Here is a 115343-nt window from a genome sequence, read left to right on the forward strand (position 1 = left end):
GACGTCGGAGGGCGCGTTCGTGCTGTGCTCGATCGCCGACATCACCGCGCGCAAGCGCGCGGAACTCGAGCTGCGCCGCAGAAGCGAGGAGCTTGCGCGCTCGAATCAGGATCTCGAGCAGTTCGCCTACGTCGCGTCTCACGATCTGCAGGAGCCGCTGCGCGCGGTCGCGGGGCCGCTGCAACTGCTGCAGCGGCGATATCAGGGCCAGCTCGACGCGCGGGCCGACGAGTTCATCGGCCACGCGGTCGACGGTGCGACGAGAATGCAGTCTCTGATCGACGACCTGCTCAGCTATTCGCGCGTCGGGCGGCTCGAGGACGCGCGCCAGCCGGTCGATGGCGAGCGCGCGCTCGACGAGGCGCTGCGCAACCTGAGCGCGGCGATTCGCGAATCCGGCGCGCAGATCACGCATGACCGGTTGCCGGTCGTTCACGGCATTGCGGCCCAGCTCGTGCTGCTGTTGCAGAACCTGATCGGCAATGCGATCAAGTTCCGCAGCAAGGATCGCGTCGCGCAGATTCATCTGGAAGCGGATGTGCGCGACGACGCATGGGTGTTCCGGGTTCGGGACAACGGCATCGGGATCGATCCGCAGTATTTCGAGCGCATCTTCCTGATCTTCCAGCGCCTGCATACGCGGCGCGAATATCCGGGAACGGGGCTTGGGCTCGCGCTCTGCAAGCGGATCGTCGAGCACCACGGCGGCCGCATCTTCGTCGAATCCGAGCCGGGGCGGGGCACGACGTTTTCGTTTACGCTGTCCCGGCCGGGCGCCGATGAAACGCATTGACCGCGCTACCCGAAGGAGGTGAGCGATGATTGCCGATGAGCGAGGGAATTTCGTCGAGATCCTGCTGGTCGAGGACAGCCCGACCGACGTGATGATGACCAGGGAGGCGCTCGAATACTACAAGGTGCTCAACCCGCTGCGGGTCGTCGAGGACGGCGTCGCGGCGATGGCGTACCTGAGGCGCGAAGGGCCCTACGCGAGCGCGCGGCGGCCGGGCCTCATCATCCTCGATCTGAACCTGCCGAAGAAGAGCGGCCGCGAAGTGCTGCAGGAACTGAAGCTCGATCCGGATCTCAGCACGATTCCGGTCGTGATCCTGACGACGTCGAAATCGGATGAGGACGTCGCGCGATCGTACGGACTGCATGCGAATTGCTATATCACGAAGCCCGTCGATTTCGCGAAATTCACGCACGTCGTGCACAGCATCAACGAGTTCTGGCTCGGCGTCGTCACGTTGCCGCCCGTCAAGCCATGAGTTCGCCGTCGAAAAGCGTCGAGATCCTGCTGGTCGAGGACAGCGTGACCGATGCGCTGCTCATCGGCGAAGCGCTGACCGACGTGACGGAGTTCGCGCCGCGCGTGGTCAACGCCGAGCTGCTGTCGGCCTCGCTCGAGCTTGCGAAGCACGCGCACTTCGACGTCGTGCTGCTCGATCTGGGCTTGCCCGATGCGCACGGGCTTGACACGTTCCGCCGCTTCCACCGGCAGGTGCCCGACGTTCCGGTGCTCGTGCTGACGGGGCTCGACGACCTGTCCGTCGGGCTGCAGGCGATTCAGGAAGGCGCGCAGGACTATCTGCTGAAGAAGCGGGTCGAGACGCCGCTGCTGAGCCGGGCGATACGCTACGCGATGGAGCGGCACCGCGTGGCCGCGGCGCTCTCGGCGAGCGAGGAACGGTTCCAGCTCGCGGTCAGCGGCGCGAGCGCGGGGCTTTGGGACTGGAATCCGAAGACGGGCGCGATGTATCTGTCGCCGCACTTCAAGAAGATCATGGGCTACGAGGACCATGAACTGCCCGACGAGATCACGGGGCACCGGGAATCGATTCATCCGGACGATCTGGCGCGCGTGCTCGACGCGCTGAAGGCTCACCTCGAGCATCGCGACACGTACGACGTCGAATACCGGGTGCGCACGCGCTCGGGCGATTTCCGATGGATCCAGTCGCGCGGGCAGGCGCTGTGGAACAGCGCGGGCGAACCGTACCGGATGGTCGGCTGGATCATGGACGTCACCGACCGCAAGCGCGACGAAGACGCGCTGCGGGTGTCGCGCGAGGAGCTGCGCCGCCTGTCGGCCCACATCCAGAGCATTCGCGAGGAGGAGAAAACGCGCATCGCGCGGGAATTGCACGACGACCTCGGCCAGCAATTGACGGCGCTGAAGATGGCGGTCACGCTGGTCGACAACGAGCTGAAGGAGGCGGGCTGGACATCGCGAACGAGCCGCTTGCCGAACGTCTATGCGTTGATCGGCCAGTTGCTCGACTCGGTACGGCGGATCGCGGCGGACCTGCGCCCCGTGATGCTGGACGATCTCGGGCTGCTTGCGGCGATCGAGTGGCTGACGCACGAGTTCGCCGCGCGATACCGGATTCCGGTGACGAGCCGCATCGAAGCCGACGACATCGCGTTCAACCGCGACAGCGCGACCGAGGTGTTCCGCATCGTTCAGGAGGCGCTGACCAATGTCGCCCGGCATTCGGCGGCGACCGAAGTCACGCTCGACATCGTGCGCGACGAGCCGAACTGCGTCGTGCGGATCGCCGACAATGGCCGCGGCACGGCGCGCGACACGCGTCCGAACCGGCATTCGCTCGGCCTGCTCGGGATGCGCGAGCGCGCGGCGCGCCTCGGCGGCGAGATCCGGATCGACACCGCGCCCGGCCGGGGATTCGCGTTGACGGCAACGCTGCCGCTCGCCGTGATCGAGGCGGCCGATTCGGCCTGACGGCGTCGGCGTCGCCGGCGGCGTTGGCGGCGATTTCGCCGGCCGCGGCGAGCGGCGCGGCGCTCAGTTCGCCGGCGCGCTCGCGGCGTCGCGCGCGGCGGCGTCTGCGGTGTCCGTCGACGCGAGCGACTCGAGCGCCATGCCTTTCGTCTCGATTCCCAGCACGCCCACCGCCAGCGCGGCGGCGACGAACGACAGCGCGCCAAGCGTGAACACGCCGCCTTGCCCGAAGACGGGCAGCACGATGCCGACCACGTAGGGCCCGATCAGCGAGCCGATCCGCCCGATCGCCGACGCGAAGCCCGAGCCGGTTGCGCGCGCGCCCGTGCCGTAGAGTTCCGGCGTGTACGTGTAGAGCACCGCCCACATTCCGAACAGGAAGAACTGCATCGCGAGCCCGGTGCAGACGAGCAGCGTCGCGCTGCCGCCGAACAGCGCGCTCTGGCCATACGCGTAGGCCATTGCGCCGCCGCCGACGAGCGACGCGATGCAGGTCGGCTTGCGCCCCCAGCGCTCGACGAGCCACGCCGCGCACAGGAAGCCCGGAATGCCGCCGAGCGAGATCAGCACCGTGTAGAACACCGATTGCGTGACGGCGAAGCCGGCCTGCTGCAACAGCGCGCCGAGCCACGACGTGAGGCCGTAGAAGCCGAGCAGCGCGAAGAACCACAGCAGCCAGACCATCGTCGTGCGGCGGCGGTACGCGGCGCTCCAGATCTCGCCGAACGCGCCGCGGCCGTGCGTGCGAGCCGGCCCGGCGAGCCGCGACGGCGCGGGCAGGCTCGCCACGCGCGCGGACTTCATCACCCTCGCTTCGACGTGCGCGAGCACGCGCTCGGCCTCGGCGAGCCGGCCGCGATGCTCGAGCCAGCGCGGCGATTCCGGCACGAGCCGGCGCACGATCAGCACGAACACGGCGGGCAGCGCAAGCAGCGCGAACACGGTGCGCCAGCCGAACAGCGGCAGCACGAAGTACGACACGACGCCGGCGGTGATGAAGCCGAGCGGCCAGAAGCCGTCCATCAGCGCGATCAGCCGCCCGCGCTTCGCGGCCGGGACGAACTCGGACAAGAGCGTCTGCGCGACCGGGAATTCCATCCCCATGCCGATGCCGAGCAGCACGCGATAGACGATCAGCGCGTCGACGCTCTGCGCGGTCGAGCACAGGTACGACGCCGCGCCCCACAGCACCATGCTCCACTGGAACACGGGCCGCCGGCCGAACTGGTCGGCGAGCAGGCCCGCAACCGCCGCGCCGAGCACCATCCCGAAGAAACTCGCGCTCGCGACGAGGCCGGCCGTCGCGGTCGACAGGCCGAACTCCTTCCTGATCGAGCCGAGCACGAAGGTCATCGTGCCGAGGTCGACCGAATCGAAGAAGAACGCGATCGCGATGATCACGAAGATGAGCTTGTGGTACCCGGAAAACGGCAATCGTTCGAGGCGGGCGGCGGCGCTGGCGCGCGAGGGGGCGGCGGGAGCGGCTGGCATGGCGGTGGTCTCTGGTCGGAAGGCGGCCCCGCGCGGGATGCGCGGGGCGTGGCTCGTTCAGTAGACTTGACCATTATTCGCCGCTATAGAAGGAAAGCGGCATGCGGCTGGAACGGGCGCGCCATTGGCCGGGGCGGCGGCACGCCGGACGCGTGGAGGCGGCGCGGGCGGCATGCCGCCCGGGCTTACGCGAGCGCTCGCCGCATCGTCTGGTTCGCGCTCGACCGGTAGTCGGTCATCGACGACTTCAGCTCGCGCAGGATCGCGTGCGCGCCGGCGTCGGCGGGCGCGTCGTGAAAGCGCGCAATCCATTGGCGAAGCCACAGCGGGCTCGCGGCGAGGTAGCGGCGAATCGAGTGGCCGTCGTCGAGCCGTGCATGGTCGTCGAGCAGGAACACGCCGGTGAGCCGCGCGACGATCTTGCCTTGCCGGCCGTCCTGCCAGACGGGCGTTGCGTGATCGTAGCGGTAGTCGGCGGGCTGCGTGTGCACGAGGCAGTGCCGCAGCACGTCCGCATGCTCGCCGGGCTGGATCACGTAATGGCGGCTCGTCGTGCCGGCGAGGCTGCGCACGTCGTTGAACGCGGTCACGTCGACGACCGACGTGCCGAGCCAGTCGAGATGGATGTCCGCGGCGGAGCCGAACGACACGAGCAGCGCGCGATCGAAGAATGCGCGCAGTTCGTCTTCCGTGAGGCCGAGCCGCTCGCCGTCGCGGCACGCCTGCACGTCGAGCTGCTGCGCGGTCGCGATTCCCGAGCTGTGCGCGAAGCACTTGAGGAGCGGCAGCCGCTCGATCTGCTCCGCCCGGATGCGGCGCGCGCGCGAGCCGTCCTGATACAGCGGGAAGCCGGCCGCGTCGCGGCGCACCAGTTGCCGCTCGGTGTATGCGAGCTTCGCCGGCTTGTCGACGAGGCGCGGCAGGATCAGCCGCTCGTAGATCAGTTGCGATTCCTCGCTGAAGTAGAGGCCGGACGGGTCTGCGTTCAGCGCGAAGCGGTTGTGCAGCATGCTGGCTTCGATCACGGTTTCGCCGTCGTCGCGGCGGCCCGAATTCGTGATCGCGAGCAGGCGCAGCGGCGTGTCGCGCTGCGTCTGCCGGGACGGACGCAGCGTCGGATCGGCGGCGATCTGCGCGACGAAGCCGTGGAACAACTGCGCCATCCCGTTCGACAGCTTGAGGCCGAGCGGGTAGTTGGTGGTCGGCGTGCTCGGCAGCACGACCCAGTCGACGCTCGCGATCGCCGCCGCCAGTTCGTCGGGCGCGACGTCGCGGCGCATGGGCGGCTCGCTCGCGTCCGCCGCGGCCTCGAGCACGGTCCACACGGGGCCGCAAGCCTTGCGCGACGCATTCGAGCGATCGCGCAACTCGAGCGTGAGCTCGCGCAGCGCGTGATAGAGGAGCGCCATCGTCGCGCTGTAGCGCGGGCTCTGGCGCAAACCGAGATTGACGACGTTGCTGTAGTCGCTGTTGTATCGGCAAGGAATCCCGGCCAGATATTCGAGGCAGCGCAGCGGCAGTGGCTTGAACTGGTCGACGCGCACGCCGTAGCTCGCGTGCTCGCGCGTCACGGTCTTGCCGGGGCGCGCATAGTCTTCGAGCGCGCGGTCGTACATGTCGATCGAATAGCCGCGCGGCACGAGCAGCTCGCGTGCGAAATTCAGCGCCTGCGGAATCTGGATGTAGCGCGCGATCAGATATTCGTGATCCTCGTAGCGGTCGAGCTCTTCGACGAACGAACGAATCGTGACGCCGAAGCTGCGCGCGGCCGTCAGCACGTGCTCGGCGAGCGCGGCGGGATCGGTCGGCAGCGATTCGGCGCTCGCGAGGTGCGCGGCGAGCCGGTCCTCGAGCTTGCGATACGTGTCGACGATCGGCCGCAGCGCGTCGAGGATCGTGTCGGCCGACACGAGGCGCTCGTCGGCCGGATAGTGCGCGAGCGCCGCCTCCGCCTGCCGGAACAGCGCGACGTCGGGGCGCGGCATGCCGAGTTCGTCGCGCAGCGTTTCGGCATCGACGATGCCGATGCCGCGGCGCTCGAGCTCGAGCCGCAGCCAGCGCACCTGATCGCCCGTTCCGCATGCCTTGCGCACGCCGCCCGGCACGCGCGCGTCGAAGACGTTCAGCGCGTCCTCGAGCCCGACGCGGATGCCGTCGAGATCGAGCGCGATCGCGACGTCGACGAGCAGCGCCTGGAACGGGCCCGGCAGCAGCAGCGAGATCTTGCACGACGGGAAGTTGTCGCGGAGCTTGTCGACGGTGGGGCGCAACTGCGTCGCGGCGAGCTCGACGGCTTTCTCGTGCGCGTCGTCTGCGCCGGCTTGCAGCAGCTTCGCGATCGCCTTGCGCGTGGGCACGTCGATCAGCGAATCGTCGCTCGTGTCGCCGCTGACGGGATCGCGATGATATTGATCGACGGCGGCGACGAGCATGAACAGCACCGGAACGCCGGCCTTCACGAGCGGCGATTGATAGAGCGTGATCGAATTCTCGACGATCGTGTGGTTGAACACTTCGATCTCGGGCCGCACGCCGACGTCCGCGAAATGCGCGAGCTGATCCGCGAGGAACGCGTTCGGATTGTCGTAGCCGCCGCCCGCCTGGAACACGACGGGGCCGGGGCTGAACGACGCGACGTCGGGCGCGAGCTGCGCATGGCCGTAGCGCTTCAGGTGCGCGCGCCGCAGCGGGCTTTGCGACGCGCGGCGGTCGCCGCGCGCGCTCGTCGACAGATTCAGGATCGCCGACGGTTCCAGATCCAGAAGCTTCGGCATGATCCGGTCGTAATCGTCGAGCACGATGTGGTTGCGCTGCGAGCCGATGCTGATCGGCGCGTTCAGGCCGGGAATCGCGAGCGTCGCCTGATCGTCGGTCGCGCGCGTATGCAGGTGGACCGCCGCGGCGCCTTCGCGCAGCGCCTCGCGCGATGCGTCGACGATGCCGTTCGCCGTGATCGGCAGGTAAGGCGAGCGCGCCTTGCCCGGTTGCCAGTAGCCGGCGTCGCATATTCGCCAGCCGTTGTCGAACAGCGAATCGAGCACGGCCGCGTTGTCGGCGCGCATCCGCTCGACGCAATCCGGCGGCAGGTAGGTGTGAATCCGGTCGTGCGCCCAGCTCAGGCTGCCGTCTTCGGCGGCGGTCCAGCCGAACGTCGTGAGCTGCAGGACGATCTGGCGGACCAGATCGACCGACGACAGCCGCTCGAGCGTGGTGCGCGTGATCAGCGGCGGCTGCGCGAGCGGCGGCGAGGTCTGCGTGCGGTGCCAGACCGGGCCGTTCGGCGTCCAGCCATGGTTGCGCAGCGCATCCGGCGCCGATGCCGGTGCGCCGTCGTAGTCGGTCAGATCGATCGGCGCGTCGTAGCCGTATTCGCGCACGATGCCGCCTGCGGGCACGGCCTCCCATCCGTTGACCTCGAGGGCCTTGATCGTCGCCTCGCGCTTGTCGGCGGGCAGCAGCTCGAGCAGCACATGCGGGATGAACTTCGGCTCCAGTGGATCGAGGAACTTCGGGACAGCGCCGACGGGGGCTGCGGTGATGTAGAAGGTCTTGACCATGATCGTCCTGAATTGCGTTGAAAAGTGATCCTAAATAATCGAAATCGGATGCGACATTTCATGGCGCCGCTGAATCGCCGGACCGGAGAATGTTGCGTTTCGCTGGAGGCCGGATCGAAAAACGGCTGGCCCGCGTGAATGCGGGAGGCATCTTGCCGATTAACTTCAAGATGCCTTGCAGTCATCTTACAATAAAATTACTAGATTTTATGAAAATAATTATGTGTTGAATTTGGTGAAATTAAAATACGCGTAATTTCAATGATTGTTAATTTGTTCGGCTTGTTTGTTTCGGGTGAGCGCCGAAGTGGCTCGCTGGTTCCGGGCATTGCTGCGAGGCATGGCGGCGCTTGGCGAGATTTTTATCTCGGCCCCGGATTTCTGATTTCCGCGTGACGATAAAGCGGGGTGCGATCTTTTATGAAGATGGGAATCGGAAGAGGGGGGATTTTTAATCTGATTCGATGCGTATTTTCGGCTGTTTTGTTGGAGTCGATATACGCGGGTTTTTCATTGGGAAATCCGTGTCGCGCCATGTCGCGTTCCGATGGGGGCGAGCGGTCCGCGTGCGCGTGGCGTGTGGCGGATTTGCTTCAGGCCGATTGGCGGTCGTAAGGCGGAAGTGCGTTGGCGTGGCTGCGAACTCGCGTCGAGCAAGCGCTGCGGACGAAGGGAATCATGCAATGCGGCTTGTGCAGGGTTCGAGGAAGGGCGTGGTGCGTTTCGTCGCCGTTGTCGACGCCGAAAGGGTATGGCGGGGGCGGGGCTTCGCGGAACGTGCGCGGCTTCGGCGAGAAAGATCCGGCATGATGCACGTCGAGCGGGCCGACGACGCTACGTGTCGCGCCGGCGGCCGCATCGAACGCTTTCGAGCATCGACGCGCGGCCGGCGCGACATTCGCGGCCGGCCGCTTTTCATACGACGGCGGGCGCCCGGGCAGGCTTGCCGCCGCGCGCGGGCGCGCCGTTCGCGACGTAGTACCGCACGTTCGCGCGTTCGAGCGGCTCGCGCTCGCGGATCTTGTCGGCGATCTTCTCCGCGATCATGATCGTCGGCGCGTTCAGATTGCCGGTCGTGATGATCGGCATGATCGATGCGTCGACGACCCGCAATCCGTCGATCCCGTGCACGCGGCCTGCGTTGTCGACGACCGCCATGTCGTCATAGCCCATCTTGCACGAGCACGACGGATGGAACGCCGTTTCCGCACGTGCGCGCACGAACGTGTCGAGGTCGTTGTCGCTTTTCAGGTCCGCGCCCGGGTTCAGTTCGCGGCCGCGGAAGCGGTCGAGCGCCGGCTGGCGCATGATCTCGCGAGTCGCGCGGATCGCGTCGCGGAATTCGCGCCAGTCGAGCGCTTCCGCCATGTAGTTGAACAGGATGCTCGGATGCGCGTTCGGATCGCGCGATTTCAGCTTCACGCGGCCGCGGCTCGGTGAGCGCATCGAGCCGACGTGCGCCTGGAAGCCGTGCATCTCGATCGCATTCGAGCCGTTGTAGTTGATCGCGACGGGCAGGAAGTGATACTGGATGTTCGGCCACCGATCGTCGTCGCGCGTGCGGATGAAGCCGCCCGCTTCGAAGTGGTTGCTCGCGCCGAGGCCCGTGCCGTTGAGCATCCATTCGAGACCGATCTTCGGCTGGTTCCACCATTTGAGCGCCGGATACAGCGACACGGGCTCCCTGCATTCGAACTGGATGTACATCTCCAGGTGATCCTGCAGGTTGCGGCCGACGCCGGGCAGATCGAGCACGACGGGAATGTCCAGCTCGCGCAGCCATTCACCGGGGCCGACGCCCGAGCGCTGCAACAGTTGCGGCGAAGCGATCGCGCCGCTGCACACAAGCACCTCGCGGCGCGCGTGCGCGGTGACGCGCTCGCTGCCGTGCACGAACGTGACGCCCGTCGCGCGCTTGCCGGAGAACAGGATGCGATCGGCGAGCGCGTGCGTGACGATGTCTAGATTCGGCCGCGCGCGCGCCTGGTCGAGATAGCCGCGCGCGGTCGAGGCGCGGCGGCCGCGCGGCGTGACCGTGCGGTCCATCGGGCCGAAGCCTTCCTGCTGATAGCCGTTGAGGTCGTCGGTGCGCGGATAGCCGGCCTGCACGCCAGCCTCCACCATCGCTTCGAACAGCGGATTCACGCCGGGCTTGCTCGTCGTCACCGAGACCGGACCGTCGCCGCCGTGATAGTCGTTCGGGCCGGCGTCGCGCGTCTCGGCCTTCCTGAAGTACGGCAGGCAGTCGAGATACGTCCAGTCCTCGAGCCCCTTGTGCGTCGACCAGTTGTCGTAATCGAGCGCGTTGCCGCGGATGTAGCACATCCCGTTGATCAGCGACGAGCCGCCGAGCCCCTTGCCGCGCCCGCATTCCATCCGGCGGTGGTTCATGTGCGGCTCGGGATCGGTTTCGTATGCCCAGTTGTAGCGGCGGCCCTGCAGCGGGTACGCGAGCGCCGCCGGCATCTGCGTGCGGAAATCGAACCGGTAGTCGGGACCGCCCGCCTCGAGGAGCAGCACGGTGACGTCCGGGTCCTCGGTGAGGCGCGTCGCGAGCACGTTGCCCGCGGAGCCCGCGCCGCAGATGATGTAGTCGAATTCGCGTGTCGTCATCGTTGCGTTCTCCTGATGCTTAGAACACCGGTTGATAGCGGCCGAGCTCGACCTGCACCGATTTGATTCGAGTGTAGTGCTCGAGCGTCGTGATGCCGTTCTCGCGTCCGACACCGGATTGCTTATAGCCGCCAACCGGCATCTCGGCGGGCGACTCGCCCCACGTGTTGATCCAGCAGATGCCCGCTTCGAGGCGATGGATCACGCGGTGCGCGCGCGACAGGCTCTCGGTGACGACGCCCGCCGCGAGGCCGTACTCGGTCGCGTTCGCGCGCGCGATCGCTTCGTCTTCCGTTTCGAACGACAGGATGCTCATCACCGGGCCGAAGATCTCTTCGCGGACGATCTTCATGTCGTCGCGGCAATCGCCGAACACGGTCGGCGCGACGTATTGCCCGTTCGCAAAATGATCGTGCGCAAGGCGCGCGCCGCCCGCGAGCAGCTTGGCGCCTTCGGCCTTGCCGCTGTCGATGTAGCCGAGCACCTTGTCGAGCTGCGCGGCGCTCGCGAGCGGCCCGAAATTCGTGTCGGGGTCCGAAGGACTGCCGATGCGGATTCGTGCGACGCGCTCGAGCACGCGTTCGACGAATGCGTCCTTCGCCGCTTGCTGGACGAACACGCGCGTGCCGTTCGTGCACACCTGGCCCGCGCTGAAGAAGTTCGCGGTGACGGCGATGTCGGCGGCGCGGTCGAGATCGGCGTCGTCGAACACGATGAGCGGCGACTTGCCGCCCAGCTCCATCGTCACTTCCTTCAGCGACGACGCGCCCGCGAGCGACATCACCTTCTTGCCGGTCTCGACGCCGCCCGTGAACGACACCTTCGCGATGCCCGGGTGCGCGGTCAGCAGCGCGCCGACCGAGCCGTCGCCCTGCACGACGTTGAACACGCCGGCGGGCACCCCCGCCTCAGTGTAGATCTCCGCGAGCTTGAGCGCGGACAGCGGCGTGACTTCGCTCGGCTTGAAGATCATCGCGTTGCCGGCGGCGAGCGCGGGCGCGCTCTTCCAGCAGGCGATCTGGATCGGGTAGTTCCATGCGCCGATGCCCGCGCACACGCCGAGCGGCTCGCGCCGCGTGTAGACGAACGATTCCGGGCGCAGCGGCACTTGCAGCCCCTCGATCGCGGTCGCGAGGCCCGCGTAGTACTCGATCACGTCGGCGCCCGTGACGATGTCGACGGCGCGCGTTTCCGCGATCGGCTTGCCGGTGTCGCGCATTTCGAGTTCGGCGAGCGCGTCGTTGCGCTCGCGCAGCAATTCGACCGCGCGGCGCAGGATGCGCGAGCGCTGCATCGCGGTCATCGCGGCCCATTCGCGCTGGCCTTCGCGCGCGGATGCCACCGCGCGATCGACGTCGTCGGCGCTTGCTTGCTGGACGCTCGCGAGCAGCTCGCCCGTCGCGGGATCGAACGTGTCGAACGTCTTGCCGCTCGTGGCGTCGGCATGGGTGCCGGCGATGTAAAGGCGTTGCAGACCGTATACGGACATAGCGGACATAGGGATCTCCTTGTGTGGGCGAGAGCGCGCGTCGCGTTACGCGCGCGGCGCGAGCAGCAGGTCGATGTAATCGTTGGCGAGCTTCAGGGCCGCCGCCGTGTCGAGCGGTTCACCCGCGAGCGCGCCGCGCAGCCACAGGCCGTCGATCAGCGCGGCGAGGCCGCTTGCGGCTTCGCGTGCGCGCGCAAGAGGCAGCGTTTTCGCGAACTCCGCACACAGATTCGAATGGAGCCGCCGCGTGTTGACGTGCTGCAGGCGTTTCAACATCGGCTCGTGCATGCTCTGCGACCAGAATGCGAGCCATGTCTTCATCACGGGAGCGCTGATCTGCGTATCGTCGAAATTGGCGGCGACGACGGCGCGCAGGCGCGCGCGCGGCGCGTCGGACGCGGCGGCGCGATGGCGCGCGGTGGCGGCCCACAGGTCGCGCAGCACGTGGCGCATCGTTGCTTCGAGCAGGCCGTCCTTGTCGCCGAAGTAATGGCTGACGATGCCGGTTGAGATGTTCGCGCGCTGCGCGACGGATGCGAGCGTCGTGCCGGACAGGCCAGCCTCGTCGATGGAGCGCAGCGTTGCGTCGATCAATTGGGCGCGGCGGATCTCGCGCATTCCGAGTTTGGGCATCGCGGGACCTTTGTGGGCGCGGTGGATGGCGAAGTCCGAAGGATAGCGGTTTTTTATTGATCGTTCAATCAATAAAAAATATGGGGCTTGATCGTTGCCGGTGAACTCGTGAGGCGGCTGGCCGGTTCGGCTTGATGTGCCGCGTTGGCCATCGGCGGGGTGTCGCGACGGCATGCGGTCGATTCGTGCTTTTGTGAAGATCGAGTGAAAGAATGTTGAGAATGTTTAAAACGTTTTAATCGTAAATTCCGGCATTGCGAATTCATGTTGTAGAGCGCCGGAAATGGACGATGGGTATGAGATTGGGTATCCGTTCTGTTGCGCAACCTGCCTCGATTGGGCGGTTCGATAACGGATGAATGTGCGCGCGGGGTGTATGCGGATGGGGTGGAATTGGAGATTGGGCGTTTCGGGATGTTTATGGTTGGGCTTGCGAGGCGTCGGGTTTCGCAGTGCTCGGATTGACCGGGATGGGCGGTGGGACGGGCGTCTCGGCCGATGCTCGCGTGATGCGTTCTATATCACAAAAAATATTTCATTGCGATGAATGGATTAATTGGAGAAGGGTCTTTAGAGTGATTTGCTCAATGTGCGGAGGGGGCATTGATGAGTTTTTTGAGGCGAAACATTAAAAATAGTTGAGGGGGTTGTATTTAGCGTATTAGTATTAACACCGTAAAAACGCGAGCCGCCGAGCGGTGATCGTGAAAGCGGAATGGCGATGGGAAGCGGTTAATCCTTCAAGAGGCGTCATGCGAGTAAGAGGCGCTGGAGACCACGGGCCGAAGGCAGCGGGATGACCGTGTTGGGCCTGGTGGGAGCGTATTGCCGGTCGGATAGGGGGACGAGGCGATGCGCGGCTCCGGCGGGTGGGTAGCCGCCGCGGCGCGCGAGGCAGGGCGGGTGGATCGCGCGGGAGGGCGTGTGGCTACGTGTTGGCGTCCTGTCAAGGGCGCGGGATCAGCTCATTTGCCGAGCAGATGCGGGAGATACGCCATGCCTATCGAGAAACAGGTTGTAGCGCTGCCGAGCGGACTGAAGGTCCACGTCGAGCGTCACGTGTTCGATCCGGCCTTCGAGACGGTCATCCTCGTGAACGGCGCGCTGGCGACGAGCGCGTCGTTCGGCCAGACGATTCGCTACCTGGGCGAACGCGTGAACGCGGTGTGCTTCGATTTGCCGTACGCGGGGCAGTCGCGCCAGCACAATCCGGGCGAGTACATTCTGACGAAGGACGACGAGGTCGAGATTCTGCTGCACCTGGCCGAGCGGTTCGAGCCGAGCTTCATGCTGTCGGTGTCGTGGGGCGGGGTGGCGTCGCTGTTCGCGCTGGCGCGCGGGTGCGCGAGCGTGCGGCGGGCGGTGATCGCGTCGTTCTCGCCGTTCCTGAACGAGGCGATGACGGACTACGTGACGCGCGCGCGCGATCACATTGCGGCGGGCGAGAACCTGAAGGCGGCGCAGTTGCTCAACGACACGGTGGGGCGCTACCTGCCGCGGATCATGAAGCTGTACAACTACCGGTATCTGACGAAGCTGCCGCGCAACGAGCAGGACCAGGTGGCGTTCCACGTCGACCAGATCCTGTCGATGCAGCCGGAGCAGTATCTGCCGGAGTTCCGCCAGATCGGCTGCGCGGTGAAGTTCATCAACGGCGAGCTGGACGAGTACACGACGGCGTCGGACGTGCGGCGGCTGGCGGCGTACGTGCGGCGCGCGGAGTTCGCGACGATCCGGCAGGCGGGGCACTTCCTGGACCTCGAGGGGCGTCAGCCGCAGGAGCAGCTCCGCGCGTCGATCCTGGGCTTCTTCGGCGACGAGCGGGCGAGCGCGGCGCGCGACGACGCGCAGGACGAGACGCTCGCGCCGCTCGGTCCGCCGCTGGGCCAATTGCCGGCGCTGTCGTAGCGGCGGGCATCGGCCGTGACGCACCGGCAGTCGAGGCTCCTTCAATCAGACAAGCAAACGCGGCGCGCGGCGATGGTCAGGCGCATCGGTATGACGCAGGCGTTCGTTCGGCGGCAGGCGGACGGATTCCGGCCGGGGATGGACGATCCGGTTCGAACGTTTGGCGAGGCCGGATGTGCCGCCGGCTGCCGCGCGGGATGGGATGACGAAGCGATGGCGAAGGTAATCGTGACGGCGATCGGGTCGGCGGGCGACGTGCATCCGCTGCTGGGGGTGAGCCGGGCGCTGTCGGCGCGCGGCCACGAGGTGGTGTTCTGCACGCACGCGCCGTTCGAGGCGGCGGTGCGCGCGAGCGGGTTCGCGTTCGTGCCGGTGGGCACGGCCGAGGACTACGCGCAGGCGATGGCGGACCCGGCGCTGTGGGAACCGCGCACGTCGTTCCGGACGCTGTGGCGGGTGATCGCGCCGGTGGTGCGGCCGCACTTCGACGTGCTGCGCGCGCTGAGCGACGCGGACACGGTGCTGGTGGGCACGCTGTGGGCGTTCTCGGCGCGGCTGATGCAGGAGCGCTTCGGCACGCGCTACGTGTCGGTGCAGGTGTCGCCGTCGACGCTGCTGTCGGCGCACGCGCCGCCGACGCACAAGCGGCTGACGATCCCGGCGGGGTTGCCGCTGGCGGTGAAGGCGGGGCTGATGACGCTGATCGAGCGGCAGGTGCTGGACCGGGTGTGCGGCCCGGAGCTGAACGCGGCGCGGCAGGCGCTGGGCCTGGCGCCGGCGAAGCGGATCCTGGGGCGGTGGCTGCATTCGACGGACGGGGTGCTGTGCCTGTTTCCGTCGTGGTTCGCGCCGGCGCAGCCGGACTGGCCGGCGAATCACCTGCAAAGCGGGTTTCCGCTGTTCAACGACGCGGGGCCGGCGCAGGCGGATGCGGAGCTGGAGGCGTTCGTCGCGTCGGGCGAGGCGCCGGTGGTGTTCACGGCGGGCTCGACGCGGGTGGACGGCCGCACGTATGAGCGGGCGGTGACGCAGGTGCTGCGGGCGACGGGCGTGCGGGGGATCCTGCTCGCGCCGGACGCGCCGGCGGCATGGGATGGGACGACGGGGCCAACGGCAGCGAAGACGCCGGGCGCGGCGCTGCTCAAGCGCCGCTACGTGCCGCTCGCGGCGCTGCTGCCGCGGTGCCGGGCGCTGGTGCATCACGGCGGGATCGGCACGGCGTCGCTGGCGTACGCGGCGGGCGTGCCGCAGGTGGTGACGCCGTTCGCGCACGACCAGTTCGACAACGCGCAGCGGGTGGCGGCGAGCGGCTGCGGGGTGCGGCTGGACGCGCCAGTGCGCGGCGAGCCGCTGGCGCGGGCGCTGGCACGCGTGCTGGGCGACGCGGCGCTGGCCGCGCGCTGCGCCGAGGTGCGCGCGCGGATGGCGGCGCAGCCGAACGGCTGCGACGAGGCGGCGCGCTTCATCGAGCGCTTCGCGCCGGGCGTCGCGGCGCGGCAGGCGCAGCCGGCATGAGCGCGCAGGCGTTGCCGGCGGATCGGGCCAGGGCCGGCGTGGCGCCGCCCGCCGTCGCGCCGCTGCGCGGGGCGAAGCTCGCGCTGCTGACGTTCGCGCTGTCGCTCGCGACGTTCATCGAGGTGCTGGACTCGACGGTGGCGAACGTCGCGGTGCCGGCGATCTCGGGCAGCCTCGGGGTGGCGAACAGCCAGGGCACGTGGGTGATCAGCTCGTACTCGGTGGCCGCGGCGATCGCGGTGCCGCTCACGGGGTGGCTCGCGCGGCGGGTGGGGGAGCTCAGGCTGTTCGTCGCGTCGGTGCTTCTGTTCACGCTGACGTCGCTGCTGTGCGGGCTCGCGCGGGACCTGGAGGTGCTGGTGGCGTGCCGGGCGCTGCAGGGGCTGTTCTCGGGGCCGATGGTGCCGCTGTCGCAGACGATCCTGATGCGCGCGTTCCCGCCGGCCAGGCGCACGCTGGCGCTGGCGCTGTGGGGGATGACGGTGCTGCTCGCGCCGATCTTCGGGCCGGTGGTGGGCGGCTGGCTGATCGACAACTTCTCGTGGCCGTGGATCTTCCTGATCAACCTGCCGATCGGGCTGTTCTCGTTCGCGGTGTGCGCGCTGATGCTGCGGCCGCAGGCGCAGCGGGGCGAGGCGAGTCCGATCGACGTGCCGGGGATCGTGCTGCTGGTGATCGGCGTGGGCGCGCTGCAGGCGATGCTGGATCTGGGGCATGACCGGGGGTGGTTCGATTCGCCGCTGATCACGGGGCTGGCGATCACGGCGGGGGTGTCGCTCGTGTCGCTGCTGATCTGGGAGCTGGGCGAGGCGCATCCGGTGGTGGAGCTGAGCCTGTTCCGGGAGCGGACCTTCACGTTCTGCGTGGTGATCATCTCGCTGGGGATGATGAGCTTCTCGGTGGTGGGGGTGGTGTTTCCGCTGTGGCTGCAGGCGGTGATGGGGTACACGGCGTACCAGGCGGGGCTGGCGACGGCGTCGATGGGGGTGCTGGCGCTGGCGTTCTCGATCCTGGTGGGGCTGTACGCGAGCCGGCTGGACGCGCGGGTGCTGGTGACGTTCGGGTTCGGGGTGTTCGCGGCGGTGATGTGGTGGAGCACGCACTTCACGCTGTCGATGACGTTCGCGCAGGTGGTGACGCCGCGGCTGATCCAGGGGATGGGGCTGCCGTGCTTCTTCATCCCGCTGACGGCGGCGACGCTGTCGCGGGTGCCGGACGACAGGCTGGCGGCGGCGTCGAGCCTGTCGAACTTCCTGCGGACGCTGTCGGCGGCGTTCGGCACGGCGCTGAGCGTGACGTGGTGGGACAACCGGGCGACGTATCACTACGCGGTGGTGTCGCAGTCGGTGACGCGCGCGTCGGAGAACACGCAGCGGTACGTGGACGCGCTGCACGCGATGGGGCTGCACGGCGTGCGCGAGCTGAGCTCGCTGCACCAGGTGGTGCGGCAGCAGGCGTACATGATGGCGACGAACGACATGTTCTGCATGGCGAGCGCGACGTGCCTGCTGCTGGCGGGGCTGATGTGGCTGACACGGCCGAAGCGGGGCGCGGCGGCGGCGCTCGGGCATTGAGGCGAAGGCGAGCGGCGATGCATCGAAGTCCTGAGGATGCGGCGCATCGCCGCGATGGCGAGGCGAGCACGCCGAAGCTCGAACCACGGAAGGAGGAAGGAAGAGCGATGGCGACCCTGGGCGCGCTGGTGATTCTGTATGACCCGACGGACGAGCAGTTGTCGGGGCTGGAGGCGCTCGCGCGCGACAGCGATGCGCTCGCGGTGATCGACAACACGCCGCACGAGCACGCGGCGGCGCGCGAGCGGGTGCGCGCGCTGTCGGCGCGGACGAGGGTCGTGTGGCAGCACCACGGCAACCGCGGCGGGGTGGCGGGCGCGTACAACGCGGGGCTGTCGGCGCTGTTCGCGCAGGGCGTCGAGGCGGTCGCGCTGTTCGACCAGGACTCGACGGTGCCGGCCGCGTACTTCGCGCGGATGCGCGAGGCGTGCGCGCAACTGGGCGCGGGCGCGCACGCGGGCGCATTCATCGCGGGGCCGCGGATCTACGACGCGAACGAGCGGCGCTTCCTGCCGGTGCTGATGACGAGCGGCGTGACGGTGCGCCGCGTGCGGGTGGAGGGCGAGACGGGGCCGCGGCGCTGCGCGTTCCTGATCTCGTCGGGCAGCGTGATCTCGCGGGCCGCGTACGCGCGGCTCGGGCGATTCGACGAGGCGCTGTTCATCGATCACGTCGACACCGAGTATTGCCTGCGCGCGCTCGCGCACAACGTGCCGCTGTACGTGGTGCCGTCGCTCGTGCTGACGCACCGGATCGGCGCGCGGCGCCGGCACAAGGTGGGGCCGTTCGAGCTGACGGCGATGCATCACGGGTGGCTGCGCCGGTACTACGGCGCGCGCAACGCGATGCAACTGGGGCTGCAGTACGGGTTGCGGTTTCCGGTGGCGCTGGTGCCGAGTCTGCTGACGTTATGGCAGGTGGTTCAGGTGGTGCTGTGCGAGCGGGAGAAGGGCGCGAAGCTGCGGGGGATCGCGCTGGGCGTGCTCGACGGCCTGTTCGGGCGGCTGGGATCGTTCGACGATGCGCGCGCGGGCGCGGCGGCGCGCGAGCCGGTGCGGCAGGAATGACCGGAGCAGGCCGGACAGAGGGATATGAGAACGAGGCACGCGTCACGAGCATGAGGCAGAGCGCAACGCAAGCGGCAACGACCGCAACGCAAGCGGCAACGACCGCAACGACCACGGCAGGCAGCCGCGCGGCGCGCCGGCTCGCGGCGGCCGCGCTTGCGTGGGCGCTCGCCGGCTGCGCGCCGTCGGGCTTCGAGCCGGCGCTCGCGCCGCGCGCGCCGGGCGACGACGCGCTCGCGCAAACGACGGGGGGCGCCGCGCACGGCGCCTGGCCGAGCCCCGACTGGGTCAGGCAGCTTGGCGATCCGCAGCTCGATGCGCTGGTCGACGAAGCGCTGCGGCAGAACCCGACGCTGCAGGCCGCGCAGGCGCGCATCGGCGTCGCGCAGTCGCAACTGCAGCAGTTCGAATCGCTGACGGGACTCACCGCGAAGGCGGGCGCGTCGCTGTCCAAGGCGCACGTGCCGCGCTCGGGCGGCACCATCAATACGACGCTGAACGGCTTGCCGGTGTCGGTGCCGCTCGTCGGCGAATCGGTGGTGTCGTCGTCGTCGCTGTTCGTCGGGCTGAACTATCAGTTGGACCTGTGGGGCAAGAACGCGGCGGCCACGCGCGGGCTGCTGTCGATGCGCGACGCGGCGCGGGTCGAGGCGCAGCAGGCGCGGCTCGCGCTGTCGGTGGCGATCGTGACGCTGTACGGCGAGCTGGATCGCGCGTATGCGCTGCGCGAGCTGCTGCAGCTCAAGCGCCGCGCGAGCGAGCAGGTCGAGGCGGTGCTGCGCGAGCGCGCGGCGCGCGGGATCGACAACGGCTACGACGCGGACGACGCGGCGCTCAAGCGCAGCAAGCTGTTCGAGCAGATCGCGCTGACCGACGAGCAGATCCAGTTGCAGAAGCTGCAACTGGGGGTGCTGAGCGGGCGCGGGCCGGAACGGGGGTTGTCGCTCGCGCGGCCGAGGCTCGCGCCGCCCGCGGACGCGCCGCTGCCGCGGCGGCTGCCGGCGGAGCTGCTGGGCCGGCGGCCGGACATCGTCGCGGCGCGGCTGCGGGTGGAGGCGGCGTATGCGACGATCGACGGCACGCGCGCGGCGTTCTACCCGGACGTGAACCTGGCGGCGCTGGGCGGGCTGTTCGCGCTCGCGCCGGCGTCGCTGTTCAGGCACGACGCGCTGGGGGGCTCGATCGGGCCGGCGCTGTCGCTGCCGATCTTCGATCGCGGCCGGCTGAAGGCGAAGCTGGGGGGCGACGTGGCGAACGCGGAGGTGGCGCTGGCGCTGTACAACCAGACGGTGGATGCGGCGCTGGGCGAGGTGGCGCGGCAGTTGACGTCGCTGTCGACGGTCGATGCGCTGCTCGGGGAGCAGCAGCAGGCGGTGCGCGCGGCGCAGCGGATGGTGGCGCTGGCGGAGGACCGGCACCGGCGCGGGATGGGGATGCGCAAGGACGTCGACATGGCGAAGCTGACGCTGCTGGACGAGCGCACGCACGCGATCGAGCTGCAGGCGCGGCGGCGGGCGCTGCGGGTGGGGCTGATCGGTGCGCTGGGCGGGGGCTTCGACGCCCGGCAGGCGGACGGCGCGCCGCTGGCGCAGGCGGGCAAGCCGTTCGCGGCGGCGCCGCCGGCCGCGGCGAACGACACGCGACACGATTGATCGGGATCGCGCGGCGCGGCGGATGGCCGAACGGCGGCGGGATGACGATTGCCGCGGTGGAGGCTTCCGATGCATCGCTGTCCGCCGGGATCGATGCGCGAACGCATCGGGTACAAACGCATCGCAGGAGCCTGTGACGAAGCCATCGAGCGCGAAGACATCCACACCAACGCCACTATCATTGTGAATACGAGAGATTCGACCGACACCGCCGCCGGGCATCGAAGCGCATCGAGCCGGCCCGCGCAGCCCGGCGCCGCCGACATCACGCACGCGAAGCCCTTGAACGACACCGCCACCGCCACCCCGCGCGCGAAGGCGCCGACCGATCCGGCCGCCATCGGCGGCGCGCCCGCGAAGCCCGCGCCGGAGCCCGGGCCGCGGCCGCATCCCGAAACCGCGGCGTCGCTCGCCGCGCGCCGTGCGGCGCGGCGCGGCCGCTTCGCGCTGTTCTTCGGCGTGCTGGCGATCGCGGCGCTGGCCGCCGCGCTCTACTGGTGGCTCGTCGGGCGCTTCAGCGAAGAGACGGACGATGCCTACGTGGCCGGCAACGTCGTGCAGATCGCCGCGCAGATCCAGGGGACGGTGACCGACGTGCTGGTGGCGGACACGCAGCAGGTGAAGGCGGGGCAGGCGCTGGTGAAGCTCGACGACGCGGACGCGTCGGCGGCGTTCGCGCAGGCGCGGGCGCAGCTTGCGCAGGCGGTGCGGCAGGTTGCGAACACGCGGCTGTCGATGGGGACGTACGAGCAGACGGTGAAGGCGCGCGAGGCGGACCTGACGCTCGCGCAGCAGGCGTATCGGGCGCGGGTGGGGGCGTCGGTGGAGGTGGTGGCGCCGGAGGAGCTGGCGCGGGCGAAGTCCTCGCTCGCGAACGCGCAGGCGGCGCTGGCGGGGGCGCGGGCGCAACTGGAGGCGGCGCGCGCGCTGGGCAGCGAGCGGCCGGTCGGGCAGAACCCGGCGGTGCAGCAGGCGGGCGCGCAGTTCAAGCTCGCGTACCGGAACCTGAAGCGCACGACGATCGTGTCGCCGGTGGACGGGACGGTCGGCCAGCGGTCGGTGCAGATCGGGCAGCAGGTGGGGCCCGGTGCGCCGCTGATGTCGGTGGTGCAGTTGCGGCAGGTGTGGGTGGAGGCGAACTTCAAGGAAGGGCAGCTCCGGCACATGCGGGTGGGTCAGCCGGTGCGGCTCGAATCGGATCTGTACGGCTCGCGGGTGACGTACCGGGGCCGGGTGGAGGGGTTCTCGGCGGGCACGGGGAGCGCGTTCTCGATGCTGCCGCCGCAGAACGCGGCGGGGAACTGGATCAAGGTGGTGCAGCGCTTGCCGGTGGTGATCTCGCTGGATGCGTCGGAGCTGGCGGCGCATCCGCTGCGGGTGGGGCTGTCGATGCGGGCGACGGTAGAGACGAAGGTGCGCGGCGGGCATCTGCTCGACGGGGACGCGCCGCTGCCGGGGCTGCGCACGCGGGTGCACGAAACGCATGCGGGCGAGGCGGAGGCGGCGGCCGAGGCGGTGATTCGGGAGAATGACGGCGGCCGGTGACGGGCGGCCGCCCGCCTCGTCACGGTGATTTACTCGCGCGCGTCATTCGCGTCGCGGGACAGGTGGCTCCACAGAAACGCATATCCGATCGCCTCGTGCTCGGCGGTATCGATCGCGTCGGCGCTGCCGTGGCCGCCATCGGTCTTCTCGAGCAGCCATACGTTCCGATGGCCTTGCGCCTGCATGCGCGCGACCATCTTTCTCGCATGCGCGGGATGCACGCGATCGTCGCTCGTCGATGTCGTGAAGAGCACGGGCGGATACGCGACGTCGCTCGCGACCCGGTGATACGGCGAGTATGCCGCGAGCGCCGGCGCATGCGCCGGATCGTCGGGATCGCCGAATTCGTCGAGCCACGACGCCCCCGCGTGCAGCAGCGGATAGCGCTGCATGTCGAGGAGCGGCACGTCGCTCACCACCGCGCCGAACAGCTCCGGGCGCTGGATCATGCACGCCGCGACCAGCAACCCGCCGTTGCTGCCGCCGCGGATGCCGAGTTGCGCGGCGGTCGTCACGCCGTCCGCGACGAGTTTCTCGGCGACCGCGATGAAATCGTCGAACGACCGTTGCCGTTCCGTTTGCCGCACCGATTCGTGCCACTGCGTGCCGAACTCGCCGCCGCCGCGAATATGGGCGAAGACCGCGATGCCGCCTTTCTCCAGCCAGCCGATGCCGAGCAGCGGATCGTAATCGGGCGTGAGCGCGATCGCGAAGCCTCCATAGCCGTTCAACAGGCATGGACGCGGCGTGCGCGCCGCGTCGTCCAGCACGTCGCGCGGGCCGACCAGCGTATAAGGCACGAGCGTGCCGTCGCGCGAGCGTGCATGGTCGCGCCGCACCGCCAGCGTGGACGCGTCGAACTGCGTCGGCCACCGATCGAGCAGCGTCCAGGCCGACAGATCGTCGTCGAGATTCGCGAGCGAATACTCGGGCGGCGTCAGGTAATCGTCGACGCTCACGTATACCTCGTCGTCGAACGTCGGTTCGACGGGCGATACGTCCACCTGCGCGAACCCGCGCGCGGGGAACGGGCGCGCATGCCAGCGCCATGCGCCGTCGTCCTGATGTTCCGGACACCAGAGCATCGTGCGCGTGAGCACGTCGTCGAGCCACGATACCAGCACGTAACGGCGCGTGTGCGTCCAGCCGCACGCGGACGTGCGATCGTTCGGCTCGAACAGCGTCGAGAACGTGCGGCCGCCGGCGATGAACGCATCCTCGCGGATCGCGAGCAGGCTGCCGCCCGCGTAGCGCACGCCGTCGCAGGTCCAGTCGAGCCGCGGCTGAAGCAGCAGCCATCCGTTCCAGTAACCGACCTCGACGTGCGGCGGCACGTCATAGCGCGTCCACGCGCCGTCGTCGGCGAGGCGATACGTGTTCGCATCGTAGAAGTTGATCGCCTGCTCGATCGCGTGATGCCGATCGACCGGATCGTATTGCGCGTCGATGAAGATGTCGCCGCGCGCGCCGCGAAATACGACGGGCGCGCCGGACAGCGGCGTGCCGCGCGTCCAGCGCCGGACCTCGCGCGGATAGCCGGAGCGCGTGACGGTGGCGCCGCCGTTGTCCCAGCCGACGTAGATCGTGTCGCGATCGATCCATTCGACCGAATGCTTGCCGGCCGCTTCGATCGAGAAGCCGTCGTCGACGAACCGGCATTGCGCGATGTCGAACTCGCGGATGACGACCGCGTCGGCGCCGCCGTCGGACAGCACGATCAGCGCGCGATCGCCGTCCGGCTCGAGGATGAGCTGATCGTCGAATACCCATTGAACGCCTTGCGCCTCGCCGAGCGCGTCGAGATCGATTAGCGTCTGCCAGTCCGCCTGGCCGCTGCGCCAGTCCGCCCATCGCGTGCGCCGCCACAGACCTTTCGGATGCTGCTCGTCCTGCCAGACGTCGTATGCCCAGTCCTGCCAGCGTCGCGGGATCACCGGGCGCTCGCGCGGCAGCAGCGCCTGCGTGAAGCGATCGGCCAGCGCGCGGTAGCGCGCATCGTCCAGCCACCGCGCATCGTGCGTGCGGGCGTTTTGCGCATCGACCCAGTCGACGCTCGCGGCGCTGTCCAGCTCTTCGAGGAATTGGTACGGATCGGCCCGTTCAGGCCAGAAAGCATGAGGCATGGCGTTTTTCGCAAGAGGCATGACGTGTAATGGTAGCGTAAGCCGATGTGCGCCCGCGCTTCGCGAGCGCGCTTTCGTCGTACGTGAAGCCGTCCGGGGCCGCGCCGCACGGGTTTTCCGTTTCGTCCGGATCAATGCGCGATCCCGACTATCGCCCGCATGCACGGCTTCATTTCGAAATGAAAAATAATTGGTTCGGCTTTTGCGGCGGCTCTTTCATAGTGAGCTCTCGATGGCTATAGACGGCACTCGCCGTCGAGCCTGGCCCATGTTTCGCGCACGCTGCGCGATATCGATAAGGAGACGCCATGACGATCGACCTCGAAGAACGCTCCACTCAGGCCGTGCTCGATGCGGCGCGCGACGCCGCGCGCGCGGCGGGCTTGCCGTACGCGGGCGGCGTATCGCCCCGCGACGCGTGGGCGCTCGTGGCGGCGGGCGACGCGCAACTCGTCGACGTGCGCACCGCGGAGGAGCGCACGTTCGTCGGCCACGTGCCCGACAGCCTGCATGTGCCTTGGGCGACGGGCACGAGCCTCACGCGCAATCCGCGCTTCGTGCGCGAGCTCGAAGCGAAGACGGGCAAGGGCGCGGTCGTGCTGCTGCTCTGCCGCAGCGGCCATCGCTCGGCGCTCGCCGCGGAAGCGGCGGCAAAAGCGGGCTTCGCGCAAGTGTTCAACGTGCTCGAAGGCTTCGAGGGCGAGATCGACGACGCGGGCCACCGCGGCGCGATCAACGGCTGGCGTCTGCACGGCTTGCCCTGGCAGCAGAGCTGATTGATTCGGCTCGCGCCGCGACCGGCGACGGGAAGCAACGAGAAACAACAGGAAGCAACAAGGAGCGGCAGCCGTGGCGGTATTCGACATCGACGACATCGTTCAATCGCTTCAAACCGTGCGTCAGCGTTGGCGCGAAGTGCAGCGCCGCTCGCTCGAGCCCGGCGGACGCGAGTTGCCGGCGCGCGAGGCGCTCGCGGGCATCGTCGAGACATTGAAGGGCGTGCTGTTTCCGATGCGTCTCGGGCCGCCCGATCTTCGGCAGGAGAGCGAAAATTTCTACGTGAGCCACGCGCTCGACGACGCGTTGCACGCGCTCCTCGCGCAGGCTCAGCTCGAGTTGCGCTACAAGGTTCGGCACGACGCCGCCGCGCAGGCCGAAGCCGCGATCGGCGCGCAAGCCGACGCGGCGGTGCGCGCGTTCGCCGCGCGCCTGCCCGACGTCCGCGCGCTGCTCGACAGCGACGTGCTCGCCGCGTTTCATGGCGATCCGGCCGCGGGCAGCGTCGACGAGGTGCTGCTCTGCTATCCCGGCGTGCTCGCGATGATCCATCACAGGCTCGCGCACGCGCTGTATCGCCTCGAATTGCCGCTGCTCGCGCGCATCGTCGCCGAGCATGCGCACGCGCAGACGGGAATCGACATTCATCCCGGCGCGCAGATCGGCGGCGGATTCTTCATCGATCACGGCACGGGCGTCGTGATCGGCGAGACCGCGATCATCGGCGAGCGCGTGCGCGTCTATCAGGCGGTCACGCTCGGCGCGAAGCGCTTTCCGAGGGATGCGTCCGGGCATCTCGAAAAAGGCCTCGCGCGCCACCCGATCGTCGAGGACGACGTCGTCGTCTATGCGGGCGCGACGATTCTCGGCCGCGTGACGATCGGCAAGGGCGCGGTGATCGGCGGCAACGTCTGGATCACGCAGGACGTCGCGCCCGGCAGCCACGTCACGCAGGCCGTCACGCGCAGCGATCCGGCGCGGCCGGCAGACGCGGCGGCCTCTTCGCCGGGCGCGAGCGGCGCGAATGGCGTGTGCGACGTGAATGGCGTGAACGGCGCGACGCTTTCCGCCGCGGGGGCGTTGCGATGACGGCGCTCGTTCAACGTTTCGGCGCGGCGATCCGCCAGTTGCGCGAGGCGCGCGCGTGGTCGCAGGAGCAACTCGCCGAGCATGCGGGGTTGAACCGCTCGTATGTCGGCGAGATCGAGCGCGGCACCGCGATCGCGTCGATCGTCACCGTCGACAAGCTCGCGCGCGCATTCGGCGTGCCGATCGCGCGGCTGTTGACGCCTTCCGGCGAGGTATCCGAATCGGCGCCACACGGATTCGGTGCGGCGCCGGCGTCGAACGCGCCGCTGTCAACCGCACGCTGAGTTCCCGTCCGATCCCCCGAATTGTCGTCTATAGCATGTTGAGCCGCCCGAATGGCGTCTCGATAATGCGTTCTCCTGATAAGCATTTTCGATTTCGTTCTATAGCCCCCGGAGTCTTTCATGTCGACGATAGTGAGCGGCCAGACGGCGCTCGGCGACAACGCAGCACGGCAACTCGCCAATGCCACCAAGACTGTTCCCCAGCTTTCCACGATCACGCCGCGGTGGCTGACGCACTTGCTGCAATGGGTGCCCGTCGAGGCCGGCATCTATCGTCTGAATCAGGTGAAGAACCCGGAGGCGGTGCGGGCCGCCTGCACCGCGCGCGAGGATGAGGGCGCGCTGCCCAGCACCTTCGTGCCTTATGAGGAAGAGCCGCGCGAGTATTTCCTGAACGCGGTGAGCACGGTGCTCGACGTGCACACGCGAATCTCCGATCTCTATAGCAGCCCGCACGATCAGATCAAGGAGCAACTGCGCCTGACGATCGAGACGATCAAGGAACTGCAGGAGAGCCAGCTCATCAACAATCCCGACTACGGGCTGCTCGCGAACGTCGCCGAAGAACAGCGCGTGTTTCCGCTGACGGGGGCGCCCACACCCGACGATCTCGACGAATTGCTGACGAAAGTGTGGAAGGAGCCCGCGTTCTTTCTCACGCATCCGCTCGCGATCGCCGCGTTCGGCCGCGAATGCACGCGGCGCGGCGTGCCGCCACCGACCGTCAGCCTGTTCGGCTCGCAGTTCCTCACGTGGCGCGGCATTCCGCTGATTCCGTCGGACAAGGTGCCGCTTGCCGACGGCAAGACGAAGATCCTGCTGCTGCGTGTCGGCGACAAGCGACAAGGCGTCGTCGGCCTCTATCAGCCCGGCGTCGCGGGCGAGCAGGGGCCGGGCCTGTCGGTCCGCTTCATGGGGATCAACAACCAGGCGATCGCGTCGTATCTGATTTCGCTGTATTGCTCGCTTGCCGTCCACTCGCCGGATGCGCTGGCTGTCCTCGATGACGTGGAGATCGGCAAGTACCATGACTATCCCGACACCTACCGTTGATTCCGCGGTGAGCGCCGTGTCCGTCTCGCTGCCGGACGCGACGCTGCCCGCCGGGCTGCCCGACCCGGCGACGCTCGCGCGCCTCGCGTCGGCGTTTCTCGCGGCGCTGCCGGGGCAGGCGGCCGCGCCGGATGTCGGCGCGGGAAGCGGCGCGGTCGGCGGCGTGCCGGCGGCCTTGCCGGCAGCCGCGCCGATTCTCGCGTCGGCTTCGAATCCCGCGCCGGCTGGCTCGCCGCTTGCCGGGCCCGGCGGCACGGGCACGGGCGTGCCGGGCGCCGGCGTGCCGCTAGGCAAGGCGCCCGGCGCGAACCTCGCGCCCGCGCCGACGCATGTGCTGTCGCTCGGCAATCGCGCGCCCGCGCTCGTTCCGCATGCGGCCGCGCAAAACGGATTGCCGGACAACGCGGTGGCGATCGCGCCGGCGGTGGAGCCGCGCGTGGGCGGCGTCGCGCTCGGCGTGCCGCCGGTGCAGGAACCCGTTCCCGCGCGCGCGGCGCCGGATGCATCTGCTGCTGCGCCTGCGTCTTCGCCGTATTACTTCATCGACCCCGCATCGCACGGCTGGCCGCGCGACGCCGCACAAATTGTCGTGCCGCGCGACGGCATCGCGTCGCCGCGTGCGTTCGGCTTGCCGGACGAAAGCGAACTGCGCGATCTGCTGCCGATCCGGCGGCCGGCCGTCGATCGGCATCGCGCGCCACGCTATTTCGTCGACGATGCGCCGCCCGCGAATGCGCACGCGCCCGGCGCGGGCGCGCATTCGCCATTCGACGTCAACGCGATTCGCCGCGACTTCCCGATACTCGCCGAGCGGGTGAACGGCAAGCCGCTCGTCTGGTTCGACAACGCCGCGACGACGCACAAGCCGCAAGCGGTGATCGACCGTCTCGCGCACTTCTATGCGCACGAGAATTCGAACATCCATCGCGCCGCGCATACGCTCGCGGGGCGCGCGACCGACGCGTACGAACATGCGCGCGCGACCGTGCAGCGCTTCGTCGGCGCGGGCTCGCCGGACGAGATCGTGTTCGTGCGCGGCACGACGGAGGCGATCAACCTGATCGCGAAGACGTGGGGCGTCCGCAACGTCGGCGAAGGCGACGAGATCGTCGTGTCGCATCTCGAGCATCACGCGAACATCGTGCCGTGGCAGCAGCTTGCCGCGTTGACGGGCGCGACGCTGCGCGTGATTCCCGTCGACGACAGCGGGCAGGTGCTGCTCGACGAGTACCGGAAGCTGCTCAACGGCCGCACGAAGATCGTCTCCGTCACGCAGGTGTCGAACGCGCTCGGCACGGTGGTGCCGGTGAAGGAGATCGTCGAGCTCGCGCATCGCGCGGGCGCGAAGGCGCTGGTTGACGGCGCGCAGTCGATTTCGCACATGCGCGTCGACGTGCAGGCGCTCGACGCCGACTTCTTCGTGTTCTCCGGGCACAAGATCTACGGGCCGACCGGAATCGGCGTCGTGTACGGCAAGCGCGCGCTCCTCGACGACATGCCGCCGTGGCAGGGCGGCGGCAACATGATCGCGGACGTGACGTTCGAGCGCACCGTGTTCCAGCCGCCGCCGAACCGCTTCGAGGCGGGGACGGGCAACATCGCCGATGCGGTCGGTCTCGGCGCGGCGCTCGATTATGTGACGCGGGTCGGCATCGAGAACATCGCGCGCTACGAGCACGATCTGCTCGCCTACGCGACGGGTGCGCTCGCGCCTGTGCCGGGCGTGCGGCTCGTCGGAACCGCGCGCGACAAGGCGAGCGTGCTGTCGTTCGTGCTGAAGGGTTACGAGACGGAAGAGGTCGGGCGGGCGCTGAACGAAGCGGGCATCGCCGTGCGTTCCGGGCATCATTGCGCACAGCCGATTCTGCGCCGCTTCGGGCTCGAGGCGACCGTGCGCCCGTCGCTGGCGTTCTACAACACGCGCGACGAGGTCGACGCGATGGTCGATGTCGTGAGAAGGCTCGCGGCGCGGCGCGTGTAGCGCCGCCGTGCGCCGGGGTGGCGCCGGCCCGATCGAGTCGGCGCGTCCGAACGGGGCGGCCGCCGCGCCGCCGAATAGTCGCACGCAGTCTCACGCTGGCGCACGCAGACGCGGTGTTTCGTTCGTCATACGAAAAAAGACCCGGCCGGAGCCGGGTCGAAGAGAGCGATGCAAACGGCGAAAGCCGCGTCGGCCATGGTTATGCAACCGGCCGGTCCTCGCCGCCACGACATCACTCCGCGTGGCCGTTGCGCGCGCGGCGCGCCGATACCGATCGGCCGCCGCGCGTCTCATTCAGATCATCCGCTCGAACGCGCCGTCTTTCATCAGGAAACGATGGACGAGCGCCGCGAGTACGTGCATGCCGATCAGCACGATGAAAAGCGTCGCCGACAGGCTGTGCCATTCGCCGATATCCGCGCCGAGCGAATGCGGGGCGGCGATCGTCGGCAGCGGAGCGATGCCCGCGAGCTTCAACTGCCACGTGCGGCCGTTCGCGTTCAGCCAGCCGAGCAGCGGCACGGCGATCAGCGCGACGTACAGCAGCTTGTGAACCGCGCTCGCCGCGAATGACAGGAGTGCGCCTTGCGGATGCGCGGGCGGGCTGCGGCGCACGATCGACCACAGCAGGCGCGCCGCGATGACGACGATCAACGCGGTGCCGAGCGCGACGTGCCAGGCGACGAGACCGGCGGGCGGCGCCGTGCCGTGCACGTCGGGCATCGTCCAGCCGAGCGCGAACTGCGCGAGCACGAGCGCGGCGACGCACCAATGAAAAATACGGCTGAGCAAATCGTAGCGATCCGGGGTTCGGGGGGAGCGTGTCATTGCGCGAATCGTCCGTGGGGTAAGCCGTTCGTAGGGATCGGCCGGCCGACGTGCGTGCGTTGCCGGGCTCGCTCGATTATCGCGGGCGATTCTTATGGAAATCTTAAGGTCGGGAGGGTTCGGCAAAGTGGGGGCGCGCGCGTGTCGCCGCTGCATGCGCGATCGCTTGGCCGCCTGCCGAACGATGCGGGCTCAAAGCCAGTTCGGCCGGCCCGCATGCGCCGGGTGAGGGGTGTCGACCGACGAATCGACGGCCGTCTGCGGGGTTGCGCATCCGCTCGCCGCGGAAAGCATGCCGAGACAAAGCAGCAGAATGAGAATGCGTTTCATGTCTGTTCCGTCCGTTCCGATTCAGTGTTGCTTGTCGCTAGTCTGCCGGACGCGGGCTTAAGGCCCGCTTAACGACCCGGTTCGAGCGCTGCGACACGATCGCGCAGCCTTTGCTTTTCCGTCATTCGCTATGTGAAAATATATAATGTTGTTTTATAGATTATTGGGGGGGCGATGAGTGCTGCACGCTCGTCGATCGATTTGTCCGAGATGCGTGCGTCGGCCGACGCCGCGTGCGCGCTGCTGAAGGTGCTGTCGAATCCGGATCGGTTGCTGATGATGTGCGAGCTCGCGCAGTGCGGCGAGCTGTGCGTGAGCGACATCGAGGCGCGGCTCGACATCCATCAGCCAACGCTGTCGCAACAACTCGGCGTGCTGCGCGAGCACGCGCTCGTCGAAACGCGGCGCGACGGCAAGAACATCTACTACTCGCTCGCGAGCGAGCCGGCGGTCGCCATCATGGCCGTGCTCTACGAGCAGTTCTGTGCAACCAACAAGAAGGGGAAGCGCCGTGGCCGTTGATCTCGTTCATTTCACGCCGGGCCTGTCGTTCGCGGGCGGCCTGTTGATCGGCGCCGCCGCCGCGCTGCTCGTGTTCTTCGACGGCCGCATCGCCGGCATCAGCGGCATTGTCGGCGGGCTGCTCGTCGGCCGGCGCAGCGATGCCGGATGGCGCGCGGCATTTCTCGTCGGCCTGATCGCGGCCGCGGTCGTCGCGAGCGCGCTCGATTGGTTTTCGATGCCGGCCGTCGACGCCGGCTGGGCGAGGGTGCTCGCGGGCGGCGTGCTCGTCGGCATCGGCACGCGCTATGCAGGCGGCTGCACGAGCGGACACGGCGTTTGCGGCATCTCGCGCGGCGCGCTGCGCTCGATCGTCGCCACCGCGGTGTTCATGGCCGCGGGCATTGCGACGGTGTTCGCGCTGCGTCACGTGTTCGGAGGGTGACATGAGCGTGTTGTTTGCATTCCTGTCGGGCTTGCTGTTCGGCGCCGGGTTGCTGCTGTCCGGGATGGCGAATCCTGCGAAGGTGCAGGGCTTTCTCGATCTCGCCGGCAATTGGGACCCGTCGCTCGCATTCGTGATGGCCGGCGCGATCGCGGTCGGCTCGGCCGCATTCGCGTTCGCCAGGCGGCGCAAGCGTTCGTTGCTCGGGCTGCCGATGCAGATTCCGCCGCGCGGGGCCGTCACGCTCAGGCTCGTCGCGGGCAGCGCGGCGTTCGGCGTCGGCTGGGGGCTCGTCGGCTTTTGTCCGGGGCCGGCCGTCGTGTCGCTCGGCCTCGGTGGCGCGAAAGCATTCGGTTTCGTCGCGGCGATGCTGATCGGGATGGCGGCGTTCGAATGGATCGAGCGTTTCAGGGCGAAGCGTTGAGCCGTTGAGCGCAGCGGCCAGCGGCCTGACGTGCGGGCGACGCCGCCGCGTTCCGTGCCCTGCGTCTCGTTGCGATCGACACGTCGCCGACCGCAATATGGCCGACGCGTGCCGAAGAGGCGGGGCGATCGATGACGGAAGTCGAGGCGCGGCTTCGTGCATCCGGCACGCAGGCGGTGTTCGGCGCGTTGACCGCCGATGGCGAATTGATCGGCATCGCCGGCGTGCGCAGGGAAGCGCTCGCGCAAATCAACCATAAGGCGACGCTCTGGGGCGTGTTCGTTGCGCCCGCGCCGCGGCAACGGGCTCGCGCGGCGTCTGGCCGATATCGCGTTGATGCATGCATCGCGCGATTGGGGCGTCGCTCAGGTCAATCTATGCGTGAACACGGAGAACGAACCCGCGAAGGTGCTGTATGCGTCGCTCGGATTCGAGACGTTCGGCGTCGAGCGGCGTGCGATGCGTGTCGGCGATCGATTTTATGACGAGCAGCACATGGTCAGGGTGCTTCGTTGACCGCGGTGCGCTTGATGGCCGGGATGTAGCGGCCGCATGGGCTGTCGTGTTGCGGTCGCACGTCGACCGTTCCGCGCTCGCGCCGATCATGCGAATCGGCCTGAGTCCGGCCTGAGCCGAATATCGGGCGACGAGCGGCTTGCGCCCGCACGAAGCACGCGGGCCGCATCTTTGCTTGTTTCGCGGCGGCGGCCTGTTCATCGAATGAATTTCCGCTGGCTAGCGCGCCCGATCGCGGCGCGGCGTCACCGGGCGGTTGCTTGCGTCTGTTGCATGTGCTGCTGCGCCGCCTCGTTTTCCTGCTCCCATTCGTACCAATCGTCGCCGAGCAATTCGATCGGGTGTTGAGTTCGGTCGGAGCCGTTGCCGCATGACAGCGCGTCGACTGAACAATATCGGTCGCATCCCCAGCAATTGCGTTCGGGGTGTTTCGGATGCAGCGGGAATTTCTTCGCCATGCCGGGGTGCCTCGCAAAATGCGTTGGAGGGTGTCGCGGCGAGCGATGTCAGACGGCGCCTCGTAGGCGGGGTAGAAGGCTGGGAAAGGCGCGACGCGCGCACGGCTTCGTGCGTGGCGAGCTAACAGGTATTTCCTGTCGCCGCGACCAGCACATTTTGTCGATCGGGCGACACGCGTTCCTTGATGTCGCGCATGGAATCACAAGGTGCGACGCCGCGCCGCGTGGCGTCGCACCCGGCGGCGGCGCCGGCCGTCTTCGTTCGGCCGCGTTCGCGTCGATCGAACGGCCGGACACGACGCCTGCTGCTTACCGGCTTGCCGCATGTGTGGCGAGGTGCTGCCGGATCAGCGTCAGGTAGCGGTCGCCCACCGTGTGATCGACTTCGGCGCGCCGCGCCGGATAGCGCAGCGAGATCGGCGGCCAGACACCCAGGTAACGGCAGACCGCCGACAAGTAAGGCTTGCGGACGCGCCCCATGTGCCGCGCCGCGCGCTCCACGCGCTCGTCGCCGACCTGGTTGCGCAGCCAGGCGAGGATTTGACGATCGGTATCGTTGACGATGCGAATCAGGTGCTCCATCGGACACCTCACTGGTTAAAAATACAGTGCTGTTAATTTATCCAGTATTTTGCCGGTGCGCAACTACATTAAATAGGGTGCGAATTAGGGCGCAAAGGGCGTCGGCAAGCGGAAAGGCGCGTCGCGCGGCGCGAGGCCGACGCGGCGGGGAAGTGCGCGGAGAGGCCGGGCGGAAAGAATTGCCCGGTCGGGCGAGGCGGGTTCGGTCAGTCGCGCCGTATCCGATGCCAATTCAAATGGATATGACAGACCGGGGAGGTGCTGCGACGAACGAATCTCGCGGGCTGCGTCAATCGTCTGACGCAGATCCGCTCGTCGGCAACTGAGCATCGGCGCGGCTGCGAGCGGGCGTGACGAACGCGAAGCGGCGCGATTTCCGCGAGCGATCATTCGAGGCCAATCACCCGTGAACGTCAGACGGACAGGCGCAGCGATGCCAGTTTTGCGCGCACTTTCGCCGCAGCGATGCGCATGGCCTTGCCGGGGCCGCGGCATCGCCATGCGGGCGTCGCCGGCCGTTCGAGCCGTTCGGCGACGATGAAGCACATCACGGCGATCGTCGCCGGCACGTGCGCGTGTCCGGCCAGCAGCGGGAGCAGCATCAGCGCCCAGCAATTTCCTGCGCACGACACGCCGCTCGCCAGGCCGAAGCGCAGCGCGTCGCGATCGGCGGCCACCCCGAACGCCGCCAACGGCGGCCGGCGGTGGCAGACGTTCAGGAACCCCTGCTTGGCGGGCGAAGCCTGCCAAAGCAGCGCGAGCGCAAGCCCGGCGCCCGTTCGCGCGACGGGGCCAGGCATGACCCAGGTGAAGGCGATCGCGACGATCTGCAAGCCGATCCACGCGGCGAGCCAGACGGCCGCATAACCTGCGACGAAAAGGAGCGCCGCCCGCATCCGGCGTCGCGCGAAACTGCGCTCCAGCACGTGCCGAAGCGGCGCTGCGGCGAGCGGCGCCATCATTGCCGCAACCATCATCACGGAGTCCGAAGCGAATTTCGACGGCGAGTTCGACAGATACGCCAGACGGAGCCACGTCGCGAGCGGCACGCGCCAGTCACCTGCGATCGAGCAGAGCGCGGGCGGCGTCAGGCCGCCCGCGCCAACGATCAACGCGGACCACGCGATCAGGCTGACCGACACGAGCGCGACGAGCGGCGCGTCGAGCCGTCGCCCGGCGTGTTTCATCGTCGCCTCCGCGTCAGGCGCTTTGCCGATACACGCTGATGCGGCCGATGCTCACCTTCGATTCCTCCGCCACCGGCGTCACCGCGATGAGCCGCACATCGAGCTGGGACTGTGGCAGCGCGCCGGCGAGATGCAGCGCATCGATCACGTGCGAAATCTCAAGCACGAACGTCACGCCGTCGCCCGCGTGCCCGTCCTCGGCCACCGTCGCCTTGCTCACGCCGAAGAGCGCGATGCAGCCGGCCAGATGGTCGGGATACTTCGCGGGGTCCTCGCCTTCCGGAACGTTGACGTAGACGTTGAGGACCGTGGCGTCGTCGAGACCGCGGACATTCTCGAGATTCAGGAAGACCCGGTCGGGCGTGGACGACGTCGCGGCGGCGGTCGCCTTCAGATTGGCGGTGAGCTTGCGGTGCACGTCGGCGTCGAGCTTGACGGACGATCGCGCCTCCAAGCCTCGCACCGGCAGGTTCTGGTCGCTTGCGCCGAATAGCTCGACGGTCCTGGGATCGGTCACGGCAAAGTCCTCCTTCGGCGTTTCGGCCGTTGCCCGCGCGCGCAGGCGAGTCAGGCGCGCAGCCGTCGGCGGCGTTTTGGTCGGCGCCGATACGTCGTCGTAAGCATAGCCGAGCTTCGAGAGATCGCTCATCTCTCCCGGCGTGTAGGTCCGGTTTTCTCCGTGCGGCATCGGCATCTTGAAAGGCCGCTCGCCGATGGCCGCCGGACCTTTCAGCCAATTCACCGCGGTCGGATCGACGTGCGTCGGAGGATTTCTTCGCCAGACTTCCCACAGCCGGTCGATGTTCGCATGATGAAGCCAGAAGATCGGATCGAGGCCCGCGATGTCCGGGTGCGACATCAATCCGGGCAGGCCCGTCGCCCGATTTCTCCCGCCGACGATGCCATGCACCGCGTCGTGCGGCTGCGTCTCGATGCCGCCGTGGACCCGGCCGCTGTGGCTGAAGCCCGTGTCCACCCCGCCGAATCCGGTGCTGCCTCCGCTTGCCACGCCTTCGAAATCGGGATCGCCGAGCGCGTTCATGTTGATCCACTTGGTCGGCACGTAGACCTCGCCGTTGTTGTACGGGCCGTAGCGCTGCTTCACGTACAGCGGATTGTCGCCTTTCCCGTCCGGCCAGTCGGGCGATGCGAAGGCCTTGGGCAGGAGATCCTGGCCCGGCTTGAAATAATTCCAATAGGGCAGCGCCCAGTTCTTGGGCCCGCGCAGCTTCAGGACCTCGTCGCGCACGACGGCCTCCAATGCGAGCAGGTAGCCGCGGTGCCACGGCAGGAAGTACCAACTGCCGTGCTGGCATTGCTTCCAGTAGGCCTGAATGTCGGCCGTGCTCGGCATCTTGTCGTGCGCGTTCAGGTAGCCGACGCGGCGCCACAGGTCCTGCTGGAATCCATGAATGGCCGCGTAGAAACGCCAACTGTTCCGGTCGTCGAGGGCGCGCGATTGCATCGCCTTGACGCCGCGTGCGTACCAGAGGATCGGTTCGGCCCAGTCGGCGCCCAGGTCCCAGACGTTTTGACGTAAGTAAGTCATGCTGATTTCCCCTTTTTTATTGGCGTGCAGCATGCCGCGATCGGATTGGTCGAATCCGATCGTCCGTACGATCAACAATCAATTGAAATTGATGAAGTGTTATCCGCTGGAAAGGAGGGTCAAGTTAATTGTTGATCGTTGTTCAAGCAGCGATTCGGCTCGCATGGAAAGCGCCAGTCTTTATCGAGGCAACAAGTTCTTGCTTCGTTTTCTGGTTTTTGGCATCGGGCCGTCGCCAAGAAAATGCTAGTTCATTTTTTGTCGGTTTCCATATTTAAATGAGATGTTGCAGAAAATCGGCGTTTCGATCGAACCGATGCGATTCGGGCTGGTTTAACTGGATTTAAAAGCGCAAGCGAGGTGGAAAATCGAATCGATTTGATGAGCCGGCGCGGGAAGTGGATTTCGAAGGATCGAAAAGGTCGGTCGATCTCTTCGGTAAGCGGTTAAAACGATGATCTTCGGATCGGCTTGGCCGGACTCTCCGGCGAGCCGATGTCGATGTCGCCGCGCGCATCACGACGACCGGCGCGTCACGTCCGGCAGGCCGAGAACGGAACCCGCCCGAACGCCAACCGAAACATCGGGTTCGATCGTCTCCCGTCACGCCCCAGCCGCGCGCATCAAGTCGACGCGACCAGAAACGCCTCGCCGCTCGACGGCCGCAGGCCATCGGGCCGCCCGTCGAAATAGCGCCGGACGAGATCGCCGGTCGACACGTGCCGGACCTCGCGAAACCCCGCCTCGCGGGCGAGCGCGAGCATTTCGGGCGGACTGAGGAAGCTGACGAACGGCGTGCCCGCCGCCCGCGCGCGTTCGTAGACGGCCGCGTGCTGCGCGCGCTCGGCCGGATCGTCGATGAGTTCGAGCGGCAGCAGGAACGTCATCGCGAGCGTCGAGCCCGGCGCGAGCGTCGCGGTCTGGCGCAGCGTGTCGGCGATCGCCTCGCGGGTCAGATACATCGAGACGCCCGTCGACGACACGACGGCCGGCCGGCTGTCGTCGAAGCCGGCGGCGCTCAACTGCGTCCGCCACGCGCCGCTGGCCTCGAAATCGACCGGCACGAGCCGCAGCCATTCCGGCACGCCGTAGCCGAGCGCGATCAGGCGCTGCCGTTTCCACGCCTGCGTGCCGGGCTGGTCGATTTCGAATACCCGAAGGTGCGGCGCGCGCTTCGCGCTGCGCTGCGCGAACGTGTCGAGGCCCGCGCCGAGCACCACATACTGCGCGACGCCCCCGTCGGCCTGTTCGTCGACCAGATCCTCGACGAAGCGCGCGCGGCCGACGATCGACGCGCGGTAGCCGCGCGTAGCCTGCGGTTCCATGTCCGGGCGGCTGCGCCAGTCGTCGTCGGGGGCGGCCAGTTCAAGGCCGATCACGTCGTCGAGCACGTGCGGCGGCGCATCGATCTCGACGTGCAGCGCGCGCCACAGCGCGACCCGCACTGCGGTGCTGTCCGGTGCGGTAATCGATTGGTTCGGCATGACGCTTCCTCCACTTCTCGATAGACGAATTTCGTCGACACGTCACAGTGTATCGATCTATCGAGATCGCGACGCCGTCCCGCGCGGCGGCATGCGATTGGCGCACCGCCCATGTGCCCATGACGATGCGTTTTCAGTTCGGGGTGCCTCGCTCGGGCGAGCGCGGGCCGTCACGGTCGCGCCGCTTTGCCGTCCGGCGCCGCGGGCATCAGCCCGACGTAGCGCGCATCCGTCAGCGTGCGCAGGAAGGCGACGAGATCGTCGATGTCGGCGTCCGTCATCGCGGGCGGCGTGCCGGGGCGGCGGTTCATCGGCGTCGAATTCACGTTGATGTTGCCGCGATGCGCGCGCGGCACGTCGTCGAACGTGTCGCGGCCGTGGTACCAGCGTGTCGGGTCGGTCGAGCGCGTGTTGTAGAACGCGACGGCGTCGCGCAGCGTATCGAACACGCCGTTGTGCATGAACGACTCCTTGACCGCGACGTTGCGCAGGCCTGGTGTGCGCAGATAGCCGCACCATTGCGTCGGCTCGGGCCAGCGCAGCTTCGCGGCGGTGTCGCACAGGCCGTTGTCGAAGTGGCGCGGGTCGCGGTTCGCGGGCAGCGCGCGATTGCGCGGCACCGCGATCGCGTCGTAGCCGAAGTCGGTGAAGAGCGAGCGCTCGGGCCGGCTCGCGGTGTCCGACAGCGTGTGGCAGCTCATGCAGTTGCCTTTGTCCGGATTCCTGAAGAGCGCGAGGCCGCGCAGCTCCTGCGGCGTGAGCGGCGCGCGCTTCGTCACGTACGCGTCGTAGCGCGACGAGAAGGGCGCCATCTCGTCGCTCTGCAGGTACGCCTGCATCGCGTCGCCGAGCGCGCGCGCCATCCGCTCGGGATCGCGGCGCACCGACGCGCCGAATCGTTCGGCGAGCGCCGCGCCGAGCGCGGTGCCGCCGATCTTGCGCATGAGCGCCGCGGGCGATGCGTTGTTCATCTCGTCCGGATCGAAGAGCGGGCCGCGCAACTGCTCGGCGAGCGTATCGGCGCGGCCGTCCGAGAACAGGCCGCCGAACGGCGCGGGCGCGAGCGCGTCGTCGTCCTGATAGAAGTGGCGGCGCGGCACGTAGCGCACGTACAGCAGCGACGGCGCGTTGCGGCGGCTGAAATGGCCGGGCCGGCTGCCCTGCGGCACGCGCGGGCCGGCGAGCGCCGCATGCGACAGCGTCGGCGCGAACGCGCGGCCCGGATCGTGGCAGCTCGCGCACGACGTGCCGCGCGGCTCCGACAATGCCGGATCGAAAAACACGCGCTTGCCGAGCGCGACGAGCGCCGGGTCCGGGCGGAACGCGGCCGCCGTCGGATCGACTTTCGACGCGACCTGCGGCGTGCCGCGGCCGATCGTGCCGACGACGCGCTGCGGCGGCGCGCCGGGGAGCAGGATCGTCGTCGGCGGCGGAGGCGAGGCGGTGCCGGCGCGAACGGCGTCTTGCGCGGGTTTCGCACGGGCCGGGGCGGTCGCGCCCGGCGCGGCAGGACCGGACGCGAAAGCGATCGCCGATGCGCACGCGGCGAGCACGCCGCTTGCCGCCCGCGCGATGGTCGCGATGATCGCGATGGTTGGGATAGGGCGACGTTTCCTCATCGTGCCGAACGCTGCCTGACCGGGCGCGAAGGCGATGGCGCACGCACGCGCCGCGAACGCCGCCGCCTCCGCGCGCCGGGCCGCGATGCGCCGCTTGCTGTCCGTCACGGCGCGACGAAGCCGGTCTTGTCGCACGTGAGCGTCGTGCCCGCCTGGTCGCAGTTCGCGAGCAGCTTGCCCGCCGCGGTGTACGCCTTGAACGTCCAGCCGCGCGCGGGCGCCGCGCGGCGCTCCATGATCAGGAAGCCGAAGCTGTTGTTGTGCGACAGCTTGTCGATGACGACGCCCGGCGCGGGCGTCAGATTCGCCGGAAACGGATCGGGCAGCGCGACGTCGAGATTGTCGCCGCCGTTGCCCGACACGATCGTCGCCGGGTGGCCGGACGCGAAGTTGATCGCCTGGAAATCGTGCACGTGGCCGTGCAGCGCGACCTGCACGCCGGGCGGGTAGTACGCCTGCGCATAGAGGCTCGACATCACCGATTGCAGCGCGAGGTTGCCTGGCGCGGGCGTGCTGCCCGGAATCGGCGCGAACGCGAGGATCGGGTGATGGTTCGTGAAGATCGTCGTCGACATGCCCGGCTTGTTCGCGAGCGCGGCCACCGTCTGGAACTGCTTCTGGTAGATCTGGAATGGCACGTCGGTTGTCTTGAGCGCCGCGCGGCCGACCTTCGCGGTATCGAACACGATCACCTGCGAGCCGGTGCCGAGCGGCACCGCGTAGGGCTCCGAATAGTTCGCGTTGCCGTCGTTCGCGGGATCGTTGCATGAGCGCGCGTCCGAGTACGGGCGCGGATCGAGGAAGCGGAACCAGCCCTGGCCCGCGCGCGCGCATTCCTCGTGGTTGCCGCGCACGACGACCCACGGCGCCTTCGCGAGGAGCGGCGCGGCGGGCTCGAACAGATCCGCGCGCCACGTGTCCCAGCCGTAGCCCCACGGGCTGTTCTTGCAGCCGGCGATGTCGGGCGGGCACGCGTTCTCGCGATAGTGATAATCGCCGACGTGCAGCACGAGATCCGGATTCAGCTTCGCGACGCTCGCCGCGATCGTCGCGAACGGCCACACCGTCGCGTCGCTGCACGCCTGGAATGCGTTGTCGGCCTTCTTCATCCGGCAGCCGGTGTCGGCGATGATCGCGACGCGCTGCGGCTCGGCCTTCGGCAGCGGCAGCGCGCGCCCGGCGACGGTCACGTCCTGGGCGTTCGCGGGCAGCGTCGTTTCGCAGACGGACACCGGAAAGCTCGACGGCTTCGAATCGGCGGGATCGCTCGCGGTCTGTCGCTGCGCGGCGGTGCCCGCGGTGATGCGCAGCGTCATCCGGGCGATCTTGCCGTCGGCGTTCAACTGCGGGCAGACGGCGGGCGCCGGCTCGCCCGATGTCGCGGCGGGCGGCGTGTAGTTCGTGATCACGCGGGCGATCGCCTGGTTGGCGTCGCCGATCTCGACCCACGCCGCCTGGATGTTCGCGGGCGCGCTCGCGGCGTCCGGCTGGTTGTCGATGCTGCTCGTGCAGGCGTGGAACAGCGCGGCACCCGCGAGCGTCAGAGCAAGCGCGGCGGCGCGGAGTATCGGTCGTGGCATGGTCGTTCCCATCGGAAAGCCGTAAAGGTACGCATGGCCGATGTAATAAATGTGAAGGCGGCATGACATCATCGCGCGACATGCGGCGATGGCCGGGCAAGCGCGACGCCGATGGCGAAGCGATGCCGGACGGATGCGCGAGCCGACGGGCGGCGCGCGCTATCGGCGGCGCGCATCGCGCCCGCCGCCTACCGTTACCCGCTACCCACCCGTTGCGTGCCGCGACTCTCGCCGAATCGAAACAGCCGCGCAGGCGTCTCGACGAAGATCGCGCGCCGCATCGCGTCGTCGCGCATCCATCGCCGGGCGAGCGCACATGCGCGGCCGAACGTCTCCGTCCGCTCGAACTGCGTGTGCGGCCAGTCGCTGCCCCACATGAGCCGTTCGGCGCCGAACTCGGCCGCGAGCGCATCGAACGCTTCGCGCGCGCGCGCGTCCGCTTCGTCGGGCGCGAGCGGCCAGTTGCGATAGACGCCGGAAATCTTCACCCACACGCGGCGCGTCGCGGCCGCGCGCAGCAGATCGCGAAAGCCGGCGTCGGCGATGCCGCGCGCCGGATCGGGGCGGCCGAAATGATCGACGACGATATTCAGGCGATGCGCGAGGAGCGGCGCGATCAGCCGCCCGAGCCGGTGCGCTTGCGCGTGCAGCTCGACATGCCAGCGCAGCGCCGCGATGCGCTCGAGCGTCGCGCGCCATGCCGGGCCGTCAAGCGCCGGGTCCGGCATGCCGATCAGGTTCAGCCGGATGCCGACGATGCCCGCGCGATCGAGCGCATCGAGCACGTGCGGCTCGCAGCCCGCGTCGATCACCGCGACGCCGCGCAGGCGCCGCGGCTGCTGTGCGAGCGCGCGCAACAGATAGCGGCAGTCGCTGCCGAGAAAGCTCGGCTGCACGAGCACGCCGTGCGATACGTGGTGCGCGTCGAGCTGCGCGAGGTATGCGCCGAGCGGCGCGTCGTAATCGGGCGCGTAGCGGCGCCGGCCGGCGAGCGGCAGCCCCGTCTCGAACACGTGCGCGTGCGCGTCGATCGCCGTGATGTCGCCGGCCGCGTGCCGCATCGCCGCCGCGTGCGCGCACGCGTTCCACTCTTGATCGCTCAACGCTCGATGCTCCTCACCGTGAACCGCCGACCTGAATCCGGCGCGAACCTCAACGATGCTGCGCGCCCGGCGCGCCGATGCGGTCGGCTCCCGCATCGGCGGCGTGCGTGTCCGCCCGGTCGTCGAGCGCGCGTCCGCGCGTCTCGGGCAGCATCAGCACCGCGACGACGACGATCGAATACGCGATCGCCGCGTCGATGCCGATCGCGGTGCCAAGCGGCATGCCGGCCGACATGTGTCCGACGAGCACCGGAAAGCCCGCCGATGCGACGCGCCCGAAGTTGTAGCAAAAGCCGACGCCCGTGCCGCGGGTGCCGCGTGGGTACAGCTCGTTGAAGAGCGCGCCCATGCTCGCCGGGATGCCGGCCGCGAAGAAGCCGAGCGGAAAGCCGAGCACGAGCATCGCGGCGTTGCCGAGCGGCAGGAACAGGTACGCGATCACGGTCGCGACGCAGCACGCGGCGAACGCGAGGATCGTGCCGCGCCGCCCGATGCGGTCGAGCAGTTGCGCGCTCGCGATGCAGCCGCAGAAGAACGCGACGATGATGACGGCCAGATAGCCGCCCGTGCCGAGCACCGACAGATGCCGCTCGATTTTCAGATAGGTCGGCAGCCACGTCATCAGCGCGTAGTAGCCGCCGTGCGCGCCGACGCCGAGCAGCGCGCCGATCAGCGTCATGCGCCGCATGTCGCGCGAGAAGATGCCGACGAGCGGGGCGCTTGCGCGCGCCGCCGCCGGCTTGTTCGGCGCGCCCGGCGTGCTCGATGCGTGCGATGCGCTCGAAGCACTTGCCGAAGGCTCGACGATCCCGCGCCGCACATAGACGATCAGCAGCGCCGGCAGCAGCCCGATGCCGAACATCGCGCGCCACGCGAGCTCGGCGGGCATCAGCGAGAACGCGAGCGCATAGAGCAGCACGGCGGCCGCCCAGCCGAGCGCCCACGCGCTCTGCACGGCGCCCATCGCCTTGCCGCGATGCTCGGCGCGGATCGTCTCCGCCATCAGCACGGCGCCCGCCGCCCATTCGCCGCCGAAGCCCGCGCCCTGCAGCGTCTTCAGGACGACGAACTGCGGGTAGCTCGTCGCGAACGCGCAGGCAAACGTGCCGACCGAGAAGCACGCGATCGTCCATTGCAGCGTCCGCACGCGGCCGAAGCGGTCGGACAGCATGCCGGCCGCCCAGCCGCCCACCGCCGACGCGACGAGCGTCGCGCCGCCGACGAAGCCCGCCTGCGTGCGCGACAGCGACCATTCGGCGACGATCGCGGGGATCACGAGACTGAACATCTGCACGTCGAGCGCATCGAGCGCCCAGCCGCCGAAGCAGGCCCAGAACGTGCGCCGTTCGCGCGGCGATACGGCGGCGAACCATTTGAACACGGTTGTCTCCTGTGGGGCGTCGGTCGTTTGCGCCGCTCGCGGCAAAGCGCTTCGCCGGCCGGCCGCGCTCGCTCGCGCGTGCGCGCGGCTAACGGATTTCCGCCTGATAGATGAACTCGCTCGCGGGGCCGCGCGAGCGCCGCCATTCGAGCGGCCGACGGTCGTAACCGTACGCGAGCCGCTCGATCACGACGGCGGGCGTGCCCGGCTCGATGCGCAGCAGGCGCGCGTGCACGGGGCCGATCGCCTCGACGGTCAGCGTCTCGGTGGCCGATGCGACGATCTGGTTGCAATGCGCTTCGTAGACCGGATACAGGAGGTCGCCGATCGAGTCGAGCTCGAGCCGCGCGAATGCGGCGAAGCGGTCGTAAGGCAACCAGATCTCCTCGGCGAGCATCGGCGCGCCGTCGATCAGGCGCACCCGCGTCATCGCGATCACCGACGCGCGGGCCGGGATCTGCAGCGCGGCCGCGACGGCCGACGGCGCCTCGACGACCTCGCGGCGCAGGATCCGGCTCTCCGGTATCCGGCGCTCGCCGTGCTTGCTCTGAAAGCGAAAGAAGCGGAACAGCGAACTGTCGAAGCTCGCGCGCCGCACGAACGTGCCGCGCCCCTGGAAGCGTTCGAGCATGCCGTCGGCAACGAGCAGATCGACCGCCTTGCGCACCGTGCCGATCGCGACATCGTAGCGTTTCGCGAGCGCCTGCTCGGTCGGGATCGCTTCGCCTGGCCGCCAGTGGCGGGCGGCGATGAGCGCGGCCAGTTCGTCGCGCAGGCGCTGGTAGCGGGGGAGACGGTCGTCGGTCGCGTGCATGGTTCCTCCTTATTCATCTATATGTTTGCATGACTTAAGCGCAAGCGAATCGGGAGAAACCCGACGGAATGCACGAATTTTATGTGTGTGGCGCGGGTTATTCCGCATTGCCGTGCTCCGCTAATCAACTAATCATCTAGATGAATTATTGAGCAAGGAGACAGCAGGTGGACGAGTCCTCAACCCGCGAACGGGCGGTCATGACGAAAATCGCGCGGCGGCTGATGCCGCTGCTCGTCGTCATGTTCCTGATCGCGTTCATCGACCGGCAGAACGTCGGGTTCGCGAAGCTGCAGATGGTCCACGCGCTCGGGATGACCGAGACGTCGTACGGGCTCGGCGCGTCGCTGTTCTTCATCGGCTACCTGCTGTTCGAGGTGCCGAGCACGCTCGCGCTGCACCGGTTCGGCGCGCGCCTCTGGCTCGCGCGCATCATGATGACGTGGGGCGTGGTCACGGTCCTGCTCGGCTTCACGCATTCGACGAGCGTCTTCTACGTGTTCCGCTTTCTGCTCGGCGTCGCGGAGGCGGGCTTCTATCCGGGCGTCATCTATTACCTGACGCTGTGGTTCCCGCAGAGCCACCGCACGCGCGTGCTCGGCCTCTTCACGCTCGGCAGCGCGCTCGCGAACATGCTCGGCTCGCTCGCGGGCGGGCTGCTGCTGTCGCTCGACGGCCGGCTCGGGCTTGCCGGCTGGCAGTGGGTGTTCGTCGCGACGGGGCTGCCCGCTGTCGCCGTCGCGCTCGTCGCGCTGCGCTTGCTGCCCGAGTCGGTCGAGCGCGCGACGTTCCTGTCCGACGACGAGAAGCGCGTCGCGCTCGCCGCGCTCAAGCGCGAGGCGTCGCCCGAGGCGGTGTCCGAATCGCCGTGGCGCGCGCTCGTCGACCCGCGCGTGCTGATGTTCGCGCTCGCGTACATGCTGATGTCGACGTCGCTGTACGGCGTCACGTACTGGCTGCCGACGCTCCTGAAGAGCAGCGGCGTGCCGTCGTCGCTGAACGGGCTGCTGAACATGATCCCGTGGGCGATCGCGGCGCTGCTGCTGTTGTGGCTGCCCGCGCGGCTCAAGCGCGAGCGGATCGTGCTGAAGGCGATGGCGATCGTCGCGGGCGTCGGCGTTGCCGGCTTCGCGCTTAGCCTCGCGCTGCCCGGCCTGCCTTGGCGCTTCGCCGCGCTCGTGCTGGGCGGCGCGTGCATCCCGCTGCTGTATCCGTGCTTCTGGTCGCTGCCGCCGCGCTTCTTCTCCGGCGCGCGCGCCGCGGCGAGCATCGCCGCGATCAACTCGATCGGCAATCTGGGCGGCTTCTTCGCGCAGAACCTGATGCCTTACGTCGGCAAGGTCGCGGGCAGCGCGAGCGCGCCGATGCTCGTGCCCGTCGTATGTCTCGCGACGCTCGGCGTCGGCATGCTCGCCGCCGCGTCGATGGCCGGCCGGCGGCGGGCGGCGGGCATGGCGGCCTGAGCGCCGCATGACGCGGCGACGGCGTTGCGGGCGGACCCGGCCGCGCGTTGCGGCATGGGCTGGTCCGGGCGGCGTTGCGCGAGCACGCCGCCCGGTTCGTTCGGCGCGCCGCGTTCGTGACGCGCGTTTCGCTTCAGGCGGCGCGCCCGTTCTGCAATCACCGCCGACGCCCGCTGCGCGCTCGGCGCGAAGCGCCGCTCAGGATTCGCTCGTCGCCGCGGTTTTACGCGGGCGGCGCGCACGCGGGGCCGACTTGCGCGGCGCCTTTGCCGGCGCTGCTTCGGTGGCCGATTCGGGGGGCGAAGCGTGTGTCGGTTCGCCGGCCGCGTCCGCCTCGTCGGCTGCGACGGGCGAGGCGGACGCCGCGCGCGCCTGGGTTCCCTTCGCCTTTTTCACAGGGGTCTTGCGTGCGCGCGAGCGTGCGGGTTTCGCCGTGTCGGCTGCCTGCGCTTCGGCCGCTTCGCCCGTGCGAGCCGGTTCGTGCGCGGCTCGCGTTTCATGCGGCTCGTGCGCGCCGTGCGCCGGATGCGTATCGTGCGCGTCGTCCGCTTCGACGTCGGCGTGCGCGTGACCTTCCGCGCCCGCGGCCGTCTCGACGATCAGCGGCATCTGCTCGGGCACGCGCTTCTTCGCGCCGCGGCTCTTGCCGTGCGCCTTCTTGCTCGACGGTTTGGCGAGCGCGTGGTTGTCGTCTGCGGCCGCGGCCGCCTCGGCCGGCCCGATGGCCTCGACGGCCACCGTCTGGATCGGCCGGAACACGAACGTGCCCGACTTGTCGTCGCGCCCGATGCCGAGCAGCCCGCGCGCCTGCGCTTCCTCGAGCAGGTTGCCGAACGCGCGGAACCCGTAGTACGACTCGTTGAAGTCCGGCTTGCGGCGCTTGATCGCGCTCTTGAGCACCGACGCCCAGATCTTGCCGCTCTCGCCGCGCTCGAACGCGAGCGCGTCGAATGTCTCGACGGCGAGCGAGATCGCTTCCGCCTTGCGCGCGTCGCCGTCGTGCTTGCGGTGCTTGTCGTCGTCGGTCGCGCGCTTCGTGCCCGCTTCGGCCTTGCGCGCGTCGCGCTTGGCGAGCGCGCGCTGCTGCTCGCGGGCGAGGTCGTCGTAGAAGATGAATTCGTCGCAGTTCGCGACGAGCAGATCCGACGTCGAGTTCTTCACGCCGACGCCGATCACGCGCTTCGCGTTCTCGCGCAGCTTCGACACGAGCGGCGAGAAATCCGAATCGCCGCTGATGATGACGAACGTGTCGACGTGCGCCTTCGTGTAGCAGAGGTCGAGCGCGTCGACGACGAGCCGGATGTCCGCCGAATTCTTGCCGGACTGGCGCACGTGCGGGATTTCGATCAGCTCGAAGCTCGCTTCGTGCATTGCCGCCTTGAACGTCTTGTAGCGATCCCAATCGCAGTACGCCTTCTTGACGACGATGCTGCCCTTGAGCAGCAGCTTTTCGAGCACGGGTCTGATGTCGAATTTCTCGAACTTCGTGTCGCGCACGCCGAGCGCGATGTTTTCGAAGTCGCAAAAGAGCGCCATGTTGACGCTGTCCTGGGGTAAGGCCATGAGGTCTCCAACCTGAGTGTCGGGTCGATCTAGCGATCGAGAATGGCGCACATGATAGCGGGTCGGCGCGCCTGCGCGGAAATCCGCGTGCCGGGAAGCGGCGAAACGGGCCGCCGCCGCGGCTCAAATCGGAAAACTCGTCGTCGACAGAATCTCCTTGAGCACGACGAACGTGCGGATCTGTCGCACGCCGGGCAGATACAGCAACTGCTCGGCGTGCAGCCGGTTGAACGTGTCGCTGTCGCGCGTGCGAATCAGCATGACGTAATCGAACTCGCCCGTCACGACGTGGCACTCCATGCAGCCGGACACCTTCTGCGCGGCTTGCTCGAATGCGTCGAACGAATCGGGCGTCGAGCGGTCGAGCACGACGCCGATCATCACGAGCATCCCCGCGTTCAGCGCCTTCGGCTCGAGCAGCGCGACGATCCCGCGGATCAGCCCCATTTCCTTCAGACGCTCGACGCGGCGCAGGCACGCGGGCGGGCTCAGGTTCACCTTCGCGGCGAGCGCGACGTTCGAGATCGACGCGTCGCGCTGCAGCACGCGCAGGATCGCGCGATCGACGCGGTCGATGTCCGCGCCCGCCGGTTGGGCGGCGGCCTTCGGCGTGGATTTTTTTGTTGTGCCCATGATCGATGATTCCTAATTTAATTAAGCTTAATATTTATGTGACGTCATAAAAGTAGGTTAACTGGAATATCTTCGCAACCCTGTTATTCCCGATCGTTTTTAACATGAGGCATCGCTGCGGATCGCGACCGGACGGCGCGGCGTGCCGTCCGACGCGTGCCGCGCGCCCGAATCTTCGATGACAGGAGCGATCGATGAATCTCCAGAAATTCCCGCGTTATCCACTGACCTTCGGGCCGACGCCGATCCAGCCGCTCAAGCGGCTCTCCGCGCATCTCGGCGGCAAGGTCGAGCTGTACGCGAAGCGCGACGACTGCAACAGCGGCCTCGCGTTCGGCGGCAACAAGACGCGCAAGCTCGAATACCTGATCCCCGACGCGCTCGCGCAAGGCTGCGACACGCTCGTGTCGATCGGCGGCATCCAGTCGAACCAGACGCGCCAGGTCGCGGCGGTCGCCGCGCATCTCGGGTTGAAGTGCGTGCTCGTGCAGGAGAACTGGGTCAACTACCACGACGCCGTCTACGATCGCGTCGGCAACATCCAGATGTCGCGGATGATGGGCGCCGACGTGCGCCTCGTGCCGGACGGCTTCGACATCGGCTTTCGCAAGAGCTGGGAGGACGCGCTCGCCGACGTCCGCGCAAGGGGCGGCAAGCCGTATGCGATTCCGGCCGGCTGCTCCGATCATCCGCTCGGCGGCCTCGGCTTCGTCGGCTTCGCCGAGGAAGTGCGCGCGCAGGAGGCCGAGCTCGGCTTCACGTTCGATTACGTCGTCGTGTGCTCGGTGACGGGCAGCACGCAGGCCGGGATGGTTGTCGGTTTCGCGGCGGACGGGCGCGCGGATCGCGTGATCGGCATCGACGCGTCGGCGAAGCCTGCGCAGACGCGCGAGCAGATCCTTCGGATCGCGAAGAATACCGCCGATCGCGTCGAGCTCGGCCGCGACGTCACGAGCGGCGACGTCGTGCTCGACGAGCGCTTCGGCGGTCCCGAATACGGGCTGCCGAACGAAGGCACGCTCGAGGCGATCCGGCTGTGCGCGAAGCTCGAAGGCGTGCTGACCGATCCCGTCTACGAAGGCAAGTCGATGCACGGGATGATCGAGAAGGTGCGGCTCGGCGAGTTTCCCGCCGGCTCGAAGGTGCTGTATGCGCATCTCGGCGGCGTGCCCGCGCTGAACGCGTACAGCTTCCTGTTCCGCGACGGCTGATTGACGCGCATCGGGCGCGCGCGTTCGCGTCGATGAACGGGGCCCTCGATTTGCATCGCGAAGCGTCGGCGGCGCGCTGGTGGCAGCCGCCGTCGTCGCCGACGCTCGTGTGCGTCGTCGGCGACGACACGCTGCCCGCCGCGTGTTGCGGCGCGCTCGCGAAGCGGCTCGCCGGCGTCCCGCAGATCGCGTTGCTCGGTTGCGCCGAACCGGCGCGGCTGCATGCGCTGTGGCTAGACGCGCGTTCGCGCGCGAGCGCGCGCCTGCCTGCCGACGTCGCGCCGCTCGAGCGCGCGCTCGGTGCGCTGTCGCGCGATGCATGGCTGCTGTTGTGGTCGCAGCAACCGCAGTCGCTCGACTGGATCGGCGGCGTGCACGGGAATCGGACGCTCGTCGTCCGTCATTGTCCGTTGACGTGCGACGAGACCGAGCTGCAACGTGCGGCCGACGCGGCGCTGGCGGCGCTGCGCGCGGCGGTGCGATTGCGGATCGACGCCGAGTATTGAGGCCGAGAGTATCGAGGCCGAGTATCGAGGCCGAGTATCGAGGCCGGGCATTGACGCCGTCGAGGCGTCCCGCGGCGTTCGGACGGCGTCGGCGACATCGCGAAGCCGGCACGATTCGCCATTCGCGACGCGCGTTCGCGCCGTTCCCGTCAAATCCCGATCGGCGCGGCCGCGCGCTTGCCGGGTGCGAGCGCGCGCGTGTATTGCATCGGCGTCATCCCGAACGTGCGCTTGAAGTGGTTGCAGAGCGCGCTTTGATCGTAGAAGCCCGACGTCAGCGCGGCGTCGGCGAGCGAGCGGCCCGCCTGCAGCTCGCGCAGCGCCGCGCGCAGCCGCAACTGGTTCAGGTACGCATGCGGCGTGAGGCCGATCACGCGATTGAACGCGGTGATCAGTTGGAACGACGTCAGGTTCGCCGCCGCCGCGATCTGCTCGAGGGTGAGCGCATGGTCGAAGCTGTCGTTCATCAGATCGAGCGCGGGCTTCAGGATCGGCAGGTCCGCCTTCGCGCCGAAGCCGAGCCCGGCCTGGAGCCCGTGCCGCGAGAACAGCGTGCCGAAGCTGCTGACGAGCAGTTCCTGCTGCAGCAGCAGATCGTCCTGTTCGTCCATCGCGCGGTGCAGGGTCAGGAACTGCTCGACGAGCTGAGGATCGTTGAGCACGTTCGACGTGAAGAAACGCGGCTGCTCCATGCCGAGCAGCGTCAGCACGCGGGACAGGCCGGCCTCCGCGAGGTAGAACGACCGATAGCGCCAGCGGCTGCTGCCGCCCATGCGCCCCGAGTGCGGCTCGCACGGGTTGAACACGAGCACGGCGTCCGGCTCGGCGAGCCGCGTTTGCCCGCGGCTCTTGAACACGGAGCCGCCGACCTCCGTGACGGCGATCACGAGCGAATCGTGCACGTGCGGCGCGTAGTCGTGCGTGGTGAAGTCGGCGAGCAGCAGATCGACCCCGGAAATGCCGGGTGAGTGCCAGTAACGCGACTGGTTGCGATGGTCTAGCTTGGCCACGGTCGAACCCCGATTCCGATGAAACGAAACAGCCGGCGGCGGACGGTGCCGCTCCGAGCGCGCCGCTCGGCGTCGCGCGCGCCGGCAGGCCTTCCGATGTCGTCAGCGCGCGTAAGCATCGCGCGACATGCAAGTTCCGTACCGCGATGCGCCGCCGCGCCGGTCGCCGCCGGTCGCGCGCCGCGCGTCGACGGCGATATTTTAGAGGGAATCGCCACGGCGATGCGAAACCGGCATCCGATGTCGGATCGCGCTTTTCGCTTGCGCAAGTTGGGTAATCGCGCCGCCGGGGAATATCGATCGTCGCGCGATATTTTCTTGTGCAAGGCGATGCACCATGAAAATACGTTTTCCCGATAAAGCACAAAACCAGTGCGAATCGATAAATCGAATCGCGGGAATATCGATCGCCAGTTAAATTGAGGGCGGCGATCAATAATAAATGCCGACGTCAATTTGGCCGCCTTTTTCCAATTTCCCAATATTTGCGTCACAAAAATCCGCTGCGAAGCCGAAAGGATTTGCACGAGCGCGGCAGCCGTTCCCGCGGTCATTCCCGATTCGCACAGCGGTTTCCGCAGCCGAATCCGCAGGCCCGGCGCAGCCGCCGTCAGGCGGCGATGACGGCGTTCGGCGCGACAGCGCGTTTCGCGCGGCGCGCATCGATGCGCTGCGGTTGCATCTCGGAAAAAACGGCGCGTTTCAATTTTATCCAATACAGCTAAATAAGGTCGCCATAGTTTTGCGTCGAAGGTTGCCGCATTTTAAAACTCGAAAAGGGGTTGCCATGCAAAACGTCGATCGTCCGACTGGTTCTTCGCTCGCAGGTGCCGCCATTCTGCTGGAGATCGGCTCCGCATACGGAGTCGTCGATTTCATCCGGCATTCGAAGGGTTTCGACGTGGCCGCGCTCGCCGAGCGCAGCGGAATTGACCGGCCGGTGATCGCCGAATATGTCGACGCGATGCGCGAGGCCGGGCTCCTGAGTCTCGCGAAATCGGGCGAGCGGGACATCTATCGGCCGGCCGACGATTTTCCCGACGTCGTCAACGACGTCGGCTACCTGTCGTGGGCGCTCCTCGCGTGCGCGCCGCTGATCCTCAATGCGCGCGAATTCGCCGCCGACAACGCGCTCGCGCAGGCGCGCCATCCGCGCGACGGCGGGCTCGTCGCGCGCACGTCGAAATGGATGGGCGAACTGTCGTTCTATCCGCAGCCCGAGCGCGCGATCCTGAAGCTGCGGCCGAAGAAGATCGTCGACCTGGGCTCCGGCTCGGGCGGCTTCCTGATCCGGATGCTGCATCAGCTCGACGGCGCGCGCGGCGTCGGCGTCGATCTCAGCGCGACGGCGACCGAGCAGGCGAAGCAGGCGGCCGAAGCGAACGGCTTCGCCGGGCGGCTCGAATTCCTGCATCGGCCGATCCAGTCGCTGATCGACGATCCGACGCCGCTCAAGGGCGCGGACGTCGTGCACGCGGGCTTCGTGATGCACGACCTGCTGCCCGCCGAGGAGCGCACGCTCGACGCGCTGCTCGAAACGTGCCGCGAGCACGCGTCGAGCGGCACCGTCGTGATCGTCGACGCGGTGCCGCTCGCGCCGGACCAATGGGAGCGTTCGTTCGCCGCGGCCTTCAATCACCTGCACCGCAACTTCATGTCGCGCCGGCTGCTGAGCGAGACCGAGTGGCGGGAGAAGTTCGAGAAGGCGGGTTTCGGAAACGTCGCCGTAGAAACGCTCGGCCACCCCGGTGGCCGGATGATTCTGGGGAGCGCTTAGGAGGAGATGTTCTTCGTTGTCTTGGGCCGATGTAGTTACTTCCGAGGAGTGTGTCATGCCGATCACTGTCGATGAACTGGTTCAGAAAGTCAAAAGCCATCGCTGTTATACCCACCCGGTGTTCATGAACTGGGCGAAGGTCGATCCCGAGCCGAAAGTCGTCGGGGCGCTGTTCCATCAGATCCAGAATTTCTGCGCGTCGACGCGGCCGGGCTGGAATTTCCCGCAGGCGCTCGCCGATCACGGGCTGCAGAAGCAGAGCGAGCTGATGAACGAAATTGTCGACAGCGAATCGGGACACGGCCCCGAGCTCGCGACGATGGCGGGCTACATCGTCAATCGCGCGGCGGGCAGCGCGGTGATTCCGGATCTGTACGATCAGGCGGCCGTCGAGGGCGTGCTCAAGCACTATTCGGACGAACTGCTCGGCTCGCTGCCCGGCTACGACGACGAGACCGGCCTCACGACGCAGGTGCGCCGCGCGATCAGCGTGTTCGAGCGCCGCAAGCTCGTCGACGTCGAATCGACGTACCGCAATCTCGGCACCGCGCTCGCGCTCGAAATGATCTCGAATCGCCAACTGATCCCGGGCGAGAAGCACTGCCTCGTCGACAGCGGGCTGTACGACGCGACGCTCGAGGTGCCGGAGATGCACTACCTGCTCGAGCACTGGGGCGAGGTCGGCGCCGAGCAGCAGCACGAGGAGAACGCGCGCGCCGCGGTGAAGCCCGCGCTCGAGTCCGAGCATGCGGCGCTCGTGATCGAAGGCGCGGAGGAGTTCCTGAACGCGCTTGCGAGCGTGTGGGATCTGCTCGATGCGTCGCTGCTGGAATCGGGCTACGTGAAGAAGGCGGCGTGACGATGCCGGGCACGGCGCCGCGAGGCGCCGTCTTCCCCATTCTTGCAGTGCGAGGAAACCATGACGGCATATCTGCTGGGCAGGATGGCGATCAGCGACCCGTCGAAGTACGCGCGTTACAAGGCGCTGACGCCCGACATCATCGCGCGCTTCGGCGGCCGGTTCCTGACGCGCGGCGGCGACAAGCTGACGCTCGAAGGGCCCGCCGACGAGCGTCGGATCGTGCTCGTCGAGTTCGCGGATGCGGACGCGGCGGCGCGCTTCTATCACTCGGCCGATTACCAGCATGCGAAGTCGCTGCGCGAGGGGGCGGCCGACATGCAGTTGATGATCGTCGGCGGCTTCGAGCAGAAATGACGGCCGGCTCGGGCCGCCCGCCCGCCGCGGCGCGCGGGCGCGATCGACGAACGGAGGTGACGCATGCGCGACGTGACCAATGACGAACAGCGATCCGGCGGATGGGGGACGTTTCCCGTGGGCGCGCCGCCCGACGGCGACGCCCCCGCCGCATTCGCGACGCCGGAGACGGTCGGGCGCTGCGTCGACGAGTTGCGCACGGTCGTCGGCGAGCGGCTCGTCGTCGGGCGCGCGGTGCGCGAGCAGCACGGCAAGGACATTTCGTTCCATCCGGGCGCGCCGCCCGACGCCGTCGCGTTCGTCCAGTCGACGGCCGAGGTCGCCGCGATCACGCGCGTGTGCCACCGGCTGCGCGTGCCGCTGATTCCGTTCGGCACCGGCACGTCGTGCGAGGGGCACATCGCCGCGCTGCGCGGCGGCGTGTGCATCGATCTGTCCGGCATGAACCGGATTCTGCGCGTGAGCACCGAGGATCTCGACTGCACGGTCGAGGCGGGCGTGACGCGCAAGCAGCTCAATGCGCATCTGCACGACACGGGGCTGTTCTTCCCGATCGATCCGGGCGCGGACGCGTCGATCGGCGGCATGTGCTCGACGCGCGCGTCCGGCACGAACGCGGTCCGCTACGGGACGATGCGCGAGAGCGTGCTCGCGCTCGAAGTCGTGCTGCCGAACGGCGACGTGACGTCGGTTGGCTCGCGTGCGCGCAAGTCGGCGGCGGGCTACGATCTCGCGCGCCTGTTCGTCGGCGCGGAAGGCACGCTCGGCACGATCACGGGCGTCACGCTGCGGCTGCATCCGCGGCCGGACCAGGTGTCGGCCGCGGTGTGCGGCTTTGCCGACCTGAAGGCCGCGGTCGACTCGGTGATCGCGATCATCCAGAGCGGCGTGCCGATCGCGCGCGTCGAACTGCTCGACGCGATGCAGATTGCCGCGTGCAACCGCTATTCGAAGCTGAACCTTCAGGAGCGGCCGACGCTCTTTTTCGAGTTCGCGGGCTTCGGCGCCGCCGTCGACGAGCAGATCGGCTGGGTCGGCGAGATTTGCGCGGGCCACGGCGGCAGCGAATTCCGCTGGGCGTCGCGGCCGGAGGAGCGCAGCGCACTGTGGGCGGCGCGGCACGACGTCTGGTGGGCGACGCTCGCGCTGCGACCCGGCTGCGAAGGGATGCCGACCGATTCGTGCGTGCCCGTGTCGCGGCTCGCGGAGGCGGTGCTCGCCGCGCGCGCGGACGTCGACGCGCTCGGCCTCGTCGCGACGATCTGCGGGCACGTCGGCGACGGCAATTTCCATGTTTGCATCGTGATCGATCCGGCCGACGCGGACGAGCTCGCGCGCGCGACGGAGCTGAACCGGCGGCTCGCGCTGCGCGCGATCGCGCTCGGCGGCACCTGCACGGGCGAGCACGGCGTCGGCTACGGGAAGATCGGCTATCTGGAGCGCGAGCATTCGACGTCGCTGCAGTTGATGGCGGCCGTCAAGCGGGCGCTCGATCCGAGGGGCATCATGAATCCGGGCAAGGTGCTGCACCACGACCGTTATCCGCCGTTCGACTGAATTCTGGACAGCGCGCGGGCGGGGCGAGCGGCCGATCTGGCCGTGCGCGGCCCGACCCGGCGGGCCGGCCGCCGAACGAACGCGGCGCCACGTGCGCCGCGACGATCGGGCCGGCGTGCGCCGCGCGGTGCGCGACCCGTCGCCCGCGGCTCGCGCGTCCGCTTACCGGCCGTGCGCGACCGGCTCTGCGCAGCCGCCCCTCCTATCGACCATCCGCCACCGGCCACCGGCCGCGCCGGCGCAAGGCGGGCGGCGATCGGCATCAAATTTTCGCCAATAAGCTCGCTGCGACTTCTGACATCTTTCATTCATCAGCCAGGTGGAGCTTATGAATCGATTGTTCTGTCAAGACGACCCCGACACGCTGCTGCTGGCGGGCACGGTGGTCGACACGCGGCCGGGCGCGGTGCGCCTGTCTCAGCATCCGTTCTATCCGGGGGGCGGCGGCCAGTTGCCCGATCTCGGCACGGTCCAATGGGAAGGCGGCGTCGAGACCGTCACCGGTTTCAGCGAGGACGAAGGCGGGCTCTGGATCGAGCTCGCGAATGGCGTCGAGATCGTCGGTCACGTGCAGTCGAGCGTCGACGCCGCGTTCCGCCGCTCGATGCGCGAGCTGCACACCGATCTGCACGTGCTCAACGCGCTCGTCTATCGCGATTTCGACGGCGCGCTCGTGACGGGCGTTCAGATGAACGCCGACCGCACCGCGCGCATCGACTTCGATCTGCCCGACGCCGACAACGATCGCCTGCGCGCGCTGGAGGCCGAATTGAACGACGTCGTGCATCGCGATCTGCCGGTGCGCACGCGCTACGTGCCGCTCGCCGACGCGCAGCAGGAAAGCGGGCTCCTGCGCTCGCGCTCGGTCGCGCCGCCGCCGACGGCGGACGGGCTCGTGCGGATCGTCGAGATCGACGGCCTCGACAGCCAGGCGTGCGGCGGCACGCATCTCGCGTCGACGGGCGGCTCGAGTCCGGTCCGGATACTGAAGATCGAAAACAAGGGCCGCTCGAACCGCCGCGTGCGGCTCGGGCTGGAGCCGAGATGACGCAGCGCCTCTTCGCCGCGGTGTGGCGGCGGCCGGTATGGCTGCTGTGGGTGCCGCCCGCGTTCTGGGCCGGCAACGTCGTGCTCGGCCGCGCGTTCAGCACGAGCTTTCCGCCCGTCTCGCTCGCGGTCGGCCGCTGGCTCGTCGCGCTCGTCGCGCTCGCGCCGTTCGTGTGGCGCGACGTGCTCCGCGAGCGGCAACTGCTGCTTCGGCACTGGAAGCTGATCTGGGCGTGCGGCGCGCTCGGGATCGCCGGCTACAACGCGCTCGCGTACGTCGCGCTGCGCTCGGTGCCGGCCGCGAGCGTCGCGTTCCTGAACTCGACGCTGCCGCTGATGGTGCCGCTCGCCGCGGCGCTCCTCGGCGTCGAGCGGATCACGTCGCGCGCGATCGCCGGCATCGTCGTGTCGTTCGGCGGCGTCGCGTGGATCGTCGCGCGCGGCCATTGGGAAGATCTCGTCGCGCTGCGCTTCGATCACGGCGAGCTCATCGTGATCCTCGCGACGGCCAACTACGCGATCTATTCGGTGCTGCTGCGGCGCAAGCCCGCGGCGATCAGCCCGCTCGCGTTCCTGACCGCGACGATGGCCACCGGGCTCGCGGTGCTCGCGCCGTTCTGGGTGCTGGAGCTCGCTAGCGGCGCGCGCATTCCGTTCGATCCGAAATCGATCGGCGCGGTGCTCTATATCGGCGTGTTCGCGTCGCTGATCGCATTCATCCTGTGGGGCCATTGCGTGCAGGTGCTCGGCGCGACGGTGACGGGCGTGTCGTTCCATCTCGTCGCGCTGTTCACCGCGGTGCTCGCCGCGATGACGCTCGGCGAGCCGGTCCATTCGTATCACCTCGTCGGCATCGCGCTGATCCTGTTCGGCTTCTTCGTCGCGACCCGCTCGGCGCCGGGCGTTCGCTCCGCCCCGAACGCACGTTCGCTGTGACCCGGCCGGGCCGCGGCGGCCCGGATGCCTTTTCGGCGGACGCAATCGGGCGTCCGCCTGTTCGCGTGCCTCGGAGGGGCCGATGTCCGAATACAAGGAAACGCTGAACCTGTTGCAGACGCCTTTTCCGATGAAGGGCGACCTGCCGCGCCGCGAGCCCGCGCTCGTCGAGCGCTGGGCGGCGCAGCGCGTCTACGCGCGGATGCGCGCGGCGGCGGCGGGGCGGCCGCCGTTCGTGCTGCACGACGGGCCGCCGTATGCGAACGGCGACATCCACATCGGGCACGCGGTCAACAAGGTACTGAAGGACATCGTGCTGAAGAGCCGCTTTCACGCGGGCTACGACGCGCAATGGATTCCCGGCTGGGACTGCCACGGGATGCCGATCGAGCACCGGATCGAGCAGCAGAACGGCCGCGGCCTGCCGGCGGAAACCGTGCAGCGGCTCTGCCGCGAATACGCGTTCGAGCAGACCGAGCGGCAGCAGCGCGATTTCCTGCGGCTCGGCCTGCTCGGCGATTGGCCGCACGCGTTTCGGACGATGGACTTCCGCACCGAGGCGAACGAGCTGCGCTTTCTCGAGCGCATACGCGGGCGCGGGCTGCTGTATCGCGGGCAGAAGCCGGTGAACTGGTGCGTCGATTGCCAGTCGGCGCTCGCGGAGGCCGAGCTCGAATACGCGCAGAAGACCTCGATCGCGATTCACGCCGGGCTGCGCGTGCGCGATCCGGTCGATTTCGCATCGCGCTTTCGCTGCCATCCGGTCGCGGACAAGCCGGCGATGCTCGTCGTGTGGACGACCACGCCGTGGACGCTCCCCGGCAACGCGGCGGCCGGCGTGCGCGCCGATGCGCCTTACGGGCTGTACGACACGCCCGAGGCGCTCTTCGTCGTCGCGCAGCCGTTGGGCGACGCGCTGTTCGCGTCGCTCGGCATCGGTTACGAGCTGTGCGCGCTCGCGCAGGGGCGCGATCTCGTCGGCCTCGCGCTCGGGCAGCCGTTCTTCGCCGGGCGCGACGTGCCTGTCGTCGCGGCCGAGTTCGTCACGCTCGACGCGGGCACGGGCATCGTCCATCTCGCGCCCGCGCACGGCGCCGAGGACGCCGAGCTGTGCCGCCGGCTCGGCATGACGGGCGAGAACGTCGTGGACGGCGCGGGCCGGTTCGTCGCCGATCTGCCCGAGATCGGCGGACTGGCGCTCGACGAAGGCGTCGCGCGCATCGTCGCGAAGCTGCGCTCGGACGGCGCGCTCGTGCGCGAGACGGCGTTCGAGCACGCGTATCCGCACTGCTGGCGGCACAAGACGCCGATCCTGTTCCGCTCGACGCCGCAATGGTTCATCGGCATGGACATCGGGGCTGGAGGGGGCGCGGAGGAAGCGGAGGAAGCGGAGCAATCGGGGCCTGCCAGGACGCTGCGCGAGACCGCGCGCGACGCGATCGCCGACGTGCCGTTCTATCCGCCGTCCGCGCGGCAGCGGATGGAGGCGATGATCGACGGCCGGCCCGACTGGTGCGTGTCGCGGCAGCGGACCTGGGGCGTGCCGCTGCCGTACTTCGTCAGGCGCAGCGACCGGTCGCTGCACCCGCAGACCGCGCGGCTCGTCGAGGAAGTGGCCGCGCGCGTCGAGCGCGACGGCATCGCCGCATGGACGCGGCTGCGGCCGGCCGAGCTCGGCGTCGACGAGAACGAATACGAAAAACTGTCCGACACGCTCGACGTCTGGTTCGACTCCGGTTCGATCCACGTCACCGTCTATCGCGACGCGGCGCGCCCGGACGCGGGCGGCTATCCGGCGGACCTGTATCTGGAAGGCGCGGACCAGCATCGCGGCTGGTTCGGCTCGTCGCTGATGACGGGGTGCGCGGCGGACGGCCGCGCGCCGTTCCGCGCGATCCTCACGCACGGCTTCGTCGTCGACGGCGCGGGGCGCAAGATGAGCAAGTCGCTCGGCAACACGGTGAGCCCGCAGCAGATCGCGAGCACGCGCGGCGCGGACATCCTGCGCCTGTGGATCGCGAGCACCGACTACGCGGCCGAGATGTCGATCTCCGACGAGATCCTCGAGCGCGTCGTGGAGACGTACCGGCGCATCCGCAACACGTTGCGCTTCCTGCTGCAGAACGTCGCCGATTTCGATCCGGACGACGACTCGGTTTCCGCCGAGCGTCTCCTCGACGTCGACCGTTACGCGCTCGCGCGCTGCCGCGAGTTCGTCGACGCGTGCCGCAGCGCGTATGCGCGCTACGACTTCCTCGCGGTGACGCGGCTCGCGCACGGCTATTGCGCGGAAGAGCTCGGCGGCTTCTATCTCGATGCGCTGAAGGACCGGCTGTATGCGAGCGTCGCCGACGGCGTCGAGCGGCGCTCCGCGCAGACCGCGCTGCGCAGCGTGCTCGCGAACCTGCTGATCTCGATCGCGCCGATCCTGAGCTTCACGGCCGAGGAGGCGTGGGCGGTGCTCGCGGGCGGCGAGGGCGAGCGCGACAGCGTGTTCCTGCAGACGTGGGACGAGCACGCGCCGCCGCCGCTCGACGATCGCGCGGTGCTCGCGCGCTGGGCGCACGTGCGCGCGCTGCGGCCGCACGTGACGAAGGCGCTCGAGGAGGCGCGCGGCGCGGCGCTCATCGGGCGCTCGACCGAGGCGGACATCGTCATTCGCGCGCCGCGCGACGTGCTCGATGCGCTGGCGCCGCTGCGCGGCGAGCTGGCCGCGGTCTTCATCGTCGCGGGCGTGACGCTCGCGACGGCCGACGAGATCGCGGTGGCGGTCGCGCGCACAAGTCTCGCGCGCTGCGGGCGCTGCTGGCGGCACGAGCCGACGGTCGACGCGCACGCGGGCGACGACGCGCTCTGCGAACGCTGCCGGCATGCGTTGTCGCGGCGGGTGCTCGCCTGTTAGCGACGATTCGGCTCGATCGGCGCCAATCGTAGCCAATCGTAGCCAATCGTAGCCAATCGGCCCGGGCGCCGCCGCATGCGCGTTCGGCGCGCCGACGCGGGCCGTCCACCCGCGTCGTCCGTCCGCCGCCGCGCCGCTCAAGCCGCGCGGGCGCGCCGCGCTTCCCGCACCGCGTGGCCCTCTTCGGCGAGATCCCAGAACAGCCCAGCCATGATCTGCAGCGACTGCCGCGCGACGCTGCCGAGCAGATGCTCGTTCGGCGCGTGCTGCGAGCACGCCGCATACGAATGCGGAATCCACAGCGTCGGCAGCCCGAGCGTCTCGGCGAACACGTCGTTCGGCAGCGAGCCGCCGAGGTTCGGCAGCAGCGCCGGCGCGCCGCCCGTCGTCGCCTCGATCGACGCGAGGCCCCAGCGCACCCACGGATCGTCCGGGTCGAGCCGCGTCGCTTCCATCCGCGTGCCGCGCTCGGCAATCTCGATGTCCGCAAAGCCGTGCGCGTCGAGGTGCGCGCGCAGCCGGTTCAGCAGGTTCGGCGCGTCGCTGCCGACGACGTAGCGCAACTGGCAATGCGCGAGCGCATGGCCCGGAATCGCGTTGACGGGCGCATCCGGGTTGCCGGTCCGGAACGCGAGGATCTCGAGCGCATTCCATGCGAGCACGCGCTCGATCGGCGTCAAGCCCGGCTCGCCCCAGTCGCGGTCGATTGCCGGGTCGCTCGGCCCGCCGCCGACGTCGAGCGTGCGCAGCGCGTCGCGCACCGGCTGCGGCACGCCGCCAGGCCGCCAGCCGTCGACGAGGATCCGGCCGCGCGCGTCGACCATCGTCGCGAGCGCGTTCGCGAGCCGGATGCCGGGGCTGCGCAGCAGGCCGCCCCAGTTGCCCGAATGGTGGCCGCCGTCGCGCAGCGCGATCGACAGCGTGAAGTTCAGGTTGCCGCGCGAGCCGAGGAACATGGTAGGCCGCGACGCGGCGACGCGCGGCCCGTCCGACGCGATGAAGAGGTCGGCCGCGAGCGCGTCGCGATGCGCGGCGCAGACCTGCGCGAGGCCGGGCGAGCCCGTCTCCTCGCCCATTTCGATGATCGCCTTCACGTTGTAGCCGAGGCGGCCGCCGCGCGCGTCGATCACCTGCGCGAGCGCGGCCAGGTTGATCGTGTGCTGGCCCTTGTTGTCGGCGGTGCCGCGGCCGTACCAGCGGTCGCCGTCGACGACGATCCGCCACGGCTCGAGCCCCGCGCGCCACTGCGCGTCGTGGCCGGGCACGACGTCGCCGTGGCCATACGTGAGCACCGTCAGCGCATCCGGGTCTTCGATCCGCTCGGCGATCAGGAACGGGCTGCCGCCTTCGATCGGGCTGTCGACGATCGTCGACGCGAAGCCGAGCGCGGCGAGCGACGGCGCGATGTGCTCGGTCAGGTACGCATAGAGTTGCGGCCGCGACGACGCGAGCTGGCTCTCGGTGCGCACCGCGACGCGCGCGTTCAGCTCGCGCAGGAAGCGGCCGTCGTCGAAGTACGACGCGGCCATGTCGATGGCTCGACTGCGATTCGTCATGTTTGTCTCTCCACGTTGAGGATTCAGGCGGTGCGCCGCGCGCTGCCGTCGTCCGGCGCGGGCGGATCGGGCAGCCCCAGGCCCGGCTCCGGCGTCAGCGCCGATGCGAGCAGCCTGCGCGTGTAAGGGTGGGCCGGCTGCGCGAACACGCGCTCGGCCGCGTCCTGCTCGACGATGCGGCCGCGCTCCATCACCGCGACGCGATCAGCGAGATGCTCGACGACGCCCAGGTCGTGGCTGATGAACAGGTAGCTCAAGCCGAGCTCGGCCTTCAGATCGAGCAGCAGGTTCAGGATCTGCGCCTGCACGGACACGTCGAGCGCGGACGTCGGCTCGTCGCAGACGAGGATGCCGGGGCGCAGGATCAGCGCGCGCGCGATCGCGACGCGCTGCCGCTGGCCGCCCGACAACTGGCCGGGATACTCGCCGTGCGTGCGCTGCGGCATCCCGACGAGATCGAGCATCCGGCGCACTTCGGCGTCCTGTTCGTCGCGCGCGCCGCGCCGGTGCACGCGCAGCGGCATCCCGACGATCTGCGCGACGGTCTTGCGCGGATTCAGCGACGAATACGGGTCCTGGAAGACCGGCTGGATGCGCTGCGCGGTGCGCCGCGCGTCGCGCGGATCGATCGGCCGGCCGTCGATCAGCACGTCGCCCGACGTGGGCGGCAGCAGGCCGAGCAGCATCTTCGCGAGCGTGCTCTTGCCGCAGCCGGATTCGCCGACGAGCGCGAGCGTCTCGCCGCGATGGAGCCGCAGCGACACACGGTCGACCGCGCGCAGCGGCGCCGGCGCGCGGAACAGGCCGCGCTTGAGCGCGAACGTGCGGGTGAGCGCGCGCAGTTCGAGCGCGACGTCGGCGGCGGGCGATGCGGGCTTGAAATCGGGCTTGAAATCGGGCTTGAAATCGGCGTCGACAGGGGCGTCTACGGCGGCGGGCGACATAGTGGACGCGGCGGACGCGGAAAGCGCAGCGGCGTTCATCGGCAGATCTCCTCGCAGGCGGATTCGACGAGCACGCAGCGCGCGCGATGGCCGCCGCCGACGTCGACGAACGCCGGCGCTCGCGCGCAATCGTCGCGCGCGAGCGCGCAGCGGTTGCGGAACGCGCAGCCGTCGATGTCGCCGACGAGCGACGGCACGACGCCGGGAATCGCGTCGAGCCGCGAGCCGGGCCGCGTCTTGCCCCGCACCGGGATGCTGTTCAGCAGTCCGCGCGTGTACGGATGCGTCGGCCGCGCGAACAGTTGCGCGGCGCTCGCGGTCTCGACGACTTCGCCCGCGTACATCACCGCGACACGATCGGCGATCCGCGACACGACGCCGAGATCGTGCGTGATGAACAGCACCGCGGTGCCGAACTCGCGCTGCAGCTCGCGCAGCATCCGCAGGATCTCGGCCTGGATCGTCACGTCGAGCGCGGTCGTCGGCTCGTCGGCGATGATGAGCTCGGGCTCGCACATCAGCGCCATCGCGATCATCACGCGCTGGCGCAGCCCGCCCGAGAGCTGGTGCGGATACTGGCGCAGCCGCTCGGCCGCGTGCGCGACGCCCGCGCGCTCGAGCAGGTGCACCGCGCGCTCGCGCGCCTGCGCGGGCGACACGCGGCGATGCTGGCGCAGCGCCTCGCAGAGCTGGTTGCCGAGCGTGTACGCGGGATTGAGCGACGTCATCGGGTCCTGGAAGATCATCGCGATCCGGCTGCCGCGCAGCGCGCCCATCGCGCGGCGCTCGAGCGACAGCAGATCGACGCCGTCGAACGCGAGCCTGTCCGCGCGCCGCTGCGCGCCGCGCGGCAGCAGGCCCATCAGCGCGAGCGACGTCATCGACTTGCCGCAGCCGGATTCGCCCACCACGCACAGGAGCTCGCCGCGCTCGATGCGCAGGTCGATCCCGCGCACCGCGTGCAGCATGCCGTTCGGGGTCGGCAGATCGACCCGCAGATTGTCGACTTCGAGCAATGCAGCCATCGGGTTTCTCCTTTCGCCGGCCGGTCAGCGGCCTTCGGGCGCGGTGAGGTCGCGAACGCCGTCGCCGACGAGATTGATCGCGAGCACCGTGATCGCGAGCGCCGCGCCCGGAATCAGGATCACCCACGGCTGGAAGAACATGTACGCCTTGCCTTCGGCGATCATCAGCCCCCACGACGGCATCGGCGCGGGCACGCCGAGCCCGAGGAACGACAGCGTCGCCTCGAGCAGGATCGCGTGCGCCATCTCGAGCGTCGCGACGACGATCAGCGCGCCCGCGATGTTCGGCAGCAGCTCGCGCACGAGGATGCAGGGCGTCGACGCGCCGAGCGCCTTCGCGGCCGCGATGAACTCGGCGTCGCGCAACTGCTGCGCGACCGAGCGCGACACGACCGCGAAGCGGTCCCACAGCAGCAGGCCGAGCAGCACGATCACGGTTTTCAGCGATCCGCCGAGCAGCGACGACATCGCGAGCGCGACGAGCACGACGGGCATCGCGAGCCGCGTCGTGATCAGGTAGCTGATCGCCGCGTCGACGCGGCCGCCGAAGTAGCCGGCGAGCACGCCGAGCGTCGTGCCGATCGCGCCCGACAGCGCGGCCGCCGCGACGCCGATCGCGAGCGACACGCGCGCGCCGAACAGCAGGCGGCTCAGGTAGTCGCGGCCGAGCTTGTCGGTGCCGAGCGGGTGGAGCCAACTGCCGCGCGCGGCGTCCCACGCGGGCGGCAGCAGCCGGCGCGCGAGGTCCTGGCCGTACGGATCGTGCGGCGCGAGCCACGGCGCGAAGAGGGCGGCCAGCACGACGAGCGCGACGAGCGCCGCGCCGATCGACAGGCCGCGATGGCCGGCGAGCCGGCGCGCCGCGCGCCGCCACGCGGGGCGGGCGGGTGCGTCGACGCGCAGGGCGGGAAGAGAAGGCGAGCGCGAGGACATGGGCCGCTCCTGTCGAATGAAACGCTATCGGGTGCGAATGCGCGGATCGAGCGCCGCGTTCGCGACGTCCGCGACGAACGTCAGCGCGACGTAGAACATCGCGATGATGAGGACGACGGCCTGCACGACCGGGAAATCGTTGCGCGCGATCGCATCCCACGCGAGCTGGCCGAGCCCTTGCAGCGAGAACACCGATTCGATGACGACCGAGCCGCCGAGCATGAAGCCGAGCTCGACCGCCGCGAGCGCGACGACGGGTATCAGCGCGTTGCGCAGCGCGTGCTTGAAGACGACGCGCGCGGGGCTCAGGCCCTTCGCGCGCGCGGTGCGGACGTAGTCGGCGCCGAGCACGTCGAGCATGCCGGCGCGCGTGAGCCGCATCATCGCGGGCGTCGCGTAGTAGCCGAGCGCAACGGCGGGCAGCACGAAGTTGCGCCAGCCGTCGTTGCCGGCCACCGGCAGCCATTTGAGCCCCACCGCGAACACGAGGATCAGCGTGAGGCCGAACCAGAAGCTCGGCATCGCCTGGCCGATCACCGCGACGACGAGCGCCGCGCGATCGATCCACGTGTCGCGGTACAGCGCGGCGACGACGCCGAGCGGAATCGCCACCGCCACCGCGAGCGCGAGCGCGACGCCGCCGAGCTTCAGCGTGATCGGCAGGCGCTCGGCGATCAGCTCGGCGACCGACGACTGGAAGAAGTACGAGCGGCCGAAGTCGAGATGCGCGGCGCGCCACAGCCACTCGACGTACTGCGCGGCGACGGGCCGGTCGAGCCCGTACTGGATGCGCAGCGCGTCGACTTGCGCGGCGCTCGCCTCGGGGCCGGCGAGCGCGGTTGCGAGATCGCCGGACAGATGGAGCAGCGCGAAACTGACGATCGACACGGTGAGCGCGACGGCGATCGCGAGGCCCAGGCGGCGGAGCAGATAGGCTGACATGGCGCGATGAACGGATCGGACGTGAAGGGCGCAGCCCGATGCGGCGACGAAGCGCCGCTCCGGGGCTGCGGACGGTTCGGGCGCGGCGCGCGCCCGCTTACTTCCAGCCCGCTTCGTAGAAGCGCGGCAACTCGTCCGGGTACGCGTTGAAGTTCAGCGCCGACGCGTACGCGTAGTTCGTCGAATACGAGAAGAGCGGCGCCCAGTACGCCTCTTCGCTGATCCGCGCGAGCGCCTTCGCATAGTTCGTCTTGCGCACCGCCGGGTCGTTCGACGTGTCGGCCGCGGCGAGCCATTTCTCGACGGCCGCGTCCTTCGCAGTGTCGTCGGGGCCGCCCTTGAAGTAGACGCTGACGAACGCGGACGCGTCGTTGACCGAGAACGAGCCCCACGCCTGGAACGTGAGCGGCGTCTTGCCCGAGCGCTGCGCGGTGCGCAGCGCCGCGTACTGCAGGTAATGCAGCCGCGCGTTGATGCCGACCTTGCGCAGATCGCCGATCATCGCCTCCGCGTATTCGCGCTCGCGGTACGCGTACAGATCGGTGTCGAAGCCGTTCGGGTAGCCGGCCGCCTTCAGGAGCTCGCGCGCCTTCGCCGGGTTGTAGTCGTACTTGACGACGCCCGACGTGTCGCAGCCGAACTGCGTGCGAAAGCACGGCGCGTAGACGGGCTGGCTGCCGCCGCGCACGAGGTTCTTCGCGAGCGCGCCGCGGTTGATCGCGTAGTTGACCGCCTGCCGCACGCGCGCGTCCTTGAACGGCGAGTTCGGCGCGGACGCGCCCGCGGCGTCCATCGACAGATAGCCCACCCGCATCGTCTCGCCGCTTTGCACGGTCAGGTTCGGCATCGCCTTCAGCGAATCGGCCTGGTCGGCGGGCACGCGCCAGATCCAGTCGACGGCGCCCGTCATCAGTTGCGCCGCGCGCGTCTCCGGATCGGGAATCACGACGAACCTGACCGTGCCGATCTTCGGCTGGCCGAGCGGGCTGTCCTTGAAATAGTTCGGGTTCTTGACCATCGTCACGCCGACGCCGGGCGTCACCGCCGCGATCCTGTACGGCCCGGTGCCGACGGGCGCCTTGCTGAAGCCCTGCAGGCCGACCTTCCTGAAGTAGGCGGCCGGATAGATCGGCGTCGGGCCCGACAGGTATTCGAGCGCCGCCGGGAACGGCGCCTTCAGGCGGATGCGGACCTGGTAGTCGCCCGTCTTCTCGGTACTCTGGATCCAGTCGGTGTTCTGCCGCGTGACGACCTTCGAATCCGGCGCGACGACGTAGTTGAACGTGAACACGACGTCGTCGGCCGTGAACTTGTCGCCGTTGTGGAAGGTCACGCCGCGGCGCAGGTCCACGACGAGCGACGTCGGCGATTCCCACTTCCACGCGGTCGCGAGCTCGGGCTTGTATGCGCCCGTCTTCGGATCGCGGTAGATCAGCGTGTCCCATGCCATGTGCGCGACGATCACGCCCTCGCGCAGGTTGTTGTGATACGGCGAGATGTTCTCCGGCTCGCTGTCGGACGCGTAGACGAGCGTGTCGTTCGCACGGCCGGCGTGCGCGGCGCCGGGCAGCGACAGCATCGGCGCGAGCGCCGCGCAGGCGGCGAGGCGGAGGGCGGGGCGAACGGCGAACCGACGATTCATCGCAAGGCTCCTGGAAATCAGGGGCGGGCAGGGGCGCCACGCTCAGGGCCAAGCGTAAACAGCGAATTTTGTTGCGACTATTATCGAAAAAATAAGCCTGCGTTGCCGAATCGGCATCGCGGCGCCGGCGATCGCGAGGAGACGGGATGAAGCACGATCAATTGCAGGACACCGCATTGCGCTACTTCCTCGCCGTCGTGCGCGCGGGATCGATCAGCGAGGCGTCCGCGCGGCTGAACGTCGCCGGCTCGGCGATCAGCAGGCAGATCGCGCATCTCGAGCAGGTGCTCGGCACGCCGCTCTTCGAGCGCCGCGCGCGCGGAATGGTGGCGAGCGCGGCGGGCGAGATGCTCGCCGCGTATGCGTTCCGCACCGAGCTCGAGGCCGACCGGCTCGTGCAGGACATCGACGCGCTGCAGGGATTGCGGCGCGGGCAGGTGCGCATCGCGATGTCCGAGGGCTTCGCGATCGAGTTCGTGCCGCACGCGATCGCGGACTTTCGCCGCACGTACCCCGGCATCGTGTTCCAGGCGGCCGTGTGCGCGCCCGCCGACGTCACGCGCCGCGTGAAGAAGGGCGAGGCGGACGTCGGCGTGACGTTCAGCCGCACGCCCGAGAGCGACATCAAGGTCGAGCACCGGCAGGGCGCGCCGGTGATGGCGGTGATGCGCGGCGATCATCCGCTCGCGCGCTTCGGGCAGGTGTCGGTGCTGCAGATGAGCGCGTATCCGCTCGCGCTGCCGGACCCGAGCACGACGATCCGTCAGTTGTTCGACGTCGTGTCGAGCCGCCAGAACCTGACGATCGAGCCGGTGATGGTCAGCAACAACATCGTCGCGCTGCACAACTTCGCGATCGCGTGCGATGCGATCTCGATCTCCGGGGAGGTCACGGTGCGCTCGCGGCAGGCGCGAGGAGAGCTCGCGGTGCGGCCGATCGCCGATAGCGGGATGGACGCGCGCGCGGTCGAGTTGCAGACGCTCGTCGGGCGCACGCTGCCGAAGGTCGTGCAGCTCTTTCTCGAATTCCTGCGCGCGCGGCTCGCGCAAGGCGACGACGGCAACGGCAACGGCGCGGACAATTGCGACGCCGCGTTTCACCGATGAGACGGAATGCGCGGCCGGCGCGCGCCGCGCATGTCACGTGACATGTTCCGTAACGTCGGCGTCCGTTGCGCCGCGCCGTGTCCGCGCGGCCTTGCCGCGACGGCGTGCGCGACGCGCGGCGAGACTGGCATCCTTATTGCTCCTCTCCGGTAAAGAACCGGATTCAGGGAGCTTCACATGGGATTCGTCGAGGTCGAGCGTCGCCGCGCGAGCGTCGGGGAGTCGAACGACATCGACGGCGCGATGCTGGTTACGGAGGTGGGAGCCGAGCCGATCGCCTCGGCCTGCCGCACGCCTTGCGAAGATGCGCCGCTCACGTTGTACGGCGCGTATCGGCAGGGTTTCGCCGACTATCGCGCGGGCCGGCCGAATCCGTACCGGATCGGCAGCCGCCTCGCGGGCATCTGGCACGAAGGGCACGCGGAGGCCGCGTCGAACGACGCGCTCGATGTCGCGGTGCGCGCGCGGGCCTGCCGGGGCGCACGCGCGACGGCGAATCCGGTCGCGTTCTTCCGCCGCCGGCGTTAGGGCCCGTTCACGCCGATAACGAGCCCCGGGCGTGCCGCTCACCCGAGCGCGCCGCCCCGCGGCACGCCCGCGAGCGCGTTCGCGCGCATCACTTTCCGATACCACAGCGTCCACATCATCAGCGCGCCGTAGACGCCGTAGCCGACGAACGGTGCGACGACGAGCACGCGCTCGACCGGCCAGTTCCACACCATCCACGCGCGCAGCAGGTTCTCGGCGACGAGGCCGCATCCCCAGACGAGCGTCATCAGCCGCATCGACGCGACGAACGCGGGCCGCTCGACCCACAGCGCGTCGAGCCGCGCGGCGCCGTCGTGCGCCTCGCGCGCGACCGTCGCGCGCGCGAGATGGAACACGAGCGGCTTGCGCAGCGCGAGCGACGCGAGGAACGCGATGCCGATCGCGCCCGAGGCGAGCGATTCGCGCATCAACAGCATCCGCGGGCTGCCGCCCGCGAGCGCCGCGGCGATCGACAGCACGATGCCGAACAGCACGAGCGCGGACAGCGCATCCACCCGCCGGAACCGCGCGAGCTGGATCACGCTCCAGACGAGCGGCGGCACGGCGGACGCGATGAGGCCGCCCGTCTCGTCCCAGTACGGGAGCGCGGCGCGATAGGCGGCCCAGGGCAGCAGCAGGTTCACCGTCAGTTCGGCGACGAGACCGGGGTGGAACTTCATGGCGATGGCGGCGACGGGTTCATTGGGTTGGCGGGGCGCGACCGCGCGGACTCGCGAGCGCTCGCGCGGCTGGCATCCGCGTCGTTTCAAGCATCTATCATGCCGGATTTTGCGAGCATCGGGCGCCGTGCGCGCACGGCGTGCGCGTGCGAGCGGGCCGCGCCCCGCTCGCGCCCCGGCGCGGCGGCCGCTGCTATGCCGCTACGCCGGTTTTGCCGCCGCCCGGCGCGCGAAGAAATCGAGCGCGTGCTGGCGCGTCGCGATCGGCGCGACGCTCGCGGCCGGATCGTGCCCGTCGCGCCGCGACGTGCCGGTCACGAGGCTTTTTTGCAGGTCGTTGAGCGGCGCGCTCGGCGGCGGATGGGCGAAGTCCGTCGACGGCGCGGCGATTGCCGGCAGACCGGTGCGTGGCGTGTCGCGCGTGAGAAGCTGCGCGAGCGTCGGCGCATTCGCGATCCGCGCGCTCTTGAGCATCCGGTCGGGCGGGATGTCGAGCCAGTCGCGCAGCGTCGCGAGGATCGACGTGTGGTCGTAAGGGACGTTCGTCGGCGAGCGGAACACGGTGCCCGACTCGATGTACGGCGACACGACGACGGCCGGCACGCGCACGCCGAAGCGATGGAAGCCGAACGCTTCGTCGCCGGGGTTGCTCGCGTTGTCGGGCGGCGTCGCGTTCGCGGGCGGCAGCACGTGGTCGAAGCAGCCGCCGTGCTCGTCGTAGGTCACGACGAGCAGCGTGCGCGGCCAGCCGGGCGACGTGCTGATCGCCGTCCAGATGTGGTGCAGGAATGCGTCGCCCGCGCGCACGTCGTGCGGCGGATGCTGGTCGTTCGGCTCGAACAGGAAGCTCGGCTCGACGAACGCGTATTGCGGCAGCGCGTCGTTCCGGCACGCGGCGACGAAATCCGGGAAGCGCCTGAAGCGGTCGGCGTACGCGTCCTTCCACAGCGACGGAAACATCGTGTGCGTGAGCGACGGCGTGACGGCCGTATCGCTGTACACCGCCCAGCTCGCGCCGATCGAGGCGAGCACGTCGAAGATCGTCGGCACGTTCCATTCGAGCGGATCGGGGATCGCGCCGTTGTTCACGTGCCCGTTCGACGTGCCCGCGTGCGCGAACGCGCGGTTCGGCCAGGTCTGGCTCGGCACCGACGCGAACCACGCGTCGGATACCGCGAACGCGCGCGCGAGCGCCGCGAGCGTCGGCAGTTGCGCGACGCTGTGGCATTGCATCACGTGGCCCGGATCGGCCGTCTGCGTCGTCTCGTAATTGACGACGAAGCCCTGCATCGGCGGCCACGGGCTGCTCGCGTCGCCCGGGCCGAGAATCTGGCTCGTCACGTTGACGAACGTCTCCTGCGGATCGGGGATCACGTTGTTGAGCGCCTCGCGCGTGACGGCGATCGTCTTGCCTGCCGTCGACGGGTTCGACATCTCGGGCTTCAGGCCGTCGAACTGCGGCGAGCTGCGCGGCGGCAGCACGTGCGCGGGCTGCGTGCCGGGCGGATAGAGCCAGCCGAGCATCGTGTCGAACGAGCGGTTCTCGAACATCACGACAACGATGTGCTCGACGTTTTCGAGGATCTTCGCCACGGCGTTCTCCTTGTTATTCGGTGCGAGCACGGCCTCGCCGGACGTTCGGCCGGCGCGCGCGAAACGCCGCCGCGGCGTCGATCCGGGCGGCCTGCGCCGGGCTTTTCGAGCGGAATGGATGGATTAGGTATATCCGATATTTCGCGAAAAACAAGGCGGCGACGCGGCCGCTGTTCCAGCGATTGCGCCGGGCGCTGTGCATGGACGCGGCCTGGCCCGGTTTCGATAATCGCCGTGAATCCACCCCGAGATCTTTTCCGCCGCCTCCATGAAAACCTGTCCGACCTTTCGCGCCGCCGCGTGCCACGTCGCGCCCTGTTACTTCGACACGCGCCGCACGATCGACGAGGCGTGCGCGCTGATCGCGTTTCCCGAACAACGCGAGCTGCGCGACGGGCGTGCCGATGCGCGCGTACACGGACGGCTGGGATTCGGCGTGGGTCGATTTCACGAAGGGGCTCGGCTGTCCGATCGGCGCGGTGCCCGCGGCGGCCGCGCTCTATGCGCTCGACCACCGCGTCGAGCGCCTCGCCGCGATCGCCCGCACGCTCGCCGAGCGGGGCGGCGGGCGTTGACGCGGGGCTCGCGCGCCTACCGGTGCCCGCGCCGCAGCCGCGCGAGCGCCTGCCACGCGCAGCCGGCCGTCGTGCCGGCGATGCCGAGCATCGCGACGAGCAGGCCGAGCCCGAAGCCGGGCGGCATCTCGCCGGATTCGGGCGACGATGGCGGCGCGACGAGCGCGCATGCGGTGCCGCCCGCGATCAGCGCCGCGCACGCGATCCAGTACGCGCGGCCGCGCGCTCGCGACGCCGCGCCGCGCAGCGCCCAGCCGAGGCCGAACAGGTAGAGCAGCGCGAGCGCGCCGAGGCCGATCCATTCGGCGAGCGGCGTCGCGCCGGCGGCGGCGAGCGTGGCGGGGGCGGTCATCGGAGCGGCACCTCTTCGGCGCGTTGGCGCAATCGGAAACAGCCGGCTATCTTAGCGAATCGCGCGGCGCGCGTGCATTGTCCTCGTCCGGCGTGCGGCGATGCCTGCGGAATCGGCGCGGGCTGTCTAGAATCGACGCTTTGGAAGCCACGAGGATCAGCACGATGAATCCGGAGTTCGAAGCCCATGCATCCGCGGCAGCCGCCGCAACCGACGACGCCGCGCTCGCCGGGCGGCTCGACCGCGTGCTCGCGACGGCGCTCGCCGAGCGGCGCGTCGTCGGCGCGGTCGCGCTCGTCGCGCGGCACGGCGGGCTCGTCTACCGGCGCGCGCACGGCTTCGCGGAGCGCGAGACGCAGCGGCCGATGCGCGAGGACACGCTGTTTCGCCTGTCGTCGGTCACGAAGCCGATCGTCACCGCCGCGGTGCTGCGCCTCGTCGCCGCCGGCCGGATGGCGCTCGACGCGCCGATCACGCGCTGGCTGCCCGATTTCGCGCCGGCGCTGCCCGACGGCCGCGCGCCCGCGCTGACCGTGCATCGGCTGCTGACCCACACGGCGGGCCTGAGCTACTGGCTGCTCGAAGCGCCGGGCTCGATCTATCACACGCTCGGCATTTCGGACGGCATCGATCTCGTCGACTTCGATCTCGCGGAGAACCTGCGGCGCATCGCGGCCGCGCCGCTCGCGTTCGAGCCCGGCAGCGCGTGGCGCTATTCGCTCGCGCTCGACGTGCTCGGCGCGGCGATCGAGCGCGAGACGGGGCTCGCGCTGCCCGACGCCGTCGCGCAGCTCGTCACGACGCCGCTCGGAATGCGCGACACGGGCTTCGTCGCGGCCGACCCCGCGCGCTTCGCGGTGGCGTATGCGAGCGCCGCGCCCGAACCCGCGCGGATCACCGACAACCTTGACGTGCCGCTGCCCGAAGGGCACGGCGTCGCGGTGCGCTTCGCGCCGTCGCGGGTGTTCGACGCGTCGGCGTTTCCGTCGGGCGGCGCGGGGATGTACGGCAGCGCCGACGACGTGCTGCGCGTGCTCGAGACGATCCGCACGGGCGGCGACGGCTTCCTGCCCGCCGCGCTCGTCGCCGCGATGCGCACCGATCACACGGGGCCGGCCGCCGAGACGCGCGGGCCCGGCTGGGGCTTCGGCTACGGCGGCGCGGTGCTGTCCGACCCGGCGCGCGCGCAGTCGCCGCAAAGCGCGGGGACGTTGCAGTGGGGCGGCGTCTACGGGCATTCGTGGTTCGTCGACGCCGCGCGCGGCCTCACCGTGCTGCTGATGACGAACACCGCGTATGAAGGGATGTCGGGTCCGTTGACGCTCGAGGTGCGCGACGCTGTGTACGGCGTGTGAGTCGCGCGGGGGCAATGCTCGCCCGCGCGCCCATCCCGCCGCCGCTTACTGCGCCACCCCGTCCGGCCCCGCATGCTCGGGCGCGCGATTCAACAGATGCGTGCGCGTATCCGCCGCGAGCGACACGTAGCGCTCGTACTGCCGCAGCACGTCGGCGATGATCTCGTCGCCGCGCAGATACTCGATGTCGTAGCCGAGCCGCCCGTCCGCGAAGAACGTCAGCACCTCGCACACGTGCTCGCGCTGCGGCTCGGGCTCGGCCGCCTCGCGGATCCGGAACGCGGGCGCCGACCTGCGCGACACCCGCGCGCCGTAGACGAAATCGCGCTGCGCGGGCGCGGGCACCGTGAGGCGCACCGCATCGTCGTCGTCGCGCGCGACGTGCGCGTCGACGCCGCCCGCCTTCAGCTCGTCGGCGACCTTGCGCAGCGCCGGCTCGACCGTCTGCGCGATGAACTGCCGCGCGTCGGCGTCGGTCGTGTGCCGCAGGATCTGCGACAGGCGGTGGCGCCAGTGCTGGCCGGTCCAGAAGCTGGTCGCGGGCGCCATGTCCTGCGAGTAGTGCGCGTGGTCGGCCTTCAGGCCGCGCCAGAGCCCGTAGCAGAGCGCGAGCATCACGAGCGCGACGGGCAGCGCGGCGACGAGCGTGAGCGCCTGCAGCGCCTTCAGCCCGCCCGCGACGAGCAGCACCGACGCCGTCACGCCGAGCACGGCCGCCCAGAAAAGCCGCTGCCAGACGGGCGAATGCGGCGCGCCGCGCGTCGCGATCGCGTCGATCACGAACGCGCCCGAATCGGCCGACGTGACGAAGAACACCGCGATCAGCACGATCGCCGCGACCGACAGCAGTTGCGTGAGCGGCAGGTAATCGAAGAAGCGGAACAGCAGCGCGTCGACGTTGGTCGCCGTCTGCGCGAGCGCGCCCGCGGCCGCGTGCGTGTCGAGCCAGATCGCGCTGTTGCCGAACGCAGTCATCCAGACGAGGTTGAACGCGGTCGGCACGAGCAGCACGCCGATCACGAACTCGCGGATCGTGCGCCCGCGCGAGATCCGCGCGATGAACATCCCGACGAACGGCGACCACGACACCCACCATGCCCAGTAGAGCAGCGTCCAGCCGCCGAACCAGCCTTGCTCGTTCGGCGTTTCGTACGCATACGTGCGAAACGACAGCGATACGAGCTTCGACAGATACTCGCCGACGTTGTCGCCGAACGCGCGCAGCAGGAACGACGTCGGCCCCGCGACGACAACGAACGCGAGCAGCGCGAACGCGAGCATCAGGTTCAGCTCGGACAGCCGGCGCACGCCCTTGTCGAGCCCGCTCGCGGCGGAGAGCCCGGCGAGCGCGACGACCACCGCGACGAGGCCGACGCGGAACGCATCGCTGTCGGTTTGCCAGCCGGCGATCGTGTGCAGGCCCGCGCTCAGTTGCAGCACGCCGTAGCCGAGCGTCACCGCGATCCCGGCGACCGTGCCGACGAGCGCGAACGCGTCGACCGCGTGCCCGATCCAGCCGTTCACGCCTTCGCGCAGCACCGGATAGAGGCCCGAGCGCAGCGTGAGCGGCAGGTTGTAGCGAAAGCCGAAATACGCGAGCACGAGGCCCATCACGCCGTACGTCGCCCACGCGTGCAGGCCCCAGTGGAAGAACGACATCAGCATCGCCTCGCGCGCGGCGGCGGGCGTGCCGCCCGCGGCCGTCGGCGGCGACAGGTAATGCTGGATCGGCTCGCCGACGCCGAAATACATGAGGCCGATGCCCATGCCGGCCGCGAACAGCATCGCGGTCCACGACACGAAGCTGAATTCCGGCTCGGCGTCGTCGGGGCCGAGCTTGATGTTGCCGAAGCGGCTCGCCGCGATCAGCACGAGGAAGATCAGGAAGGTCGTGATCGCGAGCACGTAGAACCAGTCGAAACGCTCGACGATCCATTGCTGGCCGGCGCCGAATAGCGCGCCCGCTTCGTTCGGCCGAAGCGCGCAGAAGGCGAGGAGCGCGCCGATCACGGCGAGCGATGGCACGGCGACTTGCGGCTTGAGCGTCGTGCGCGGCATGGAGCGGGATGGGGGCATAGGCGGGTCTCCGGAAAAAAGGGGCGCTGAGGCGAGCGTCGCAGCCGACGCGGGCGCGAACAACGGTGCGGACGGTGCGGATGCGGCGGCGCGCGCGTGGTGCGGATGGAGGCGCTGCAACAGCGAGGATGCAGACGAAAACTGACAGATTGTAAGCTATTCGCCGACGATGCCGGAAAAAGCGGCCCGGATCGCGCCGCGCGCGCCGCCGTGCGCCCCGTGCGGCGCGGGTTTGCGGCGATCGTCGGGGGCAGTGCAAACCCCGATGAAAATTTATTTTTTCTATTTTGCCGATTGTGTAAATTTACTTTCATCGTCATTCGATTCAACGCCGCCGCCGCATGCCCAGTTCGCCCGCCACGCCGCTTGCCGCCGATCCGCCGATCGCCGCGCGCATCGCCGCCGCGCTGCCGTCGCTCACGCCGATTCATCGGCGCATGGGCGAGTACGTGCTCGCGAATCCGTTCCGCGCGGCGACGATGCGCATCGACGAGCTCGCGAACGCGGTGGACGCGTCGATCGCGACCGCGAACCGCTTCGCGCGCGCGCTCGGCTTCGACGGCTACCCGGCGCTGCGCGCGGCGCTCGTGCGCGGCTTCGAGGCGACGCTCGCGCCCGTCGAGCGGCTGCGTTGCGCGCAGGAGCGCGAAGCGGGCGCGCGCGGCGGCGAGCTGATCGACGCGAGCTTCGAGCAGGCGCTCGCGAACCTTGAGCGCACGCGCGCCCGGCTCGATCGCGCGAACGTCGAGGCGGCCGTCGATTCGCTGCTCGCCGCGCGCCGGATCTTCATCGTCGGGATGGGCGCGAGCGCGTTTCTCGCCGGACTGATGGAGCACGGGCTGTCCGTGTATCGCGACAACGTGCAGTCGCTCGCGCTGCCCGGCGGCCCGACCGACGCCGCGCGGCGCCTGTTCAGCGCGCGCGGCGACGACCTCGTCGTCGCGATCGCGTTTCCGCGCTACGTGTACGACACGATCGAGCTCACGCGGCGCGCCGCCGAGCGCGGCGCGCCCGTGCTCGCGATCACCGACGGGCCCGATTCGCCGATCGCGCCGTTCGCCGCGCGCGCGCTCTTCGTGCACGCGGAGCGCCGGCTCGCGGCGACGTCCGAGGCCGCGGTGCTCGCGCTCGTCGAGGCGCTGATCGACGCGCTCGCGCATCGCTCGCAGCGCTCGGCGCGCGCCGCCGCCGAAGTGACCGAATTCATGCTGCCGTGGCTCGAGGCGCGGGGCGCGTGCGCCGCGCCGCCGCGTGCGCCGCGCCGCTCCAGGAAAACCGACCGATGACTTCACCCGCAATCGTTGCGATTCACGGCGGCGCAGGCACGATCCTGCGCGACGCGATGGCGGCCGACGCCGAAGCGCGGTACCGCGCCGAGCTCGCCGCGATCCTCGCCGCCGCGCAGAAAGTGCTCGCCGACGGCGGCAGCGCGCTCGACGCGGTCAGCGTCGCCGTGCGGATGCTCGAGGATTGCCCGCTCTTCAACGCGGGGCGCGGCGCCGTCTATACGGCCGACGGCACGCACGAGCTCGACGCCGCGATCATGGACGGCGCGACGCTCGCGGCGGGCGCGATCTGCTGCGCGACGCGCGTGCGCAACCCGGTGCTCGCCGCGCGCCGCGTGCTCGAAGCGAGCGAGCACGTGATGCTCGCGGGCGCGGGCGCCGACGCGTTCGCGGCCGCGCAGGGGCTCGAGCTCGCGCAGCCGGGCTACTTCGACACCGAGTTCCGCCGCGCGCAATGGCTGAGGGCGCGGCGCGCGTCGGGCACGATGCTCGATCACGACGCGGCGGCATTCGCGTTCGGCCAGGGCGAGGGCGATGGAAACGGAAACGGCGGCGGCGAGCGCGCCGCATTTCCGCCCGAGCCGCCCGAGCCGCCCGAGCCGCCCGAGCCGCTCGATCCGGACCGCAAGCACGGCACGGTCGGCGCGGTCGCGCGCGATCTGCGCGGCCATCTCGCGGCGGCGACGTCGACGGGCGGGATCACGAACAAGCAGCCGGGGCGCGTCGGCGACACGCCGATCATCGGCGCGGGCTGCTATGCGAACGACGCGACGTGCGCGGTGTCGTCGACGGGCACGGGCGAGATGTTCATCCGCCTGGCGACCGCATACGACGTGTCCGCGCAGATCGAATATCGCGGCGCGTCGCTCGCGTCCGCCGCGTATGACGTCGTGATGAACAAGCTGCCGAAAATCGCGGGCCGCGGCGGGATCATCGCGATCGATTCGCGCGGCAATCTCGCGATGCCGTTCAACACCGAAGGGATGTATCGCGGCTACGCGCGCGTCGGCGAGGCGCCCGTGACCGCGATCTATCGCGAGGACGCGGCGTGACGCCGCGAACGAGCGCAGACAGGACCGACAGGAGAAACCGATGAGCGCGAGCCGATCCGCCCCGAGCCTGCCCGATGCGCGCGTGCTCGCGGTCGACGGGCTGTCCGTCACGTTCCGCCGCGAAGACACGGTGTGCGAAGCGGTGCGCGGGCTGTCGTTCCACGTCGACCGCGGCGAGACGCTCGCGATCGTCGGCGAATCGGGCTCCGGCAAATCGGTGACGTCGCTCGCGCTGATGCGCCTCGTCGAGCACGGCGGCGGCGCGATCGCGGGCGGCGAGATCGCGCTGCGCCGGCGCGGCGGCGCGGTTCTCGATCTCGTGCGCGCGTCGCCGCCGGTATTGCGCACGGTGCGCGGCGCGGACGTCGCGATGATCTTCCAGGAGCCGATGACGTCGCTCAATCCGGTCTTCACGGTCGGCGACCAGATCGGCGAGGCGATCGCGCTGCATCAGAACAAGAGCGCGGGCGAGGCGCGCGCGGAGGCGCTGCGCCTGCTCGATCTCGTGCGCATTCCCGAGGCGCGCCGCGTGTTCGCGCGCCATCCGCATCAGCTTTCCGGCGGGATGCGTCAGCGCGTGATGATCGCGATGGCGCTGTCGTGCCGGCCGGCGCTTCTGATCGCCGACGAGCCGACCACCGCGCTCGACGTGACGATCCAGGCGCAGATCCTCCAGTTGATCCGCGGGCTGCAGGACGAGATGGACATGGGCGTGATCTTCATCACGCACGACATGGGCGTCGTCGCGGAAGTCGCCGATCGCGTGCTCGTCATGTATCGCGGCGAGAAGGTCGAGGAGGGCGCGTCCGACGCGATCTTCGCCGCGCCGTCGCATCCGTACACGAAGGCGCTGCTCGCGGCGGTGCCGCGGCTCGGATCGATGCAGGGCACCCATGCGCCCGCGAAGTTTCCGCTGCTGCGCTTCGATCCGGTCGCGGGCGATGCGCTCGTCGTCGCGGGCGGCGATGCCGGGGCCGCGCCCGCCGCCGCTTGCGCTCAACCCGCGATCGACGCGGGCTCGCCGCCGCTGTTGCGCGTGCGCGATCTCGTCACGCGCTTTCCGGTCGAGCGCGGCGCGTTCGGCCGCGTGTCGCAATACGTGCACGCGGTCGAGCGCGTGAGCTTCGAGCTGCGCGCGGGCGAGACGCTCGCGCTCGTCGGCGAATCGGGCTGCGGCAAATCGACGACGGGCCGCTCGCTGCTGCGCCTCGTCGAGCGCATGAGCGGCTCGATCGAATTCGAGGGCCGCGAGATCGGCGCGCTGAAAGGGCGCGAGCTGCAGGCGCTGCGCCGGAACATCCAGTTCATTTTCCAGGACCCGTTCGCGTCGCTGAATCCGCGCCTGACGGTCGGCTTCTCGATCATGGAGCCGCTCCTCGTGCACGGCGTCGCGAGCGGCAGGCAGGCGCAGGCGCGCGTCGACTGGCTGCTCGAGCGCGTCGGCCTGCCCGCCGACGCCGCGCGCCGCTATCCGCACGAATTCTCCGGCGGCCAGCGGCAGCGGATCGCGATCGCGCGCGCGCTCGCGCTGAACCCGAAGGTCGTGATCGCCGACGAGTCGGTGTCGGCGCTCGACGTGTCGGTGCAGGCGCAGATCGTCAACCTGATGCTCGATTTGCAGCGCGAGCTCGGCGTCGCGTATCTGTTCATCTCGCACGACATGGCGGTCGTCGAGCGGATCAGCCATCGCGTCGCGGTGATGTATCTCGGGCAGATCGTCGAGATCGGCCCGCGCCGCGCGGTGTTCGAGACGCCGCGCCATCCGTACACGAGGAAGCTGATGAGCGCGGTGCCGATCGCCGATCCCGCGCGCCGTCACGCGCCGCGCACGCTGCCCGCCGACGAGTTGCCGAGCCCGATCCGCGCGGTCGGCGACGAGCCTGTCGTCGCGCCGCTCGTCGCGGTCGGGCCCGATCACTTCGTCGCCGAGCATCGGGTGGGCGGCGCGTATTGAGAGGGCGCGCGGCATCGGCGCGGCGGGCCGCAGCACGCGGACGGCGCGGGACGCCGGCCGCGCCGGACGAGACGACAGCAGAACCGCTCGACAGCAGGACCGCAGGACCGCAGGACCCCCGTCACACGCACTCGCGAAGCATCGCAAAGGAGCCCACACATGACCCAGCCGCATTCGTTCCCGCCGTTCTCGCCGCGCGCGCTTCTCGCCGCCTGCGCGGGCGTGATCGCGATGTCGTCCGCGCCGCTCGCGCTCGCCGAGCAGACCGCGGTGATGGCCGTCGATTCGACGTTCACGACGCTCGACCCGTACGATTCGAACGACACGCTGTCGCAGGCGGTGTCGAAGTCGTTCTATCAGGGCCTGTTCGGCTTCGACAAGGACATGAGGCTGGTCAACGTGCTCGCGACCGGCTACGACGCGAGCGCCGACGCGAAGGTCTACACGATCAGGCTGCGCCAGGGCGTGAAGTTCCAGGACGGCGCCGATTTCAACGCGGCCGCGGTGAAGGCGAACTTCGACCGCGTGACCGATCCGGCGAACAAGCTCAAGCGCTACAACCTGTTCCGCCGGATCGCGAAGACGGAAGCCGTCGATCCGTACACGGTGAGGATCACGCTCGCCGAGCCGTTCTCGGCGTTCGTCAACGTGCTCGCGCATCCGTCGGCCGTGATGATCTCGCCCGCCGCGCTGAAGAAGTACGGGCGCGAGATCGGGCTGCATCCGGTCGGCACCGGCCCGTTCGAGCTGGTCGAGTGGAAGCAGACCGACGATCTGAAGGTGAAGAAGTTCGCCGGCTACTGGAAGGCCGGCTATCCGAAGATCGACGCGATCGACTGGAAGCCCGTCGTCGACAACAACACGCGCGCCGCGCTGATGAAGACGGGCGAGGCCGATTTCGCGTTCCGCATCCCGTTCGAGCAGACGGCCGATCTGAAGGCGAGCCCGAAGGTCGACGTGATCGAGCGTTCGTCGATCATCCAGCGCTACGTGAGCCTGAACGTGACGCAAAAGCCGTTCGACAACCCGAAGGTGCGCCAGGCGCTCAACTACGCGGTCAACAAGGACGCGCTCGCGAAGGTCGCGTTCGCCGGCAATGCGACGCCCGCCACGGGCATCGTGCCGCAGGGCGTCGACTACGCGGTGAAGCTCGGCCCGTGGCCCTACGATCCGGCGAAGGCGCGCACGCTGCTGAAGGAGGCGGGTTATCCGAACGGCTTCGAGACGACGCTCTGGTCCGCTTACAACAACTCGACGTCGCAGAAGGCGATCCAGTTCGTCCAGCAGCAGCTCGCGCAGGTCGGCGTGAAGGCGCAGGTGCAGGCGCTCGAGGCGGGCGAGCGGGTGGCGAAGGTCGAGAGCGCGCAGGACCCGGCGAAGGCGCCCGTGCGGATGTACTACATCGGCTGGTCCGCGTCGACGGGCGAATCGGACTGGGCGATCACGCCGCTGCTCGCGTCGTCGTCGATTCCGCCGAAGCTCGTGAACACCGCGTACTACAGGAACGACGCGGTCGACGCCGATCTCGCGAAGGCGCTCGAGACGACCGACCGCGCGAAGAAGGCCGAACTGTACTCGGACGCGCAAAAGCGGATCTGGGCAGACGCGCCGTGGATTCCGCTCGTGCAGGAGAAGATCGTCTACGCGCGCAGCAAGCGTCTGCAGGGCGCGTACGTGATGCCGGACGGCTCGTTCAACTTCGACGAGATCGCGATCAAGTGACGCGAGTGACGCGAGTGACGCGAGGCGGCCTGGCCGCCTCGGGCATCGGCGGCGCGCGGCGGCCCCGCGCGCCGCATCGAGAGGCAAGCGCATGCTGAATTTTCTGGTCAAACGATTGTTCGGGCTGCTGCCGACGCTCGCGTGCGTCGCGGTGCTCGTGTTCCTGTTCGTCCACCTGCTGCCGGGCGACCCCGCGCGGCTCGCGGCCGGGCCCGAGGCCGACGACGCGACGGTCGCGCTCGTGCGCGCCGATCTCGGCCTCGACAAGCCGCTGCCTGCGCAGTTCGCGAGCTTCTTCACGCGGATCGCGCACGGCGACTTCGGCATCTCGACGCGCAGCAAGCGGCCCGTCGCGACCGAGATCGGCGAGCGCTTCATGCCGACGCTGTCGCTGACCGTCGTCAGCATGGCGTGGGCGACGCTGTTCGGGATGGCGATCGGCATCGCGTCGGCCGTGTGGCGCAACCGCTGGCCGGACCGCGTCGGGATGACGCTCGCGGTGTCGGGCATCTCGTTTCCGGCGTTTGCGCTCGGCATGCTGCTGATGGAAGTGTTCTCGGTGAAGCTCGGCTGGCTGCCCGTCGTGCCGGACGGCTCGTGGAAGAGCTATGTGCTGCCCTCGGTGACGCTCGGCGCGGCCGTGGCCGCCGTGATGGCGCGCTTCACGCGCGCGTCGTTCGTCGAGGTGCTCGGCGAGGATTTCGTGCGCACCGCGCGCGCGAAGGGCGTGCGCGAGCCGATGGTCGTGCTCAGGCACTGCCTGCGCAACGCGATGATCCCGGTCGTCACGATGATGGGGCTGCAGTTCGGCTTCCTGCTCGGCGGCTCGATCGTCGTCGAGGCGGTGTTCAACTGGCCGGGGCTCGGGCGCCTGCTCGTCGATGCGGTGACGATGCGCGACTACCCGGTGATCCAGGCGATCGTGCTGCTGTTCTCGCTCGAGTTCATCCTGATCAATCTGACCGTCGACGTGCTGTACGCGGTCATCAACCCGACGATCCGTTTCAAGTGAGGCGCGCATGAACGCGACTGTTCCCACCACCCCGGCCCCGTCGGCCGCCGCGCCGGCCGCGATCCGCACGCCGTGGAGCGAGTTCTGGCGCAAGTTCAAAAGGCAGCACGTCGCGCTCGCGGCGGGCGCGTTCGTGCTGCTGCTCGTCGCCGTCGCGATCGTCGGCCCGCACGTCGTGCCGTACGACCCTGAGAACTATTTCGACTACGACGCGCTGAACGCGGCGCCGTCGGCCGCGCACTGGTTCGGCGTCGATTCGCTCGGCCGCGACATCTTCAGCCGGATCGTTGCCGGCGCGCGGATCTCGCTCGCCGCGGGCTTTTTCTCGGTCGCGCTCGGCGCGGCGGTCGGCACGTTCTTCGGCCTCCTCGCGGGCTACTACGAAGGCTGGTGGGACCGCGCGACGATGCGCGTCGCCGACGTGCTGTTCGCGTTTCCGGGCATCCTGCTCGCGATCGGCATCGTCGCGATTCTCGGCAACGGGATGGTCAACGTGATCTGCGCGGTCGCGGTGTTCAGCGTGCCCGCGTTCGCGCGGCTCGTGCGCGGCAACACGCTCGCGCTCAAGCAGATGACCTACGTCGAGGCCGCGCGCAGCATCGGCGCGACCGACTGGACAATCATCATGCGGCACATCCTGCCCGGCACCGTGTCGTCGGTCGTCGTCTACTTCTCGATGCGCATCGGCACGTCGATCATCACCGCCGCGAGCCTGTCGTTCCTCGGCCTCGGCGCGCAGCCGCCGACGCCCGAGTGGGGCGCGATGCTCAACGAAGCGCGCGCGGACATGGTCAACGCGCCGCACGTCGCGCTCTTCCCGAGCATCGCGATCTTCCTGACCGTGCTCGCGTTCAACCTGCTCGGCGACGGGCTGCGCGACGCGCTCGATCCGAAGCTGGAACGCCGCTGATGGGCGCGCACGCAGCGGGCGGGCCGGATGCGGCGAACGTGGCGGACGTAGCGAACGTAGCGGATGGGGCGCACGCCGCGCCGCACGTCGGCGCGCTGCCGGCGGGGCCGCTTCGCAGCATCGCCGACGTCGCGGGCGTGACGGTCGGCCACGCGACGCTCGACGCGTGCGGCGTGCAGACGGGCGTGACCGTCGTGCGGCCGCACGCGGGCGACGTCTATCGCGACAAGGTGCCCGCCGCCGCCGCGGTGATCAACGGTTTCGGCAAGAGCGTCGGGCTCGTGCAGGTCGACGAGCTCGGCGTGATCGAGACGCCGCTCGCGCTGACGAACACGTTCGGCGTCGGCGCGCTCGCGCACGCGCAGATCCGTGCGGCGATCGGCGCGAATCCGCAGATCGGCCGCGCGTGGCCGACCGTCAATCCGCTCGTGTTCGAATGCAACGACGGCTATCTGAACGACCTGCACGCGTTCGCGGTGACGCCCGCGCATTACGCGCAGGCGCTCGCCGACGCGCGGCCCGCGTTCGCGCGCGGCGCGGTGGGCGCGGGGCGGGGGATGTCGTGCTTCGATCTGAAGGGCGGGATCGGCTCGGCGTCGCGCGTCGTGCGCGCGGCGGGCGCATCGTGGACGGTCGGCGCGCTCGTGCTCGCGAACTTCGGGCGGCTGCCGATGCTGACGATCGCCGGCGTGCCGGTCGGGCGGATGATCGCCGGGCGGGACGCGGCCGGCGGCCTCGCGCGTCGCCGCGCGCCCGACGCCGCCGCTTCGCCTGCGGACGCGCCGCCGCCGCCCGAGCAAGGCTCGATCATCATGCTCGTCGCGACGGACGCGCCGCTGTCGTCGCGGCAACTGAAGCGCGTCGCGCTGCGCGCGGCCGCGGGGCTCGCGCGCACGGGCTCGGTGTACGGCCACGGCAGCGGCGACATCGCGCTCGCGTTCTCGACCGCATACACAGTGCCGCACGACGCCGGGCGCATCGCGCTGCCGCCGCTCGTCGCCGATGCGGCGCTCGATCCGCTGTTCGCCGCCGCGGCCGACAGCGTCGAGCAGGCGATCGTCGACGCGCTGTGGCAGGCGACGCGCGTCGCGGGCCGCGACGGCCACACGCGCCGCGCGCTGCGCGACGCGGCGCCGGAACTCGAACGATGGCTGCGCGAATCGCGCGCGGGAGACTGATGAAAGTCCTGATTTCGACCGATATCGAAGGGGTGGCGGGGGTCGTGAACGTCGAGCAGACGCGCGCCGGCAATGCCGAATACGAGCGCGCGCGCCGCTGGATGACGGCGGAGGCGAACGCCGCCGTCGAAGGCGCGTTCGCGGGCGGCGCGACGCGCGTGTGGGTCAACGATTCGCACGGCGGCTTTCGCAACCTGCTGCCCGACGGCATCGACGCCCGCGCGCGCGTCGTGCTCGGCAAGCCGCGCACGCTCGGGATGATGGCGGGCCTCGAAGCCGGGCCGGACCTCGTGTTCATGATCGGCTATCACGCGAAGGCAGGCGCGCGCGGGCTGCTCGCGCACACGATCAACAGCGGCGCGTTCGCGCGCGTCGCGCTCGACGGGCGCGAAGTCGGCGAGGCGGGGCTCTACGGCGCGCTCGCGCACGAATACGGCGCGCACGTCGCGCTCCTGTCCGGTGACGACGTGTTCGTCGACGAGACGCGGCCGCTTTTTCCGGCGGCGCGCTTCGTGACCGTGAAGGATGCGGCGGGATTCGCGAGCGGCGTGTCGATGACGCCCGCCGCCGCGTGCGGGGCGATCGGCGTCGCCGCGCGGCAGGCGCTCGAGCAGGCGCGCGAGGTCGCGCACGCCGCGCGTGCGCACGCGCCGCGCGCGGCGGCCTGCGAGCTGCGGACGCAGACCGTCGCGGCCGCCGACCTGTTCTGCCAGTGGCCGTCGCTCGAGCGCGTCGACGCGCTCACGCTGCGGTTCGCCGCGCCGTCGGTCGAGCACGTCGTGCGGACGTTGAATTGCCTGTCGGCGATGTCGTTCATGCTGCGCTGAGCGGCCTGCGTACCTGCGCGCAGCGGGCGACGGGCGGGGCGCGCGCTCAGGCGAGATAAAAGGTATTGGACGCGTTGTCGAAGCCGACATTGACCGTGCCGCCGTTCAGCGGCACCGCGAGGCCGTTCGCCGGCGTGAACGGAGCGATCATGCCGTTGACGCCGGAAGACAGGAACAGATCCGCGCATTCGCGCAGATAGAACGCCGCCTGGGTATTCGTGATCACCGCCGTGGCGTTCATCGTCGACAGCGCGGCCGCGCCGTTGACCGTCGCGCATTGCGCGAGCCCGAAAGCGGCGGACGCGCCGGCCTGCACATTGCGGATCGCGTAAGCGCCGGCCGGCCCGATGCCCGCGTTGCCGTTGTCTATCTGGCCGTTGCGGAACGAATAGAGCGTCTCGATGCGGGCCGGCCCGTTTGTCGTCGCGTTGATCCCGATCACGTTGCCGGCGGTCAGCGGCGTGGCCGTCATGTAAAGCAGCACGGCGTCGTCGACGACGACGCTGTTGCGCTCGTATGGCGAGAACGCCTGCCATATGACGGAGGTGCCGACCGATGCGCCTCGCGCGCTCGCCCGAGTCGAGCCGACATAGGCGTCGACCCGCCTCGTCAACGTCACCGCGAGCTGCGCGTCGCGGATTTTCTCCACGCCCGTCGCATCGATCGCGATGTAGATCGTGCCGGCCGGCATGATTCGCGCGGGACCCGCCTGTCGCCCGAAGCGGCAGGCGGGTCCCGCGCCGCTCACACGATTCTTCTCAATGCGCCGTAGTTTTCGGTCCCGGTGACGGCGCCCCGAAGGCTCGCGACGAAATCCTCTCCGGTGCGAATGGCCGGCTGCTCCAGGTAGAACGTATTGGTCCGGTCGTTGAACCCGACGTTGACCATCGGACTCTGGCTGGATAGCGCGATCGGCAGCGCGTTGCCGGCCACCTGCGATATCACCGAGCCATTGTTGCTGTATGACGCGAGGAACAGCGAGAGATTTTCGATCGGCGTGAACGACGCCCTCATGTTGTACGCGACCGGCACGGCGTTGAGCGGGGCCACGACAGGAACGTTGTTGACGATCGCCTGTTGGGCGAGCCCGAAGCTGAAGCTGCCCGCCTGGTTGTTGACGAGGTTGTACGTGGTGGGATTGCCTCCGTCGGCGCCGTTGAACTGCGCGCGCTCGAACGTGTAAGTCCAGCCCGCCTGAATCGGCGCGCCCGTCTGCGACGTCATCGTGATCGTCGCGCCCGCCTGCAGGATCGTCGTCGTCGCATACATCGTGTACTGTTCCTGCCACGAAATCTGGTTCAACTGGAGCGGCTGGAACGTCACCCAGGCGATCGGCAGATTGCCTTGCTGCAGCGGGTCCGAAATCACGCTCTTGACGAGCGTGACGCGAAGCCCGTTCTGATAAATGGTATTCAAGCCTGCATTGCTGATTGAAATGTTGATCTGGTAATTCATTTTCAACCTCCACGTGTTTGAGTGAGGCATTAAAGAAGAACCAGCCAGCGACACACTGGCGCTGCGACATCCCCGGCATCCGCGAGCGCCGGGCATTGACCGGACGGCAATCGCGCGACACGGGATCCGAGTGAACCTTGCGGATGCGCCCGCACATGGGCATGCCGGCAAGCGTGGATGGCCGGCCGGCGGCCGAGTCGGGACGCAAGCGTTGTTAATCGATATCAGCGATGTGCGAGTCTCCGCAGTATTTTTGATCAATGACCGGCTTGATGTTTTCTTTTTCGTTTCGCGATATATGCAATCGGCTGATTCAGGATAGGACGAATGGCGGGGTATTCAAGCGGCGATGCGATTTCAAACGGAAATTGAACCGGAGTGCGCCGTCGGGCTGCGCGCGGCGCGGGCCGGCGCGCGCAACCGTCGCGACTCGTTCAGACGTCGAAGAACACCGTCTCCCGCTCGCCCTGCATGCGGATGTCGAAGCGATAGGCCGTCACGCCGTTCGCCCGCGCGTCGCGCTTTGCGATCAGCGTCGCTCGACGTGCGGCGGGCACGCTTGCAAGCACCGCATCGGTTTCGTTCGCGGCCGCTTCGTCGTCGAAGTAGATCCGCGTGAACGCGTGCGTGAGAATCCCGCGCATCATCACCGTCACGTCGACGTGCGGCGCGTCCGTCTCCGACGTGCGCCCTGGCTTCACCGTATGGACGACGAAGCGGTTCTGCGCATCCGTGCCCGTGCCGACGCGCGCAAAGCCGAAAAAACCGCTCGCAGCGGCTTCGTCGCGCGACGCCGGATAGCGGCCCTCGCCGTCGACGTGCGTGAATTCGAGCACCGCGTCGCTGACGACGTTGCCGTCGCCGTCGAGCACGCGGCCGACGAGCAGGATGGGCTCGCCCGCCGCGTCGGGCGTCGCGATCTCCGCCGTGAAGAGGCTCTTCAGATCGTAGTTGTACTGCTGCGGGCAGAGTCCGTACGCGAAGTACGGGCCGACGGTCTGCGAAGGGGTCTGTTTCAGCGTCGTCATGCTCAGCGCTCCATCGGGGTGGCGTCGCGGCCGCGCAGCACGATGTCGAATTCGTAGCCGAGCGCGAAGCCTTCTTCGGTCGTGTCGATCGAGAAGCGCGAGATCAGGCGATCGCGCGCGTCCTCGGGCGTGCCCTGGAAGATCGGGTCGAGCGCGAGGAGCGGATCGCCCGGGAAATACATCTGCGTGACGAGCCGCGAGCCGAAGTAGTCGCCGAACAGCGAGAAATGGATGTGGTTCGGCCGCCAGGCGTTCGGATGATTGCCCCACGGATACGCGCCCGGCTTGATCGTGAGGAACCGGTAGTGGCCGTTCTCGTCGGTGACGCACCGGCCCGCGCCGAGGAAGTTCGGATCGAGCGGCGCGTCGTGCTGGTCGACCTTGTGCACGTAGCGGCCCGCGGCGTTCGCCTGCCAGACCTCGACGAGCGTGTTGCGCACCGGCTTGCCGCCTTCGTCGAGCACGCGGCCCGTGACGACGATCCGCTCGCCGAGCGGCTCGCCGTTCTTCGCCGCGTTCTTCGTCAGATCGTGGTCGAGCGGGCCGAGATCGGCCGCGCCGTAGACGGGCGCGCGCTGATTGCGCAGTGTCTCCTTCAGCGGAATCAGCGGCTGCGTCGGGCCGCGCTTCACGGAAGAGCGGTACGGCGGATGAATGTACGCGGGATGCGACGGCCAGTCGCGTGGCGCGAGCGTCGAGGAATCCATCGAGAGCGTCTCCAGATTGATGGTTGTCAAGGCGGGATGGAAGGACTTTAGCTAATCCGGAAAGTTATGCAAAATGACGTTTTATCGCTGATCGTATAACCAGACGTTATGCAAAACCGGATCGCCGACGGCCGGGTCAAGTTCCGGCATCTGCAGTGCTTTCTCGCGGTCGCGCAGTTCGGCGGCGTGCAGAAGGCCGCGCAAAGCCTGTCGATCACGCAGCCGGCCGTGTCGAAGACGATCGCCGAGCTCGAAGCGATCCTCGGCGTGCGGTTGTTCGAGCGCGGCCGGCAGGGCGCGCGGCCGACGCGCGAGGGGCAGCTCTTCATTCCGCACGCGAGCGCGTGCGTGCTCGCGCTGCGGCAGGGCGTGGGGCTCCTCGCGCGCGAGAGCGGCGGCGCGGCGGCGACGCTCGAGATCGGCATGCTGCCGACCGTCGCCGCGTCGCTCGCGCCCGCCGTGCTGAAGGTGCTCGCGAGCGAATGGCCGCGCGCGGTCGTGCGGATCACGACCGCCGCGAACGCCGAGCTGCTCGAGCGGCTGAAAGCGGGCGCGATCGAGTGCGCGATCGGGCGGCTGTCGGAGCCCGAGCGGATGGTCGGGCTGTCGTTCGAGCATCTGTACAACGAGCCGCTCGTCGCGGTCGTGCGCGCGGGCCATCCGCTCGCGGCGAGCGCTTCGCCCGCCGCGCAGCTCGCGCGCTACCCGGTCGTGCTGCCGCCTTACGGCACGATGATCCGGCAGGCGGCCGAGCAACTGCTGGGCGCGTGCGGCGCGCCGCCGCTCGAATCGTTCGTCGAGGTGCTGTCGGTGTCGGTCGCGCGCGCGCTCGCGCTCGAGAACGACGCGGTCTGGTTCGTGCCGCGCCACGCGGCCGAATTCGATCTCGCGGCCGGCACGCTCGTGCGGCTCGCGCTGCCCGTCGAGGGCGCGGACGAGCCGGTCGGGCTGATCCTGCGCACCGACGCGCAGCCGTCGCCCGTCGCGCGCGCGCTGATCGACGCGGTGCGGGCGGTTGCGCGGCGGCGGCTGGGCGCGGCGGGCGGGCGCACGCGCGGCGGGCGGGGCGCGGCGAACCAGCGGCGCGGCGGGGGCGGGCGCAACGCGTGACGCCGGCGGTTGGCGTGCGCCGCCGCGCCGTCCCGCGCGACCAACGACGAGCGTCCGCTCACGCCATGCCGAGCTTCCCGAAATCGAAGCGTTCTTCCGACAGCAGGAAGCCGCTCGATTTCTTGCCCGGCTCCGAGCCCTTGATCTGGCATTGCTTGAGCAGCGAGAGATACGTGTTCTGCCTGTAGCCGCTGTCCGGCGCGGGCTCGACATAGCGCACCCACAGCTCGAGCGCGTCCTTGTTCGGCATCGCGATGAAATGCCCGGCGTCGCGCAGGGTGTTGACGTACGCGCTCGACATCCACCATGCATACGCAGTGCGGCTGCGCGTCAGCTCGCCGCGCGTATCGACGAACAGCACGCACGCGAGCGCCGAATTGGGCGTCGCGCAGATCAGATCCAGGTCGGCCGGCTTGATCGGGAAATAGCCTTCCCAGCTCGGCCGCTCGCCTTTTTCCTTCGGCGACGCGACGGGCGCGGCCTGGCGGCTCTTGACCTGCACGTAGACCGGCGTTTCGGGCACGCCGCGCTCGACGGGCCGCGGCGCATCGTCGAGCCGCGACAGATGCCGGTACGCGCGCGTGACGACGAGATCGAAGCCCTTGTCGATCGGCAGCTTGAACGCCTCCATGTTGTGGCGGAAGCACTCGGACATGATGTAGTGCTCGCCGGCCGCGCCGATGTAGAGGAATTCGGTGGGAACGGATGATGACGATTTCGCGTTGGCCATGTCGTGAATGAACGTTGTTTGAGTCGGAGCGGCGGTTGCGCCGCTTGCAGTTCGAATGCGCGATGCTTGGGCGCGTTTCGGCGTTTGGCGCCCTAAGCGAATCGCGCATCCGGTCGAACGCGTTGTTCGGCGCGCTTGCGCGTCATGCAAAAGTACGCCGGACGGCATCGCGCGCGCAAGCGCGCCTCGCATCGCCGGGCTGCGCCCGCGGCCGCGCGGGCATGGCGGAAACGAATCGGCGGCAACGTGCGCTGTGGGCGTTATCGGCGTCGATCGGGCGTTCTTGAGCACTTTCCTGCGACGTGTATCGGATTGCAGTGCGCGAGGTCAACATTGCGCCGAACGTTCGATAGAATGGCCGCTCGTCGCGTTGCGCGACGTCGATTCAAAATGCCTTCCGATCGATTGCCCCGCGTCGCCGATTCGGCGCGCCGACGCACTTTGTGATCGGAATTTTCCGATCCGGTTCGGTCTGTCGGCGCGCGATGCGCGCCGTTTCGATGCGCGTCGTGCCGCGCGCGTCGCAGACAATGGCCGACGATGTTTTTCGTGACGAAGCGCATCGCGCTCATCAGACAAGCATGAAATCGATACATGCCGGCTTGCGCCGACGGCGAGGGCCGTCGCACCGGATGCCGCTCGGCTACATGGTGATCGCCGGCGCGGTGGCGATTGCGATCGTCATGATGTCCATCTGCGCGGCGATCCTGCGCGACAGCCGCGACGACGCATTCGAGCACGCGCAACGCGCCGCGCGCAACACGCTGCAGATGATCGAGCGCGACGTCGCGCGCGGCTTTCGTCTGTACGACCGCATGCTCGCGCGCATCGCCGCGCAGCTCGGCGAGCGCCGCATCGCCGCGCTGCCCGCCGACCTGCGCCGCGAGATCCTGTTCGATGCCGCGGCGGCCGCGAACGAGGCCGGCGTGATGTACGTGCTCGACGCGCGCGGGCATGTGACGCTCGCGTCGACGAGCGGCCCGCTGCCGACCGCGAGCTTCGCGTCGTACGATTTCTTCGCCGCGCAGCGCGACGCGCCGACGCTCGGCACGTATCTGAGCGGGCCGTACCGGATGCCGTCGCGCGACGGCGAGCCGTGCATCGCGCTGTCGCGCCGCATCGAGCGCGCGGACGGCGCGTTCGCGGGCGTCGTCGTGCTCGCGGTGCGCGTCGCGTATTTCCAGCAGTTGCTGGCGGCGGCGAGTGCGGGCCCCCACGGCGCGCTTGCGCTGATGCACGCGGACGGGCGCGTCCTGATGCGGATTCCGTTCGACGAGAAGTCCGTCGGCCTCGACCTGAGCGGAACGAGCCTCTACTCGCGCATGCAATTCGGCCGCTCGGGCGAGTTCTTCGACGTCGAGCCGATCGATCACGTGAAGCGCTTCTACCTGTATCGTCGGCTCGACGACGTTCCGCTGATCGTGCAGGTCGCGCTCGCGGACGACGACATCCATGCGACGTGGCGTGTGCGCGCGTGGCGCTTCGGCGTGCTCACGGGCCTGTTCGCGCTGATCTTCGTCGTGATGAGCGCGTATCTCGCGCATTCGCTGTGGCGCAAGTCGACGGCCGAGGCGGCGCTCGCGCGGCTCGCCGGCACCGACAGCCTCACGGGCCTGCACAACCGGCGCGCGCTCGACGAGACGCTCGAGCGCGAATGGCGGCGCGCGATGGGCGGCGCGCGTCCGCTCGCGATCCTGTTCGTCGACATCGACCACTTCAAGCGCTACAACGACACATACGGCCATCAGGTCGGCGACGAGGTGCTCGCGACCGTGTCGCGCTGCATCGCGCAGCAGGCGGCGCGCTTGGGCGACGTCGTCGCGCGCTACGGCGGCGAGGAATTCGTCGTCGTGCTGCCGGATACGCCGCGCGGCGGCGCGCTCGTCGTCGCCGAGCGCGTGCGTCTCGGCGTGCGGATGCTCGGCATCGAGCACGAAGGCTCGGAGGTCGGGTTCGTCACGGTCAGCGTCGGCGTCGCGGTGTGGCAGCCGGACGGCGCGTCCGCGCCGCCCATCGCCGCGATCGTCGAGGCGGCCGATCAGGCGCTCTATCAGGCGAAGGCGGGCGGGCGCAATCGCATCGTCGATGTCGGGCTCGGTTGAGTCGAGCCCGGTGGGCGCGGCGGGGCGGCGTTTGGCGGCATCGGCGAGCGGATCGGGCGCGAAGGACGCGGGCCGTTCGCCATAGAATGACCTTCCCCCGACATGAGAACGAGAAAGGTGCGCAATGAACGAACGGCAATGGAGCGCGGTCGACGATTTCTTCTGTAGCCAACTGGCGCCGTCCGATCCGGCGCTGGATGCGGCGCTGGCGTCGAGCAGGGCGGCCGGTCTGCCCGCGATCAACGTCACCGCGAATCAAGGCAAATTCCTGAACCTGCTCGCGACGATTCGCGGCGCGCGCCGGATTCTCGAACTCGGCACGCTGGGCGGCTACAGCACGATCTGGCTCGCGCGGGCGCTGCCGCCGGGCGGCGCGCTGGTCACGCTCGAGGCGAACCCCGATTACGCGGCGCTCGCGCGCGAGAACATCGGGCGCGCGGGATTGGACAGCGTCGTGTCGGTCGTCGTCGGCCGCGCGAAGGAGAGCCTCGAGCGGCTGATCGCCGAGCGCGCCGAGCCGTTCGATCTGATCTTCCTCGACGCCGACAAGGACAGCTATCCGGCGTATCTGCCGCTGACGGTCGCGCTGTCGCGTCCGGGGACGGTGATCGTCGCCGACAACGTCGTGCGGCAAGGGCGCGTCGCGGACCCGCAGAACCATGACCCGGACGCGCTCGGCGTGCGCGAATATTTCCGGCTGATCGCCGCGCATCCGCGCCTGTCGACGACCGCGCTGCAGACCGTCGGCTCGAAAGGCTGGGACGGGTTCGCGCTGACGGTCGTGACGGCGTAGGCCGTCAGGCCGTGCGCCGCCGCCGCACCGCCTGCGCGAGCGCGTCGAGCACGGGCTCGGTCTGCGCCCAGCTCAGGCACGCGTCGGTGATCGACACGCCGTATTGCAGCGGCGTGCCGGGCTTCAGATCCTGCCGGCCGGCCTCCAGATTGCTCTCGACCATCACGCCGGTGATGCGCCGCTCGCCGTCCGACAGTTGCCGCGCGAGGTCCTCGGCGACGTTGACCTGCCGCAGGTGCGACTTGTTCGAATTCGCGTGCGAGCAGTCGACCATCACCTGCTCGCGCAAGCCCGCCGTGCGCAGCACCGCGCACGCATCGTCGATGCTCGCGCGGTCGTAGTTCGGGCCCTTCTTGCCGCCGCGCAGGATCACGTGCGCGTCTTCGTTGCCGCGCGTCTCGAAGATCGCGGCCATGCCCATCTTCGTCATGCCCATGAATGCGTGGCTCGCGCGCGCCGCGACGATCGCGTCGGCCGCCACCTGCACGCCGCCGTCGGTGCCGTTCTTGAAGCCGATCGGGCAGCTCAGCCCCGACGCGAGCTGCCGGTGGCTCTGGCTCTCGGTCGTGCGCGCGCCGATCGCGCCCCACGCGATCAGATCCGCGATGTACTGCGGGCTCAGCAGATCGAGGAATTCGGTGCCGGCGGGCAGGCCGAGCGCGTTGATGTCGATGAGCAGCCGGCGCGCGGCGCGCAGCCCTTCGTTGATGCGGAAGCTGCCGTCGAGGCGCGGATCGTTGATGTAGCCCTTCCAGCCGACCGTCGTGCGCGGCTTCTCGAAATACACGCGCATCACGATCAGCAGATCGTCGCACAGCGCGTCGGCGGCGGCCTTCAGCCGGCGCGCGTAGTCGAGCGCCTGATCGTGATCGTGGATCGAGCATGGGCCGACGATTGCGAGCAGGCGGTCGTCGCGGCCGTGCAGCACGCCGCCGATCGCGTTGCGGCTCGCCTCGACGAGCGCCTGGACGGCGCTCGGCACGGGCAGTTCGTCCTGCAGCAGCGCGGGCGAGATGAGCGGGCGCACCGCGCCGATGCGCACGTCGTCGATGCGCGTCGTGTCTTGCGTCGTGTCGGCGGAGCCGGCTTCCCGGTCGCGCTGCGGATTGTCGATGTTTTGCATGGTGGGGTTCCGGTTCTGCTGAATCAGCCACGATTATGGCATTCGCGCCGAGCGCGGCGCGCCGATCGGCTGCGCGTCGCGCTGCGCCGCCGCAAACGACCGCGTCATGTCATAGCCTGACGAGTCCCTCTTTCGGCTGCGCAGCGGACGGCGATGGCGCACTGGCCAACCAGCAGTGTGCCGCCCGTGCTTCGTCCGTGCCGTCATTGCGTTTCATCGTGGGTCGATATGTGAGCGCGTCGCTGATTTTGCTGCGAGAAAAATTTCCAATAGCCATCAAATAGAGAAATTCAGCCGACAGTCATTTTTGATGTAGGAGTCTTTCCGTTGATGTCAGGCTTTTCCTACACGGCGCACGCCGGCGAACCAGTTGCCTCGGCGAAAGCCATTTTCGCGAATGCGCCGCTTCCTTTCATCTCTTTCATTCTTTTCCCGGCACGGCAGCGACGGTCGTTCACACGCTTCTGGCGTGATTTTCATTTATTGAAAAACAGGCTGGTTGAGTTATTTAAAATGGATATTCCCTTCGTGTTTCCCCCGATATATTCGCGGCTATTTCCGCCGATATCCAAGGAGCAAGGACGGCCGGAAATGGGGGCATCATGATCGAACATGAAAAGGTGACGAATCCATTTATCCCTGTTAATGATGGGGGGGCGGACATCGTCAATGGAGCGCCAGCGACATTCGCGGAACATGAAGCGAGTGCATCCGCGCCTGCGCCCACCGTCCTGCTCGTCGACGACGAACTTGGCGTGCTTTCGTCACTCAGGCGCCTGTTCCGAACGACCCGATACCAGGTCCTGACCGCCGACAGCGCCGCTGCCGCCCTGGACATTCTCGCCTGCAACACGGTCGACGTCATCATCTCCGACATGCGGATGCCGTACATGAACGGAGCGGATTTCCTCGCCCGCGCGCGGACGCTGTACCCGGATACGACCCGCATCCTGCTCACCGGCTATTCGGAGATCGACCTGGCCGTGCGGGCCATCAACGAAGGGGCCGTCTACCGTTACCTGACCAAGCCCTGGGATGATCGCGAGGTGCTGCTCGCCGTCGACGAGGCGATCGAGCAGCAGCGGCTGCGCCGTGAAAACGCGCGGCTGGGCGAGGTCGCCAGCCGGCAGAACGAGGCGCTTCGCACTTTCAATACCGCACTCGAAGTCCAGGTGAACGCCCGCACCGAGGAGCTCCGTCAGACGGTGATGTTTCTCGACGATGCCCAAAGCGACCTGAAGCACAACTTCACGGCGATGGTTCAGGTTTGCGCGAACATGATCGAGCTGCGCTGCGGTGTGATGGGGGGCGAATCGCTGCGTATCGGCGAAGCTGCGCGCAGTCTTGCGCTGGCTTTCGGCATGAGCGGTCTGCAGGCGCTGGAACTGTTCTTCGCGGGGCTGCTGCACGGCATCGGCAAGCTGTCGCTGCCGGACGAATTGCTGCGCAAGCCGCTCGATCGCATGTCCGCGGAAGAAAGCCAGTTGTACTACCAGCATGCGCTGCGTGCGCAGATGGTGCTTACGCCCGTGCAGCAGCTCCAGTCTGTCGCGCACATCATCCGCCATCAGTACGAGCGCTTCAATGGACGCGGCACGCCCGACGGCCTCGCAGGGGAGGAGATCCCGTTCGGCTCGCGCCTTCTCGCGGTGGCGCGCGACTTCGAGGCGTTGCGCGGAGGCAGCATGGTCAGCCAGCCGTTCACGGCAGAACAGGCGCTCAGGATGCTCGTGTCGCAGTCGGGCATGCGCTACGACCCGGCGATCGTCGAGCAATTCGTTGCCCTGTCGAAAGATCCCTCTGCGTTGGCGGGACCGGGAGCGGTCTCGCAAGTCAACGCCTCGCAACTGCGGGAGGGCATGCGGCTCGCCGGCGATCTGCGTACCAACGGCGGCATTCTGCTCGTGACCCGGGGCAGCGTGGTGTCTTCGCACCAGGTCGCGCAGCTTCGGCGATTCGAGGCGCAGGAGGCAGCGCCGTTCGAGATCGTGATTCACGAGTCTGCCGGTGCGGTGCCGCAGCGCAACGTGTGAGATGACGGCCGTCATCCGGCGCCGCGCACGCTCGATCGCGGAATGTCAACGAATGACGATGCGTGCTATCGGAACGATCGCCGTGTCCACGCGGCAGGAAACGCATTGCCGCGCCGATTTGCGGCGCAACGGCAAGCGGTGCGGGCGGTTGCAGTTGCCGGACCGCGTGAGGAAAACGCCTGAAAGGCCGTAAGTGAGGATGCGTCATGGAAGCGACAGCGAACGAAACGCCACGCCGGCATCCGCGCACGCTGGGATGGGTAGGTACGACCGCGCTGGCGATGGGCGGCAGCAACCAGAGCCTGTTTCTGCTCGCGGCGCTCTTTGCCGGGCAGGGCGACATTCCCGGGCAGGGCAGCGCCGCCGTTCCGCTGCTCATCGCCGGGCTGCTGCTCAGCTATGCCGCCGCGCCAGGGTGGATCGAGCTGGTGTTGATGTCGCCGACGCGCGTGGGCGGGATCGCGGCTGCGTGCACCGAAGCATTCAGGCGCTACGGGGAAATCCTCTCCACGCTTGCCGGCGTGTGTTACTGGTGGGGCTGGGTGCCTACCTGCGGTCTGACCGCAATCTTTTCGGCGACGGCGATCAACGAATGGTATCTGCCGGGGGTGCCCGTTACCGTACTCGCTTGCGCGCTCGTCGCCGCGTTCACGTTCGTCAACCTGTGCGGCATCCGATGGGTCACGCGGCTCGCGATACCGATCGCGACTGCATCGGCCGGGCTGGCGTTCATCTCGGCGATAGCGCCGGTCATGGCCGGCACGGTCGACTGGCGCCGTGCCGCGGATTTTCACCTGACGACGCCATTTGCAGGGCACTTCGGCGAACTCACGTCGCTGATGGCCGGGCTGTATCTGATCGGCTTTGCCGCACCGGCATTCGAGGCCGCCACGTGTCACGTCGGCGAGACGGCCGATCAGAACCGCAACGTGCCGCGCGCGATGCTGGCGAGCGCGGCGATGGCCGGACTCTATTTTGCGGTGTTGCCTGGGGTATGGCTGGGCCTGCTGGGTCCGGGCCCGCTTGGCCAGGATCTCGGCCAGGTGCTGGGGCCGAGCTTCGCGCCGGTGTTCGGCAGTCTCGCGAAGGCCGCGGCGATCTGGTTCATGATGTTCAACATGTTTCATGGCACGATACAGCCGCTTGCCGGCGCCTCGCGCACGCTTGCCCAACTGTCCGAGGATGGCGTGGCGCCCAGGTTTCTCGCGTTGCGCAACCGGGCCGACGTGCCGTGGTGCGCGACGCTCGTGACGGCGGGTTTCTCGTTGGGGCTGCTGCTGCTCGGCGACCCCGTCTGGCTGCTTGCGGCGGCGAACTTCACATACCTCACGAGCATCTTTCTTTGCAGTGTCGCCGTGTGGCTGCTGCGGCGCGATGCGCCTCTCGCGCGCCGGCCGTACCGGGCGCCGCGCGGTACGATCGGCCTCGGCCTTGCCGCCGCGGGCGTATGGATGCTCTCGGGCGTGCTCGGCTTCGAGCAGTACGGCCTGCCGACGGTCGTATGCGGCCTGGCGTTCGCGTATTCCGGCGCGGCGCTTTTTGCGTGGCGCAAGTGGGAGGATCGCCGCCGCGCGGGCCTGCCGGGGATCGGCGACACGCTGCACTTCAAGCTGACGGGCGCAATGCTGCTCGTGCTGGCGCTCGATGGCGCAGGCTACATGCTGGCGATCAGCCAGATTGCCCGGAAGAACGGGCCGATGGAAACCGCGCTCGAGGACATCTTCGTCGCCGTCGCAATGCTGACGGTCACCGTCGGCATTGTGCTGCCGGGCATGATTGCGCATTCCGCCGACGAACTGAGCCGCGCGGCCCGCCGTCTCGCGACCGGCACGCTCAAGGACTTTTCGAACGCGATGAGCGCGCTGGGCCGAGGCGATCTGGACGGCGCCTATGCGAACTTCGCGCCTGACCGGCTCCGGGGCCACGGGGGCGACGAACTGGGCCGGATGGCCGAGAGCTTCAATATGCTGCAGTCGGAGATCGGCATTGCCGCGATGGGGCTCGGCGATGCGCGCGAAGGCCTGCGGCGGGCGCGCAGCGAGCTGACGAACGCCAATCTCGATCTGCAGCGGGCCCATGACAGCCTCGAAGAGCGGGTGCGGCAGCGCACGCGCGAACTGCAGGAAGCCAACCGCGCCAAGTCGATTTTCCTCGCCAACATGAGCCACGAACTGCGCACGCCGCTCAATGCGATTCTCGGCTACGCGCAGTGGTTTCGGCGCGACGCGGCGGCCGGCGAGCGGCAGGTGCGCGCGGCCAGCATCATCAAGCAAAGCGGCGAACACCTGCTGATGCTGATCACCGACATTCTCGACCTCGCGAAGATCGAGGCAGGCAAGCTCGACCTGTGTCCGGGCCCGGCCGGGCTCGACGGCGTGCTGTCGAGCGTGATGGACATCATTCGCGTGAAGAGCGAGGAAAAAGGGCTGGCCTGCGTGCTCGATGCCGCTTCTGACTTGCCGCCCTCCGTATGGATCGACGACAAGCGCCTGCGTCAGGTGCTGCTCAATCTGCTCGGCAACGCGGTGAAATTCACGTCGCGCGGACGCGTGGAACTGCGTGTGAGCCTGCTGCAGCCTGCGGATGAACTCGCTCGTGTCCGATTCGAAGTCCGTGACACCGGCGTGGGCATTGCCCACGACAGGCTCACGAGCATTTTCGATCCGTTCGAACAGGCGGGCGAAGCGCAAAGCCGCGCGGGCGGCACGGGGCTGGGGCTGTCCATCAGCCGGCAACTCGTGCGGCTGATGGGGGGCGAGATCGAGGTCGAAAGCGAGCCCGGCGCCGGCAGCCGGTTCTGGTTCGACCTCGAACTGGCGGTGGTCGAGGTGGCGCCCGCGCGTGCGCAGCCAGCGCGGAGCATCACCGGATATCAGGGCGCCCGCCGCCGGCGCCTGCTGGTCGTCGACGACATCGATGCGAACCGGTCGGTGCTGCGCGACACGCTGGGCGCCTTGGGCTTCGACATCGACGAAGCCGTCAATGGCGTCGAGGCAATCCATGCGGCGGAGAACGACCGACCGGATCTGATCCTGATGGACATTTGCATGCCGGTCATGAACGGCATGGAGGCGACCCGGCGGATTCGCGAGATTCCGGCATTGCGGGATGTGCCGATCATCGCGGTATCGGCCAGCGCCACGCCGGAGGACGCGGCGGCCGCGCTCGCGGCGGGCGCCTCCATGTTTCTGCCCAAGCCGGTGGATCACGACCGGTTGCTGGGCGGACTCGGCACGCTGCTCGGGCTGCAGTGGCGCCATGAGGCCTCCGGGTCGAACGCGGAGCGCGCCGGGGACACGCCGTCCATCGAGCCGATGGCGATTCCGGATGAAGGGCGGATGGCGCATCTGTACCGGCTCGCACTCGCCGGTAACATGCGCGCGATCCGGCTTTGGGCGGAAGAACTCATCACAGCCGAGCCGCAATGCCGCGTGTTTGCGGACAGGCTGACGGAAATGGCAAAGGGCTACCGGTCCGAGGCGATTCTCAGGCTTGTCGAAACCTACATCAATCCGGCACAGGTAACCGAAACATGAACGACGAAACGATGATTCCCGAATGGCGGGCGCAGACGGTCCTCGTGGTTGACGACACGCCGGCCAATCTCGAACTGGCCGTGAGCGCGCTCGAGGCCGATGGGCTTGAAGTCCTGGTCGCGCAGAGCGGCGAGGAGGCGATCAGGCGAGCGCAGCTCGTCGTGCCCGATCTGGTCCTGCTGGACGTGATGATGCCGGGCATCGACGGCTTCGAGACGTGCCGCCGTCTGAAGGCGATCGACCATACGCGCGACGCGCCCGTCATTTTCATGACCGCGCTCTCGGACGTGCAGGACAAGGTTGCCGGTTTCGCCGCGGGCGGCATCGACTATCTCACCAAGCCGTTCCAGATCGTCGAGCTGGCGGCGAGGGTGAAGACGCATCTCGCGCTGCGCGCGGCGCAGCAGCAACTGGTTCTCGCGAACGCGCGGCTCGCTTCGTCCGAGGCGCGTTACCGGCGCCTGTTCGAGACGGCGAGCGACGGAATCATCCTCGTCGACATGGCGGGCGGCCGGATTACGGATGTCAATGCGTCGCTGGTGGAGATGCTGGGCTTCGAGCGCGACCACTTCGTCGGGCGGCCGATCGGAAGCGTGCCGCCGTTCGAAGCCGTTCCTGAATGCGCGAGTCTGTGCGCGACGCTCGCGGCAAGCGGAGAGATCCGGTGCGAACACACGTCGCTCGCGACGGCCACGGGTACGCTGCTCGACGTCGAGTTTCTCGCGAGCCTCTATACCGTCGGCGGAGCAAGGATCGTTCAGTGCAACGTGCGCGACATCACGGAGCGCAAGCAGGCCGAAGCGCGTGTCCGGTACATGGCGCTGCATGATGCGCTCACGGGCCTGCCCAATCGCGCGCTGTTGCAGGAGCACCTCGCCCAGGCAATCGCACGGGCGCGACGCGAAGGCGGGCGCGTGGCCGCATTGATGCTCGATCTGGACCGCTTCAAGCACGTGAACGATTCGCTTGGCCACCATATCGGCGACCGGCTGCTCGAGGCGGCGTCGATGCGCTTGCGCGGCTGCCTGCGCGAAGGCGACACGGTTGCGCGCCTCGGCGGCGACGAGTTTGTGATCGGCCTTGCGGATGTGGATGGCGATCAGGGCGCTGGCGAGGTCGCAACAAGGGTATTGACCACGCTGTCGCGCCCGTTCTTCGTGGAAAACCATGAACTGCACGTGGGCTGCAGCATCGGCATCAGCCGTTATCCGGCCGACGGCGAAGACGTGCAGACACTTCTGCGGGCCGCCGATACGGCGATGTATGACGCGAAAGCGAACGGACGCGGAATTTACCGCTTCTTCACGCCCGAACTCAATGCGGCCGCGCAACAGCGCCTCGCGTTGGCCCGCGACATCCGGTATGCGTTTGATCGCGGCGAGTTCGTGCTGCATTACCAGCCGCAGGTCTGCACGCATTCGGGTGCGATCACGGGCGTCGAGGCATTGCTGCGCTGGCGGCATCCCGAGCATGGCCTGATCTCGCCGCTGCAGTTCGTGCCGATGCTGGAGGAACTCGGCCTGATCGTCGCGGTTGGCCAATGGGTATTGCGCACGGCCTGCCAGCAGAGCGTCCAGTGGCAGTCGGCGGGACTGCCGCCCGTCAGGATGGCGGTCAACCTCTCGGCGTACCAGCTCCAGCGCGGCGACATCGTTCGCACCGTCGACGAGGCGCTGCGCGAGACAGGCCTTGCCGCCGAATGGTTGGAGCTCGAGTTGACCGAGACGATGGCCCTCTACAACGCTCAGGAGGCGATCCGGATCATGCGCGAATTCAAGCAGCTTGGTGTGAGCCTCTCTCTGGACGACTTCGGCACGGGCTGGTCGTCGCTGTCGTACCTGCGCCAGTTCCCGATCGACCGCATCAAGATCGACCGTTCGTTCATTCGTGACGTGGTCACTCATCCGGGTGCCTCGGCGGTGGTCCAGGGCATCATGACTCTCGCGAACCATCTCGGGCTGCAATGCATCGCGGAAGGCGTGGAGACCGTCCAGCAATTCGGATTTTTGCAGGAGCGCGCGTGCGGGGAGATTCAGGGATTTCTGGTGAGTCCGGCGCTGCCTGCCCATGAGTGTGCGGTCCTGCTCGCGGGCGACGAGAGCCCTGTTCCCGAATCCATCGTTTGATGGCCGGGCGCAACGGGACAGGGGGAAGAAATGAAGTTCCGGTGGTGGATTGCCCACCTCAAGATACGTACCCGCCTGTGGCTGGCATTTGCCTTCCTGCTGCTCCTGCTGGTTGTGACCAATCTCGTGACACTCCATCAAATGGGGGCCTTGCAAGCCGCGCGCGAACGACTGGTGCGCGGCGCGCAGGATTCCGGCGCGAAGGCCGATCATTTCGACCGGGTGCTGCTGGCGCAGGGCGGAATACGACTGGTCAACGAGAACGCGCGGCGGGCGTTCGAGCTGTTCCTGATCCAAAGCCGCGACCCCATTGATCAGCAGCAGTTTGACACGGTCTTCGCCGCGCAGAAGAACACCACCCAGCGCATTACCGTTCTGTACAAGACGTTCGAGAGCCTGCTCGATACACCCGACGAGCGGGCTGCGTTCAAAGCCGTCCTGAAGGCTCGCTGGGATTACGTCAATACGCGGACAGCCGTGGAAAAGCGGTTGGCTGCGGGAGATCGCGATGCGGCTGCGAATGCGCTGCACCAACTGGTCATGCCAAAGCTGGCGACCTATATCCAGTCCTGGCAGTCGATGATCGAGCTGGAGCGCAGCCAGGCGTTGGCGGCCCAGGCGCTGGAAGCGCAGCGGTATGTCATTGCCCGTGGCCTTGTCCTGTCCATGCTGGGTCTCGCGACCATGCTGGCCGGCATCGCCATGTACAGCATCATCCGGCATATCACGTCCTCGCTGCGCCGGATCGGCGACTCGGCGCAGCAGTACGCGCTGGGCAATTTCAATCAGCCCATCGAGATCGATGCCGACGATGAGATCGCCGAACTGGCGGAGTCGTTCAACACGATGGCGGAGGAACTCGAGGCGAGCCGCAACGAACTGCTCAACCACCAGCGTCACCTGGAAGAGCGCGTCGCGGAACGGACGAACGAGCTCACGGCGGCAAACAGGGAACTCGTCAGCACCAATGCGAAGTTGACGCTGGCGCATGTCAAGCTGCTGGAATCCGAGAAGCTGGCGTCCATCGGGTTGCTGGCCGCCGGCGTCGCGCACGAGATCAACAATCCCGTCGGTTTCGTCTATAGCAACTTCGGTACGCTCGAAGCTTATCTGCGCAAGCTATTCCACGTGCTGACGCTGTACGAAAACATGGAAGAGAAGATCGCTTCGCCCGAGGCGGTGTCGACCATTCACTCGGCGAAGGAGACCGCGGAGCTCAACTACCTGAAAGAAGACATACCTGCGTTGATGCGTGAATCCAGGGATGGGCTGATGCGTGTCAAGGAGATTGTCCAGAATTTGCGGGATTTCGCGCGCAACGACGCCAAACCGACGTTTGTTCTGGCGAACGTCCATCAAGGTCTCGATTCGACGCTGCGGGTCGTCCAGAACGAAGTCAAGGCGCATGCCGAAATCGTCAAGGAATACGGCGATTTGCCGGACATCGAGTGCGTGCTGTCGCAACTGAATCAGGTTTTCCTCAACATCATCGTCAACGCGTCTCATGCGATGCGCGATCGCTTTGGCAGGATCACGATCCGCACCAGCGCCGATGCCGATACGATATGCATCGCCATCAGCGACAATGGCTGCGGAATCGCGTCTGAACACCTGACGCGCATCTTCGAGCCTTTCTTCACGACCAAGCCCGTTGGCAAGGGAACGGGACTGGGCCTGTCCATCTCCTACGGCATCGTGTCCAGTCACCACGGACAACTGACCGTTGAATCGGAACCCGGCAGGGGAACGACGTTCCATATCGTGCTCCCGATCAGGCAACCGGCGTAGCGCCTGGAAACGCCGCGAATCCGGCGCTCCGTCGAGGCCCGGTAGCGGGTCGGCTCATGCCTCTTGCTAGATGCTAGTGTGATAATTCCAATTCGATTATCGAAGCGGACAGCTAGCGTTGAACCCTATTTAAGGCGTCAAGATGCCCGATGCCCACGAACGCAGTTGCGTTTCGCTCAACCAGGCCAGGCATACGTCAACCACCCCGTTGGCGAGGAATTCATGGATGCGATCGCCCAATTTTTCGGATCAACCGGATTCATGCCCCACGGCTATTGTTTTCATTGGTCATCCGGCCTGCTGTGGACTTACGTCGGCTCGGACGCGGTCATCGCGTTGTCGTACTACTCGATTCCGGTCGCGCTATGGACCTTTACGCGGCGTCGTGCCGAGCTGCCGTTCAGTTGGGCCTTTCTCATGTTTGCGTCCTTTATCCTGGCGTGCGGGACGACGCATTTGATTGCCATTCTGAACATCTGGCAGCCAGAATACTGGCTCGATGCCGGCGTCAAGACGATCACCGCGATCGCCTCCCTGTCCACTGCCGTCGCAATCTGGCCCTTGATGCCGAAGGCGCTTGCGCTGCCAGGCGTGAAGCAGTTGGAAGCGGCAAGCAACGATTTGCTGCGCGAGGTTGCCGCACACCGCAAGACAGAAGAAGAATTGCAAGCGCTCAACCGCGAACTGGAGCATCGGGTCGCGCAGCGCACCGCCGAACTCGAACGTGCAGCCGACGCGCTGCGCCGCAAGAGCGTGGAGCTGGAGCACGCGCTGCAGTCGCTGCGCGACAGCGAAGAGCGCATGCGACAGATCGTCGACACCGCGCTGGACGCTGTCGTCACGATGGATTCCGACGGTGTCGTGGTCGGATGGAATCCGCAGGCTGCGGCCATCTTCGGCTGGTCGGCCGATGAAGCGCTTGGTCGTTCGATGAGCGAGCTGATCATTCCCCATCGCTATCGGGAGGCTCATACCCGCGCTTTGCAGCGGTACTTGGAGACTGGCGAGGCAAAGCTGCTGCACCAGCGGATCGAGTGGACCGCCTTGCACCGCGACGGGCATGAATTCCCGGTCGAGCTCGCCATCACGCCAATCGGCGTCGGCACACGTCGGTACTTCAGCGGGTTCTTGCGTGACATTACCGCGCGCAAGGAAACCGAGCGTGCCCTGCGCGACAGCGAAAAGCGCTTTCGCGCCACGTTCGAGCAGGCGGCCGTCGGCATCGCGCATGTCAGCCCGGACGGCCGCTGGCTGCGCGTCAACCAGAAGCTGTGCGACATCGTCAGTTACACGCGCGAAGAGTTGCTCGCGCTGACCTTCCAGGACATCACGCATCCCGACGATCTGGATGCGGATCTCGCGCAGGTGCGCCAGGTGCTCGATGGGCAGATCGATACGTACACGATGGAAAAGCGCTATTTCAGGAAAGATCACAGCGAGGTATGGATCGAGCTGACCGTCGCACTGATGCGCGACGACGCAGGCAAGCCGAGCTATTTCATTTCGGTGGTCGCGGACATCGCCGAACGCAAGCGCGCCGAGGAGGCGCTGCGAATCTCGCGCGAAGAGCTGCGGCGCCTGTCCGCGCATATCCAGAAGATACGCGAGGAAGAGATGGCGCGCATCGCCCGCGAATTGCATGACGACTTCGGCCAACAACTGACTGCCCTGAAGATGGCGGTTACGCTGTTGGAACATAAAAAGCCGGCAGGCCCGGAGCGTTTGATTTCACGGAATGACCTCAGCTCCATCTATGCGTTGATCGATCAACTGATCAATTCGGTGCGGCGGTTCGCGGCAGACCTGCGTCCTGCGATGCTGGACGATCTCGGCCTTATCCCCGCCATCGACTGGTTGATCGAAGAATTCTCGGCGCGTTATCACGTGCACGTCACCCGTCACATCGATGCGCAGGCGATCCACTTCAATCGCGAAAGCAGGGTAGGGGTGTTTCGCATTGTTCAGGAGGCGCTCACGAACGTCGCACGTCATTCCGCTGCAACCGAAGTGGTGATCGATATCACCCGCGACGATTCTCATTGCATCGTGCGGATTGCCGATAACGGCCGCGGCGCCGTGCGTGATTCCAGCCTTGGCCGGCGATCGTTCGGTCTGCTCGGGATGAGGGAGCGCGCCGCGCTACTGGGCGGCGATACCCAGATCCGCACGTCGCCCGGAGCCGGTTTTGTGTTGACCGTCACGTTGCCGCTTGCGGCAGTCGAAGCGCAGGCCGTAGAGTAAGCGTCGGGACGTCATCGACCGCTCAGGCAGAATCGGAGGGGCACCGTTGCAACAGCCAAGGTGTTGCCCGCCGTCACATCTCGTCCCGTTTTGCTTCTGGCGCAAAGTCTATCCGCCATGTCGGGGATTCCCGTGATTTCCGGGCCGCTTGCCGGATGATTGGCGGGAACCGGCTCTGACGTGTCGAATTCGGCGACGTTCGCTCGTCGACATGTCGAGGCCACCCGACGCAGCCGGACCGGTTCCGGCTGCCATGCGGATCGACTCGTCCACTCAAGGAGAAGGCAAAATGCGCGTGATGGTCATGGTGAAGGCGACGAACGAATCGGAGGCGGGCAAGATGCCGTCGAAGGAACAGTTCGAGGCGATGGGCAAGTTCAACGAGGAACTCGTGAAGGCGGGCGTGATACTCGCGGCCGATGGTCTGCATCCGAGTGCGAAAGGCAAGCGGGTGCGCTTCTCGGGCAGCGCGCGGACCGTGATCGACGGGCCGTTCGCGCAAACCGGGGAGCTCGTCGCGGGGTTCTGGCTGTGGAAGGTCGCGTCGATGGAAGAGGCCGTCGAATGGGTGAAACGGTGCCCGAATCCGATGGATGGCGATTCGGAGATCGAGATCCGGCCGCTGTACGAGATGGAGGACTTCGGCGACGAATTCACGTCCGCGTTGCGCGAGCGGGAGGCGCGGTTGCGCGACGAGATCGACGGGGAGGGCAAGGGCGCGCGCTGACGCCGGGCGCCGGCGGTTTCGAAGGAGCATTCTCAGCTTGCCGAGCGTGAGCGGCCCGTCGACGTCGACGCTCGCGGTCTTGCCGCGATGCGACAGATCCCGGCGATAGAGCGTGCCGCTTCCGAACCGGAAGCGGATGCAGCGGTGCTGCTTCAGATCGTGCGGCGCGTCTTGCGGCGCATCGCGCGGGGCGTCGCGCATTTCCCCGAATGGCCGGCGGCCTTCACCGCTTCGCCGCCGTCCGCCTGTCCGTGACGAGAAGATAACCGATGGCCGACGCGGTCAGCAGCAGCGGCCACAGCAGATACCAGCCCGTCGTCGCGAGCAGCAGGAGCGCCGACAGGAACGCGACGATCGACGCGCGATGCGCGAACCCGCCGCGCGGCAGGAGCTTCGCGGCCGCCGCCGCGCCGAGCACGTAGACCATCACGAAATTGCCCGACGTCGCGAGCACGAGCGGCTTCGGCCCCATGCCCGTCGCGACGGCCGCGACGAGCGCGCAGCCGGCGAGCGCCGCGAGGACGGCGAGGCTGCGCCGCGGCACGCCGCCCGTCTGGCTGCCTTGCGCGAACCAGCGGGGCAGCGCGCCGTCGCGGCCGAGCGCGGCGCCGAGCTTCGCCGCGCCCGCGAAGTAGGCGTTCATCGTGCCGAGCGTGAGCAGCAGCGCGGCCGCCGTCGCGATCAACTGCGCGTTGCCGCCGATCCCGCGCGCGATCAGCTCCGCGAGCGGCGCGCCCGATGCGCCCGCCGCGGGCCCGAGCACGAGCACGCTCGCGGCCGCGACCGACAGGTACAGCAGCCCCACCACCGCGACCGCGATGCCCGTCGAGCGCGGCAGGTCGTGCGCGGGCCGCCGGAACTCGGCTGCGAGATGGGTGATCGCTTCCCAGCCGGCGAAGCTCCAGACGAGCAGTGCGGCGGCCTCGCCGACCGCGAGCCAGCCGTGCGGCGCGAACGGATGCAGGTTCGCCGCGCGCGCGCGTGGTGCGGACGCGAGCACGGCGGCGACGAGCAGCGCGACGAGCAGCGCGGACAGCACGAGCTGCATGCGCCCCGACACGGTGACGCCGAACGCGTTCGCGGCCGCGACGATCGCGATCAGCGCGGCCGCCGACGCGATCACCGTCGCGTGTCCGCCGCCCGTGACGGCGGCGACGTACGCGCCGCCGAACATCGCGGCGGCGGGCGCGCCGGCCGGCACCGCGAAATAGAAGCACCAGCCGACGACGGCCGCCGCTTTCGGGCCGAACGCGGTGCGCACGTAGGTCGATACGCCGCCTGCGTCCGGATAGCGGGCGCCGAGCGCGGCGAAGGTCGCGGCGAGCGGGATCGACAGCACGACGAGCGCCGCCCATGCAATGAGCGACGCGGGGCCCGCGACCTCGGCCGCGAGCGCGGGCAGCGCGATCACGCCGGTGCCGAGCACCGCGCCGATGTAGAGCGCGGTGCCCTGGAGGATCGTGAGTGAGCCGGCGTGGTGCGGCACGGCCGTGGCGCCGCGCTCGACGGGGGCGTTCATCTGTCGGGTCTCCTGAAGGGGCATGTGTTCGAGTGTGCCGGCGTGTCCGCGCGGCCGGCCGGGCAGGGTCGCCGCCGGGCGGCGTGGAACGCAAGCGGCGATGATAGTGGATGGCGTCGGTTTCGGCGTGCGAGCGTTCAGTAGTTTGTTGCTGCCGACGGGGATTGTTTCGGAAGGAAATGCGCAAGCGGGGCGCTTGCGCCGTGCGATCGGCCGGGTTCGGGCAGGCGGCGCGAGGGGGCCGGTGCGCGCCGTCCGTGCGGCGCGAGGAGACGGGAACCGCGACGCAGACGGGCCGAGACCCGTCCGCGCGATGCGAACGCTTATTGCGGAATCACGAACGTCTGATGGAAGACAATGCCGTTCGGCGTGCTCGGCGCGGTGAACGCGAACGGCGTTTCGATCTTGCCGACGACGACGGTCCCCTTGAACGTGGCCGGCCCGCCCCAGTTGACGCCGGCGACCACCAGCGTGTTGAGGCCGTCGGCGAGATACGGTGTCAGGTCGACCTGGTCGGAGAAGGTGGGGTTGTTCTCGGTTTTCCTGTCGTAGACGACCAGTCCGTTGACGGTCGCGAAGACTTCGTTGTCCGCGTTGGTGATGTAGAGGGTGGCCATGACGATGGGCGGCCGGGCGTGCCCGTCGACGATTGTTCGGGCGGAGCCCGGAAAACACTACTGACCAGTTCTGGTAGGGGCCGCGCCGAGCACGAGTCGATCGAGCATCGATGCAGAACCGCCGAACCCCGCGGCCCGCGTTACCGATGCCGCGCAAGCCTCGCGCGCGCGTCGTCCTGCCCGGCTGCGTCGAGCTCGCGCGCATAGACGAACTGCCCGCCGACGAGCGCGGCGATCGGCACGCCGTCGCGGAACAGGAGCCGGTTGCCCGCGAGCGCGGGCACGCGCTCGCCGGGCAGCAGCGTGCCTGTCAGATTGAGCGGATCGGCCCCGCTCACGCACAGCAGCAACCCTTCGGCCGGCCGACGGCGGAGCTCGCGCAGGATCGGGATCGCGTCGGGCAGCGCGAACTGCTCGCCCGCGAGGCCCGCGACGAAGCGGCCGCCGCGGATCTCGCCGCGCGCCTCGAGCCGCCGGTAGACGGGCAGCAGCTCGCGCCAGCCCGGCATCCATTCGGCCTCGCAGGCGAGGATACGCCAGAACACGACGCCGTAGCGGCGCAGCAGCGTCCGCGCGACGTGCTCGAGCGCGGCGGGCGCGATCGCATGGCGGCCCGTCGGCGGCGGCGCCGCACGCATCGCGCGCGCGATGCGCGCATCGGCATCGGCATCGGCGACGGATGCGCCGGAGCGGCGCGCGCTGCCGCCGGATGCGTCATCGTCGTCTTCATCAAAATCGAGCGGCGCGAGCGGCAGCCGCTGCACGAGCGCCCAGCGCCCCGCGTCGTCCATCCCGCCGATCAGCGCGCCGCCGCGCCGCACGCGCGACGACCGGTGCGCGCTGCGCTGCGCGGCCGGCCGGATCAGCGCGCGCAGGCCCGCGAAGCTGTCCGCATTGACGAGGCCCGCCGCGACGAGCTCGCCGAGCGCGCGCTCGAGCTCGACGGGCAACAGGCGCGCGTGCGCGGTCAGCTCGTCGAAGAACATCGCGCCATACGCGGCGAGCGTCGCGCGCACGCGCTCGGCGCGCGCGGACAGCGCCGGCAGCGCGGCCGGATCGCGCAGCGCCTGCCAGACCGCGAGCTCGCGGCGCGGCAGCAGCACGACGGGCGTCGTCTTCACCGGCGCGCTCGCGGCCTTCGGCGGCGCGCCGAGCCGCGTCCACGTCAGCTTGCCGGCGCGGCACGGCTCGTCGAGGCCGCCTGTCACGTAGTCGGCGAGCCGCGCGGGCAGGATCTCGTCTTCCCACGCGCTCGCGGCCGCCTCGAAGCCTTCGAGCTGATGGACGACCGGCGCGAGCGCGTCCACGCCCAAGCCGCGCGTATCGGGCGCGACGCGCTGCCAGTGGAACAGGAAGCGCATGAAATCCGCGAGCTCGACGGGCTCGATCTCGCGGCGCAGGCGCTTGACCGTATAGCGATGGATGCGCGCAAGCAGGTGCCGCTCGCACCATTCGTCGTCGCGCGCGCCCGGCGTGAAGCGTCCGCGCATCGCGTAGCCCTCGCGCTCGAGCGCGGCGAGCGCGATCGCGACCGACGCGGCGGGCAGCGCGAGCGGCGCGGCGAGCGCGTCGGCCGTGAGCGGGCCGAAGCCCGTGAGGCGCGCGCGGATCACGTCGACGAGCGCGGCGTCGCGCTCCCACGGCGCGTCGAAGCCGGGCGGCGGGGCAAGCGGCGGATCGGGCGCGACGTCCTCGCCGTACAGCGCGCGCATGCACGCGACGCGCTCGGCGGCAATCCACAGCCCGCGGCCGCCGGCGAGCGCGAGCCGCGCCGCGCGCCGGCCCGCCGCGAGCCGCGCGGCGCACGCGCGCCAGCCGTCGTGCGAATCGATTTCATCGTCGGCGACGCATGCGAGCCCGATGAGCGCGTCGTGCATCTCGTCGTCGTCGCGCACGAGCGGCCACGCCTCGTCGCGCACCGAGTCGATCGCGCCCGCGTCGAGCGCGCCGAGATCGTCGGCCGATTCCGGATCGGTCCAGCGCCGCGCGAGCACCGCTTGCGTGCGGCGCTCTTCGAGCGGCGCGTCGTCGAGGAACGCGTACGGCTTCGCGTTCAGGATCTCGGCCGCGAGCGGCGACGGCGCGCTCAGATCGCGCGCGACGAGCGCGACGCCGTCCGTCTCGATCCGCCGCAGCAGCGCAAGCCAGCCTTCGGTGTCCATCGCGTCGTGCAGGCAGTCGTCGAGCGTCTGGTCGACGAGCGGATGCTTCGGCACTTCGCGCTCGCCGACGATGTTCTCCGCGCATGCGACCTGATCGGGGAACACGGTCGCGAGCAGATCGTCGCTCCTCATCCGCTGCAGTTGCGGCGCGACCTTGCGGCCGCCCGCGAAGCGCGGCAGCGCGAGCGACGTCGTCGCGTTCCAGCGCCAGCGCGCGGTGAAGAGCGGCGCGTCGAGGAGCGCCTGGATCAGCACGTGCTCGGCGCTCGACGCGCGCAGGTAGCGCCACACCTCGTCGAGCGCGAAGCTGTGCGCGAGCGACAGCGAGAGGATCAGCGCGTCGTCAGTCGCGGCCGCCTGCAGCTCGAAGTTGAAGCTGCGGCAGAAGCGCTTGCGCAGCGCGAGGCCCCACGCGCGGTTGATCCGGCTGCCAAACGGCGAATGGATCACGAGCTGCATGCCGCCCGATTCGTCGAAGAAGCGCTCCATCACGAGCGTGTCCTGCGTCGGCAGCGCGCCGAGCGCCGCACGGGCGCGCGCGAGGTAGTCGGCGATCTGCCGCGCGGCCTCGGCGTCGAGGCCGAGCTCGCCCGTCAGCCACGCGAGCACAGGCGCGAGGCGGCGCGGCGCGGGTGCGGCCGCGGGCGCACCGGCCGCATCGCCGCGCGCAAGCAGCGCGTCGACCTGCGCGCGCAGCCGCGCGACGCCCGCCGACAGCTCGTCGCTGCGCGCGGGCGCCTCGCCGAGCCAGAACGGGATGTTCGGCGCCTGCCCGTGCGCATCCTCGACGCGCACGCGCCCCGTCTCGATCCGGATGATCCGGTACGACTGGTTGCCGAGCTGGAACACGTCGCCCGCGAGGCTCTCGACCGCAAAGTCCTCATTGACGGTGCCGATGTTCACGCCCTGCGGCTCGAGCAGCACCGCGTAGTCGGCGTTGTCGGGGATCGTGCCGCCCGACGTGACGGCCGCGAGCCGCGCGCCGCGCCGCCCGCGCACCGTGTGCGCGACGACGTCGCGATGCAGGTACGCGGCGCGCGCGCCGCGCCGGCTCGTGAAGCCCTCGGCGAGCATCTTCAGCACGTCGTCGAACGTCTCGCGCGCGAGCGTCGCGTAGGGCGCGGCCTGCGTCACGCAGCGATAGAGCGCGTGCTCGTCCCATTCGCGGCAGGCGACTTCGGCGACGAGCTGCTGCGCGAGCACGTCGAGCGGCGCGCGCGGGATGCGCAGCAGATCGAGCTCGCCGCGCCGCACGCAGTCGAGGAGCGCCGCGCATTCGACGAGCTCGTCGCGCGACAGCGGAAAGAGCCGCCCCTTCGGCACGCCGCCGACGCGGTGCCCGGAGCGTCCGACGCGCTGCAGGAACGGCGCGATGCCGCGCGGCGAGCCGAGCTGGCAGACGAGGTCGACGTCGCCGATGTCGATGCCGAGCTCGAGCGACGCGGTCGCGACGAGCAGCTTCAGCCTGCCGTGCTTCAGGCGCTGCTCGGCGTCGAAGCGGTGCTCCTTCGCGAGGCTGCCGTGGTGCGCGGCGATCGCGTCCGCGCCGAGCCGGTCCGCGAGATGGCGCGCCGCGCGCTCGGCCATCCGGCGCGTGTTGACGAACACGAGCGTCGTCCGGTGCGCGGCGGCCAGTTCCGCGATGCGGTCGTAGAGGCGTTCCCACACGTCGTTCGCCATCACCGGCCCGAGCGGAACGGGCGGCAATTCGAGCGCGAGATCGCGCGTGCGCGTGTGGCCGGTATCGACGATGGCGCAATCGAGCGGCGCGTCGCCGCGGCCGCCGACGAGAAAGCGCGCGACCGCCTCGACCGGCTTTTGCGTCGCGGACAACCCGATGCGCGGCAGCTTGCGGCCGACGAGCGCGTCGAGCCGCTCGAGCGACAGCGCGAGATGGCTGCCGCGCTTGGCTGTCGCGAGCGCGTGGATTTCGTCGACGATCACGGTGCGCGTGCTCGCGAGCATCCGCCGGCCCGATTCGGACGACAGCAGCACGTACAGCGATTCCGGGGTCGTGACGAGAATGTGCGGCGCGTGCTTGCGGTGCGCGACGCGCTCGGCCTGCGTGGTGTCGCCGGTGCGCACCGCGGTGCGGATCTGCGGCACGGGCAGCCCGCGCCGCGCGATCTCGGCGGCGATGCCGGCGAGCGGCACGTCGAGGTTGACGTGGATGTCGTTCGACAGCGCCTTCAGCGGCGACACGTAGACGACGAGCGTCTCGTCCGGCAGCGCGCCGTCGTGCGCGAGCGCGTCGCGCACGAGATCGTCGAGCGCGGACAGGAACGCGGTGAGCGTCTTGCCGGAGCCCGTCGGCGCGGCGACGAGCGTCGAGCGGCCGGCCTTGATGTGCGGCCACGCGAGCGCCTGCGCGGTGGTGGGCGCGGCGAACGTGCCGGAGAACCAGGCGGCGACGACGGGGTGGAACGCGCCGAGCGCGCCGGCGGCGGGGCGGGTGGGGGTGATGTCCATCGCTACCGTAAGTGAGGGCGGGCGTGGGCGTTGCAAGGCTCGGCCCAGCGGGATAGTGTGCCAGACGCGCGGGCGGCCTGCAGGCGAAACGCAAACGGCGGCGCGTTGCACTGCGGCGCGCGGTAGGGGGATCGGAGCGATCGGCGCGGTGCGAGTCGCCGCCGCCCCGACAGCCGTCAGAACAGCCAGTTCCTCAGCGTGCCGACCGGGTCCGTGAACAGGCTCCCCGGATTGATGACGAGGAACTGGAGCGTCTCGATCGAGTGCGGAATGGCCACGATCGAATAGACGATGCGCGCCGCGACGAGCGCCACCGTCATCTGTGCCGCGCGCGCCCAGAATCGGCGGCCGGTGCGGGCGATGTGCTGCCTGGCCGCGCGCCAGACGCCGACGATCCACCAGACGTTGAGGAGGGACAGCGCAACGTCGGCGAACGAATAGCCGCCGCGTCAGTGCCGGACGAAGGCGGAGGCGTCGTGATGTCGTCGGTCATGTTCTTGTGCGTTGTGTCACGGACGATCCGGCCCGATCGTCGAAGGGCGTGGCGAGGCCGCGTTCGCCATCATGCCGGCGGCAGCGGCGCAGGCCGGGCCGTATGTCGACGTCGGCCGGGCATGCCGTCTGCCGGGCGTCACACCCTGCGCAGCCAGCCGAGCCAGTGTGCGAGCGGCGCCGCGTGCCCCCACGCGGCCTGCGCGAGCCACAGCGCGCCCGCCCATGCGGCCGCGACGACGATCAGATCGCAGTGCCCGCTGTTCCACCAGTTCAGCGAATGGCGCTTCCACAGCCACGGCACGCCGAGCGGGTTCGGCCAGTCGGCGATCAGGTGGACGAGGCCGCCGCACGCGAAGCCGAAAAGCGGCGCCGCCCACCCGTGGCGATGGCCGAGCGACCGGTACGCGAAGACGAGCATCGCGACCCACGCGACGCCCCAGTGCGTGACGGTGCGATGCGTGACCCAGAGCCGCCGCGAGCGGCGCCACCACGCGAGTTCGAGCCAGTCGGGCGCGGTGCCGCCCGCGACGCCCGCCGCGAACGCGGCGAGGCTGTAGACGTGCCATGGCCCCGCCGCGCCCGCCTGCGCGACGAGCGCCGCGGCGACGAGCCCCGCGGCCCAGCCGCTCGCATGATGTGCTGCGTGTGATGCCATGCCGGTATTGCGTCGGCGTACCGACGAAATCGAAAGGGGGCGCTATCTTCGCAGATTTGGCGTGCGGCGCGCAGCGGCGGGGAAGGAAAATTTTCGGCGCGGGTCGATGCGCTCGAACGAGTAGTTGCAAGCAGTGCGGCGCTCGTGTGATGCGTCAAGGCCACGGTCCATCCGGCCGACGCCGGCGTCGTGCCGGATGCAGGCATTCCGCGGTCGCACGATGCGCTGTCGTCGTCGAATTCTTCGATGCAACTAACCATGTTGATTCAAGCTGCATTGCTTCACGCGCCGTCACGATCCGGCACCGTCGGTCCCGCCCCGACGGCCTCCGCGCGCCGCATGGCCGTCCGGCGCGAGTCGCCGCCATCCGGTGCGACGCGTTTCGCCCGCCGGCGTGCCTACGAAACCCCATTTTTGTATACGCGCGCGGCCATGCTATAAGCCTATTCATCGAACTTTCGTGCCCCAATTAGCAAGGAGATCCAAATGGGAGACATGTCATGAACGCAACGAATCGCTTCAAGTCGACGGTGCTCGCCGCACTCATGAGCACGGCGGTCGCCGGCTTCCTGCCGAGCGCGCCCGCTCACGCGAAAGGCCCGCAGCAGCACGTCGTGCTGGACGGCTCGGCCGTCGCGGTCGCCGACAAATACAGCGCCGACGCGGCCGAGCAGATCTTCAAGCAGGGCGGCAACGCGGTCGACGCCGCGGTCGCGATCGCGTTCACGCTCGCCGTCACCTATCCGGAAGCGGGCAACATCGGCGGCGGCGGCTTCATGACCGTCTACATCGGCGGCAAGCCGTACTTCCTCGACTATCGCGAGCGCGCGCCGCTCGCCGCGACGAAGGACATGTATCTCGACAAGGACGGCAACGTCGTCAAGGGCATGAGCCTGTACGGCGATCGCGCGGTCGGCGTGCCGGGCACGGTGGCCGGGATGTGGGAAGTGCAGAAGCGCT

At 68.8% G+C, this 115343-nt stretch carries 93 protein-coding genes and 4 pseudogenes (2 of these 97 cut by a window edge); 51 read left to right on the top strand and 46 right to left on the bottom strand.

What is annotated here, in order from left to right; all coding sequences use genetic code 11:
• The 3 genes in view from WS92_RS07615 to WS92_RS07625 are tightly spaced (at most 25 nt apart) and all read left to right on the top strand, a layout consistent with a single transcriptional unit that may run on beyond the window.
• Nucleotides 1–793 carry the final stretch of a sensor histidine kinase gene (locus WS92_RS07615; protein ID WP_059931876.1) on the top strand. The gene continues 1358 nt to the left of window position 1, outside the view, so 793 of the gene's 2151 nt are visible here — the last part of the coding sequence; the start codon falls outside the window, past its left edge; it ends in the stop codon at nucleotides 791–793.
• Nucleotides 794–818: 25 nt separating this feature from the next.
• A complete protein-coding gene (locus WS92_RS07620) occupies nucleotides 819–1271 on the top strand; it encodes a response regulator (RefSeq protein WP_006028753.1) in 453 nt (150 codons plus the stop codon).
• On the top strand, nucleotides 1268–2746 hold the full coding sequence (locus WS92_RS07625) for a hybrid sensor histidine kinase/response regulator (protein WP_059931858.1): 1479 nt from the start codon (nucleotides 1268–1270) through the stop codon (nucleotides 2744–2746). Before WS92_RS07620 ends, WS92_RS07625 begins: the two co-directional genes overlap by 4 nt.
• 63 nt (nucleotides 2747–2809) lie before the next feature.
• Here the strand turns inward: WS92_RS07625 and WS92_RS07630 are convergent, their stop codons facing one another.
• The 5 genes from WS92_RS07630 to betI all read right to left on the bottom strand — a co-directional run bounded on the left by WS92_RS07630 (nucleotide 2810) and on the right by betI (nucleotide 12529).
• Nucleotides 2810–4237 carry an MFS transporter gene (locus WS92_RS07630; protein ID WP_059931859.1) on the bottom strand — a complete coding sequence of 476 codons (1428 nt, stop codon included), beginning with the start codon at nucleotides 4235–4237 and terminating at the stop codon, nucleotides 2810–2812.
• Nucleotides 4238–4422: 185 nt separating this feature from the next.
• Nucleotides 4423–7794, bottom strand: coding sequence for a 3-keto-5-aminohexanoate cleavage protein (locus WS92_RS07635; RefSeq protein ID WP_059931861.1), 3372 nt, complete (start codon nucleotides 7792–7794; stop codon nucleotides 4423–4425).
• A 915-nt stretch (nucleotides 7795–8709) separates the two neighbouring features.
• Nucleotides 8710–10407: a choline dehydrogenase gene (gene betA, locus WS92_RS07640; RefSeq protein WP_006028749.1), complete on the bottom strand. Its 1698-nt coding sequence runs from the start codon at nucleotides 10405–10407 to the stop codon at nucleotides 8710–8712.
• A 19-nt stretch (nucleotides 10408–10426) separates the two neighbouring features.
• Entirely contained in the window at nucleotides 10427–11896 is a 1470-nt protein-coding gene (gene betB / locus WS92_RS07645; RefSeq protein ID WP_059931864.1) for a betaine-aldehyde dehydrogenase, read from the bottom strand.
• A 45-nt stretch (nucleotides 11897–11941) separates the two neighbouring features.
• Nucleotides 11942–12529, bottom strand: coding sequence for a transcriptional regulator BetI (gene betI, locus WS92_RS07650; protein WP_059931866.1), 588 nt, complete (start codon nucleotides 12527–12529; stop codon nucleotides 11942–11944).
• Nucleotides 12530–13525: 996 nt separating this feature from the next.
• On the opposite strand from betI, the gene WS92_RS07655 reads away from it, so the two are divergent.
• The 6 genes from WS92_RS07655 to WS92_RS07680 all read left to right on the top strand — a co-directional run bounded on the left by WS92_RS07655 (nucleotide 13526) and on the right by WS92_RS07680 (nucleotide 21790).
• Entirely contained in the window at nucleotides 13526–14437 is a 912-nt protein-coding gene (locus WS92_RS07655) for an alpha/beta fold hydrolase (RefSeq protein ID WP_006029873.1), read from the top strand.
• Between the two features lie 213 nt (nucleotides 14438–14650).
• Nucleotides 14651–15952 (top strand): glycosyltransferase, encoded by a 1302-nt coding sequence (locus WS92_RS07660; RefSeq protein WP_061083847.1) that lies wholly within the window; start codon nucleotides 14651–14653, stop codon nucleotides 15950–15952.
• The gene (locus WS92_RS07665; protein ID WP_059931568.1) at nucleotides 15949–17526 is read left to right on the top strand and encodes a DHA2 family efflux MFS transporter permease subunit; all 1578 of its coding nucleotides are present in this window, start codon (nucleotides 15949–15951) and stop codon (nucleotides 17524–17526) included. The genes WS92_RS07660 and WS92_RS07665 overlap by 4 nt, the downstream gene beginning before the upstream one ends.
• Nucleotides 17527–17633: 107 nt before the next feature.
• Nucleotides 17634–18593: a glycosyltransferase family 2 protein gene (locus tag WS92_RS07670; protein WP_059931570.1), complete on the top strand. Its 960-nt coding sequence runs from the start codon at nucleotides 17634–17636 to the stop codon at nucleotides 18591–18593.
• Between the two features lie 50 nt (nucleotides 18594–18643).
• Entirely contained in the window at nucleotides 18644–20245 is a 1602-nt protein-coding gene (locus tag WS92_RS07675; protein WP_059931572.1) for an efflux transporter outer membrane subunit, read from the top strand.
• 282 nt (nucleotides 20246–20527) lie between these two features.
• Complete coding sequence (locus WS92_RS07680; RefSeq protein ID WP_061083848.1) at nucleotides 20528–21790, top strand: HlyD/EmrA/EmrK family protein; 1263 nt, start codon at nucleotides 20528–20530, stop codon at nucleotides 21788–21790.
• Nucleotides 21791–21819: 29 nt separating this feature from the next.
• Here the strand turns inward: WS92_RS07680 and WS92_RS07685 are convergent, their stop codons facing one another.
• A complete protein-coding gene (locus WS92_RS07685) occupies nucleotides 21820–23913 on the bottom strand; it encodes a prolyl oligopeptidase family serine peptidase (protein ID WP_059932877.1) in 2094 nt (697 codons plus the stop codon).
• A gap of 308 nt (nucleotides 23914–24221) precedes the next feature.
• On the opposite strand from WS92_RS07685, the gene WS92_RS07690 reads away from it, so the two are divergent.
• The 5 genes from WS92_RS07690 to WS92_RS07710 all read left to right on the top strand — a co-directional run bounded on the left by WS92_RS07690 (nucleotide 24222) and on the right by WS92_RS07710 (nucleotide 29097).
• Nucleotides 24222–24689 carry a rhodanese-like domain-containing protein gene (locus WS92_RS07690; RefSeq protein ID WP_059932876.1) on the top strand — a complete coding sequence of 156 codons (468 nt, stop codon included), beginning with the start codon at nucleotides 24222–24224 and terminating at the stop codon, nucleotides 24687–24689.
• A gap of 73 nt (nucleotides 24690–24762) precedes the next feature.
• A complete protein-coding gene (gene epsC, locus WS92_RS07695; RefSeq protein WP_059932874.1) occupies nucleotides 24763–25779 on the top strand; it encodes a serine O-acetyltransferase EpsC in 1017 nt (338 codons plus the stop codon).
• Complete coding sequence (locus tag WS92_RS07700; protein WP_006027002.1) at nucleotides 25776–26063, top strand: helix-turn-helix domain-containing protein; 288 nt, start codon at nucleotides 25776–25778, stop codon at nucleotides 26061–26063. The genes epsC and WS92_RS07700 overlap by 4 nt, the downstream gene beginning before the upstream one ends.
• 120 nt (nucleotides 26064–26183) lie before the next feature.
• Entirely contained in the window at nucleotides 26184–27116 is a 933-nt protein-coding gene (locus WS92_RS07705; protein WP_059932872.1) for a family 2A encapsulin nanocompartment shell protein, read from the top strand.
• Nucleotides 27117–27123: 7 nt separating this feature from the next.
• On the top strand, nucleotides 27124–29097 hold the full coding sequence (locus WS92_RS07710; protein ID WP_059932870.1) for a family 2A encapsulin nanocompartment cargo protein cysteine desulfurase: 1974 nt from the start codon (nucleotides 27124–27126) through the stop codon (nucleotides 29095–29097).
• A 294-nt stretch (nucleotides 29098–29391) separates the two neighbouring features.
• On the opposite strand, the gene WS92_RS07715 is transcribed toward WS92_RS07710, so the two are convergent.
• Together WS92_RS07715 and WS92_RS35640 are read right to left on the bottom strand one after the other, a co-directional pair.
• Nucleotides 29392–29925, bottom strand: coding sequence for a cytochrome b (locus WS92_RS07715; protein ID WP_009915240.1), 534 nt, complete (start codon nucleotides 29923–29925; stop codon nucleotides 29392–29394).
• A gap of 192 nt (nucleotides 29926–30117) precedes the next feature.
• Nucleotides 30118–30255 (bottom strand): hypothetical protein, encoded by a 138-nt coding sequence (locus tag WS92_RS35640; RefSeq protein ID WP_015603451.1) that lies wholly within the window; start codon nucleotides 30253–30255, stop codon nucleotides 30118–30120.
• Nucleotides 30256–30429: 174 nt separating this feature from the next.
• On the opposite strand from WS92_RS35640, the gene WS92_RS07720 reads away from it, so the two are divergent.
• The 4 genes and pseudogenes from WS92_RS07720 to WS92_RS07735 all read left to right on the top strand — a co-directional run bounded on the left by WS92_RS07720 (nucleotide 30430) and on the right by WS92_RS07735 (nucleotide 32141).
• Nucleotides 30430–30777 carry an ArsR/SmtB family transcription factor gene (locus WS92_RS07720; RefSeq protein ID WP_006027006.1) on the top strand — a complete coding sequence of 116 codons (348 nt, stop codon included), beginning with the start codon at nucleotides 30430–30432 and terminating at the stop codon, nucleotides 30775–30777.
• On the top strand, nucleotides 30767–31201 hold the full coding sequence (locus WS92_RS07725; RefSeq protein ID WP_015602556.1) for a YeeE/YedE family protein: 435 nt from the start codon (nucleotides 30767–30769) through the stop codon (nucleotides 31199–31201). Before WS92_RS07720 ends, WS92_RS07725 begins: the two co-directional genes overlap by 11 nt.
• A 1-nt stretch (nucleotide 31202) precedes the next feature.
• A complete protein-coding gene (locus WS92_RS07730; RefSeq protein ID WP_006027008.1) occupies nucleotides 31203–31625 on the top strand; it encodes a DUF6691 family protein in 423 nt (140 codons plus the stop codon).
• 59 nt (nucleotides 31626–31684) lie between these two features.
• Nucleotides 31685–32141 (top strand): annotated as a pseudogene (locus tag WS92_RS07735) (GNAT family protein).
• Nucleotides 32142–32386: 245 nt separating this feature from the next.
• Here WS92_RS07735 and WS92_RS07740 read toward each other — a convergent pair.
• The 10 genes from WS92_RS07740 to WS92_RS07785 all read right to left on the bottom strand — a co-directional run bounded on the left by WS92_RS07740 (nucleotide 32387) and on the right by WS92_RS07785 (nucleotide 43898).
• Nucleotides 32387–32599: a DUF3079 domain-containing protein gene (locus tag WS92_RS07740; RefSeq protein ID WP_015604037.1), complete on the bottom strand. Its 213-nt coding sequence runs from the start codon at nucleotides 32597–32599 to the stop codon at nucleotides 32387–32389.
• A 309-nt stretch (nucleotides 32600–32908) separates the two neighbouring features.
• Nucleotides 32909–33181 (bottom strand): CppA family protein, encoded by a 273-nt coding sequence (locus WS92_RS07745; protein WP_009915238.1) that lies wholly within the window; start codon nucleotides 33179–33181, stop codon nucleotides 32909–32911.
• A gap of 413 nt (nucleotides 33182–33594) precedes the next feature.
• Nucleotides 33595–34368, bottom strand: a complete 774-nt coding sequence (locus tag WS92_RS07750; protein WP_006027010.1) for a copper chaperone — start codon at nucleotides 34366–34368, stop codon at nucleotides 33595–33597.
• Nucleotides 34369–34381: 13 nt separating this feature from the next.
• Nucleotides 34382–35950, bottom strand: a complete 1569-nt coding sequence (locus tag WS92_RS07755; protein ID WP_059932895.1) for a tyrosinase family protein — start codon at nucleotides 35948–35950, stop codon at nucleotides 34382–34384.
• Nucleotides 35951–36540: 590 nt separating this feature from the next.
• Complete coding sequence (locus WS92_RS07760; protein ID WP_059932868.1) at nucleotides 36541–37401, bottom strand: class I SAM-dependent methyltransferase; 861 nt, start codon at nucleotides 37399–37401, stop codon at nucleotides 36541–36543.
• Nucleotides 37402–37571: 170 nt separating this feature from the next.
• On the bottom strand, nucleotides 37572–39128 hold the full coding sequence (locus tag WS92_RS07765) for a cytochrome-c peroxidase (protein ID WP_059932866.1): 1557 nt from the start codon (nucleotides 39126–39128) through the stop codon (nucleotides 37572–37574).
• Entirely contained in the window at nucleotides 39125–40600 is a 1476-nt protein-coding gene (locus tag WS92_RS07770; protein WP_059932893.1) for a metallophosphoesterase family protein, read from the bottom strand. Before WS92_RS07770 ends, WS92_RS07765 begins: the two co-directional genes overlap by 4 nt.
• Before the next feature lie 194 nt (nucleotides 40601–40794).
• The gene (locus tag WS92_RS07775) at nucleotides 40795–41703 is read right to left on the bottom strand and encodes an amidohydrolase family protein (RefSeq protein WP_059932864.1); all 909 of its coding nucleotides are present in this window, start codon (nucleotides 41701–41703) and stop codon (nucleotides 40795–40797) included.
• A gap of 49 nt (nucleotides 41704–41752) precedes the next feature.
• Complete coding sequence (locus WS92_RS07780) at nucleotides 41753–43084, bottom strand: MFS transporter (protein ID WP_059932862.1); 1332 nt, start codon at nucleotides 43082–43084, stop codon at nucleotides 41753–41755.
• A gap of 88 nt (nucleotides 43085–43172) precedes the next feature.
• On the bottom strand, nucleotides 43173–43898 hold the full coding sequence (locus WS92_RS07785; RefSeq protein WP_015603895.1) for a GntR family transcriptional regulator: 726 nt from the start codon (nucleotides 43896–43898) through the stop codon (nucleotides 43173–43175).
• A gap of 200 nt (nucleotides 43899–44098) precedes the next feature.
• Here WS92_RS07785 and WS92_RS07790 point away from each other — a divergent pair, with 200 nt between their 5' ends.
• On the top strand, nucleotides 44099–45361 hold the full coding sequence (locus WS92_RS07790; RefSeq protein WP_061083823.1) for an MFS transporter: 1263 nt from the start codon (nucleotides 44099–44101) through the stop codon (nucleotides 45359–45361).
• Nucleotides 45362–45559: 198 nt separating this feature from the next.
• On the opposite strand, the gene WS92_RS07795 is transcribed toward WS92_RS07790, so the two are convergent.
• Both WS92_RS07795 and WS92_RS07800 read right to left on the bottom strand, forming a co-directional pair.
• Nucleotides 45560–46897: an NYN domain-containing protein gene (locus WS92_RS07795; RefSeq protein ID WP_059932858.1), complete on the bottom strand. Its 1338-nt coding sequence runs from the start codon at nucleotides 46895–46897 to the stop codon at nucleotides 45560–45562.
• A gap of 150 nt (nucleotides 46898–47047) precedes the next feature.
• A complete protein-coding gene (locus WS92_RS07800; RefSeq protein ID WP_059932856.1) occupies nucleotides 47048–47557 on the bottom strand; it encodes an Lrp/AsnC family transcriptional regulator in 510 nt (169 codons plus the stop codon).
• Nucleotides 47558–47751: 194 nt separating this feature from the next.
• Here WS92_RS07800 and WS92_RS07805 point away from each other — a divergent pair, with 194 nt between their 5' ends.
• Nucleotides 47752–48768: a 1-aminocyclopropane-1-carboxylate deaminase gene (locus WS92_RS07805; RefSeq protein WP_015603150.1), complete on the top strand. Its 1017-nt coding sequence runs from the start codon at nucleotides 47752–47754 to the stop codon at nucleotides 48766–48768.
• Nucleotides 48769–48800: 32 nt separating this feature from the next.
• Nucleotides 48801–49274 carry a hypothetical protein gene (locus WS92_RS07810; RefSeq protein ID WP_059932854.1) on the top strand — a complete coding sequence of 158 codons (474 nt, stop codon included), beginning with the start codon at nucleotides 48801–48803 and terminating at the stop codon, nucleotides 49272–49274.
• Nucleotides 49275–49423: 149 nt separating this feature from the next.
• On the opposite strand, the gene WS92_RS07815 is transcribed toward WS92_RS07810, so the two are convergent.
• Together WS92_RS07815 and WS92_RS35645 are read right to left on the bottom strand one after the other, a co-directional pair.
• Nucleotides 49424–50284: an AraC family transcriptional regulator gene (locus WS92_RS07815; RefSeq protein ID WP_015603742.1), complete on the bottom strand. Its 861-nt coding sequence runs from the start codon at nucleotides 50282–50284 to the stop codon at nucleotides 49424–49426.
• Nucleotides 50272–51000, bottom strand: coding sequence for a hypothetical protein (locus WS92_RS35645; protein ID WP_167359328.1), 729 nt, complete (start codon nucleotides 50998–51000; stop codon nucleotides 50272–50274). The genes WS92_RS07815 and WS92_RS35645 overlap by 13 nt, the downstream gene beginning before the upstream one ends.
• A 71-nt stretch (nucleotides 51001–51071) precedes the next feature.
• Between WS92_RS35645 and WS92_RS07820 the strand changes: the two genes are divergently transcribed.
• From WS92_RS07820 to ileS, 7 genes are all read left to right on the top strand, one after another.
• A complete protein-coding gene (locus WS92_RS07820; protein ID WP_006027024.1) occupies nucleotides 51072–52061 on the top strand; it encodes a methyltransferase in 990 nt (329 codons plus the stop codon).
• A 55-nt stretch (nucleotides 52062–52116) separates the two neighbouring features.
• The gene (locus WS92_RS07825; RefSeq protein WP_009915228.1) at nucleotides 52117–52920 is read left to right on the top strand and encodes a hypothetical protein; all 804 of its coding nucleotides are present in this window, start codon (nucleotides 52117–52119) and stop codon (nucleotides 52918–52920) included.
• Nucleotides 52921–52980: 60 nt separating this feature from the next.
• Nucleotides 52981–53277, top strand: a complete 297-nt coding sequence (locus tag WS92_RS07830) for a DUF1330 domain-containing protein (RefSeq protein ID WP_006027026.1) — start codon at nucleotides 52981–52983, stop codon at nucleotides 53275–53277.
• A gap of 63 nt (nucleotides 53278–53340) precedes the next feature.
• The gene (locus WS92_RS07835; RefSeq protein WP_059932852.1) at nucleotides 53341–54834 is read left to right on the top strand and encodes an FAD-linked oxidase C-terminal domain-containing protein; all 1494 of its coding nucleotides are present in this window, start codon (nucleotides 53341–53343) and stop codon (nucleotides 54832–54834) included.
• Between the two features lie 328 nt (nucleotides 54835–55162).
• Nucleotides 55163–55882, top strand: a complete 720-nt coding sequence (locus WS92_RS07840; protein ID WP_006027028.1) for an alanyl-tRNA editing protein — start codon at nucleotides 55163–55165, stop codon at nucleotides 55880–55882.
• Nucleotides 55879–56817, top strand: a complete 939-nt coding sequence (locus WS92_RS07845; RefSeq protein WP_059932850.1) for a DMT family transporter — start codon at nucleotides 55879–55881, stop codon at nucleotides 56815–56817. Before WS92_RS07840 ends, WS92_RS07845 begins: the two co-directional genes overlap by 4 nt.
• An 82-nt stretch (nucleotides 56818–56899) precedes the next feature.
• Nucleotides 56900–59719: an isoleucine--tRNA ligase gene (ileS, locus tag WS92_RS07850; protein WP_059932848.1), complete on the top strand. Its 2820-nt coding sequence runs from the start codon at nucleotides 56900–56902 to the stop codon at nucleotides 59717–59719.
• Nucleotides 59720–59856: 137 nt separating this feature from the next.
• On the opposite strand, the gene WS92_RS07855 is transcribed toward ileS, so the two are convergent.
• From WS92_RS07855 to WS92_RS07880, 6 genes are all read right to left on the bottom strand, one after another.
• On the bottom strand, nucleotides 59857–61275 hold the full coding sequence (locus tag WS92_RS07855) for a M20 family metallopeptidase (protein WP_061083824.1): 1419 nt from the start codon (nucleotides 61273–61275) through the stop codon (nucleotides 59857–59859).
• A gap of 23 nt (nucleotides 61276–61298) precedes the next feature.
• Nucleotides 61299–62258 carry an ATP-binding cassette domain-containing protein gene (locus WS92_RS07860; protein WP_059932844.1) on the bottom strand — a complete coding sequence of 320 codons (960 nt, stop codon included), beginning with the start codon at nucleotides 62256–62258 and terminating at the stop codon, nucleotides 61299–61301.
• On the bottom strand, nucleotides 62255–63244 hold the full coding sequence (locus WS92_RS07865; RefSeq protein ID WP_006027033.1) for an ABC transporter ATP-binding protein: 990 nt from the start codon (nucleotides 63242–63244) through the stop codon (nucleotides 62255–62257). The genes WS92_RS07860 and WS92_RS07865 overlap by 4 nt, the downstream gene beginning before the upstream one ends.
• Nucleotides 63245–63268: 24 nt before the next feature.
• On the bottom strand, nucleotides 63269–64177 hold the full coding sequence (locus WS92_RS07870) for an ABC transporter permease (protein ID WP_059932842.1): 909 nt from the start codon (nucleotides 64175–64177) through the stop codon (nucleotides 63269–63271).
• Nucleotides 64178–64201: 24 nt separating this feature from the next.
• The gene (locus WS92_RS07875) at nucleotides 64202–65119 is read right to left on the bottom strand and encodes an ABC transporter permease (protein ID WP_006027035.1); all 918 of its coding nucleotides are present in this window, start codon (nucleotides 65117–65119) and stop codon (nucleotides 64202–64204) included.
• Between the two features lie 97 nt (nucleotides 65120–65216).
• A complete protein-coding gene (locus tag WS92_RS07880; protein ID WP_141667987.1) occupies nucleotides 65217–66761 on the bottom strand; it encodes an ABC transporter substrate-binding protein in 1545 nt (514 codons plus the stop codon).
• Between the two features lie 146 nt (nucleotides 66762–66907).
• On the opposite strand from WS92_RS07880, the gene WS92_RS07885 reads away from it, so the two are divergent.
• Both WS92_RS07885 and WS92_RS07890 read left to right on the top strand, forming a co-directional pair.
• On the top strand, nucleotides 66908–67867 hold the full coding sequence (locus WS92_RS07885) for a LysR family transcriptional regulator (RefSeq protein WP_059932840.1): 960 nt from the start codon (nucleotides 66908–66910) through the stop codon (nucleotides 67865–67867).
• A gap of 177 nt (nucleotides 67868–68044) precedes the next feature.
• Nucleotides 68045–68395 carry a hypothetical protein gene (locus WS92_RS07890; protein ID WP_015602806.1) on the top strand — a complete coding sequence of 117 codons (351 nt, stop codon included), beginning with the start codon at nucleotides 68045–68047 and terminating at the stop codon, nucleotides 68393–68395.
• Nucleotides 68396–68433: 38 nt separating this feature from the next.
• On the opposite strand, the gene WS92_RS07895 is transcribed toward WS92_RS07890, so the two are convergent.
• From WS92_RS07895 to WS92_RS34425, 3 genes are all read right to left on the bottom strand, one after another.
• A complete protein-coding gene (locus WS92_RS07895) occupies nucleotides 68434–69075 on the bottom strand; it encodes a VC0807 family protein (protein ID WP_006027039.1) in 642 nt (213 codons plus the stop codon).
• Between the two features lie 201 nt (nucleotides 69076–69276).
• The gene (locus tag WS92_RS07900) at nucleotides 69277–70668 is read right to left on the bottom strand and encodes an alkaline phosphatase family protein (RefSeq protein ID WP_059932889.1); all 1392 of its coding nucleotides are present in this window, start codon (nucleotides 70666–70668) and stop codon (nucleotides 69277–69279) included.
• Between the two features lie 13 nt (nucleotides 70669–70681).
• Complete coding sequence (locus tag WS92_RS34425) at nucleotides 70682–71086, bottom strand: hypothetical protein (protein ID WP_141667989.1); 405 nt, start codon at nucleotides 71084–71086, stop codon at nucleotides 70682–70684.
• On the opposite strand from WS92_RS34425, the gene WS92_RS34430 reads away from it, so the two are divergent.
• A complete protein-coding gene (locus WS92_RS34430) occupies nucleotides 71073–71243 on the top strand; it encodes a hypothetical protein (RefSeq protein WP_141667990.1) in 171 nt (56 codons plus the stop codon). The genes WS92_RS34425 and WS92_RS34430 overlap by 14 nt on opposite strands.
• 16 nt (nucleotides 71244–71259) lie before the next feature.
• Here WS92_RS34430 and WS92_RS07910 read toward each other — a convergent pair whose 3' ends face one another.
• A complete protein-coding gene (locus WS92_RS07910; protein WP_015602595.1) occupies nucleotides 71260–71595 on the bottom strand; it encodes a hypothetical protein in 336 nt (111 codons plus the stop codon).
• A gap of 164 nt (nucleotides 71596–71759) precedes the next feature.
• On the opposite strand from WS92_RS07910, the gene WS92_RS07915 reads away from it, so the two are divergent.
• Nucleotides 71760–72950, top strand: coding sequence for a serine hydrolase domain-containing protein (locus WS92_RS07915; protein WP_043282723.1), 1191 nt, complete (start codon nucleotides 71760–71762; stop codon nucleotides 72948–72950).
• Nucleotides 72951–72995: 45 nt separating this feature from the next.
• Here the strand turns inward: WS92_RS07915 and WS92_RS07920 are convergent, their stop codons facing one another.
• A complete protein-coding gene (locus tag WS92_RS07920; RefSeq protein ID WP_043282724.1) occupies nucleotides 72996–75026 on the bottom strand; it encodes a BCCT family transporter in 2031 nt (676 codons plus the stop codon).
• Nucleotides 75027–75367: 341 nt separating this feature from the next.
• Here WS92_RS07920 and WS92_RS07925 point away from each other — a divergent pair, with 341 nt between their 5' ends.
• From WS92_RS07925 to WS92_RS07960, 8 genes are all read left to right on the top strand, one after another.
• Entirely contained in the window at nucleotides 75368–76312 is a 945-nt protein-coding gene (locus tag WS92_RS07925; RefSeq protein ID WP_015602614.1) for a MurR/RpiR family transcriptional regulator, read from the top strand.
• The gene (locus WS92_RS07930) at nucleotides 76309–77364 is read left to right on the top strand and encodes an isoaspartyl peptidase/L-asparaginase family protein (protein WP_059932887.1); all 1056 of its coding nucleotides are present in this window, start codon (nucleotides 76309–76311) and stop codon (nucleotides 77362–77364) included. The genes WS92_RS07925 and WS92_RS07930 overlap by 4 nt, the downstream gene beginning before the upstream one ends.
• Nucleotides 77365–77404: 40 nt before the next feature.
• Complete coding sequence (locus WS92_RS07935; RefSeq protein ID WP_059932836.1) at nucleotides 77405–79318, top strand: dipeptide ABC transporter ATP-binding protein; 1914 nt, start codon at nucleotides 77405–77407, stop codon at nucleotides 79316–79318.
• 159 nt (nucleotides 79319–79477) lie between these two features.
• Nucleotides 79478–81040 carry a glutathione ABC transporter substrate-binding protein GsiB gene (gene gsiB / locus WS92_RS07940; RefSeq protein WP_059932834.1) on the top strand — a complete coding sequence of 521 codons (1563 nt, stop codon included), beginning with the start codon at nucleotides 79478–79480 and terminating at the stop codon, nucleotides 81038–81040.
• Nucleotides 81041–81131: 91 nt separating this feature from the next.
• Nucleotides 81132–82052, top strand: coding sequence for a glutathione ABC transporter permease GsiC (gene gsiC / locus WS92_RS07945; RefSeq protein ID WP_059932832.1), 921 nt, complete (start codon nucleotides 81132–81134; stop codon nucleotides 82050–82052).
• Nucleotides 82053–82059: 7 nt separating this feature from the next.
• The gene (gene gsiD, locus WS92_RS07950; RefSeq protein ID WP_006027049.1) at nucleotides 82060–82962 is read left to right on the top strand and encodes a glutathione ABC transporter permease GsiD; all 903 of its coding nucleotides are present in this window, start codon (nucleotides 82060–82062) and stop codon (nucleotides 82960–82962) included.
• Nucleotides 82962–84140 (top strand): DmpA family aminopeptidase, encoded by a 1179-nt coding sequence (locus WS92_RS07955; protein WP_082743787.1) that lies wholly within the window; start codon nucleotides 82962–82964, stop codon nucleotides 84138–84140. Before gsiD ends, WS92_RS07955 begins: the two co-directional genes overlap by 1 nt.
• On the top strand, nucleotides 84140–84967 hold the full coding sequence (locus tag WS92_RS07960; protein WP_059932830.1) for a M55 family metallopeptidase: 828 nt from the start codon (nucleotides 84140–84142) through the stop codon (nucleotides 84965–84967). Before WS92_RS07955 ends, WS92_RS07960 begins: the two co-directional genes overlap by 1 nt.
• A gap of 46 nt (nucleotides 84968–85013) precedes the next feature.
• On the opposite strand, the gene WS92_RS07965 is transcribed toward WS92_RS07960, so the two are convergent.
• The 4 genes from WS92_RS07965 to pcaH form a co-directional block, all read right to left on the bottom strand.
• The gene (locus tag WS92_RS07965; RefSeq protein ID WP_006027052.1) at nucleotides 85014–85658 is read right to left on the bottom strand and encodes a hypothetical protein; all 645 of its coding nucleotides are present in this window, start codon (nucleotides 85656–85658) and stop codon (nucleotides 85014–85016) included.
• 53 nt (nucleotides 85659–85711) lie between these two features.
• Nucleotides 85712–86383: a hypothetical protein gene (locus tag WS92_RS07970; protein WP_230479335.1), complete on the bottom strand. Its 672-nt coding sequence runs from the start codon at nucleotides 86381–86383 to the stop codon at nucleotides 85712–85714.
• 473 nt (nucleotides 86384–86856) lie between these two features.
• Complete coding sequence (pcaG, locus tag WS92_RS07975) at nucleotides 86857–87450, bottom strand: protocatechuate 3,4-dioxygenase subunit alpha (RefSeq protein WP_059932828.1); 594 nt, start codon at nucleotides 87448–87450, stop codon at nucleotides 86857–86859.
• A 2-nt stretch (nucleotides 87451–87452) separates the two neighbouring features.
• On the bottom strand, nucleotides 87453–88157 hold the full coding sequence (gene pcaH, locus WS92_RS07980) for a protocatechuate 3,4-dioxygenase subunit beta (RefSeq protein ID WP_059932826.1): 705 nt from the start codon (nucleotides 88155–88157) through the stop codon (nucleotides 87453–87455).
• 108 nt (nucleotides 88158–88265) lie between these two features.
• Between pcaH and pcaQ the strand changes: the two genes are divergently transcribed.
• A complete protein-coding gene (gene pcaQ / locus WS92_RS07985; protein ID WP_059932824.1) occupies nucleotides 88266–89267 on the top strand; it encodes a pca operon transcription factor PcaQ in 1002 nt (333 codons plus the stop codon).
• A gap of 58 nt (nucleotides 89268–89325) precedes the next feature.
• On the opposite strand, the gene WS92_RS07990 is transcribed toward pcaQ, so the two are convergent.
• Together WS92_RS07990 and WS92_RS37125 are read right to left on the bottom strand one after the other, a co-directional pair.
• A complete protein-coding gene (locus WS92_RS07990) occupies nucleotides 89326–89997 on the bottom strand; it encodes a hypothetical protein (RefSeq protein ID WP_059932822.1) in 672 nt (223 codons plus the stop codon).
• 260 nt (nucleotides 89998–90257) lie between these two features.
• Nucleotides 90258–90626, bottom strand: a pseudogene (locus WS92_RS37125) (hydrolase).
• A 3-nt stretch (nucleotides 90627–90629) separates the two neighbouring features.
• On the opposite strand from WS92_RS37125, the gene WS92_RS08000 reads away from it, so the two are divergent.
• A complete protein-coding gene (locus WS92_RS08000; protein ID WP_059932883.1) occupies nucleotides 90630–92099 on the top strand; it encodes a GGDEF domain-containing protein in 1470 nt (489 codons plus the stop codon).
• Nucleotides 92100–92223: 124 nt separating this feature from the next.
• On the top strand, nucleotides 92224–92892 hold the full coding sequence (locus WS92_RS08005) for an O-methyltransferase (RefSeq protein WP_006027059.1): 669 nt from the start codon (nucleotides 92224–92226) through the stop codon (nucleotides 92890–92892).
• Nucleotides 92893–92896: 4 nt separating this feature from the next.
• Here WS92_RS08005 and WS92_RS08010 read toward each other — a convergent pair whose 3' ends face one another.
• A complete protein-coding gene (locus tag WS92_RS08010; RefSeq protein WP_059932821.1) occupies nucleotides 92897–94015 on the bottom strand; it encodes a 3-deoxy-7-phosphoheptulonate synthase in 1119 nt (372 codons plus the stop codon).
• Nucleotides 94016–94345: 330 nt separating this feature from the next.
• Here WS92_RS08010 and WS92_RS34435 point away from each other — a divergent pair, with 330 nt between their 5' ends.
• From WS92_RS34435 to WS92_RS08040, 7 genes are all read left to right on the top strand, one after another.
• Nucleotides 94346–94621, top strand: coding sequence for a hypothetical protein (locus WS92_RS34435; RefSeq protein ID WP_141667991.1), 276 nt, complete (start codon nucleotides 94346–94348; stop codon nucleotides 94619–94621).
• Nucleotides 94618–96048 (top strand): response regulator c-di-GMP phosphodiesterase, NosR family, encoded by a 1431-nt coding sequence (locus WS92_RS08015; protein WP_059932818.1) that lies wholly within the window; start codon nucleotides 94618–94620, stop codon nucleotides 96046–96048. Before WS92_RS34435 ends, WS92_RS08015 begins: the two co-directional genes overlap by 4 nt.
• A 206-nt stretch (nucleotides 96049–96254) precedes the next feature.
• Nucleotides 96255–99584, top strand: a complete 3330-nt coding sequence (locus WS92_RS08020; protein WP_059932816.1) for an amino acid permease — start codon at nucleotides 96255–96257, stop codon at nucleotides 99582–99584.
• Nucleotides 99581–101710 carry a putative bifunctional diguanylate cyclase/phosphodiesterase gene (locus WS92_RS08025; protein ID WP_059932814.1) on the top strand — a complete coding sequence of 710 codons (2130 nt, stop codon included), beginning with the start codon at nucleotides 99581–99583 and terminating at the stop codon, nucleotides 101708–101710. Before WS92_RS08020 ends, WS92_RS08025 begins: the two co-directional genes overlap by 4 nt.
• A gap of 30 nt (nucleotides 101711–101740) precedes the next feature.
• Nucleotides 101741–103498: an ATP-binding protein gene (locus WS92_RS36970; RefSeq protein ID WP_015602832.1), complete on the top strand. Its 1758-nt coding sequence runs from the start codon at nucleotides 101741–101743 to the stop codon at nucleotides 103496–103498.
• Between the two features lie 222 nt (nucleotides 103499–103720).
• Nucleotides 103721–105739 carry a PAS domain-containing sensor histidine kinase gene (locus tag WS92_RS08035; RefSeq protein WP_059932881.1) on the top strand — a complete coding sequence of 673 codons (2019 nt, stop codon included), beginning with the start codon at nucleotides 103721–103723 and terminating at the stop codon, nucleotides 105737–105739.
• A 289-nt stretch (nucleotides 105740–106028) separates the two neighbouring features.
• Nucleotides 106029–106466 (top strand): YciI family protein, encoded by a 438-nt coding sequence (locus WS92_RS08040; RefSeq protein WP_006027066.1) that lies wholly within the window; start codon nucleotides 106029–106031, stop codon nucleotides 106464–106466.
• A 21-nt stretch (nucleotides 106467–106487) separates the two neighbouring features.
• On the opposite strand, the pseudogene WS92_RS36455 reads toward WS92_RS08040, so the two are convergent.
• The 6 genes and pseudogenes from WS92_RS36455 to WS92_RS08065 form a co-directional block, all read right to left on the bottom strand.
• Nucleotides 106488–106646, bottom strand: a pseudogene (locus tag WS92_RS36455) (LysR family transcriptional regulator); the annotation flags it as partial.
• Between the two features lie 43 nt (nucleotides 106647–106689).
• Entirely contained in the window at nucleotides 106690–107985 is a 1296-nt protein-coding gene (locus tag WS92_RS08045; RefSeq protein ID WP_059932811.1) for an APC family permease, read from the bottom strand.
• A gap of 323 nt (nucleotides 107986–108308) precedes the next feature.
• The gene (locus WS92_RS08050; protein WP_006027068.1) at nucleotides 108309–108602 is read right to left on the bottom strand and encodes a hypothetical protein; all 294 of its coding nucleotides are present in this window, start codon (nucleotides 108600–108602) and stop codon (nucleotides 108309–108311) included.
• A 140-nt stretch (nucleotides 108603–108742) separates the two neighbouring features.
• Nucleotides 108743–113233, bottom strand: a complete 4491-nt coding sequence (locus WS92_RS08055; RefSeq protein ID WP_059932810.1) for a DEAD/DEAH box helicase — start codon at nucleotides 113231–113233, stop codon at nucleotides 108743–108745.
• Nucleotides 113234–113409: 176 nt separating this feature from the next.
• Nucleotides 113410–113795: pseudogene (locus WS92_RS08060) on the bottom strand (hypothetical protein); the annotation flags it as partial.
• A 69-nt stretch (nucleotides 113796–113864) separates the two neighbouring features.
• A complete protein-coding gene (locus WS92_RS08065; RefSeq protein WP_059932809.1) occupies nucleotides 113865–114383 on the bottom strand; it encodes a metal-dependent hydrolase in 519 nt (172 codons plus the stop codon).
• Between the two features lie 500 nt (nucleotides 114384–114883).
• On the opposite strand from WS92_RS08065, the gene ggt reads away from it, so the two are divergent.
• Nucleotides 114884–115343 carry the beginning of a gamma-glutamyltransferase gene (gene ggt, locus WS92_RS08070; protein ID WP_059932807.1) on the top strand. It continues 1262 nt past the right edge of the window, so only the first 460 of its 1722 coding nucleotides appear in the window; the start codon lies at nucleotides 114884–114886; its stop codon lies beyond the right edge, outside the window.

The organism is Burkholderia sp. MSMB1588 (assembly GCF_001546925.1).
In the GTDB taxonomy this organism is placed as follows: domain Bacteria; phylum Pseudomonadota; class Gammaproteobacteria; order Burkholderiales; family Burkholderiaceae; genus Burkholderia; species Burkholderia humptydooensis.

Bases quoted from the DNA above. Each gene is read 5' to 3' on its own strand.
- WS92_RS35640 (WP_015603451.1), bottom strand. From the start codon at position 30,255: ATGAAACGCATTCTCATTCTGCTGCTTTGTCTCGGCATGCTTTCCGCG.
- WS92_RS07685 (WP_059932877.1), bottom strand. From the start codon at position 23,913: ATGCCTCATGCTTTCTGGCCTGAACGGGCCGATCCGTACCAATTCCTC.
- WS92_RS07875 (WP_006027035.1), bottom strand. From the start codon at position 65,119: ATGTCAGCCTATCTGCTCCGCCGCCTGGGCCTCGCGATCGCCGTCGCG.
- WS92_RS07625 (WP_059931858.1), top strand. From the start codon at position 1,268: ATGAGTTCGCCGTCGAAAAGCGTCGAGATCCTGCTGGTCGAGGACAGC.
- pcaQ (WP_059932824.1), top strand. From the start codon at position 88,266: ATGCAAAACCGGATCGCCGACGGCCGGGTCAAGTTCCGGCATCTGCAG.
- WS92_RS07745 (WP_009915238.1), bottom strand. From the start codon at position 33,181: ATGGAGCACCTGATTCGCATCGTCAACGATACCGATCGTCAAATCCTC.
- WS92_RS07675 (WP_059931572.1), top strand. From the start codon at position 18,644: ATGAGGCAGAGCGCAACGCAAGCGGCAACGACCGCAACGCAAGCGGCA.
- WS92_RS07935 (WP_059932836.1), top strand. From the start codon at position 77,405: ATGAGCGCGAGCCGATCCGCCCCGAGCCTGCCCGATGCGCGCGTGCTC.
- WS92_RS07620 (WP_006028753.1), top strand. From the start codon at position 819: ATGATTGCCGATGAGCGAGGGAATTTCGTCGAGATCCTGCTGGTCGAG.
- WS92_RS07960 (WP_059932830.1), top strand. From the start codon at position 84,140: ATGAAAGTCCTGATTTCGACCGATATCGAAGGGGTGGCGGGGGTCGTG.
- pcaG (WP_059932828.1), bottom strand. From the start codon at position 87,450: ATGACGACGCTGAAACAGACCCCTTCGCAGACCGTCGGCCCGTACTTC.
- WS92_RS07750 (WP_006027010.1), bottom strand. From the start codon at position 34,368: ATGAAACACGCCGGGCGACGGCTCGACGCGCCGCTCGTCGCGCTCGTG.
- WS92_RS34430 (WP_141667990.1), top strand. From the start codon at position 71,073: ATGCGCGCGTACACGGACGGCTGGGATTCGGCGTGGGTCGATTTCACG.
- WS92_RS08005 (WP_006027059.1), top strand. From the start codon at position 92,224: ATGAACGAACGGCAATGGAGCGCGGTCGACGATTTCTTCTGTAGCCAA.
- WS92_RS07885 (WP_059932840.1), top strand. From the start codon at position 66,908: ATGAAGCACGATCAATTGCAGGACACCGCATTGCGCTACTTCCTCGCC.
- WS92_RS08045 (WP_059932811.1), bottom strand. From the start codon at position 107,985: ATGAACGCCCCCGTCGAGCGCGGCGCCACGGCCGTGCCGCACCACGCC.
- WS92_RS07955 (WP_082743787.1), top strand. From the start codon at position 82,962: ATGGGCGCGCACGCAGCGGGCGGGCCGGATGCGGCGAACGTGGCGGAC.
- WS92_RS07930 (WP_059932887.1), top strand. From the start codon at position 76,309: ATGACTTCACCCGCAATCGTTGCGATTCACGGCGGCGCAGGCACGATC.
- WS92_RS07920 (WP_043282724.1), bottom strand. From the start codon at position 75,026: ATGCCCCCATCCCGCTCCATGCCGCGCACGACGCTCAAGCCGCAAGTC.
- WS92_RS08010 (WP_059932821.1), bottom strand. From the start codon at position 94,015: ATGCAAAACATCGACAATCCGCAGCGCGACCGGGAAGCCGGCTCCGCC.
- WS92_RS07845 (WP_059932850.1), top strand. From the start codon at position 55,879: ATGACGCAGCGCCTCTTCGCCGCGGTGTGGCGGCGGCCGGTATGGCTG.
- WS92_RS07925 (WP_015602614.1), top strand. From the start codon at position 75,368: ATGCCCAGTTCGCCCGCCACGCCGCTTGCCGCCGATCCGCCGATCGCC.
- WS92_RS07740 (WP_015604037.1), bottom strand. From the start codon at position 32,599: ATGGCGAAGAAATTCCCGCTGCATCCGAAACACCCCGAACGCAATTGC.
- WS92_RS07810 (WP_059932854.1), top strand. From the start codon at position 48,801: ATGAACGGGGCCCTCGATTTGCATCGCGAAGCGTCGGCGGCGCGCTGG.
- WS92_RS08065 (WP_059932809.1), bottom strand. From the start codon at position 114,383: ATGGCATCACACGCAGCACATCATGCGAGCGGCTGGGCCGCGGGGCTC.
- WS92_RS07665 (WP_059931568.1), top strand. From the start codon at position 15,949: ATGAGCGCGCAGGCGTTGCCGGCGGATCGGGCCAGGGCCGGCGTGGCG.
- WS92_RS07800 (WP_059932856.1), bottom strand. From the start codon at position 47,557: ATGGGCACAACAAAAAAATCCACGCCGAAGGCCGCCGCCCAACCGGCG.
- WS92_RS07730 (WP_006027008.1), top strand. From the start codon at position 31,203: ATGAGCGTGTTGTTTGCATTCCTGTCGGGCTTGCTGTTCGGCGCCGGG.
- WS92_RS07670 (WP_059931570.1), top strand. From the start codon at position 17,634: ATGGCGACCCTGGGCGCGCTGGTGATTCTGTATGACCCGACGGACGAG.
- ileS (WP_059932848.1), top strand. From the start codon at position 56,900: ATGTCCGAATACAAGGAAACGCTGAACCTGTTGCAGACGCCTTTTCCG.
- WS92_RS07880 (WP_141667987.1), bottom strand. From the start codon at position 66,761: ATGAATCGTCGGTTCGCCGTTCGCCCCGCCCTCCGCCTCGCCGCCTGC.
- WS92_RS08000 (WP_059932883.1), top strand. From the start codon at position 90,630: ATGCCGCTCGGCTACATGGTGATCGCCGGCGCGGTGGCGATTGCGATC.
- WS92_RS08035 (WP_059932881.1), top strand. From the start codon at position 103,721: ATGGATGCGATCGCCCAATTTTTCGGATCAACCGGATTCATGCCCCAC.
- WS92_RS07855 (WP_061083824.1), bottom strand. From the start codon at position 61,275: ATGACGAATCGCAGTCGAGCCATCGACATGGCCGCGTCGTACTTCGAC.
- WS92_RS07805 (WP_015603150.1), top strand. From the start codon at position 47,752: ATGAATCTCCAGAAATTCCCGCGTTATCCACTGACCTTCGGGCCGACG.
- WS92_RS07840 (WP_006027028.1), top strand. From the start codon at position 55,163: ATGAATCGATTGTTCTGTCAAGACGACCCCGACACGCTGCTGCTGGCG.
- WS92_RS07820 (WP_006027024.1), top strand. From the start codon at position 51,072: ATGCAAAACGTCGATCGTCCGACTGGTTCTTCGCTCGCAGGTGCCGCC.
- WS92_RS07915 (WP_043282723.1), top strand. From the start codon at position 71,760: ATGAATCCGGAGTTCGAAGCCCATGCATCCGCGGCAGCCGCCGCAACC.
- gsiC (WP_059932832.1), top strand. From the start codon at position 81,132: ATGCTGAATTTTCTGGTCAAACGATTGTTCGGGCTGCTGCCGACGCTC.
- WS92_RS07865 (WP_006027033.1), bottom strand. From the start codon at position 63,244: ATGGCTGCATTGCTCGAAGTCGACAATCTGCGGGTCGATCTGCCGACC.
- WS92_RS07790 (WP_061083823.1), top strand. From the start codon at position 44,099: ATGACGAAAATCGCGCGGCGGCTGATGCCGCTGCTCGTCGTCATGTTC.
- WS92_RS07890 (WP_015602806.1), top strand. From the start codon at position 68,045: ATGGGATTCGTCGAGGTCGAGCGTCGCCGCGCGAGCGTCGGGGAGTCG.
- WS92_RS07720 (WP_006027006.1), top strand. From the start codon at position 30,430: ATGAGTGCTGCACGCTCGTCGATCGATTTGTCCGAGATGCGTGCGTCG.
- WS92_RS07755 (WP_059932895.1), bottom strand. From the start codon at position 35,950: ATGCTGCACGCCAATAAAAAAGGGGAAATCAGCATGACTTACTTACGT.
- WS92_RS07760 (WP_059932868.1), bottom strand. From the start codon at position 37,401: ATGCCGAACCAATCGATTACCGCACCGGACAGCACCGCAGTGCGGGTC.
- betA (WP_006028749.1), bottom strand. From the start codon at position 10,407: ATGACGACACGCGAATTCGACTACATCATCTGCGGCGCGGGCTCCGCG.
- WS92_RS07770 (WP_059932893.1), bottom strand. From the start codon at position 40,600: ATGCCACGACCGATACTCCGCGCCGCCGCGCTTGCTCTGACGCTCGCG.
- WS92_RS08050 (WP_006027068.1), bottom strand. From the start codon at position 108,602: ATGGCCACCCTCTACATCACCAACGCGGACAACGAAGTCTTCGCGACC.
- gsiB (WP_059932834.1), top strand. From the start codon at position 79,478: ATGACCCAGCCGCATTCGTTCCCGCCGTTCTCGCCGCGCGCGCTTCTC.
- WS92_RS07965 (WP_006027052.1), bottom strand. From the start codon at position 85,658: ATGCCGGCCGGCACGATCTACATCGCGATCGATGCGACGGGCGTGGAG.
- betI (WP_059931866.1), bottom strand. From the start codon at position 12,529: ATGCCCAAACTCGGAATGCGCGAGATCCGCCGCGCCCAATTGATCGAC.
- WS92_RS07870 (WP_059932842.1), bottom strand. From the start codon at position 64,177: ATGTCCTCGCGCTCGCCTTCTCTTCCCGCCCTGCGCGTCGACGCACCC.
- WS92_RS07910 (WP_015602595.1), bottom strand. From the start codon at position 71,595: ATGACCGCCCCCGCCACGCTCGCCGCCGCCGGCGCGACGCCGCTCGCC.
- WS92_RS07860 (WP_059932844.1), bottom strand. From the start codon at position 62,258: ATGAACGCCGCTGCGCTTTCCGCGTCCGCCGCGTCCACTATGTCGCCC.
- WS92_RS07700 (WP_006027002.1), top strand. From the start codon at position 25,776: ATGACGGCGCTCGTTCAACGTTTCGGCGCGGCGATCCGCCAGTTGCGC.
- gsiD (WP_006027049.1), top strand. From the start codon at position 82,060: ATGAACGCGACTGTTCCCACCACCCCGGCCCCGTCGGCCGCCGCGCCG.
- WS92_RS07705 (WP_059932872.1), top strand. From the start codon at position 26,184: ATGTCGACGATAGTGAGCGGCCAGACGGCGCTCGGCGACAACGCAGCA.
- WS92_RS07655 (WP_006029873.1), top strand. From the start codon at position 13,526: ATGCCTATCGAGAAACAGGTTGTAGCGCTGCCGAGCGGACTGAAGGTC.
- WS92_RS08015 (WP_059932818.1), top strand. From the start codon at position 94,618: ATGATCGAACATGAAAAGGTGACGAATCCATTTATCCCTGTTAATGAT.
- WS92_RS36970 (WP_015602832.1), top strand. From the start codon at position 101,741: ATGAAGTTCCGGTGGTGGATTGCCCACCTCAAGATACGTACCCGCCTG.
- WS92_RS07630 (WP_059931859.1), bottom strand. From the start codon at position 4,237: ATGCCAGCCGCTCCCGCCGCCCCCTCGCGCGCCAGCGCCGCCGCCCGC.
- WS92_RS07660 (WP_061083847.1), top strand. From the start codon at position 14,651: ATGGCGAAGGTAATCGTGACGGCGATCGGGTCGGCGGGCGACGTGCAT.
- WS92_RS07785 (WP_015603895.1), bottom strand. From the start codon at position 43,898: ATGCACGCGACCGACGACCGTCTCCCCCGCTACCAGCGCCTGCGCGAC.
- WS92_RS08020 (WP_059932816.1), top strand. From the start codon at position 96,255: ATGGAAGCGACAGCGAACGAAACGCCACGCCGGCATCCGCGCACGCTG.
- WS92_RS08025 (WP_059932814.1), top strand. From the start codon at position 99,581: ATGAACGACGAAACGATGATTCCCGAATGGCGGGCGCAGACGGTCCTC.
- WS92_RS07795 (WP_059932858.1), bottom strand. From the start codon at position 46,897: ATGGCGCTCTTTTGCGACTTCGAAAACATCGCGCTCGGCGTGCGCGAC.
- WS92_RS07830 (WP_006027026.1), top strand. From the start codon at position 52,981: ATGACGGCATATCTGCTGGGCAGGATGGCGATCAGCGACCCGTCGAAG.
- WS92_RS07635 (WP_059931861.1), bottom strand. From the start codon at position 7,794: ATGGTCAAGACCTTCTACATCACCGCAGCCCCCGTCGGCGCTGTCCCG.
- WS92_RS07990 (WP_059932822.1), bottom strand. From the start codon at position 89,997: ATGGCCAACGCGAAATCGTCATCATCCGTTCCCACCGAATTCCTCTAC.
- WS92_RS08040 (WP_006027066.1), top strand. From the start codon at position 106,029: ATGCGCGTGATGGTCATGGTGAAGGCGACGAACGAATCGGAGGCGGGC.
- WS92_RS07825 (WP_009915228.1), top strand. From the start codon at position 52,117: ATGCCGATCACTGTCGATGAACTGGTTCAGAAAGTCAAAAGCCATCGC.
- WS92_RS07895 (WP_006027039.1), bottom strand. From the start codon at position 69,075: ATGAAGTTCCACCCCGGTCTCGTCGCCGAACTGACGGTGAACCTGCTG.
- WS92_RS07715 (WP_009915240.1), bottom strand. From the start codon at position 29,925: ATGACACGCTCCCCCCGAACCCCGGATCGCTACGATTTGCTCAGCCGT.
- WS92_RS07690 (WP_059932876.1), top strand. From the start codon at position 24,222: ATGACGATCGACCTCGAAGAACGCTCCACTCAGGCCGTGCTCGATGCG.
- WS92_RS07835 (WP_059932852.1), top strand. From the start codon at position 53,341: ATGCGCGACGTGACCAATGACGAACAGCGATCCGGCGGATGGGGGACG.
- WS92_RS08055 (WP_059932810.1), bottom strand. From the start codon at position 113,233: ATGGACATCACCCCCACCCGCCCCGCCGCCGGCGCGCTCGGCGCGTTC.
- WS92_RS34435 (WP_141667991.1), top strand. From the start codon at position 94,346: ATGTCAGGCTTTTCCTACACGGCGCACGCCGGCGAACCAGTTGCCTCG.
- betB (WP_059931864.1), bottom strand. From the start codon at position 11,896: ATGTCCGTATACGGTCTGCAACGCCTTTACATCGCCGGCACCCATGCC.
- pcaH (WP_059932826.1), bottom strand. From the start codon at position 88,157: ATGGATTCCTCGACGCTCGCGCCACGCGACTGGCCGTCGCATCCCGCG.